The organism is Bradyrhizobium erythrophlei (genome assembly GCF_900129425.1).
In the GTDB taxonomy this organism is placed as follows: Bacteria; Pseudomonadota; Alphaproteobacteria; order Rhizobiales; family Xanthobacteraceae; genus Bradyrhizobium; species Bradyrhizobium erythrophlei_C.
Window position 1 is genome coordinate 6505821 of record NZ_LT670817.1, and the last position, 115343, is coordinate 6621163.

The 115343-nt window shown below is 61.2% G+C and carries 104 protein-coding genes, 1 tRNA gene, 1 other RNA gene and 1 pseudogene (2 of these 107 cut by a window edge); 34 read left to right on the top strand and 73 right to left on the bottom strand.

What is annotated here, in order from left to right; genetic code table 11:
• From B5527_RS31085 to B5527_RS31135, 11 genes are all read right to left on the bottom strand, one after another.
• On the bottom strand, nt 1-260 hold the 5' portion of the coding sequence (locus B5527_RS31085) for a globin family protein (RefSeq protein WP_245332336.1). 139 nt of this gene lie to the left of the window's left edge; 260 of the gene's 399 nt are visible here — the first part of the coding sequence; the start codon lies at nt 258-260; its stop codon lies beyond the left edge, outside the window.
• 401 nt (nt 261-661) lie between these two features.
• Entirely contained in the window at nt 662-2290 is a 1629-nt protein-coding gene (gene groL, locus B5527_RS31090) for a chaperonin GroEL (RefSeq protein ID WP_079604914.1), read from the bottom strand.
• Nucleotides 2291-2357: 67 nt separating this feature from the next.
• On the bottom strand, nt 2358-3158 hold the full coding sequence (locus tag B5527_RS31095) for a metal-sulfur cluster assembly factor (RefSeq protein ID WP_079607641.1): 801 nt from the start codon (nt 3156-3158) through the stop codon (nt 2358-2360).
• A 5-nt stretch (nt 3159-3163) separates the two neighbouring features.
• Nucleotides 3164-4207, bottom strand: a complete 1044-nt coding sequence (locus tag B5527_RS31100) for an amidohydrolase family protein (RefSeq protein WP_079604915.1) — start codon at nt 4205-4207, stop codon at nt 3164-3166.
• 107 nt (nt 4208-4314) lie between these two features.
• Nucleotides 4315-4671, bottom strand: a complete 357-nt coding sequence (locus B5527_RS31105; protein WP_079604916.1) for an MmoB/DmpM family protein — start codon at nt 4669-4671, stop codon at nt 4315-4317.
• A 48-nt stretch (nt 4672-4719) separates the two neighbouring features.
• On the bottom strand, nt 4720-5817 hold the full coding sequence (locus B5527_RS31110) for an aromatic/alkene monooxygenase hydroxylase subunit beta (protein ID WP_079604917.1): 1098 nt from the start codon (nt 5815-5817) through the stop codon (nt 4720-4722).
• Between the two features lie 49 nt (nt 5818-5866).
• A complete protein-coding gene (locus tag B5527_RS31115; RefSeq protein WP_079604918.1) occupies nt 5867-6907 on the bottom strand; it encodes an FAD-binding oxidoreductase in 1041 nt (346 codons plus the stop codon).
• A 95-nt stretch (nt 6908-7002) separates the two neighbouring features.
• Complete coding sequence (locus B5527_RS31120; RefSeq protein WP_079604919.1) at nt 7003-8673, bottom strand: aromatic/alkene/methane monooxygenase hydroxylase/oxygenase subunit alpha; 1671 nt, start codon at nt 8671-8673, stop codon at nt 7003-7005.
• 160 nt (nt 8674-8833) lie between these two features.
• Nucleotides 8834-9109, bottom strand: coding sequence for a hypothetical protein (locus tag B5527_RS31125; protein ID WP_245332337.1), 276 nt, complete (start codon nt 9107-9109; stop codon nt 8834-8836).
• Nucleotides 9109-9426 (bottom strand): hypothetical protein, encoded by a 318-nt coding sequence (locus B5527_RS31130; RefSeq protein WP_245332338.1) that lies wholly within the window; start codon nt 9424-9426, stop codon nt 9109-9111. Before B5527_RS31130 ends, B5527_RS31125 begins: the two co-directional genes overlap by 1 nt.
• Nucleotides 9427-9537: 111 nt before the next feature.
• Nucleotides 9538-10581, bottom strand: a complete 1044-nt coding sequence (locus tag B5527_RS31135) for an NAD(P)-dependent alcohol dehydrogenase (protein ID WP_079604921.1) — start codon at nt 10579-10581, stop codon at nt 9538-9540.
• Nucleotides 10582-10917: 336 nt separating this feature from the next.
• On the opposite strand from B5527_RS31135, the gene B5527_RS31140 reads away from it, so the two are divergent.
• Nucleotides 10918-12798, top strand: coding sequence for a sigma-54-dependent Fis family transcriptional regulator (locus tag B5527_RS31140; RefSeq protein WP_079604922.1), 1881 nt, complete (start codon nt 10918-10920; stop codon nt 12796-12798).
• 115 nt (nt 12799-12913) lie between these two features.
• Nucleotides 12914-13333 carry an SseB family protein gene (locus B5527_RS31145; protein WP_079607643.1) on the top strand — a complete coding sequence of 140 codons (420 nt, stop codon included), beginning with the start codon at nt 12914-12916 and terminating at the stop codon, nt 13331-13333.
• An 843-nt stretch (nt 13334-14176) separates the two neighbouring features.
• Here the strand turns inward: B5527_RS31145 and B5527_RS31150 are convergent.
• Genes B5527_RS31150 through B5527_RS31165 form a run of 4 tightly spaced genes read right to left on the bottom strand, consistent with a single transcriptional unit; the run spans nt 14177 to nt 20507 of the window.
• Nucleotides 14177-14656 (bottom strand): GNAT family N-acetyltransferase, encoded by a 480-nt coding sequence (locus B5527_RS31150; RefSeq protein ID WP_172842723.1) that lies wholly within the window; start codon nt 14654-14656, stop codon nt 14177-14179.
• A 38-nt stretch (nt 14657-14694) separates the two neighbouring features.
• Nucleotides 14695-17811, bottom strand: a complete 3117-nt coding sequence (locus tag B5527_RS31155; protein WP_079604924.1) for an efflux RND transporter permease subunit — start codon at nt 17809-17811, stop codon at nt 14695-14697.
• A 9-nt stretch (nt 17812-17820) separates the two neighbouring features.
• Entirely contained in the window at nt 17821-18942 is a 1122-nt protein-coding gene (locus B5527_RS31160) for an efflux RND transporter periplasmic adaptor subunit (protein ID WP_079607644.1), read from the bottom strand.
• A gap of 29 nt (nt 18943-18971) precedes the next feature.
• Nucleotides 18972-20507: an efflux transporter outer membrane subunit gene (locus tag B5527_RS31165; protein WP_245332339.1), complete on the bottom strand. Its 1536-nt coding sequence runs from the start codon at nt 20505-20507 to the stop codon at nt 18972-18974.
• Between the two features lie 297 nt (nt 20508-20804).
• Between B5527_RS31165 and B5527_RS31170 the strand changes: the two genes are divergently transcribed.
• The gene (locus tag B5527_RS31170) at nt 20805-21401 is read left to right on the top strand and encodes a TetR/AcrR family transcriptional regulator (protein WP_245332340.1); all 597 of its coding nucleotides are present in this window, start codon (nt 20805-20807) and stop codon (nt 21399-21401) included.
• Nucleotides 21402-21584: 183 nt separating this feature from the next.
• On the opposite strand, the gene B5527_RS31175 is transcribed toward B5527_RS31170, so the two are convergent.
• From B5527_RS31175 to B5527_RS31185, 3 genes are all read right to left on the bottom strand, one after another.
• Nucleotides 21585-22640: an aldo/keto reductase gene (locus tag B5527_RS31175; RefSeq protein WP_245332341.1), complete on the bottom strand. Its 1056-nt coding sequence runs from the start codon at nt 22638-22640 to the stop codon at nt 21585-21587.
• Nucleotides 22641-22742: 102 nt separating this feature from the next.
• Nucleotides 22743-23969: an arabinose transporter gene (locus B5527_RS31180; RefSeq protein ID WP_079604927.1), complete on the bottom strand. Its 1227-nt coding sequence runs from the start codon at nt 23967-23969 to the stop codon at nt 22743-22745.
• Nucleotides 23970-24038: 69 nt separating this feature from the next.
• Nucleotides 24039-25391 (bottom strand): amidohydrolase family protein, encoded by a 1353-nt coding sequence (locus B5527_RS31185; protein ID WP_079604928.1) that lies wholly within the window; start codon nt 25389-25391, stop codon nt 24039-24041.
• A gap of 118 nt (nt 25392-25509) precedes the next feature.
• Between B5527_RS31185 and B5527_RS31190 the strand changes: the two genes are divergently transcribed.
• Together B5527_RS31190 and B5527_RS44735 are read left to right on the top strand one after the other, a co-directional pair.
• Entirely contained in the window at nt 25510-26412 is a 903-nt protein-coding gene (locus B5527_RS31190) for a LysR family transcriptional regulator (protein ID WP_079604929.1), read from the top strand.
• Nucleotides 26413-26610: 198 nt separating this feature from the next.
• Complete coding sequence (locus tag B5527_RS44735) at nt 26611-26916, top strand: hypothetical protein (RefSeq protein ID WP_154072624.1); 306 nt, start codon at nt 26611-26613, stop codon at nt 26914-26916.
• 425 nt (nt 26917-27341) lie between these two features.
• On the opposite strand, the gene B5527_RS31200 is transcribed toward B5527_RS44735, so the two are convergent.
• The 7 genes from B5527_RS31200 to B5527_RS31230 form a co-directional block, all read right to left on the bottom strand.
• The gene (locus B5527_RS31200; RefSeq protein WP_079604930.1) at nt 27342-27827 is read right to left on the bottom strand and encodes a Zn-ribbon domain-containing OB-fold protein; all 486 of its coding nucleotides are present in this window, start codon (nt 27825-27827) and stop codon (nt 27342-27344) included.
• Nucleotides 27824-28978, bottom strand: a complete 1155-nt coding sequence (locus tag B5527_RS31205; RefSeq protein ID WP_245332342.1) for a thiolase C-terminal domain-containing protein — start codon at nt 28976-28978, stop codon at nt 27824-27826. The genes B5527_RS31200 and B5527_RS31205 overlap by 4 nt, the downstream gene beginning before the upstream one ends.
• 38 nt (nt 28979-29016) lie before the next feature.
• The gene (locus B5527_RS31210; protein WP_079604932.1) at nt 29017-30306 is read right to left on the bottom strand and encodes a CaiB/BaiF CoA transferase family protein; all 1290 of its coding nucleotides are present in this window, start codon (nt 30304-30306) and stop codon (nt 29017-29019) included.
• A gap of 110 nt (nt 30307-30416) precedes the next feature.
• A complete protein-coding gene (locus B5527_RS31215; RefSeq protein ID WP_079604933.1) occupies nt 30417-31637 on the bottom strand; it encodes an ABC transporter substrate-binding protein in 1221 nt (406 codons plus the stop codon).
• A gap of 29 nt (nt 31638-31666) precedes the next feature.
• Nucleotides 31667-32614 (bottom strand): PDR/VanB family oxidoreductase, encoded by a 948-nt coding sequence (locus B5527_RS31220; RefSeq protein WP_079607647.1) that lies wholly within the window; start codon nt 32612-32614, stop codon nt 31667-31669.
• Between the two features lie 111 nt (nt 32615-32725).
• Nucleotides 32726-34045, bottom strand: a complete 1320-nt coding sequence (locus B5527_RS31225) for a Rieske 2Fe-2S domain-containing protein (RefSeq protein ID WP_079604934.1) — start codon at nt 34043-34045, stop codon at nt 32726-32728.
• Nucleotides 34046-34083: 38 nt separating this feature from the next.
• On the bottom strand, nt 34084-34395 hold the full coding sequence (locus B5527_RS31230; protein WP_079604935.1) for a hypothetical protein: 312 nt from the start codon (nt 34393-34395) through the stop codon (nt 34084-34086).
• A 197-nt stretch (nt 34396-34592) separates the two neighbouring features.
• On the opposite strand from B5527_RS31230, the gene B5527_RS31235 reads away from it, so the two are divergent.
• Complete coding sequence (locus tag B5527_RS31235) at nt 34593-35165, top strand: MarR family winged helix-turn-helix transcriptional regulator (RefSeq protein WP_245332343.1); 573 nt, start codon at nt 34593-34595, stop codon at nt 35163-35165.
• A gap of 32 nt (nt 35166-35197) precedes the next feature.
• Here B5527_RS31235 and B5527_RS31240 read toward each other — a convergent pair whose 3' ends face one another.
• From B5527_RS31240 to B5527_RS31255, 4 genes are read right to left on the bottom strand one after another with little or no spacing between them, the layout of a single operon-like run.
• Nucleotides 35198-36391, bottom strand: a complete 1194-nt coding sequence (locus tag B5527_RS31240) for a CaiB/BaiF CoA transferase family protein (protein WP_079604937.1) — start codon at nt 36389-36391, stop codon at nt 35198-35200.
• A 10-nt stretch (nt 36392-36401) separates the two neighbouring features.
• Nucleotides 36402-38645 carry an acyl-CoA dehydrogenase gene (locus B5527_RS31245; protein WP_079604938.1) on the bottom strand — a complete coding sequence of 748 codons (2244 nt, stop codon included), beginning with the start codon at nt 38643-38645 and terminating at the stop codon, nt 36402-36404.
• Between the two features lie 8 nt (nt 38646-38653).
• Complete coding sequence (locus tag B5527_RS31250) at nt 38654-39463, bottom strand: enoyl-CoA hydratase/isomerase family protein (RefSeq protein ID WP_079604939.1); 810 nt, start codon at nt 39461-39463, stop codon at nt 38654-38656.
• Nucleotides 39464-39523: 60 nt separating this feature from the next.
• The gene (locus B5527_RS31255; protein ID WP_172842725.1) at nt 39524-40297 is read right to left on the bottom strand and encodes a FadR/GntR family transcriptional regulator; all 774 of its coding nucleotides are present in this window, start codon (nt 40295-40297) and stop codon (nt 39524-39526) included.
• A gap of 125 nt (nt 40298-40422) precedes the next feature.
• On the opposite strand from B5527_RS31255, the gene B5527_RS31260 reads away from it, so the two are divergent.
• From B5527_RS31260 to B5527_RS47895, 7 genes and pseudogenes are all read left to right on the top strand, one after another.
• The gene (locus B5527_RS31260; RefSeq protein WP_245332344.1) at nt 40423-41607 is read left to right on the top strand and encodes an acyl-CoA dehydrogenase family protein; all 1185 of its coding nucleotides are present in this window, start codon (nt 40423-40425) and stop codon (nt 41605-41607) included.
• 34 nt (nt 41608-41641) lie between these two features.
• Entirely contained in the window at nt 41642-42853 is a 1212-nt protein-coding gene (locus B5527_RS31265; RefSeq protein ID WP_079604942.1) for an ABC transporter substrate-binding protein, read from the top strand.
• A 157-nt stretch (nt 42854-43010) separates the two neighbouring features.
• Nucleotides 43011-43712, top strand: coding sequence for a hypothetical protein (locus B5527_RS46755; RefSeq protein ID WP_245332815.1), 702 nt, complete (start codon nt 43011-43013; stop codon nt 43710-43712).
• A gap of 157 nt (nt 43713-43869) precedes the next feature.
• Entirely contained in the window at nt 43870-44268 is a 399-nt protein-coding gene (locus B5527_RS47455; RefSeq protein WP_338065139.1) for a cytochrome P450, read from the top strand.
• A pseudogene (locus B5527_RS31275) lies at nt 44256-44365 on the top strand (dodecin family protein); the annotation flags it as partial. The gene B5527_RS47455 and the pseudogene B5527_RS31275, both read left to right, overlap by 13 nt.
• Before the next feature lie 292 nt (nt 44366-44657).
• Nucleotides 44658-45041 carry a hypothetical protein gene (locus B5527_RS47890; RefSeq protein ID WP_425305037.1) on the top strand — a complete coding sequence of 128 codons (384 nt, stop codon included), beginning with the start codon at nt 44658-44660 and terminating at the stop codon, nt 45039-45041.
• Between the two features lie 173 nt (nt 45042-45214).
• Nucleotides 45215-45730 (top strand): cytochrome P450, encoded by a 516-nt coding sequence (locus B5527_RS47895; protein ID WP_425305038.1) that lies wholly within the window; start codon nt 45215-45217, stop codon nt 45728-45730.
• A gap of 181 nt (nt 45731-45911) precedes the next feature.
• Here B5527_RS47895 and B5527_RS31285 read toward each other — a convergent pair whose 3' ends face one another.
• Both B5527_RS31285 and B5527_RS31290 read right to left on the bottom strand, forming a co-directional pair.
• Complete coding sequence (locus B5527_RS31285; protein ID WP_172842726.1) at nt 45912-47231, bottom strand: MFS transporter; 1320 nt, start codon at nt 47229-47231, stop codon at nt 45912-45914.
• Between the two features lie 180 nt (nt 47232-47411).
• Nucleotides 47412-48167 (bottom strand): IclR family transcriptional regulator, encoded by a 756-nt coding sequence (locus B5527_RS31290; RefSeq protein ID WP_172842727.1) that lies wholly within the window; start codon nt 48165-48167, stop codon nt 47412-47414.
• Here B5527_RS31290 and B5527_RS45525 point away from each other — a divergent pair.
• Entirely contained in the window at nt 48166-48345 is a 180-nt protein-coding gene (locus tag B5527_RS45525; RefSeq protein ID WP_172842728.1) for a hypothetical protein, read from the top strand. The genes B5527_RS31290 and B5527_RS45525 overlap by 2 nt on opposite strands.
• A 25-nt stretch (nt 48346-48370) precedes the next feature.
• Here the strand turns inward: B5527_RS45525 and B5527_RS31295 are convergent, their stop codons facing one another.
• The 3 genes from B5527_RS31295 to prpB are packed head-to-tail and all read right to left on the bottom strand — an operon-like array spanning nt 48371 to nt 52119.
• Complete coding sequence (locus B5527_RS31295) at nt 48371-50032, bottom strand: FAD-dependent oxidoreductase (protein WP_079604945.1); 1662 nt, start codon at nt 50030-50032, stop codon at nt 48371-48373.
• A gap of 21 nt (nt 50033-50053) precedes the next feature.
• Complete coding sequence (locus tag B5527_RS31300; protein ID WP_079604946.1) at nt 50054-51205, bottom strand: 2-methylaconitate cis-trans isomerase PrpF family protein; 1152 nt, start codon at nt 51203-51205, stop codon at nt 50054-50056.
• Nucleotides 51202-52119, bottom strand: coding sequence for a methylisocitrate lyase (prpB, locus tag B5527_RS31305; protein ID WP_079607648.1), 918 nt, complete (start codon nt 52117-52119; stop codon nt 51202-51204). The genes B5527_RS31300 and prpB overlap by 4 nt, the downstream gene beginning before the upstream one ends.
• A 179-nt stretch (nt 52120-52298) precedes the next feature.
• On the opposite strand from prpB, the gene B5527_RS31310 reads away from it, so the two are divergent.
• Nucleotides 52299-53111: an IclR family transcriptional regulator gene (locus B5527_RS31310; RefSeq protein ID WP_172842729.1), complete on the top strand. Its 813-nt coding sequence runs from the start codon at nt 52299-52301 to the stop codon at nt 53109-53111.
• On the opposite strand, the gene B5527_RS31315 is transcribed toward B5527_RS31310, so the two are convergent.
• From B5527_RS31315 to B5527_RS31325, 3 genes are read right to left on the bottom strand one after another with little or no spacing between them, the layout of a single operon-like run.
• On the bottom strand, nt 53108-53995 hold the full coding sequence (locus tag B5527_RS31315; protein ID WP_079604948.1) for a fumarylacetoacetate hydrolase family protein: 888 nt from the start codon (nt 53993-53995) through the stop codon (nt 53108-53110). The two genes, B5527_RS31310 and B5527_RS31315, sit on opposite strands and share 4 nt — an antisense overlap.
• Before the next feature lie 37 nt (nt 53996-54032).
• Nucleotides 54033-55079, bottom strand: coding sequence for a cupin domain-containing protein (locus B5527_RS31320; RefSeq protein WP_079604949.1), 1047 nt, complete (start codon nt 55077-55079; stop codon nt 54033-54035).
• Between the two features lie 52 nt (nt 55080-55131).
• On the bottom strand, nt 55132-56418 hold the full coding sequence (locus B5527_RS31325; protein ID WP_079604950.1) for an ABC transporter substrate-binding protein: 1287 nt from the start codon (nt 56416-56418) through the stop codon (nt 55132-55134).
• 287 nt (nt 56419-56705) lie between these two features.
• Between B5527_RS31325 and B5527_RS31330 the strand changes: the two genes are divergently transcribed.
• Nucleotides 56706-57893, top strand: coding sequence for an FAD-dependent monooxygenase (locus B5527_RS31330; RefSeq protein WP_079604951.1), 1188 nt, complete (start codon nt 56706-56708; stop codon nt 57891-57893).
• 196 nt (nt 57894-58089) lie between these two features.
• Here B5527_RS31330 and B5527_RS31335 read toward each other — a convergent pair.
• The 7 genes from B5527_RS31335 to B5527_RS31370 all read right to left on the bottom strand — a co-directional run bounded on the left by B5527_RS31335 (nt 58090) and on the right by B5527_RS31370 (nt 69953).
• A tRNA-Lys gene (locus tag B5527_RS31335) sits at nt 58090-58165 on the bottom strand.
• 170 nt (nt 58166-58335) lie between these two features.
• The gene (locus tag B5527_RS31340; RefSeq protein ID WP_079607649.1) at nt 58336-58887 is read right to left on the bottom strand and encodes a Spy/CpxP family protein refolding chaperone; all 552 of its coding nucleotides are present in this window, start codon (nt 58885-58887) and stop codon (nt 58336-58338) included.
• Nucleotides 58888-59002: 115 nt separating this feature from the next.
• A complete protein-coding gene (locus B5527_RS31345; protein WP_079604952.1) occupies nt 59003-60286 on the bottom strand; it encodes a TRAP transporter large permease in 1284 nt (427 codons plus the stop codon).
• Complete coding sequence (locus tag B5527_RS31350) at nt 60286-60858, bottom strand: TRAP transporter small permease (protein ID WP_079604953.1); 573 nt, start codon at nt 60856-60858, stop codon at nt 60286-60288. Before B5527_RS31350 ends, B5527_RS31345 begins: the two co-directional genes overlap by 1 nt.
• Nucleotides 60859-60965: 107 nt before the next feature.
• Nucleotides 60966-61976, bottom strand: coding sequence for a TRAP transporter substrate-binding protein (locus B5527_RS31355; protein WP_079604954.1), 1011 nt, complete (start codon nt 61974-61976; stop codon nt 60966-60968).
• A 360-nt stretch (nt 61977-62336) separates the two neighbouring features.
• A complete protein-coding gene (locus B5527_RS31360) occupies nt 62337-63896 on the bottom strand; it encodes a 2-isopropylmalate synthase (RefSeq protein ID WP_079604955.1) in 1560 nt (519 codons plus the stop codon).
• 1584 nt (nt 63897-65480) lie between these two features.
• Nucleotides 65481-69953 (bottom strand): IPT/TIG domain-containing protein, encoded by a 4473-nt coding sequence (locus tag B5527_RS31370; protein ID WP_338065141.1) that lies wholly within the window; start codon nt 69951-69953, stop codon nt 65481-65483.
• A gap of 418 nt (nt 69954-70371) precedes the next feature.
• Here B5527_RS31370 and B5527_RS31375 point away from each other — a divergent pair, with 418 nt between their 5' ends.
• Both B5527_RS31375 and B5527_RS31380 read left to right on the top strand, forming a co-directional pair.
• Nucleotides 70372-71343: a Bug family tripartite tricarboxylate transporter substrate binding protein gene (locus B5527_RS31375; RefSeq protein WP_079604957.1), complete on the top strand. Its 972-nt coding sequence runs from the start codon at nt 70372-70374 to the stop codon at nt 71341-71343.
• A gap of 15 nt (nt 71344-71358) precedes the next feature.
• Complete coding sequence (locus B5527_RS31380) at nt 71359-72162, top strand: amidohydrolase family protein (RefSeq protein WP_079604958.1); 804 nt, start codon at nt 71359-71361, stop codon at nt 72160-72162.
• A 566-nt stretch (nt 72163-72728) separates the two neighbouring features.
• On the opposite strand, the gene B5527_RS31390 is transcribed toward B5527_RS31380, so the two are convergent.
• From B5527_RS31390 to B5527_RS31400, 3 genes are all read right to left on the bottom strand, one after another.
• Entirely contained in the window at nt 72729-73682 is a 954-nt protein-coding gene (locus B5527_RS31390; RefSeq protein WP_079604960.1) for a polyphosphate kinase 2 family protein, read from the bottom strand.
• Nucleotides 73683-73756: 74 nt separating this feature from the next.
• Nucleotides 73757-74458, bottom strand: coding sequence for a hypothetical protein (locus B5527_RS31395; RefSeq protein ID WP_079604961.1), 702 nt, complete (start codon nt 74456-74458; stop codon nt 73757-73759).
• A gap of 15 nt (nt 74459-74473) precedes the next feature.
• A complete protein-coding gene (locus B5527_RS31400) occupies nt 74474-75502 on the bottom strand; it encodes an ABC transporter substrate-binding protein (RefSeq protein WP_079604962.1) in 1029 nt (342 codons plus the stop codon).
• A gap of 142 nt (nt 75503-75644) precedes the next feature.
• Between B5527_RS31400 and B5527_RS31405 the strand changes: the two genes are divergently transcribed.
• Complete coding sequence (locus tag B5527_RS31405; protein ID WP_079604963.1) at nt 75645-76097, top strand: cupin domain-containing protein; 453 nt, start codon at nt 75645-75647, stop codon at nt 76095-76097.
• 111 nt (nt 76098-76208) lie between these two features.
• Here B5527_RS31405 and B5527_RS31410 read toward each other — a convergent pair whose 3' ends face one another.
• From B5527_RS31410 to B5527_RS31420, 3 genes are all read right to left on the bottom strand, one after another.
• A complete protein-coding gene (locus B5527_RS31410; RefSeq protein WP_079604964.1) occupies nt 76209-76997 on the bottom strand; it encodes an ABC transporter permease in 789 nt (262 codons plus the stop codon).
• A gap of 179 nt (nt 76998-77176) precedes the next feature.
• Entirely contained in the window at nt 77177-77743 is a 567-nt protein-coding gene (locus tag B5527_RS31415; RefSeq protein WP_079604965.1) for a YbhB/YbcL family Raf kinase inhibitor-like protein, read from the bottom strand.
• A 57-nt stretch (nt 77744-77800) separates the two neighbouring features.
• The gene (locus tag B5527_RS31420; RefSeq protein ID WP_079604966.1) at nt 77801-78640 is read right to left on the bottom strand and encodes an ABC transporter ATP-binding protein; all 840 of its coding nucleotides are present in this window, start codon (nt 78638-78640) and stop codon (nt 77801-77803) included.
• A 124-nt stretch (nt 78641-78764) separates the two neighbouring features.
• On the opposite strand from B5527_RS31420, the gene B5527_RS31425 reads away from it, so the two are divergent.
• From B5527_RS31425 to B5527_RS31445, 5 genes are all read left to right on the top strand, one after another.
• Nucleotides 78765-79565 (top strand): ATP-binding cassette domain-containing protein, encoded by an 801-nt coding sequence (locus B5527_RS31425; protein WP_079604967.1) that lies wholly within the window; start codon nt 78765-78767, stop codon nt 79563-79565.
• Nucleotides 79562-81121 (top strand): ABC transporter permease/substrate-binding protein, encoded by a 1560-nt coding sequence (locus tag B5527_RS31430; protein ID WP_079604968.1) that lies wholly within the window; start codon nt 79562-79564, stop codon nt 81119-81121. The genes B5527_RS31425 and B5527_RS31430 overlap by 4 nt, the downstream gene beginning before the upstream one ends.
• A 73-nt stretch (nt 81122-81194) precedes the next feature.
• On the top strand, nt 81195-82190 hold the full coding sequence (locus tag B5527_RS31435) for a Bug family tripartite tricarboxylate transporter substrate binding protein (RefSeq protein WP_079604969.1): 996 nt from the start codon (nt 81195-81197) through the stop codon (nt 82188-82190).
• A gap of 30 nt (nt 82191-82220) precedes the next feature.
• Nucleotides 82221-83183 carry an NAD(P)-dependent oxidoreductase gene (locus B5527_RS31440; protein WP_425305039.1) on the top strand — a complete coding sequence of 321 codons (963 nt, stop codon included), beginning with the start codon at nt 82221-82223 and terminating at the stop codon, nt 83181-83183.
• A 12-nt stretch (nt 83184-83195) separates the two neighbouring features.
• Nucleotides 83196-84110, top strand: a complete 915-nt coding sequence (locus B5527_RS31445) for an amidohydrolase family protein (RefSeq protein ID WP_079607652.1) — start codon at nt 83196-83198, stop codon at nt 84108-84110.
• A 479-nt stretch (nt 84111-84589) separates the two neighbouring features.
• On the opposite strand, the gene B5527_RS31450 is transcribed toward B5527_RS31445, so the two are convergent.
• The 4 genes from B5527_RS31450 to B5527_RS31465 all read right to left on the bottom strand — a co-directional run bounded on the left by B5527_RS31450 (nt 84590) and on the right by B5527_RS31465 (nt 89650).
• A complete protein-coding gene (locus B5527_RS31450) occupies nt 84590-86317 on the bottom strand; it encodes a PAS domain-containing hybrid sensor histidine kinase/response regulator (RefSeq protein WP_154072625.1) in 1728 nt (575 codons plus the stop codon).
• A gap of 10 nt (nt 86318-86327) precedes the next feature.
• On the bottom strand, nt 86328-87377 hold the full coding sequence (locus tag B5527_RS31455; protein WP_079604970.1) for a hypothetical protein: 1050 nt from the start codon (nt 87375-87377) through the stop codon (nt 86328-86330).
• A 210-nt stretch (nt 87378-87587) separates the two neighbouring features.
• Complete coding sequence (locus B5527_RS31460) at nt 87588-88520, bottom strand: aspartyl/asparaginyl beta-hydroxylase domain-containing protein (protein ID WP_079604971.1); 933 nt, start codon at nt 88518-88520, stop codon at nt 87588-87590.
• Nucleotides 88521-88798: 278 nt separating this feature from the next.
• On the bottom strand, nt 88799-89650 hold the full coding sequence (locus B5527_RS31465) for an SDR family oxidoreductase (protein ID WP_079604972.1): 852 nt from the start codon (nt 89648-89650) through the stop codon (nt 88799-88801).
• A gap of 357 nt (nt 89651-90007) precedes the next feature.
• Here B5527_RS31465 and B5527_RS31470 point away from each other — a divergent pair, with 357 nt between their 5' ends.
• Complete coding sequence (locus tag B5527_RS31470) at nt 90008-90448, top strand: hypothetical protein (protein ID WP_154072626.1); 441 nt, start codon at nt 90008-90010, stop codon at nt 90446-90448.
• A gap of 389 nt (nt 90449-90837) precedes the next feature.
• On the opposite strand, the gene ilvC is transcribed toward B5527_RS31470, so the two are convergent.
• The 8 genes from ilvC to miaA all read right to left on the bottom strand — a co-directional run bounded on the left by ilvC (nt 90838) and on the right by miaA (nt 99136).
• On the bottom strand, nt 90838-91857 hold the full coding sequence (gene ilvC / locus B5527_RS31475) for a ketol-acid reductoisomerase (RefSeq protein WP_079607654.1): 1020 nt from the start codon (nt 91855-91857) through the stop codon (nt 90838-90840).
• Between the two features lie 145 nt (nt 91858-92002).
• Nucleotides 92003-92605, bottom strand: a complete 603-nt coding sequence (locus B5527_RS31480; protein ID WP_079604974.1) for a LysE family translocator — start codon at nt 92603-92605, stop codon at nt 92003-92005.
• Nucleotides 92606-92613: 8 nt separating this feature from the next.
• Nucleotides 92614-93504 (bottom strand): EamA family transporter, encoded by an 891-nt coding sequence (locus B5527_RS31485; protein WP_079604975.1) that lies wholly within the window; start codon nt 93502-93504, stop codon nt 92614-92616.
• 6 nt (nt 93505-93510) lie between these two features.
• On the bottom strand, nt 93511-94206 hold the full coding sequence (locus B5527_RS31490; protein WP_079604976.1) for a class I SAM-dependent methyltransferase: 696 nt from the start codon (nt 94204-94206) through the stop codon (nt 93511-93513).
• Nucleotides 94207-94209: 3 nt separating this feature from the next.
• Nucleotides 94210-94752, bottom strand: coding sequence for an acetolactate synthase small subunit (ilvN, locus tag B5527_RS31495; RefSeq protein ID WP_079604977.1), 543 nt, complete (start codon nt 94750-94752; stop codon nt 94210-94212).
• 130 nt (nt 94753-94882) lie between these two features.
• Complete coding sequence (locus B5527_RS31500) at nt 94883-95872, bottom strand: threonine dehydratase (protein ID WP_079607655.1); 990 nt, start codon at nt 95870-95872, stop codon at nt 94883-94885.
• 158 nt (nt 95873-96030) lie between these two features.
• Nucleotides 96031-97806 (bottom strand): acetolactate synthase 3 large subunit, encoded by a 1776-nt coding sequence (locus B5527_RS31505; protein ID WP_079607656.1) that lies wholly within the window; start codon nt 97804-97806, stop codon nt 96031-96033.
• A 373-nt stretch (nt 97807-98179) separates the two neighbouring features.
• Entirely contained in the window at nt 98180-99136 is a 957-nt protein-coding gene (miaA, locus tag B5527_RS31510; protein ID WP_079604978.1) for a tRNA (adenosine(37)-N6)-dimethylallyltransferase MiaA, read from the bottom strand.
• 5 nt (nt 99137-99141) lie between these two features.
• Here miaA and serB point away from each other — a divergent pair, with 5 nt between their 5' ends.
• Nucleotides 99142-100035 (top strand): phosphoserine phosphatase SerB, encoded by an 894-nt coding sequence (gene serB / locus B5527_RS31515; protein ID WP_079604979.1) that lies wholly within the window; start codon nt 99142-99144, stop codon nt 100033-100035.
• A gap of 29 nt (nt 100036-100064) precedes the next feature.
• Here the strand turns inward: serB and B5527_RS31520 are convergent, their stop codons facing one another.
• The 11 genes from B5527_RS31520 to B5527_RS31570 all read right to left on the bottom strand — a co-directional run bounded on the left by B5527_RS31520 (nt 100065) and on the right by B5527_RS31570 (nt 108344).
• Nucleotides 100065-100379 (bottom strand): BrnA antitoxin family protein, encoded by a 315-nt coding sequence (locus B5527_RS31520; protein ID WP_245332345.1) that lies wholly within the window; start codon nt 100377-100379, stop codon nt 100065-100067.
• On the bottom strand, nt 100366-100644 hold the full coding sequence (locus B5527_RS31525; protein ID WP_079604981.1) for a BrnT family toxin: 279 nt from the start codon (nt 100642-100644) through the stop codon (nt 100366-100368). The genes B5527_RS31520 and B5527_RS31525 overlap by 14 nt, the downstream gene beginning before the upstream one ends.
• 313 nt (nt 100645-100957) lie before the next feature.
• Nucleotides 100958-102457 (bottom strand): Do family serine endopeptidase, encoded by a 1500-nt coding sequence (locus B5527_RS31530; protein ID WP_172842731.1) that lies wholly within the window; start codon nt 102455-102457, stop codon nt 100958-100960.
• A 216-nt stretch (nt 102458-102673) separates the two neighbouring features.
• Nucleotides 102674-102874: a DUF2065 domain-containing protein gene (locus B5527_RS31535; protein ID WP_079604982.1), complete on the bottom strand. Its 201-nt coding sequence runs from the start codon at nt 102872-102874 to the stop codon at nt 102674-102676.
• Nucleotides 102875-102962: 88 nt separating this feature from the next.
• Nucleotides 102963-103922: a protease modulator HflC gene (gene hflC, locus B5527_RS31540; RefSeq protein ID WP_079604983.1), complete on the bottom strand. Its 960-nt coding sequence runs from the start codon at nt 103920-103922 to the stop codon at nt 102963-102965.
• A complete protein-coding gene (hflK, locus tag B5527_RS31545; protein ID WP_079604984.1) occupies nt 103919-105073 on the bottom strand; it encodes an FtsH protease activity modulator HflK in 1155 nt (384 codons plus the stop codon). The genes hflC and hflK overlap by 4 nt, the downstream gene beginning before the upstream one ends.
• A 159-nt stretch (nt 105074-105232) precedes the next feature.
• Nucleotides 105233-105745, bottom strand: coding sequence for a dihydrofolate reductase (locus B5527_RS31550; protein ID WP_079604985.1), 513 nt, complete (start codon nt 105743-105745; stop codon nt 105233-105235).
• Nucleotides 105745-106230: a GNAT family N-acetyltransferase gene (locus B5527_RS31555; RefSeq protein WP_079604986.1), complete on the bottom strand. Its 486-nt coding sequence runs from the start codon at nt 106228-106230 to the stop codon at nt 105745-105747. The genes B5527_RS31550 and B5527_RS31555 overlap by 1 nt, the downstream gene beginning before the upstream one ends.
• Nucleotides 106231-106238: 8 nt before the next feature.
• The gene (locus B5527_RS31560) at nt 106239-107033 is read right to left on the bottom strand and encodes a thymidylate synthase (RefSeq protein WP_079604987.1); all 795 of its coding nucleotides are present in this window, start codon (nt 107031-107033) and stop codon (nt 106239-106241) included.
• A 178-nt stretch (nt 107034-107211) separates the two neighbouring features.
• Complete coding sequence (locus tag B5527_RS31565) at nt 107212-107748, bottom strand: chromate transporter (RefSeq protein ID WP_079604988.1); 537 nt, start codon at nt 107746-107748, stop codon at nt 107212-107214.
• On the bottom strand, nt 107745-108344 hold the full coding sequence (locus tag B5527_RS31570) for a chromate transporter (RefSeq protein WP_079604989.1): 600 nt from the start codon (nt 108342-108344) through the stop codon (nt 107745-107747). Before B5527_RS31570 ends, B5527_RS31565 begins: the two co-directional genes overlap by 4 nt.
• 111 nt (nt 108345-108455) lie before the next feature.
• Between B5527_RS31570 and ssrA the strand changes: the two genes are divergently transcribed.
• The 8 genes from ssrA to B5527_RS31610 form a co-directional block, all read left to right on the top strand.
• Nucleotides 108456-108815, top strand: a transfer-messenger RNA (tmRNA) gene (gene ssrA, locus B5527_RS31575).
• Nucleotides 108816-108970: 155 nt separating this feature from the next.
• The gene (locus B5527_RS31580; protein WP_079607658.1) at nt 108971-109492 is read left to right on the top strand and encodes an SspB family protein; all 522 of its coding nucleotides are present in this window, start codon (nt 108971-108973) and stop codon (nt 109490-109492) included.
• Between the two features lie 79 nt (nt 109493-109571).
• Nucleotides 109572-110990 carry a class II fumarate hydratase gene (gene fumC / locus B5527_RS31585; RefSeq protein WP_079604990.1) on the top strand — a complete coding sequence of 473 codons (1419 nt, stop codon included), beginning with the start codon at nt 109572-109574 and terminating at the stop codon, nt 110988-110990.
• Nucleotides 110991-111274: 284 nt separating this feature from the next.
• Nucleotides 111275-111463 (top strand): DUF4169 family protein, encoded by a 189-nt coding sequence (locus B5527_RS31590; RefSeq protein ID WP_079604991.1) that lies wholly within the window; start codon nt 111275-111277, stop codon nt 111461-111463.
• Nucleotides 111460-111711, top strand: coding sequence for a ribbon-helix-helix domain-containing protein (locus B5527_RS31595; RefSeq protein WP_079604992.1), 252 nt, complete (start codon nt 111460-111462; stop codon nt 111709-111711). The genes B5527_RS31590 and B5527_RS31595 overlap by 4 nt, the downstream gene beginning before the upstream one ends.
• Nucleotides 111712-112274: 563 nt before the next feature.
• Nucleotides 112275-112997 (top strand): gluconate 2-dehydrogenase subunit 3 family protein, encoded by a 723-nt coding sequence (locus B5527_RS31600; RefSeq protein WP_245332346.1) that lies wholly within the window; start codon nt 112275-112277, stop codon nt 112995-112997.
• A gap of 11 nt (nt 112998-113008) precedes the next feature.
• The gene (locus B5527_RS31605; RefSeq protein WP_079604994.1) at nt 113009-114787 is read left to right on the top strand and encodes a GMC family oxidoreductase; all 1779 of its coding nucleotides are present in this window, start codon (nt 113009-113011) and stop codon (nt 114785-114787) included.
• Nucleotides 114780-115343: the 5' portion of a c-type cytochrome gene (locus B5527_RS31610; RefSeq protein WP_079604995.1), read on the top strand. It continues 684 nt past the right edge of the window; the window shows 564 of its 1248 coding nt (coding positions 1-564); it begins with the start codon at nt 114780-114782; its stop codon lies off the right edge, out of view. Before B5527_RS31605 ends, B5527_RS31610 begins: the two co-directional genes overlap by 8 nt.

Below are 115343 nucleotides of genomic sequence, written 5' to 3' on the forward strand. Positions count from 1 at the left end.
GCGCCGACCACCGGATAGTGCTCCGCCTTCGCACCGTAGCTGACATGCCGCTTTGCCAGTGCGCCGGCGGCCGGCAAAACCTGTTCGAGATTGCCAAGACCTTTCACCACCCCGGCCAGCATTGCCATCAGCTTGCGGCGCTGCTCGATCATATCGTCGGGGAACATTGCCCTCATCTGCGGGGCGATGTCGAACAGACGATCATAAAACAGCACGGCCGCGGCTTCCGAAGTCAGTTTATCTGCTGCCGCAACGTCCAAATTTCCACCCCGAGCGCTGTCCGCGACCGAAACGGACCTGCGACCATCCAGACAACGAGCCTGACAAGATCTCATCCCGTAGCAGCATCCCCCGATTCTCGATCAGCTGCTAGTCAGATTGAGCTGCGACAAGGACAACGCTTCACTCTCGCTGCTACCGGCGGCTTGATCGGCGAGGCCGGCGCGCAAGCCATGATTGATCAGGCACCGCCAACGACGCCTGGATCGCTCCACAACATCCAGCGTGCTCGAATCCTGGTGGTCTATGCCGAAACCGCTGGAAACATCACCGAAACTGCATGACGTCTCGGTGTCTCAAGAAATACTATCTATCGGGCACTTGGACAAAAAAAGCCGAGATGACCTCCAGGTACGAGCACTTCCAATCTGTTGCTGAAGAATCACAATAGTTCGGCACCGCCGCCCCGGGCTGGCCCAGCTGTTGGATCGTAGTCGTCCGGTTTTTTGGCGATCAACGTCTGCGTCGTCAGGATCAGACCAGCGACGGAGGCCGCATTGCGAACCGCGCAGTAGCAGACCTTGACCGGATCGATGATGCCGGCCTTGACGAGATCGACCGATGCGCCATTACGCGCATCGAGGCCGTAACCATTCTTGCCTTGAGCGACCTTCGTCACCTCGGTTTCGCCGTTCAGGCCGGCATTGGCGGCAATATAGAAAAACGGGCGGCTCAACGCGCGCTGAAGCAGCTCTGCTCCTTGTTTGGCACCGCCCTTCAATTCATCGACCATGCCGTCGAGTTGTGGCGCTACTCTTAGCAGCGCGACGCCGCCCCCCGGCACGATACCTTCCTCGATCGCCGCACGGGTCGCATTGATCGCGTCCTCGATCAGCTGGGTGCGGCGCTTTTGCTCGACCGGCGTTGCGCCGCCCGCAAGGATCACGGCTGTGCCGCCGGACAGCTTTGCGATCCGCTCCTGGAATTTGTCGCGTTCGATGTTTTCCGGGGCCGCATTGTATTGACGCATGACCTGCTCGCGGCGCGCGGCGATCTTCTTTTGATCGCCACCTCCCGCCGTGATCAGCGTCTTCGAGGCCGAAATACGCACCTGGCGCGCGGAGCCGAGATCGTTCAGTTCCGCCTTTTCGAGCTTGCCGCCAAGATCGACCGAAATCACGCGACCGCCGGTGGTGATCGCGATATCCTCGAGCATCGCCTTGCGCCAGTGCCCGAATTCGGGCGGATGGATCGCCGCGACCTTGAAATCGCTTTTCTCCCGGCGCGCCAGCAATTGCATGATCACCGGCGGCGCGACTTCCTCGGCGATGATCAGCAGAGGCCGGCCGCTCCTCTCAATGAGCGAGATTACGCCAGCCAACTGTTCGCTGGTCTGAATTTTGTGATCCGTCATGAGGATGAACGGATTGTCGAGTACGACCTGCATCTTCTCTACATCCGTAACCATGTGATGCGAGAGATAGCCGCGCTCGAAGGCCATGCCTTCGATGACCTCCAGCGTCGTCTCAACCGTGTTGCCAAATTCCACAGCGACGATACCGTGATCGCCGGCCCGCTCAAAAGCTTCGGCTACCATTTCTCCAACCACCGCGTCATTGGCGGCAATGCTCGCAACTGCGCGCAGATCGGCCGGGCCCTGGATGGCTTCGGCCGAGCGCTTCAGCGCGGCGATCGTCTCGGCGACCGCCAGTTCAAGCCCTTCGACCAACTCGACCGGGTTGGCACCAGTGGCGAGGCACTTCAGGCCTTCCTGGACAAGCACGTCGGCCAGGACGGTGGCGGTGGTGGTGCCGTCGCCCGCCACCTCATTGGTCTGCTTTGAAACTTCCCGCAGCACCTGCGCGCCCATATTCTCGAACGGGCATTCAAGCTCGATTTCGCTGGCGATGCTGAGGCCATCGCGCGACACGATCGGCGTTCCGATCGGCCGGTCCATGATCGCGTTCATGCCCTTTGGACCCAGCGTGCCGCGCACGGCTTTGGCGAGTTTGGCGACGCCCCTGCCCAGCGCTGCCCGCGCGGCTTCATCATGCAGCATGATTTTCGGCATTAGATGTCCTCACCTTTCACTGAGAGTTGTCTTACTTCGTGTCGTTCACATTCAGATTCTCTCCGTGTTAGGGCACGTGCTCCGAGTCCGGCGTTTTCGACGAAGCTTTCGATTTTGGCACAAGGGGCGTTTCGAGATCGAATCGCACGGAAAGCAGGCCGCGGCAGAGAGCGCCGTTAAATTCGGCGTTGACGCCGACGCGCCTGAGGCCCGAAACGTAGGCGGCAAAGCCGTCGGTTTTCAACCGCGCTCCCTCTGCGTCGACGAAAGCAGGCTCATCGGCACGCAGCGGCCCAACAACAGCGCGCCGCTCAAGATAGCGCCGCACCAATTTTCCGCCTTCATCATCGACCGGCAGGCAACCAAGCTCCATCAATGTCAGGGCGACGATCGTTTCGGGCGAGTGCCCCACCCCGAGGAGGTGGTTGAGCAGCGCTACCTGCCGGCGCTGGTATGCCTTGACCAAGAATGTCTGACGCAAATCATCCAGGTTGCCATCGGCCTCAACACCGAAGGTCTCCTGAAACGATAGTCCCTTGGCGAGACCCGCGTTAATTTTGTCAGCATACATGTGCTCGCCTAACACGACACTGACGCCTTTGACCCAGTCCAGCGCGTTCACGGCCCGCCGCATGTCGTCCGCCATCAAGAACGAGAAATTGGCGGCGCACCAATAGGTCGGCAGACGGAATTCGATGTGGACCCGGTTTTTCGAATCCACATCGGCCCTGGTGACGAAGTTTAAGTCGGTAACCGACTCGTCGAGTTCTGGATCCATCACGCCTTGCAGGCACGCCCATATTTCGGCTTGCCTGTCATGGGTCCGCCGGTTTTGTGACCCGTCGGTCTCTTCGGCACCACCGTTCATGACGATCACCGCGGCCCGTGGACGGCTTCGGGCAAATGGGCATAGCCGCCGCCCGCCTTGATCTTCTTCTTCTGGGCTTCGACATCAACGCCATAGAGGCGCGCAGCGTTGAGGCCGAGAATCTTGGCTTTCGTCTCCATCGACAAGACCGAGCCGGTCTCCTTGCTGACATCGTCCGGAATCTCGAACGCCATGAACTTGTCGATCAGCCATTTCGGCGTCCAGATGCCGTAGTCACTACCGTACAGGATCTTGTCTGGTCCGACCCAAAACAAGAGTTCAGAAATGACGTGGCCGAAATACCCCGGGCGCGAATGGATGAAAGGCAACGCCACGGCGAGACCGGCATAGACGTTGGTTTCCTGGGTCGCGATCCAGCAGAAATCGTCAAGGCGCGGCAGGCCGCAATGCTCGACAATGAAGTTCAACTCCTGGAACGACGTGGCGACGTCATCAATATCGGCCACATCGAACGCATCGCGGTTAAGCGGAATAATGGTCGGCCCCTTGTGAACATGGATATTCTTGATCCCAAGTTTTTGTGCCGCCTCGAGATATTTGTAGGACGCCTTGTCGGTGAGCTTATATCCCTTGGATTCGCCACGCCATTCCGCAGTGTAGAGTTTGACGCCCTTGATCTTGTGTTTTTCAGACAGGGCATGCAGATATTCCAGGCCCTTGGTACCGTCGCGCGGGTCGAAGGCGCCGTTCAGGATGAAGCGATCCGGATAACTCTTCTTCATTTCCGAATTTCGTTCGGTCGTGTTGAAGCCGTTCTTGTAGAAATCGGTGAGATAGGTCGGCTGCAGAATCGCCATGTCGTCATAGCCATTCACGAATAGGTCGTCGTACATCGTATTGGCATCATATTTTTCAAACTTTTCTTTTTCCCACTTCTCCGACGGCGGACTGAGATTCGAGTGGTAAGCATAGAAGCATTCGATGAATTGCTTACCGTGGATATTCTTCTGGTTTGCCGGGCTTCCATCCCAAAAATGGGTATGCCCATCGATGACGAAAAGTTCTTCACCCTTGGCCGTCCTGTACATGGCGTTTCTCCTGCTCCCGCTCGGATTGAGTGTTATGAGGCTCGCCATTGGCGCAGCCAAATTGGCCTGGCCGGCACACACGCCGGCCACGCATTGCTTGCAGTGATTCAAACGATGTATTTCATCATCTCGTTCATGTCGCCAAACAGCATGACGGTGTTATCGTCCGTCATGACCATCCGGCCATAATGCGTCGAGGTTGAAATTTCGAAGAGATGCGGAGTCATGACGCGACCCAGTTCCTCCGAAATCTCATCCATCTTGAATTCCATCTTCCCGGCGCCATCGATGCGGATCATCGCCGGCATGTATGTCACCCTGATATGGTCGTGCCGACTCATCACGGCAGCGATCGCGCGTGCCTCGACGCTATCGTTCATCGTGATTCCACATTGATCCGAAATCGTATCCTCGAATGTGATGTCTTTCATGGATTTGAAGATGTTCTCGTTCTCTTGTAACATGTCGATCTCCTGAAGGATTGCGTAATGGACGTCGGGTCGGGTGTCGGGTTACGACGAGAGATTGGCTGGAACATTCAGGCCAAGCTCTGCGGCGATACCCTTGATGCGGTTCTTCGCATGCCCCAAAGCATCGGCGTATGTCACGACCTTGACGCGTGGCTGCGACCAGACCGGCTGCAGACGATTGGCGCCATCAAGTGCGAGCTCCCCGTGTTTTGCCAGCCACTTGTTGAACAGCGCAATGTTTTGCGTCCCGTAAGTTGGATCGGTAGCAAGGATGGAGAACAACTCGACGGTGTTGGCGAGATTGCGCTCATAATCCGCCTCTGCCGCCGATACGACTGCAGGGGTGATGAAATCGTTCTGCGCTCCCGCCACCTGCATCAGGAATCCTGAGCGGAACAGCTCGCCGAGAAGCGGCTCGAAGACGACGTTGGTCGCAAAGTATTGCTCCAAGTAGTCATTTGAACCCATGATCGATTCAATCGACTTGCGCACGCCCTGCCAAATCGGGTCCTCAAGCCAGTGCTGCTTGCCGGCGGCAACGTCGAAGCCCGGGAGGTCGAGAGCAATCTCGCTCAGATAGAGCGTGATATCCTGCGCGAAACGCATCTTGTAAGAAGAATTGGTCAGGATCGCATTGTTGACCATCTGCGTATAACCGTAGCGCTGCGCCTGCATGGTCGATGTGCCAAGGCCAAATTCGGCATGTTTGTAGGCGCCGAGATGGTTCTGCAATATCTTCACCCAGGCTGCGTCGAAGCGGGCAGGCGCATCGGATTTCCGGCCGTTCTCGATGGTGCTCTGCACCATGCCGCAAATCGTCGACTGGCGCTGGTAATGCGTGCGCTCCCATTCCTGGTCGACCGCTCGGAACTTATGCCAATTTGAGCTTTTTGCGGCCGTCCAATCCTTGCAGTAGGTCGGCGTTCCATCGGGGAAGGAGATGATCCAATCCTGCAGGAGATAGCGCTCTGGGTCCGGCTGAACATCGACCGTCATGTCTTCGTAGTGTGTCGCCTTGCGACCCTTGGGCTCAAAGTAATTGTACTTGCGGCTGTCGGAACCCGGAAACGTCGCGGCTCCCGCGGCCCCGGATTTGACGAATTCCGGATTCGTGGTCGCTCTGCTCGATTGTGCGCTCATTGCTAACTCCCTTTTGCTATTCTCTCCCTGCGACGAACTTTGAACGCCGTCATCGCACCGCCGGCGTAAACTTGTCGAAATAGATATGGTCGGGTTCAACGCCGTTCATTTGCAAGACCGGCAACACGGCATCGATCATTGGCGTCGGACCACACGTATAGGCGTCAATCGCACCGGTCAGCTTCTCTTCGCGCAAATGGCGCAGGACGACTTCATGGACGAATCCGGTCTCCCCGTCCCACCCGTCATCCGCCTCCGCGTGCGACAGCGCCGGTACAAATTTGAAGTCCTTTAGCTGCGCCGCGATCGCAGCAAGCTCCTCGAGGTAGAAGAGATCGGCGCGCGTGCGCGCCCCGTAGAACAACCGCACAGGCCTTTGTTCTTCACTCGCTATGTGATCAGCCAGGATCGACCAAAGCGGCGACATGCCCGAGCCGCCACCGATCAACAACATCGGGCCGGGCCTCCCCTCTCGCCGGAAGCAGGTGCCATAGGGCCCCTTGGCAATCAGGGCGTCGCCAACGCTCAATTTTCCATCGAGTTGGGATGAAAACGCCCCATTGGGGTATTTCTTGATGATGAAGCGCAGGCTTGTGTTTTCGCTGGGCGCGTTAGCCATTGAAAAGGCGCGGGTGATGGCGCCATCCCCAAGCGTCAGATCGACATACTGGCCGGCCCAGAATTTCAAGGGCTTTTCGATTTCGATCTCCAGCAGCCTGATGTCGGACGTCAACGCGCTGATGTTTGCGACGCGCCCCTCAAATGCCTTCACTGCGATCGAGCGGCTGAGCAGGTCTTCGTCGTAATTGAGCAATTCGAAACTGACATCGCTGAAGGCGTGCGTACGGCACAACAGGACGTGACCGGTTTCGCTCTCGTAATCGGGCAAGGCGAAGGTCGAATATTTTAAAAGCTCGATGTCCCCATCAATGAGCTTTGACTTGCAGCTGCCACACTGTCCTTCCTTGCAGCCATGCATGAGCGAAATGCCCTGACGAAACGCCGCGTTAAGCACGGTTTCGCCCTCTTCCACTTCCATCTCGATGCCCACCGGCTCGAACCGAACCTTGTGAACCTGCGCTTCCGTCATGCTTTCGGCCTTGTCGCAGTCGTGACTGAAATAGCCGGAGCGTCATACCGCTCCCGGGAAGGGGCCGCCGAAGCGGCCCCTTCCCGTTGTCGTGCTCAGTGGCAGGGATTGATCTTGAAGCCCTTGCGATATTCAGCCACTGCGACCTCACGCTCGGTCGGCGAGAGCGCCCGGAACCCGCGGAGCGGGCTGCCAAGCGTGTGTCCGCGCACGTGATCGAGTGTCCACATATCCTTGGGGTCAAAGCGCAGATGCGGCTGCGCGATGAGGGTCTTGCCGTCTGACCTGACGAATCCCAGGTCCTTGATCGCGTCGGCAACATCCCAGCCATGGTAGCAGTCCTCCCATTCACGGCGACCGCTGAAGCGGCCCATCGCCGGGGTGGGGCGACCTTCGTACTGGGCGGCAAAGCCCACCTTGTGCGTCCAGCGGCAGCCTTCCGAACAATAGGTGTACATTTTGCCGTCGACTTCGTCACAAACGAAGTCTTCGCGAATCAGGCAGGGAACCATGCAGCTCCAGCAGCGATGCGGGTACACATAGCCCACGTCGCTATTGAAGAGGATGTTGGTTTCGCCGGGAACGCTAAGTTTGGCATGCCATTTCCAGAAATCACCGAACTCGGCGTACCAGCCTGGATACTTGTGCTCGAACCACTCAAAGTCCCTTTCGGTCTGGGCTTCGATGCGCCAGAAATTGACCGACCATCCGACCGTGAAGAACTGTGCGGTCTTGTGGACGTAGTTTTTCTTGACGATACGATCCCAGGCGGCGGCGACATCGTCGTGATGAATCTTGATGCCGTATTTCTCGAGCGGCAGCATGTAGGTACGATAATAATCTTCGTAGATCCAGCGATGCCACAGTTCGGCATAGGATTCCTTGTTCTTGTCGCGGTTGGTCGTGCCGTATTCGATAAACGTCCCAATCGCGGCATCGACAATCGCGTGGTTCTGCCAGAACGCATACTTCAGATCGCGTTCGAGCAACTGATGGTTCGACGGATCGTTGATCATCGCCATCAGCATCGAATGACCATTGCCGATATGGCGGGACTCGTCCGACTGCACCGACAAGAACACCGTAGGCAGCGCGTAGTCGCCGTTGCGCGCGGCTTCCGAAGGCATCGCCACGAACAGCGTGTTCGTGAACGCGGTCTCCGCAACCACCGTCAGATAGACGTTGGCGGCGGTGATGGCGTCGCCGGTCAGGAAGCCCTCAGCAAACTGACGACCGATGGTGGTGGCATAACATCTGCCGAACGCCGCTTCGGTAATATCGAACCCGGCAGGATCGATATAGTTTTCCATGTACCACTTCTTCAGGTTCATCTGAATCGTCGAGTGCCGGAGTTCGTCGACCATCTGCATGGTAAAGCCGGTGCGCAGCTCCTCGCCTGGCGCCAGCCTGCCGACCATCGCCATCGAACGGGCTGCCGAGATTTCCGGGAACGGGATGATCGCCAGGAACAGCTTCATCCACTCGACCCAACGAGGCTCGACGTTGCGGAACATGTCGCCGCGCAAGGCCGCATCCAACGCGCCGTAAACGCGATTGTCCTTCTCTTCCTGCATCGGGAAATACGACCGCAGGACCTGCCTCATGGGGTCGCGCGGCGTCTTCGAGATTTTGTAGTCGGTGGGGAAGGTCATCGCCTCCTGGACGTAGCTTGGCGTCCAGCCGAGATCGGCGACGCGGCTTGCCGCTTCGGATATGGTGATGCCTTTCTGGGCGGTAATTTTATTCAGTGTCAGACCTGCAGTCATTTTGATCTCCCTTGAACGTTGCGTAGCTTCAGCACTTTCGCTTTAGTCGTAGGGTCTAAAACCCTTCGTCTTTCGACGCGCATTCTTGAAATTCACGACTGCGGAAAATGAACTTTGAGTCCGGCAAATATACTTTGATTTGCGAAATCACGTTTCCAATTCAGACCGATTTGACGGGACTGACCGTCTCGCCACCTCCGTTGTTTCGGTCGATGAGTGGCTTGCCCTCGGCGAGGAATTTCGCCGAAAGGACGAAGGCGCCAATTGCGAAATCCCTGCCGTGCCGAGCGATCATTGCCTCAGCGATTTCGGCTATTTGAACGAAGAAGGCGTCTTTCGACTTTTCTTCCTCGCTCAAGTCCAATTGCTGAGGCGGAACACGCTCTTGTCCAGTTTGCCCAGCATTTCTCTCCGCTTTGATCCCGATCTTGCTCATCACGCATGCCCCGAACGTCGGTGTTCGTCTGTCGAAGGACCGCTTTCAAATTCCAGCAAGGACGCATTGAGCCATTCACGCTCGGCCACCAGGCGCTGATGCTCTTCCCGAAGCGCCTGCAGACGCGCGGTCACCCTTTCCAGTTCGGCTTGCGCTTCGGTCCCGGCATCCACCCGTGCGACATCGCGCATCGCGCATTCGAGTTCGATTTCAGCGCCGCCGCGGGCACTCTCGCTCTTCAGTTGCATTTCATTGTTACGAATGATCCGTTCGATCAGCCTCTGCCGGGCAATCATCCGCTCCCTGGCGCGCTGCAATTCAGCCGCTTCCTCGGGGGTGATCTGTGGCCCGCGCCCGCTGGCGTTTGTCACTCGCATTACTCTCGTTCGATATACCGGACTGAAGCTGAGCATCTTGCGGCAAAATTCCTACGGGATCAGAACGGCGCGCCCATGGATGCGCCCATGATGCAGGTCATGAAGCGCATCGTTAGCCTGGCTGAGCTTGTATTCTTTGGTATGGAGATCGACGAGGCCGCGATCGGCGAGCGCCATCAGTTCAACGAGTTCAGCATAAGTGCCGACCAGATTGCCGACGATGGTCTTTTCCGTCGTGATCATGTCGATGGTCGGGAGTTCGATCTTGCCGCCATAACCTACGACGTAATAGTAGCCACCGTTCGCCGTCATCGAGATGCCTTTGGCAACCGCGTCACCCTCGCCGACAAAATCGATCACGGCTTCGGCGCCACGCCCACCAGTCAGTGCCAACACAGCTTCGACTTCGTTGTCGTCGGCCTTCACGACATGGTGCGCACCGCACTCCTTGGCGAGATCGAGAGACTCGTCGGCACGGTCGATCACAATGATTTCCGCCGCACAGAGCGCTGCGAGAACCTGGATGCCAATATGCCCAAGTCCGCCGGCACCAATCACCGCGACATATTCGCCAGGCAGCAGATGGCGGGATGCTTTCTTGGCGGCGCGATAGGCCGTCAGCCCGGCGTCGGTGTATGGAGCGACATCTTTCGGCGCCAGCGACTTAGGTAACTTGATGAGAGAACGCTGGCCCGTGAGGAGGTATTGCGCGTAACCACCGTTCGCGTTGATGCCGGGAAACGAGCTATCCAGCGCGTGCATGTCATCGCCGCGGCGGCACGCGAGACAATGTCCGCTGGTCACCAGCGGATGACAAATGACGCTGTCCCCGACCTTGACGCCCTCGACGCCAGGCCCGATCGCCTCGACCCAGCCCGCATTTTCGTGCCCCATGATGTACGGAAGTTTGACGTCGACCTTGCTGCGCCAAATGCCTTCGACAATATGCAGATCGGTGCGACAGACACCCGCACCGCCGATGCGGACGATCACGTCCATCGGGCGCGAAATCTTCGGGTCGGTCACATCCTCGTAGTTGACAAACTCCTTTGCCGTCAGCCTTTCATCAAAGGCATGGAGCACCGCAGCTTTCATTTATTTATCTCTCCCCTTGTGGTTGTTTGTTTTGTGGATACGGGGTCAGCGCCACCTCACCAATTGGTGAGCAAGGGCTGTGCCAAGCATATAACAAGCTGATCTTTCTGGAGTTCCCCGTATTTCGATGAACTCGTGCTGATCCGCATCGGAGCAAATTTGACGGTATTATTGTTCCGCGACGGAACATTTGAAGACAACAACGAATTAATGAGGAATTTGGATTTTCGATTATTTGATCTATGATCAGAAAAAGCGCGAGAGCGCGAAGGAACGACCTGAACTAGGCTAATATCAAGAGGAAATTGCCGAGCAGCAGTTCCGGGAGGACCGACGATGCTGCCTGCCAGTCAGCGCATCGAAAATGTGTGGATGACGCTCGAGCAGCGCGGAGCGCCGCCCACGGAACTTCTGTCGGCTGATATTTACGATAGCTGGATGCGCTGCATTTCGTTCGGCCTCGATACGCGTCGCCCGCCTTCGCCCGAATTCGTCAGCCCTGCAGTACTCCGCCAGGAGCAACAGCGCTGTTCGCTCGTCCGCGGACTCGCGCTCGCCGAGATGCACACGCTGCATCAGCAGATCGCAGGTTCCAATTTCATGATTGCGTTTGCAAACGCGGATGGCTTGCTGCTCGACATAATATCCGATCCGAGCTTTAGCGACGCTTCAAATGCAGCGAGCATCTGTCCAGGTACTGTTTGGAAGGAAAGTATTTGCGGTACCAACGGCCTCGGTACCGCGGCGTATCTCAAACGAGCGATCGTCGTGCACGGGCGCGAGCATTTTTTTTCGCGCTACAACAATCTCACCTGCGTCGCTGCGCCAATCTTCGCGCCCGATGGTGAGTTGGCCGGAATACTGGATGCTTCGTCGGATTGCATGTCCCGGCAGGCTCACACCCAGGCACTCGTCGCCATGGCGGCAACCCAGATCGAGAATGGACTGTTCCGCGAACATCATCGCGGAAATATCTTGATCGCGTTCCACAATCGCGGCGAATATTTGCACACGTTGAGCGCGGGCCTGCTGGCCGTCGATAATGAGGGCAGGATACTCGCGGCGAACAGGGCCGCTGGAATCTTGTTGCAAGGTTTGCCGACCTCGCCGGGCCGTCGCTTCACCGACGTCTTTCGTACGAAATTCAGCGCGTTTGTCGATGAAGGCCGGCGCAAGGAACGCCAGCGCCTTGAAGACGAAGTCGGAAGCCAGTTTGTCTCGACAATCGAGAACACGCGGCAGTTCCCGATGATTCAAGGAGTTTCCAGACCTCGGCCGCCACTGCCGAAGGAAGTCGCGACGCAATTCGTATCCACTGATCCGACGATTGCGGGAATCGTGCGACGGGTTGGGAGCGCGGCGGCGCGCAAAATGCCGATCCTCATCCGCGGCGAGACCGGTACCGGCAAAGAACAACTCGCCCGCCATGCCCATTCCGCCAGCGGACGGGCTGGCGCCTTCGTCCCCGTCAATTGCGCGGCGCTCCCCGATAGCCTGATCGAAGCGGAGCTGTTCGGCTATGCCGAAGGCGCTTTCACCGGGGCCAGAAAAGGCGGCGCCGTGGGACTATTCAGAGAGGCAGACGGCGGTACCCTGTTCCTCGACGAAATCGGCGACATGCCGGTGACGCTGCAAGCCGTCCTGCTGCGCTTTCTGGACGATTGGACGGTCCGTCCGGTCGGCGGCGCCAAACGCCAGGTCGATATCCTCCTCGTGTCCGCCACCAACGCCAATATCGACGAATCAATTGCAAAGGGCCGTTTCCGATCCGACCTGCTGTTTCGCCTCAACACGTTGGAGGTAACGCTACCGCCCCTGCGTGAACGCTCGGATTTCGCCGAGATTGCGCGCCATCTGATCGAGAAGATTGATGCCTCTGCGGATTTGACCGAAAGCGCAATCGATCGATTGGCCAAACTGAATTGGGACGGCAATATCCGGGAATTGCGCAACGTACTCTCAAGACTATCCCTGGCCGTGCGGGGACATCTGATCGATGAGACGGCAGTCGAATCCGTCATCGGACCTTCGTGCAGCGAGCGGCTGCCAGGCAAAGCGTCGGGCAACCGCGGGCTCAGACACGACTTGCATGAGATTCAGCGCGCGCATGTGCTGACCGCGTATGCGGAAACCGGCAACAACATCAGCAAGACCGCGCGCCGGCTGGGGGTCTCACGCAATACGATCTATCGCGCCCTTCGTGACAAGCAGAGCTGACACAATCGCCCAAAACAAGGAGGGTGTTGCGTGCAAGCGTCGCGACCTGTCCTTTGCGGAAAGGCGCTGCACGCGAGAAATCTGATCCACTGTGACGTTCAATGGGAGGGTCGCCGTGTTTGAACCAGAAAACCATCTTGAAGCCCTGATGCAGGCCGCCGGGAAGGATCCCGGTGTCGTTCCTGCATTCTATAAAGCGCTGCTTGAAACCGAGATTTATGTTCTGACTCCTGAAATGCCTATGAAGCCTGGCCGCCGCCGCTCGCTCAAATTTCAGGAAAAGATCAACATTGCCACAGTCGAATTCCAGGGCATGAAATGGCACCCAGCCTTTACGTCCAAGAAACGCATATCCGACTATTTAAACGAGCCGGAGACCTGCCTTGGCGCCGCCGCGCGTAATCTATTCGAACTGTTGCCCAACTCCAATTTCTGGCTCAATCCACTATCCGAATGCCAAAAGCCGATGCCGGCCTCCGAAATCGCTCTCCTGATGAACGGCGAGATTTTTGAAAAATTAAAAAAGACGAGATAAGAGTCGCGTGTCGCCCTGTTTAATGTTGACGGTAGCCTCGCTACTCTCACATTCCATAACCGTTCACATTATGCGAGCAAACGGTACCGCCCAGCCTGCACCGGAACTACCAAACAAGCGCCGGGCTTAGCCTTCGAGGCCGTGCGTATCGCGGATGAACCGAGCAACGCAGCGCCCCAGGCGTCAAGGCGATGATGGGACACGCTACGCGGTGCCGAGCCTGACGTGAAAGAGGTCGCCAACTGAGGTGGCCTTACTTCCGGACTATGCGGCCTTGTTCCCGCACGAGCGCGGTGTACCGGTCGATCTGGCCAGCAAGTCTTGACCAGCTAGAAGAGATATTTCTCAGAACCTCGGCTTGATCCTTGCTCTGCGTTGATTTGATGAGGCGAATACATTCTTTCGCCTGATCTCGGCAGCGTTGTGCACTGTCCATGACCTTGGCTCCCAGGGTATAAATCCTGCGAACGTATAACCCTTGGGGTACCCCCTAAATTCCAGGTTACGTAGACTTATGTAGAACGTCCGGCGGCGCCTTCATGACGCGTCCACGGTCGGATTAGGACATCCGCGAATTCAAAAAGGGGCCACCCCCAAAACCAAAAGGGACCAGTCGCTTAGGGATGCGACGGAAAGGGGCCAGTACCAAGAGACCCATAGGAACAGACCGAGAAACCAGAACTTTCGGTGAATGAGGTGAGTGATCAAGCGGAATAGGCCGGTCGGAATAGGCCGGTTTTGCTCTCGCCGAATTCCGCTTTGAAGCGCGTTACTGACTCAAGTCGGACATCGCGCTGAGTACGAAAAGTGCAATGAGCAGACGAGAGCCCGACCGGCGTTGCATCAAACCTCGCGAGGAATGACGTACAGGAGGTGAGGCAGTACGGTTTCCGGCGAGTAGAAAAATGGTCCTTCGCCGATCCTGATGGCTCCCATCCGTTTATAAAACCCTTCCGCTGATGGTTCGGCATAGATCATGATGGCCCCGGCGTTTATCTCTTTTGCGCGAGTTACAGCCACCCCGAAAAGAACTCGACCGATCCCGCGTTTCCAACGTGCTGGGTCAACATAAAGGCCGTGAAGCAGCGCAATTCCTTGAAGCGCGGTCGGCATCACCCAAACGACGCCGACGACTTCGCTTGAACCGTCTTGTGCCACTTGAACCCAATTCGCACTAATCATTGGTAGCGTTATCGTTAGCGAGGGCATCGAACGGTCGATGAACGCTTCGTCGTATCCCGCGTGCATCGTCGCACGCACAGAGAGGCGCGTTAGCTCACGCTGTTCCTCGGACTTGGCCTGTCGAACGGTATAGACGTCCATCACAACCTGCCATTTCTCAGCCGCCATCCTACTTGAATTTAGGATCGCTTAGAATTCGGCATCGGGTCATTCGCTTCACCTGCCGACAGTTGATACAGCGTATCGTCGCGGTCGATCACTTGCGAATGGTCCGCCGCCAGCAAAATATAAAATGCCGGCACCACGAACAGTGTGAATATAGTCCCGATCGCCAGCCCCGATGCGATTACTAGTCCCATGTTGAAACGCGATGCGGCGCCGGCGCCCGAGGCCGTGATCAGCGGCACCACGCCGAGCACCATGGCCGCCGTCGTCATCAGGATAGGCCGCAGCCGGATCGAGGTCGCCTCGATCACAGCTTCGCGCTTCGGTCGGCCGGCATGCTGCAACTCGTTGGCAAACTCGACGATCAGGATGCCGTGCTTGCTGATCAGCCCCATCAGGGTAACCAGCCCGACCTCGGTGTAGATGTTAAGGCTGGCACCCTTGACACCGAGCATGATGAACACCAGCGCGCCGGCGATCGACATCGGAACCGAAACCAGGATGATCAGCGGATCGCGGAAGCTTTCGAATTGGGCCGACAGCGCCAGGAAAATGATAATCAGCGCGAAACCGAATGTCGCGGCGAAACCGCTCGATTCCTGAATGAACTGGCGTGACAGGCCGCCATAGTCGACCGTATAGCCCTTCGGTAGTGTTTTATCGGCGATTTCCTTCAGCGTCGCCAGCGCTTCGCCGGTGATCACGCCAGGCGCTGCGACGCCGGAAATCGTCGCGGCGTTGACCTGCTGGAAATGGTTCAGCGATTCCGGCACGGTCGTCGTCTTCAGCGAGGCCACGGTCGACAGCGGGATCGCCGTGCCGTCCGAGGTCTTGATGTAGTAGTCGAGCACCTGATCGGCGTTGAGGCGGTAACGCTGCTCGACCTGAGGAATGACCTTGTAGGAGCGGCCGGCAAGCCCGAAATAGTTGACATAACCGCCGCCGAGCAGCGTGCCGAGCGCGCCGCCGACGTCACTCAGCTTGAGCCCAAGCTGCGCGGTCTTCGCGCGGTCGATCACTACCGAGGTTTGGGGCTGATCGATCTTCAGGTCGTTGTCGAGAAAAATGAACTTGCCGCTCTTCAATGCTTCGGCGGTGAACGTCTTGGCGACACTGTCGAGCCGGTCGAACGGATCCGTGGTCTGGATCACGAACTGGATCGGCAGACCGGATGATCCGGGCAGTGGCGGCTGCTGGAACGCCACGATCCGGGCGCCGGCAATGCCGGCCATCTCACTTTGAATGACCGGTTGCAGCTCCGCGGCGTTCTTCTCACGCTTGTCCCAGGGTTTGAGCACCCAGCCCGCGATCGAACTACCGACAATGTCGAGTTGGAATACCCCCGCGGTTTCCGGGTGCGCGGCAAACCGTCGGTAGACTTCCGCCGAATAAAGCAATTTCTGCTGTAGCGTCGCATTCGGCGCCAAGGTTGATTGCGTGAGGATGACACCCTGGTCTTCCTGGGGCGCCAGCTCGTTCTTGGAATTTGAATACAGCCAATAGATGCTGGTCAGCACCAGCGCCGCGAAAATGACGGTCACCGGAATGGTCTTCAAACTACTGGACAGCAGCCGCTGGTAGCCGTGCCGCAGCCTTTCCATCCGTGCGTCGATGAAAGCGACGATGCGGTTGTCCAATGTCGGCGCGCCCTTGTTCGGCGGCTTGAGAATGAAGGCACAGCACATCGGCGTCAGCGTCAGTGCGATCACGGCCGAGACCGTCACAGCGCCGGCGAGCGTAAAGGCAAACTCGGTGAACAGCGCACCGGTCAAGCCGCTCTGAAAACCGATCGGGACATAAACGGCGATCAGCACAATGGTCATGGCGATGATCGGACCGACAAGCTCGCGCGCAGCGATGATCGCTGCCTGCACTGGTTTTACGCCCTCTGCGATGTGGCGATTGACGTTCTCGACCACGATGATGGCGTCATCGACCACGAGCCCGATCGCCAGCACCAGTGCCAGCAACGTCAGGAGATTGATCGAGAAGCCGAGCGCTAGTAGCATGGTGAAGGTGCCGACGAGCGAGAGCGGGATGGCGATCACCGGTATCAGCACCGAGCGCCAGGAGCCGAGAAACAGGAACACCACGATGGTGACGATCGCCAGCGCTTCGGCGAGCGTGCGGATCACCTCGCTGATCGAACTGTTCACGAATTCGGTGGAATCGTAGATGATCTCGGAATTCAGCCCGTTCGGCTGCTGCGCCTTGATATCCGGATAGACGGCGCGCACACCCTTGACCACGTCAAGAAGGTTGGCGGCCGGCGCAACCTGGATGCCAATATACACCGCGCGCTTGCCGTTGAAGCTGACCGACGATTCGTAATCTTCCGAGCCGAGCGTGACGTTGGCAATGTCGGAGAGCTTGATGTTGGCGCCGTTGACCTGCTTGACGACCAGGTCGCGGAACTCCTGTAGCGACTGCAGGTTGGTCGCCGCCGTGAGCGTCACCTGGACCATCTGCCCTTTGGTATTGCCGAGGCCGGCAATGTAGTCGTTGCTGGACAGCGCCGTCGACACATCGGTCGCGGTCAGCCCGTAGGCCGCGAGCTTGATCGGATCCAACCAGGCACGCAGCGCAAAGGTCTTGTTGCCGATCAGTTCGGCGGTCTGTACGCCCGGCACCGACTGCAGTTTCGGCTGCACGACTCGGATCAGGTAGTCGGTGATCTGGTTGGGCGCGAGCACGTTGCTGTTGAAGCCGATATACATGGCGTCGATGGTCTGACCGACCTTGACCGTCAGCACTGGCTGCTGCACGCCGTTTGGCAACTGGTTGAGCACCGAGTTGACCTTGGTGCTGATCTCGGTCAGCGCCTTGCCGGAATCGTAGTTCAGCCGCAGGTTGGCGGTGATGGTGCTGGTACCAGACTGGCTGGTCGAGGTCAGGTAATCGATGCCGTTGGCCTGGGCGATGGCGTTTTCCAGCGGTGTCGTGATGAAGCCAGCGACGATCGCGGAATCGGCGCCATAATAAGTCGTGGTTACGGTGACGACGGCATTCTGCGTGCGCGGATATTGCAGGATCGGCAGCGAGGTCAGCGATTTCAGACCCAGCACCAGGATCATCAAGCTGACGACGATGGCGAGCACCGGGCGTCGTATGAAGATATCAGTAAAGGACATGGGCTCCGCTCACTGGTCGACCGGCTTGGGATTTGCATCGTTCGCGACCGGAATCGTGTTGTCGACCTTCAGGGTGGTGCCGTTGCGGAGCTTCATCTGGCCCGTCGTGATCACTGTCGCGCCTTGCTCGACGCCTGAGATGACCGCGACCTGATCGCCACGCGTCAGGCCGGTCTGGACGACGGACTGCCGCGCCACCAGCCCATCCTTGCCCGCATCGCCTTTGACGGCGAGGTAAACCGAGTTGCCGTAGGGGTTGTAGACAATGGCAGTCTGGGGAAGCGTGACGTATCGACTGGCCTTGCCGACCGCGAGATCGATCAGGACATACATGCCGGGAAGCAGTTTGCGCGCCGCATTGTCGAAGATCGCGCGCACCTCCAGATTGCGGCTGGTCTGATCGACCTTCGAGTTGATCGCCTGCACCTGCCCCTTGAACGTCTGGTTTGGGTAGGAATCGACCCGGGCGTTGACCTCCTGCCCGACCTTGACCTGATCGACCGCCTGCTGCGGCAGCGTGAAGTCGACATAAAGCCGGTCGAGGGCCTGCAACGTTACGATCGTGGTGCCGGCACTGAGATACTGCCCGACATCAACCTGGCGAACGCCGAGGCGTCCGCTGAACGGCGCCTTGAGCGTCTTCTGCTCGACCAGCGCCTGCTGCTGGGCGACCAAGGCGAGCGCATTGCGCTGATTGACGAGATCGGAATCCACCGTCGCCTGGCTCACCGCATTGATCTTCAACTGGCCTTGATCGCGCTTCAGCGTGACGCCAAAACCGTCCGCGGTGGCTTGCAGCGATTGCAGCTTGGCGACGTCGTCTTCCTTGTGCAGATCGAGCAGTACTTCGCCGGCTTCGACATCCTTGCCGGACTCGAAATGGATCTTGTCGACGATGCCGGCGAGCTGCAGCGCGAGATCGGCACCATTTACCGCGCGAAAGCTGCCGACCGCTGTCAATTTCGGCTGCCATTCCGAGGTTGTCGCCGTCGTGGTCGACACCGTCTGCGGCGGATCGGCGAGCGCTGCCAGCGCATTCCTGATCAGGCCGGCGCGGAAATTGACGAACCAAGCAAGGCCGCCGAACACCACGCCAACCATCCCGAGCATGATCATCATTCGCTTCAACATGGTGTTCTCCCCGCCCTCCGAAGGCTGCATCAGTTGATGGGCGCGTGCGGCGCCGCCGGCAGCGCTCCGGCCGGCACGAAAATCCCGGCGATCCCCGCCGGCTTGGCTTCGGACGCGGGCGTTTCATCCATCCGATTCCACCAGCCGCCGCCGAGCGACTGATAAAGCGCAACGGTGTCCGCATAGCGCGAAGCTTGCGCCTTCACCCGGTTGATTTGCGCGGTGAGCAGGGTTTGCTCGGCATTGATGACGTTCAGAAGCGTTCCCGAGCCGGCCTTGAATTGCGCCTGCGTGAGCTTGAGGCTTTCGGCGGCGGCGTTCTCCGCCTCGACCTGGGCCTTCAGCAGCGCGGCATCGAACTGAATCGCGCGCAACGAATCCGCGACATTCTGGAACGCGGTGATTACGGTGTAGCGGTACTGGGCACTGGCCTGCTCCAGCGCCGCGACTTTCGATTCCTTGGTGTGGAATAGCGACCCGGCATCGAAGATCGGTCCGGCGACGCTCGCCGCCACACTCCAGGCCGCGGCCTGCGGGCCGTACAGCGCCGAAAGCGCGAGCGCCTGGCTGCCGGCGGACGCAGACAATGTCAGGTTCGGCAGCATGTTGGCGGTGGCGACACCGACATTGGCGCTCGCCTGATGCACTTGGCTTTCCGCGGCGCGGATGTCCGGCCGCTGCCGGACCAACAATGACGGCACCGTGACCGGCAAATCGCGCGGCAATTGCAACGCGTCCAATCGGACGGACACGCCCTTGTCCTGGCTCGGCAGCCGTCCGAGATAGGCCATCAGTTGATCGCGGCCCTGCGCACGGGCTTTCCGAAGTGGCGGCAACGTTGCCAGCGTTTGTGCCAGCTGCGCCTTCTGCAATTGTACGTCGGCGTCGCTGACGGCGCCGAGCCCAAACCGCTGTTCCAGCAGCAAGACCAATTGCCGCTGCCCGTCGATCTGTTCCTGCGTCACGCGAATCTGCGCCGCGTAGGAGGCGTCGTTGATGGCGGCTGTGACGACATTCGACGTCAAGGTTAGATAGGTCGCCTCCAGCTGGAAGCGCTGATAGTCGGCGCTGGCGAGATCGGCTTCGATGCCGCGGCTCTTGCCGCCGAACAAATCCGGCGTGAACGAGACCGGCACTGAGGTGTTGTAGAGCGTGAATTGCGAGGCCGGTCCGGACGATCCGAACTGTGCAGGCGATAGCAGTTCGCGCGTTACGCTCGAGTTTCCACTCACCGACGGAAACAGAGCGCTGGTGTCAGCGGCGGCGACCTCGCGCGCCTGACGCAGCGCAGCCTGGGCCGCCGCGAGATTCGGATGGTTGGCGATCGCTTCCTTGACGAACGCATCGATTTGCTTCGAGCGCAATGTACGCCACCAGACGCCCGACACATCTTGGCCGCTCGCGAAGCGCTGCGATGATCCGCCCGAGACCGCCGCTGCGTCCGTCATACCCAGGCGGCCAGCGGTATAGCCGCCAACGTCAGGCGCCGCTGGCAGTACGAAATTCGGGCCCACCGCGCATCCGGCAGTCGATAGGCTGATTGCCAGGACGATGGCTTGCAGCATCGGCGTCCGCACCGGTATTAAAATACTTCCGGTTCGTGTTTTTGGAACTGTCCCCAGCGGCATTACGTGGTCTCGTAAAACTGAACTGTTCAGTACTGAAGAAACGTGATAAAGGAGTCAAGCAGTACTGAACCGTCTAGTTTAAATTCGTTGCGGTCGGCCTTTGCCTCAAGCCTTTGCTTCACCTCATAGTTTTTGCCACACGCCGAAAGTCACAGCTTGGCGAGGGAGGATTTAATGATGGAGACGAGCGACACTCACTTGTTTCAGCAACCGCCGGCGCCTGTGGGTCGAAAGATGGAAACTGTCACCCGCGCGGCACGAGAGCTTTTTCTCGATCAGGGGTTTTCTGCGACCAGCATGGACGCAATCGCCAAAGCGGCCGGAGTTTCGAAAGCAACGCTTTACGCCTACTTCCCGAGCAAGGAGACGCTGTTCGCGTTTCTGATCATGGCCGAGTGCGAGGGCCTGCAGCGAGACTTGCCGCTGCCCGATCTATCCGAAGGCCTTTATGCCGCGCTGCAGAAATTTGCCCGACAGTATGTCCGTGTCTTCATCGAGAGAAAGGACATCGCCTTCGTGCGGACCATCGCCAACGAAAGCAATCGGTTTCCCGATCTCGGCCGGTTGTTTTATGAAAGCGGACCTCTCGCAACGATACGACGGCTCGCCCGGTTTCTCGATGAGGCCAAGGCAAAAGATCTGCTCGAATTCGGGGATTCGATCATGGCCGCAACTCAGTTCTTGAGTCTCATTCGCGGTGAGCGTCCCCTGCGCACGGTTCTCGGAATAGGCGACGCCAACGAACAGACACTCGATCTAGAAATCAAATCCGGACTGGAGCTGTTTCTTAAGGCGTGCGGGCCGATTCAGGCGCATCGTTCCGATAAATGAGCGCTGAGCATCGCCAGCGAACCTTAGCCTGACCAGGTTCGGTGGCCTGCTTCTCGAATTCCGCACGATCCATACGGGCGAATTCCATTCACCGCTTAATCGGACACGTGTTCTGACGAAATTGAGTACCCTGATCGACTTACTCCAGACGTTCAGGGCACGGGGCGAGGCCGCTTGGACCGGTCAGCCACGGCTACGGATGGCTGCCTGCCCTTGGGCGATAACGCCCAAATAGTTTTTCCCGGGATACCAGGGCGTGTTGCCTAACGTCGCGAAGCCAGGAATGGTCTCCATGTAGCTGACCATACGCTTCCGCATCGCGGCGTCAGGCAGGCGGCCGCGCATGGCCGCCACGTTTTCCGTAAGATGATCGGGATTTGTGGTCGCGGGAAGCGCCACCGTGACCGCGGGGTTGGAGATCACCCATTTCAGGAAGAAGGCCGACCAAGTCTCGGCCCCAAACTCCTTGGCGAAGTCAGGCAGCGGACGACCCTCGACGAGCTTGTGCAGCCGCGCCTTCTCAAGCGGCATGTTGACCGCAACTGCCGTGCCACGGTCTGCCGCGGCGGGGATGATGCGCTCCTCTGCCTGCCGAGTCGCGATCGAATAGTGCACCTGGACAACATCAAGATTGCCCTTCTCGACCCATTGGGCTAGGGCCTCGAAATACGGCAATTCGTAGTGGGTCACGCCGAGGAAGCGGATGCGGCCCTCCTTCTTCCAAGCGTGCATCAACGGCACTATGATGTCGACATTGACAAGGCTGTGGCACAGCATCAGGTCGATCTTGTCGCGCCACAAACGCTCGCGGGAGAGCCGCAGGCTGTCTTCGGCTTGCCTGTCGTCGGCGAGATACTCGCCCGTAGCCCAGACCTTGTTGCTGACGAACATCTTGTCGTTAATGCCGAGCGCAGTGGCGAACTGGCCGATGTTCACTTCGGCCATTCCATAGAGGGGCGAGGTGTCGATGACCCGGCCACCGGCCGCCCAGAAACGACGGGTGACTTCGAGCAAGTGGTCGCGCCGAGCACCAGGGACCAGATCGAATGTGATGAACGTGCCGAGCCCGATCGCGGGTAGCACATCCTCGCCTTTGGGGATCTTGCGGACGATCAGGTCGTCGGTGGCGCCCCCGCTTTGCCTCGTGGTTGGAGCAGCTTGAGCAACTTTCACTGAGCCTGCAAAGACGCTTGCTCCCGTTGCCTGGATCAGGGTGCGTCGATCGATCAAGTTGGACATTTGGGCCTCGCTCATGTTTGAGAACCGGTTTCTGAGCCTGGATGCCGCCAAGCATCCAGGATGGTTACCTTCCCTCCTGCTTGGGAGGCATGCGTCCAGCGGTCAGCCCCAAGGGGCGCGCTTGGAACGAAAAGGATTGAAGTTGCTCGCGTCGACGTCGAGTGCGGCCCCAACAAGCGCGCAAGCCGATCCGAGCAGATAGACCGCCGCATAACCGAACTGGCCGGCCACGAGACCGGCGACAGGGCCGGTGAGGCCATAGGCGATGTCGAGGAATGCTACGAAAGCGCCCATGGCGCTTCCACGATTGGCCGGCAGCACACGCTTCAGCGCTTCCACGCCAAGCGCCGGAAAGATGAGCGCGCAGCCGAACCCGGTGACCAGTGCTCCCGCAAGCGCTACGCTTTCGTTCGACGCGCCCCACACCATGGCCTGACCAATCGCTTCGGTTACAAGCGACCACAACGCGACGCGGTAGCCGCCGATCTTATCCGGCAGATGGCCAAGCACGAGACGCACCCCGATGAAACCGGCGCCGAATGCCGTCATCACGAGACCGCCATGAGCCCAGCCTCCCTTCAAAAAGTAGAGCGAAGCAAAGGTCGATAGCGCCGCGATACCAACGCCTTGTAGCATCAGGCCGAGCCCCTCGCGCCATATCTGAGCAATCACCCGGTAGAACGGGAGCCGTTGTCCAGTCGGCGTGACGTAGGACCGTTCCCGGAACGCGATCGCCGCGGCGACCAAAGGCGCAACGATGCAAGCGACAATGGAAGCTTGCAGACCGTACCGCTGATAGAGCGTCATACCGATCGGTGCGCCGACGGCGAGCGCGCCGAATACGGCGATGCCGGTCCAGGACATCGACATTCCGGCGCGCTGCGGACCGACCGATGCAATCGACCACGACACGCAACCCGTGACGAACTGGCTCTCGCCGAGGCCGGTAACCAGACGCGTCAACACGACGATCGCCAGGCTAACTGCAGGCGAGAAGCCAGGCAACGAGGCCACGAGATATAGAACGCCGCCGAATGCACACACGGCCGCCCCTTGAATTGCAGAGCGTTTGCCACCGTGTCGGTCAGTCACTCGGCCCGCATAGCCGCGCGTCAGGACAGTCGCGAGGAACTGAGTGCCGACGACAAGCCCGACGATGAAGCTGTTGAACCCGAGCTCGTCGTGGAGAAACAGAGGAATGACCGGCAGCGGTAGGCCCACGCAGAGATAGCCGCAGAACAGCGCTGCGATGATGCCAGGCGCCGGATACGAGAGGTGAATTGGCGCTCCTTGCGAAGGATCCGCGCCATCAGAGATGAGAGCCGACATGACAGTTTCCGTCCGTTACAGTTGGGAAAAGACAGGTATGTCGCCCGGAGTCCGGACGGCGTTTTCCGATCAGGCCGCGGCCGTCGCCGCAGCCGGTGCGCCGAAGAGATCCGGCCGATAACCGCTCATCTCGAGCAGATGGTCACGCGACGCGATCGCGTTCGCCGTCAGCTTCGCAAGATCGACGTCGACCAACCTGCCCGCACGCTTGCGGATTGCGCCGGCCACCATAACCGTGTCAACGTCCGAGCGAGCCGCCGCCTGCACGATGGTGCCGATGGCATTCGTGACCGGGAAGGCGCCGACGCCGTCGGTGCGGACCATGATGATATCGGCCTGCTTGGCCGGCGTCAGCGAACCGATCGCAGTTTGGAGGCCGGCCGCGCGTGCGCCGTTGACGGTCGCGGCTTCGAGCACAGCCTTCACCGAGATCGGCGCCGGCACATCCTTCTCGCCCCGAAACTTGCGATAGCGCATCGCGGAACGCTGCTGTCCGAACAGGGCGTGCATCTCTCCGAACATGTCACTGCCGAATGCCGTATCAAGGTCGATGCCGATCGCCGGCGCCAGGCCATGGTCGATGGCCTGCTGATAGGCGAAGCGATCGTCGTCGAAGCCGAACAGCGCGTCGGAACGGGGATTGACGGTCACGTTGACGCCGGCATCGGCGAACAGCCGCCAGTTCTCGTCCGGCATGCGCGTGCAGTGATTGAAGATGTTGTGCGTCCCAAGCACGCCCTTCTCGGCGAACTCCGGCCCAAGCTTGGCGAGATCGCCGATGAACTCGGTCAGGATCCGCATATCCAGGCTTCGAGCGACTTTCCACCAATCGAGCTTGAGCTGGCCGAACAAACCGACTCTCACCAGACCATCATCATGATTCCAATTGAGGGCGAGACGCTCGATGTCCTTCGGAAGATGAGCGGCAGACGCCATCTTGTCCGTGGCCGCGCCGACCATGTGCAGCGCCCGGATTCCCGTCATATCGAGCGCATCGAGCGCCGCATCGGTATGCTCGGGGCTGCGCGAATTGTGACAGGCATCGATGATGGTGGTGACGCCGGCGTCGAGCGAAGCTACTGCCGTGAGTTTCGTGCTGACATACATGTCGATAGGGCGATAATGAACGCCCAGCGTCTCCGCGACGAGGTCGAAATAGGCGAAGAGATCGTCGACATCCGGCATCAGGCGGCGCATCACGCCGAGCCATGCATGGTGATGGGCGTCGATTAAGCCTGGCATGACAATGCAATCGGTCGCATCGACGATCGCGGCCCCGTCAGCCTGGATGTCCGTGCCGACCGCAGCGATGCGCTCGCCTTCTACCAGCACATCTCCCTGAGGAAGATTCGGGGTCTGCTTATCCATGGTGACGACGATGCCGCCCTTGAAAAGCGTGCGCTGTTCGCTCTGCATGTTCATAGTCTATGTCCTTCATCGTGCAGCGACGGATCTCGCGCCGAGGCTTATGGCACCGGTCGTAACTTGATTTAAGTGCAGTTTTGTCATATAATTCCTGATCCATAGTCAGGAATAGTAAATGCTTGACGGGCGGATATTCTCGGGTGTGAGCGTGCTGGCCGCGGTGGTCGAGGGCGGCAGCTTCGTCAAAGCCGCCGGTCTGCTCGGACTGACCGACTCCGGGGTCAGCCGCGCGATCAAGCGCCTGGAGACTCGGCTTGGCGTCAGACTGTTAGACCGCACCACGCGTTCGGTTGCACTGACGGATGAAGGACGGCGATTCTACGGAGAGGTGAAATCCCATCTCGATGCGATCGAGGATGCGGCTGCGATCGCTTCCGGCGCGACCTCGGCCGTCCGTGGCCGCCTCAGGGTCAATATCGATCCTTTCTTTCTGCCCCAGGTCCTGGCGGGTCGGCTCGGCGTATTCTGCGAGCGCCATCCCGAACTCGCGATCGAGTTCGTGACCAGCCTACAGGTCGGCGATCTGGTTTCGGAGGGCATCGATCTCGCGATCCGCTTCGGTCAGTCAGGCCGATCGAGCCTGGTCTCACGCAAACTGATGGAGGCGCCGATCCTGACGGTCGCATCGCCGCGTTATGTGAAACGGTATGGCAGGCCAAAGCATCCTCTGGAAATAACGAACCACCGCTGCCTGCTGTTCATCGATCCCCATACCGGCCGGCCCTACGATTGGGCCTTCATGCGCGGCGACGAGACGATCGAAGTACCGGTTAGCGGTCCGCTCACCTTCACCGATCCGAAGTCGATGCTGGAGGAGTGCCTTGCCGGCACCGGCATCGCCCAGGTCATCGGCTGGGGCTTTGGCCAACTGCTGGAACGCGGAAAGCTGGTCGACCTCTTCCCGAACTGGCATGGCGAGCGCTTCCCGCTCTTCGCCTTCCATCCGTCGCGCGCACACCCGCCAGCGAAGGTTCGTGCCTTCATCGATTTCTGCATCGAGGCCGCCAGAGAAATCTGACTTCGCTGGCCGTACACCCAATCTGGGCGCGTTCTTGAGCGAATATTAGATCCGGGCGTATCGGTGGTGGAGTCCGCCTAAGATCGGGCGACAAAGAATGTGCCCGGCGCGATCGACGGCGCGTGAGATCGGTGCATCTTTCTCTACGGATAGATGCGTGCGGGTCCCATTGTAATATTTCATGTACGAGAGCAGTAGGTGACGGAGGTGGCGTTCGCTGTATACAATGACGTGGTCAACGCATTCCCGTCGGATCGAACCGATCAGCCTTTGGTCAAGGCCTTCAACACGCTGCCAGCCGCCGTGTTGGCCGCAGATCCCGTCAAGGACGGTGGACATCGCGTCGTCTTTTTGTCGGGTAACGACGCAGAGGCAAACACGCAGGTGGCCGACCTCGTGGGTAAGCTTGGCTTCTCGGCTATAAACCTCGGCAGCCTCACCCAAGGCCGACTTGCACAGTTCGGCGGTCCGCTCATGGTCCATAACTTGATCAAGCATGCATGAGCCCCCGCTAGGACGCCGGTATTCTGGCTTAGGAGGCGGCGCCACTGGCGACCCGTCCGCCTCCGGAGACTCGATACCCGGCGGCCATCGCGCCGAATTTCGTAGGCTGACGATCGCTGATGTACGATCCGGTAATTAGTCTAGAAGCCGCCACGGCGCTCGATCTCAAGCTACCACCGATATTGGTCCCCCGACGATGAGGTGGCCCATCCCGTCAACCTCCGCCCTCCCTGGCACGATGCTAACGTCGACGCTTTAAGCAGACTCAGCACGCATCCAAGTTTCGTCGAACGGCCGCTTTGCGCCAACAGCGGCCGTTCGTCCATCGAGTGTTTATGGAACGCTCCTTTAGACTGACTGATAAGGTTTTTGTATTTTTCTTATCAGTCGCGAACTGACTTCATCTTCGGCAAAATCTTATAGATTCAGGTGACCGAACGCTCAAAATGGGCGGTCTTCAAGGGCATTCGCCACTGCAGAAGGCTATATGGCGGATCCGAATCGCGATGATGCTCGAACACGCCTTCAACCTCCGTTCCGATCACAACTGCCTGCATTGGGTCGCCCAACAGATTGCCCACCATGCGCACGCCATCGGCATGCGGCAACTCGACAAGCACGGCGATGTAGGGTCCGTGATTCCTGAGCGACGTGTGGGAGGGATGCCAGACGCGCTCCCAACTGAAGATGCGGCCCCGCGGTTCGACCTCAGTCCATTTGGGATCGAAGGCGTGACAGCGGTGACACAGCCATTCCGGTCCGAATTGCCACGTCTGACAGTGGTTGCAGCGCTGTACGAGTAGCCGGTTGTGGCGCAACCCCGTCCAATAAGGAGCCGACAAGCCATCCGGCTCGGCCACTGGAATTGGCAGGCCCAAAGGAAAATAAGACGGGTTTGTGGTGTTGCTCATAGCGTTGCATCCGAGCCGAGAAGAAGATTGCTGACAGGCGTGACCATCGGACCACCGATCACCAGAGCCACATCATTCCGCGGCGCCTGGTTGGTCGACGTGCCCCGCACCTGACGCACGGCTTCGAGCACCAACTCAAAACCATGCATGTAGCATTCGGCAAGATTGCCTCCGCTGGTGTTGAGCGGGAGACGCCCGGAAGGCGCGAGCAGATTTTCCAGGGTGAGAAAATCATTGGCCTCTTCCGGCTTGAAGAAGCCATGCTCGGCCAACGCCATCACCACGCCGCCAGTAAAATTCTCATAGCATTGGACCACCCCGACATCGGAGGGGCCGAGGCCGGCCATGCGGTAGAGGTCCGGCGCGACCGTATCGAAGCTCGCGCTCCCGTAGAGTGGCGAATTGTGCGGTATGGCTCCCGTGCGATATCCGGATCCGAAGGCCGCGCCGAGCACGTAAACCGGCTTTTGGCGGAACTCCTTTGCGCGCTCCTCGGAAACCAGCACGAGGGCTGCGGCACCGTCGTTTTCCATGCAGCAATCGTACAAATGAAAGGGCTCGGCGATCCAGCGCGACGCATCATATTTTGCCGCATCCAGCGGCTTGCCATACATCACGGCGCGAGGGTTCACTTGCGCATGGTGATAGGATGCAAGGGCGATCGCACGCATGGCTTCCTGCCGGACGCCGTGCTCGTGCATGAAGCGCCGCACCCGCATCGCGAAGCGCTGCGGCGGCGCGAGGACGCCGTAAGGCATCAGATAAGCCTTTTCCCCCGAGATGGTATCGATCCCAGTCGTCTGCCCGAAACGGCCGTATTGTCCCTGATTAAGCGAGCGGAACACGACCACGCAGTCCGCGAGACCCGCGACGATGGAAGCGGCCGCATTGGCAACGGCGGCGCAGCAGCCACCGCCTCCTCCGCCCCACTGCATTGTGGCGGCACGGAGCCTGTGTGTGCCCAGGGCGGCAGCCAACCGGGAGGCCTCGCTCCGGTCATCGCTGTAGGATGCGAATCCGTCAATTTCGCGCGGATCAAGCCCAGCATCCTGGCAAGCCGACAGGATAGCCTTCAGCGCAAGTTTGAATTCGGGATCAGGTGAAGCACCGTGGCGGTAATACTCGGTCTCGCCAATTCCAACGACAGCCACGCGCCCCCTCAGCGTGCGACTTGTCCTCGTTCCGCCCATTACGATTTATCCTCCGACGCACGAAGCCACGCCTGGTCGCCAAACGCACCGGCTTCGGAAAGAAGCGCCAAACGGTCTTCATCATAGCCGAGGATCTCGCGGATAACTTCGTCCGTGTGTTGACCAACCGCTGGAGCCGCAACGGGATCCACGACCGGGGTACGCGAGTAGCGAATTGGCAACCTGACATTCGGAATCCAACCCGCCTTCGGGTGAGGGATTCGGCTGACCAGTTTGCGCTCTCTTGCCTCCGGCGAACGAATGGCCTCGCCGACGGTGCGCACCTGTCCGCACGGCACGCCGGCTGCCCGCATCCGCGGCTGCCAGTACGACCAGGGCTGCCGCGCGAACGCCTCGCCGAGGATCGCGAATAATTCATCCCGACGGCGAATTCGATCGGGTCCCGTGCCGTAGACCTCAGCCGACGCCAGGTCGGCCCGGTCAATCACCTGCGACATCAGGCGCTGGAAAATCTTATCGTTGCCGCAGTTAATGTAAAAAGAGCCGTCTTGCGCCTCGAACACGCCCGACGGACAGGTGTCCGGACTGGTGTTGCCATGCCGCTGCGTATCGACGCCGCTGAACAGGTGCTGCAGGGTGGCGTAACCGGTCATCAGCACGGCGTTATCGAACAAAGAGACCTCAATGGCTTGACCTCGGCCACTTCGTTCACGCGCGACCAACGCGCCGAGTATCGCGTTACATGCCATCATCGCCGTGCTGATATCCATGACCGGGGACAGCGCACGAACGCCCTCGCGATCGGCGTAACCGTTCATGGAAACGAATCCGCTCTCCACCTGCGCGATCGGATCGAATCCGAGCCGATCCGCAAACGCGCCCTCGCGACCATAGGCCGACACCGAACAGTAAATGATCTCCGGCCTGAGCTTGCGGCAACTGTCGTAGTCGATGCCCAGACGCTGCATGACTCCCGTCGAGAAATTCTCGACGACCACGTCTGCGGTAGCGATCAATTCACGCACGATTTGCAGGCCCTCCGGCGACTTCAAGTCGATGCCAACACTGCGTTTGTTGCGATTGTTCCAGAGAAACGGAGCGCCGTGCATGAGGCCGGGGTGTAAGGGAGGGTAGCGACGAAGATCGTCACCCCGGCCGGGCGCTTCGATCTTGATCACGTCGGCTCCCATATCGGCCATTATCATCGTGGCAAACGGTCCGGCGATAAAATGCGAGAAATCGACCACCCGTATCCCTTCGAGCGCCTTCGGCGCGTCGGAGGGACGGGGCTCGTGTTCAGGAAACTCCGCTTCAAGCTGTTCCAGCATTTCAATATCCTCGCCCTTTATCGCCCATAGGTTCTATCGCCTGCACTTCCGAGATCAAGCGCACCGCTTCGGGACGGCCGCCTTCAGCTGTCACATCAGCAATCTTCGAATCAGTTGTTTTTTGGCGGCTCAACCAAAGAGCACCCGCCTTCATTGAGGGGACGGAATGCTTCGGGTCCGGTCAGGACGCCTACCTGCTCCAGCAGATCCCATTTGCCTTGAGAAGCGGAAGGCGCTTTCACCTTCAAAATGTACATGTTGTGAATGGCGCGTCCATCCGGACGAATAACCACCGGTCCAAACAGATCATCGTCGATGGGCGCTTCCTTCAATTTCCGGATAACCGCCGGTGCGTCGTTTGTCCCAGCGGCCAAGGCCGCATTCAAGTAAGCGCGCACGGAAGAATACACGCCGGCGTGAAACGCAGTCGGTGACTGATTATGTTGCCGTTCACTAAACCGCGCCGACCAAGCGCGGCTCGCATCGTTCAGGTCCCAGTAGAACGGCTGTGTGATGATGAGCCCCTGTGCCACGGACAGGCCGCTCGATTCCACGTCATTGGTCGTCGTCAGCAGCGCTGCAAAAGTGCGCCCGTTCTGTTTGAGCCCAAATTCGGAAGATTGCTTGATCAGGTTGATGGTATCGCCGCCGGCCGTGGCAAACGCAATCACATCGGCTCCTGAACTGTCCGCCTGCAGTATGAAGGAAGCATAGTCGGCGTTGTTGATCGGTACATTGACCGCCCCGGCCACGGACCCGCCGCTGGCCTTGATCACCGACGTTCCATCGCGAACCATGGATTTGCCCAGCGCATTGTCAGTGGCGATGAAGTACCATTTCTTGCCACCGTTGCGGACGAGATAGTCCCCGATGGTATGAGACGCGGCCCATGTGTCGAAAGTCCACTGGATCGTGTTAGGAGAACAGTACTTCCCCGTGAGATCGGACGAGGCCGCGCTTGAGGCGATCAGCGCTGCTTTGGTCCCGCGAACGACTTCGTTCACCGCCAGACCGACCGCTGAGTTCGGCACATCGGCAACCGCATCCACGTGGTCCTGATCGACCCATCGACGCGCGATGCCAGCCCCAATGTCTGCCTTATTCTGATGATCAGCCGCTATAATCTCCACCTTGAAGTCGGGGTGCTGCTTCATGAAATCTTCGGCTGCCATTTTTGCAGCCGTGACCGATCCCTCGCCTCCATTGTCGGAATAAGGGCCGGAAGCATCATTAAGCACGCCTATCTTGATGGATCGCGTCTCGGCTAAGCCGGGCGACGATACACAAAGTGCGAGAAGGGATATTCCCAGTATGCGTGGCAGGTTTTTCATGTTTCTTCCGCAAATTGTTGATTGAGCGTTCAGATATCCAGGATGAGTGTGGGCGACCTTGAGCCCGAGCAGCAGATCATGATCGTTTTGTTGGCCTCCTGCTCCTCCTTGCTGAGAAACAGATCCCGATGGTCAGGGATCCCCTCGACGACCCGCGTCTCGCAGGTGCCGCAGACACCCTCGGTACAGGCGTAATTCGCGGAAATTCCGGCTTCCAGCAGCGCGTCCAGGATCGTCTGGCCGGCTTGAACGGCGATCGTTCGGTTGCTCCGCGCCAGCTTCACCTCGAACCCACCCTCCGCTGCCGGTTTTTCCCTGGCCTTGAAATACTCCACGTGCACGTGGCCGGCGGGCCGACCGGCCGCAGCCGCTTCGAACGCCTCAAGCATCGGCACCGGGCCGCAGCAATAAAGATGCGCGTCGGGAAGTGCCGCCTTGACGATCGAGGAGAGGTCGATCATGCGAGCGTCCGGCTCCTGGTCGAAGTTCAGGTGTAGATTCGGGTGAACGTCGGGTCGAAGGGCTTTCAGTTCGTCAAGGAACGCCGCGGTGAGGCGAGTCCGGGCCGCGTAAAACAGCTCCCAGGAACGACCGAGCACTTCAAGCCGGCGGATCATCGACAATAAAGGTGTGATTCCGATGCCGCCCGCGATCAGGACCGAATATTCCGCATCTTCCTGCAGAGCAAAATTGTTCCGGGGATGTGAGACCGTAATAATGTCTCCCACCCGCACGGTTTCGTGAATCAGTTTGGAGCCACCTCGGCTGGCGACGTCGTTGTTGACCGCGATGACGTACCGGTTGCGCTCGCCTTGATGGTTCACAAGTGAGTAGCTGCGGATCATCCCGTTAGGCAAATGGAGGTCGATGTGAGATCCCGCCGTGAACGGCGACAGGTCGCCACCAGCCGGATTCACCAACTCGTATGAATGAATGTTGTCAGCCTCAAAGCTGATCCGCTTAACCCGAACCTGCATCAGGCTATCATGCATGGACGGCATCCATGCCTTGATGCCTGCCGAAGCGAAGCTTCCGGGCTCCAAGAGCCCGGTTGATGCGACGGTTGCTCGGTTGGCGGTCTGATGAGGTCACACGTCGTACCCGAAATCGGCGCCAAGCTGCGCGCGCATGAACTCGGCGCCGACGTCGACCCAGGAATCTTCCGGCGGCAATCGCAGGGACACGGCGCGCACCATGAACACATCAGGTTCGGTCACGCCTTTTGGCTTGGTGCCATGGTCGCGATAGGCTCCGAGCGATTCGAGCAGCAACCGCCGTGTCATCGCGATGCCGGTGTCGCTGGAGCACAAATTCTCCTTGGTGCGATCAAAGATCGGCGAAACGCCGCTTTGGCACGCGCCGTCCTGTACCCACAGCCCGGGTAATCCCGAGAACCAGGTTGTCTGCTGCGCTCCGTAGTCGAACTGGAATCCATTTTGCGCATTGTATTTCGTCCAGTAATTCGCGTACGGCACCGTTACGGGATGTTGAACAAGCGAGTGCCGGCTGGCGTGACCGCTCTCACGGCCATTGTGTCCCTCTGCGAAGATCTTGCGCGTCTTTTCCGCTAATGGCTGCGACGGGTGATACGAGAACATGATGCAGAGCGTGTTCTCGTCATCTATCGGCACCCAGGCATGCCCGCTTAGATCCGGGAACGGGGATAGCGGCGGGACCAGTGTGTAGAACGGCAGCAGGAACTGATTGACCCGCCAGTACAGGGTATTTGCATCGTAATTCCGCCTGGCGGCGATGCTCATCCCGAAATCCTGCTTGATGCATTCAAACGTCGGACGGAGGTCGCGCTTTTGAATCCAGGCGCTGGTCGTACCCTGGGCGTCAAGTCGTCCATGCAGCAACGGCGCATGGGCGGAATCGATTTCGCCTTCGACGGCCTGCAGCCAATTGCATTCCTGGACCCGCAACGAGATGTGAACCTGCTCCTGCGGGACCAGATTCCATTCCAGATTTGGCAGCGGCGGAAGATTGGCGGCGTCCGGACCCATATAGGTCCAGACGATCCCGTTTCGCTCCTGACAGGGGTAACCCTTGATCCTGACGCGCTCCTTGAGGCGGCTGCGGGCCGGCTCCGCCGGCATATCGGTCACAGCGCCCGTTACATCGAATTTCCAGCCATGGTAGACGCAGCGCAACCCGCAATCTTCGTTTCGCCCAAAGATCAGCGGCGCGCCACGATGCGGGCACGCCTGGTCGACCAGACCGACCCGACCTTCGGTGTCCCTGAATGCGACCAGATCCTCCCCTAGCAGCCGGATGCGCTTCGGCTGTCCGTCGTTGACAAGATCGGCCGAGGGTAGAAAAGGAATCCAGTAAAGCCGGAACAGGTCTCCAAGGGGCGTGCCCTTTCCGACCCTCACTAATCTTTCGTTGTCTTCGTGCGAAAGCATGATCTTCCTCCGTCGAATCTAGCAGCGCATTCAGGGATCTATTTCGTCGCGCTTCCCAGGAGGGCCGCGACCCGGGCCGACAATCCCAGATCACGAACGGTCCAAAGCGGGTCTGACGTGGCGAGCGGTTTTCGGGTAATGGGAGGCTCCTTGCCCACCTCCACAAGGCTGACGATCATTTCGATCCGTCGCTGCTCGAGCTCTTTGAGCACGTCCTCAACGACGAAACCTTCTGCGGTGCAGCCGGGCAGTTCGGGATAGTCGAGCCGCACGAGCCATTTGCCGGCGTCGGTTTCGACGGCTTCGGCTTCCAGCAGGTAAGGAACCGACAAAAGCTCGCGCAGATCCACGCCATCCTCCCAGCAGCCAAATTGCTGTCCGGCCTCTTCTTACGTATACGTATTATATTAATAATCGGAGCTCTGCAAGCTAGAAACGCCCGCCTAGTTAGCGAATTTTGCGCTGCGTGAGGGCTGGGGGACGCGCCCGACGACTCGGCGCGTCCGCGGGGTTCGACCGCTCACGCTTGGTGCGGGGTTGAGGGTCGATGGCCAAGCTGCTAACGGCTATCGGCATGGCAATTTTCACGTCAGATGGACCCCAGCTCAGGTCGAAAGGCATGTCAGCCGACAAGGGAATGAAATCTGCTTCGGCTGCCGACATTGCACGCAATTGGCAGCTGGAGGGCGGCATAGGGTTTCTTCTTCGGCTGCTCGAAGCCCGGTACGACGTGCTCTATCAAAATGTAACGCGTCAGAGCGAAATTACCCCGCGGCAGTTCGGCGTGTTGATCGCATTGTATCAACAAGGTCCCCTCACGCCCTCGGTTCTCGCGGAACGCATCAGTTGCGACCGCAATACGCTCAGCGAAATGCTCAAGCGGATGGCGGCGCGGAAACTGATTTCAAAAAAGAACAACGCGGAGGATCGCAGGTCGATCCAGGTTCAGATCGCGGCCAAAGGTGAAGCCGCACTTTTGGATGTCATCCCCGCCACTGCCGAGTTGCAAAACCTCATGCTGGCACCGTTACGCAAGCAAGATCGGTCGCATTTCCTCAAATGTCTGCTGGCGATCGCCAAGGCTCCCCCGTCGGATTCGACTGAGCCATCGGAAGATTGAAGTCCTGCGTCAATGGCGCAACCGGGATAGGCTCAGACCCTCGCCTTTCCGAATGCGCCCGCCTCTGCGAGTCCGGCGATCGCCTCGGTAGACATGCCGAGGGCTTGCGAAAGCACCTCGTCCCGGTGTGCGCCCACACCGGGTATTTCGCGCTTCATGGCAGTGTGCGCGCCTGACATCTTCCAGGGCGCATTGACTCCGACGAACTCGCCCGCTGCATCCGCAATCGTCGCGAACGCGCCGCGCTGCAGCAGATGTGGGTCAGTTAGTGCCGCACCGGGATCCCGGTATACCGCGGAAGGAACCCCGGCCCTGTCAAGCGCGGCTATGCATTCGCGCACCGTGAGGCGCCGGGTCCACTGTTCGATGACCTGCATCATCGCGGTCCAGTTGGCGCCCCGTGCCGGCACGGTATTGAACCGGGGGTCGTCGTTAAGTTCAGCCTGTCCGGTCACCTCACAAAGTGCGGCGAAGTTTCGGGGTGTAATCGGCGCGATCAAAATGTCGCCATCCAGGGTCCGCACCGGACCGTAAGTTGGGCGCGATGCGTGGATCGGAAACTGAGCCTCCTGCAATTCGTACACGAGCAGGTTCAGCATGCAATCCATCAATGCAACATCAATCCGCTGGCCCTGACCGGTGCGCCCGCGCTGTACCAGCGCAGTCTGGATTGTGGAGTAGCCGAAAATGCCACCGAGCACGTCCGCGACGAAGATAGCTCCGGTCGCCGGCCGATCCCTGTCTCCGGCATATCGCATCAGCGAACGATCGAAGCCGCTCTCGGCATGAACGATCATGGCATAGGCGGCCCGCTCCGAAGCGGGACCGGTTTGCCCGTAGCCCGAGATTGAGCAATAGATCAAACGCGGATTGATCTCGCGCAACGTCTCGTAGCCGAGGCCAAGGCGATTCATCACGCCCGGACGAAAATTCTCGACCAGTATGTCGGTTTCCGCGACCAGCCGATGCACCAGCTTGATCGCATCGGCGCTTTTCAGGTCGAGCGCGACGCTACGCTTGCCTGCATTGAGTTGACCGAAATAGGCGCTGTTCCCATCGCGCAGTGGCGTGCGCAACCGCATGTCGTCGCCCTCTGGCGGCTCGATCTTGATCACGTCCGCGCCGACATCGGCAAGCAGCCGAGCGCAGTAAGGACCGGCCAGCATGATCGAAAAATCGAGCACGCGAATGCCTTCGAGCGGCATTGTCGTGGTTCCCTCTTGCATCGATCGACTCCTATCTCGGCAGCCCAAGGCCGCGTTGTGCAATCAGACTGCGTTGAATTTCATTGGTCCCGATACTGATGACCCACATCAGGGAATGACGGAGGTTTTGCTCAAATCGGCCGTTGTCGAGGGCACCCGGCATCTGCTCGGACAGTGTCGCGCGCATCCCAAGAATGTCGAGCGCGGCCTCGCCGAAGCGCTCCATCAGTTCGCCGGAGAACACCTTGCTGATTGCGCCGTATTCCGGTGGCGTGATCCCGTCGGCCGCGAGTTCGGCGCAATGCACCATCAACTGGCGACCGACCTCGATTTCACAGGCGAGCGTTGCCATTCTGTCTCGGACGACCGGATCATCGCCAGGCGGTCGCGCACCGCTCGTCTGCGCCATAACGCGTTTTCGTAACTGCTCGAAGGCGTGAGCGACCTTGAGCACGATGCCGCCGCCGACAAGGCCGCGCTCATATGCGAGCGCCCCAGTGAGCACTTTCCATCCGCCGTTGACTTCCCCGACGATGTTTTCCAAGGGAATGCGGACGTTGTCATAGAAGATGTTGGCAAAGGTGCCGTCATACATCGTGGTCGCCGGCCGAATGGTAATGCCGGCCGCGTCCATCGGGACGATGAACATGCTGATTCCCGCGTGCGGCGGTTTTGCCTCGGGATCCGTTCGCGCGGCGAGGAACATGTATTTTCCCCACCAGGTCGTGGTCCAGATTTTCTGTCCATTGATGATCCAGGAATCGCCGTCCCGCACCGCGCGCGTGCGCAGAGCGGCCAGATCCGACCCCGCTTCGGGTTCGCTGTAACCCATGCCATGCATGGCTTCGCCGCGCAGGATCTCCGGCAAGTATCCCTCTTGCTGGGTCGGCGTCCCGAACATCATGATCGCGTTGGCCTGAATCGCGGCGCCGATCCGGGGCGCTTCGCCCCGCTCCATGGTTTCGATGAAGGCGATCTGCTCAAGCGGGCTGCGCGCCTGCCCGCCAAATTCCCTTGACCATCCCAATCCGATCCAGCCGGTCTTGCCGATATCGAGCGCAAAGTCAGGATCGAACTCGCGCCTGGAGAACGGCTTCGCGTCGAAAGCCGCCTTGCGTTCGCCGGACCAGTTTTCGTCCAGCCAGGCCTGGGCCTGGTCGCGCAACTCGTTCGCTGCGGGACCAAGATCGTACTGCGGCAGACCGGTCCCGCCTTTGTCGAACAGGAACGTGGCGACCCGCCGCCGCGCTTCCGCCGCGCCGCCGAGTGCGACCGTATCGAGATGCACACGCTTGAAGTGGCGGGGCGCCTGATGTTCCTCGGCATAGCCGATGGCCCCCAAAGTATGCTGCACTTCGAGCGAAACTCGCCGCAGTGCGTCGCATCCGAAAGCAACGGCGGCATTAACGAAATAGCGCCAATCCTTGTCGGCGCGATCATGCAGATGCGCGGCATGATCGAGCGTCAGACGCACCCCTTCGAGTGCGATCAGGCAGTTGGCGAGCTTGTGCTGGATCGCCTGAAACCTCCCGATCGGCTGCCCGAACTGCTTTCGTTCCCTCGCATAGTCGACCGTCATGTCGAAAGCCGCTCGGGCCGCCCCCTGTGCCCGCCCCACAAGGGCGAGCTTGCCTTCGAGCAGCCGATCATCGAGATCACCGGATGCCAGATCGATATGGCTCGCCGGCGCTTCTTTCAGGCGAACCTCATAAAGACCCCAGGCGCCCATCGCCCGGGTTGGCTCCAGGTCAACGCCAGGACCATCCAATGCGACAATGGCCAGGCAGGAATCCTCCATACAAACCACGAGGTGCGTGCAGCTCTCCGCCACTTCGACAAAACGCAACAGGCCACTGGCGTGTCCATCTGCGAGCTGAATTGTGCCCGCATCGGCATCGGGATCCAGCGCTCCGAACGAGAACGCCACGCGCGCCGTCCCCTCATGCAGTCTCTCGAGCAAATCGAGCGCGGCTTCGGCCCGACAGCCCGAAAGCGCCAGATTGGCCAGTGCGGCCGACCACATCGGCGCCGGGCACGAGGACCCGCCGAGCTCCGTCATGACCACAAGAATCTCGCGAAGCCCCCCTTCGCCGAAATCGCGACCAAGCGTCGCGACGCCCTGGCCGGCAAGCCCAGTCCAGATCGCAGCAATTGCTTCCGCCAATCCCGAAGCCTTCGCTGCCGCCTCCGGATTCCATTGCGCGCCCAGAAACCCCCGCAGGGAATCGCGGAGCATCGTTCTGACGTCGTCGCTCGGCAGCTCTGTCGCAGCCATGGAAGGAACTAGGCCTTCCCGAATTTCGGCTTGCGCTTCTCCTTGAACGACAAAGTTGCCTCCTTGTGATCGGCGGTGGCGAACGTGACCTGCTCAAGTGCCATTGACGCTTCGAGCATCATGTTCACCCTGTCTTTCAGGATTTGATTGATCGACAGCTTTGTCCAGCGAATGGCCCAGGTCGGCCCATTGGCGAGCTCAAGCGCAATCTCTCGCGCCTTCATGAGCACGTCCGCGCGAGGCACCACATGGTTGACGAGACCGATCCTCTCGGCCTCCTTGCCGCTCAACAACGTCCCGCGCATCAGGAACTCCTTGGCCTTGTTGATGCCGACGAGCAACGGCCAGATCACCGTGCCACCATCCCCCGCCACCAGGCCCACACGCGAAACATGGGTATCGCCGATGCGCGCATCTTCCGCCATCACCGTAATGTCGCTCAATAACGCGTGGGTAGCCGCAAGGCCTATAGCGTCACCATTGATCGCAGCAATGATCGGCTTGTCGAGTTCGAGCTGACGCGTGACGCCGCGACGGCTAATCATCGGGTCATGCACTTCACCCTCCTCCAGAACATCGCCCCCGGGCCGCTCTGACATCGCCTTTACGTCGCCGCCGACGCTGAAAAACTCGCCCGCACCAGTGAGCACAACCGCGTTGACGGCGTGGTCGTCGGCAAGATCATCCCATATTGATCGTAACTCGCGGATCAGCTTCTGATTGATGGCGTTGCGCGCCTGAGGGCGGTTGAGGGTCACTGTCGCCACTTTCGCTTCAATCTCTACCTTCAGGCATTCGTATTTGGCGTATCTCGTCATGTCTTTCCCTCCACACCGTTCGTCCTGAGTGATTACTTTGGCGGATTTGCTTCGAAGAATTCAGCGCCGCACAGCCGGCTGCACTTCCGCCAACGCTACATGAAGCGACATCGAGCCAGGATCCGATTCGAGCATCCGCTGGACCGATTCCAGATGAATTCGCATCAACCGCGTCGCCACAGCAACGTCTCGCGCACGCAACGCTGAAAGGAATTGCCTGCGCTTGTCCGTGAGCCGTGGCGTCGCCGCGCCGCTTGAGGCGACCTTGGCATACACGAAGCGCATGTGAATTTCGGTGACCGAGTTCGTGATCATGGCGATGACCTTGTTGCCGGTCGATTCGGCCAAGAGCTTGTAGAACTCACGAGAGCACTCGACCCGATCGAGCAATCGTCCTTCGTGCGTCGCGAGATCTGTCCTCTCGATGTTGGCTTCCAGGGCCTCGAAATCGCGCTGCCGCGCATTGACGCAGGCAAGCCGAACCACAAGATCGATGACATTGATTCGCGCCTCGGACAGCTCTCTCACCGAGATGGTTCCGAGACTGAGCATATCCCGCATGACCTCATTCATGCGGCTGGTATCGCCTTCCTGAATAAAGGCGCCGCCCTTGACACCCTTCTGTAGCCTGAGGATGCCCGCCATTTCCAGGCTTCGCAGCGCCTCACGAAGGACATTGCGGCTGACCCCGAGCTGTTGCGCGAGTTCGCGCTCCGGCGGCAATTTGTCTCCCGGCTTGAGGACACCGAGCGCCAGCTGCTCGCGAATCCGCTCGCAGATTTCCTCGAAGGCGCGGCGCGTGCGGATTGGCCGAAATGTAACGGGAGCCGTCACGCCGGCTACGCGGTGATCCGGAGCGCGGTTGCGCCGATTGAGCGGAGCCGTTCGAGGGCGGCCTGGCGCGCTGGGTCTTGACTTGCCTGTCATGGGACGTAATTATTAAATGGTTCACCCATTTAATGGAAGCGCTTTTTTGCTTCCTGCGAAAAAGACGAGGAATCGCCATGAGCTTCACTGAGGAGCAGAATGCTTTCCGCGACAGCATTCAAAAAATGGTGGCCAAGCACGTGGCGCCGATCGCCGCCGAGATCGACGCGACCGACCGATTCCCTACGGAGATCGTCAAGCTATTTGGTGAAATGGGCCTCATGCAGCTGTGGGTGCCCGAGCAGTATGGCGGTCCGAACGGCAATCTGACGATGGTCTGCATCGCTCGCGAGGAAATATCAAAGGTCTCGCCTGCTTGCGCCTCGATCGCCGGTCTTAACTCGATGTTCATCATGCCGCTGTTGCACTTCGGCTCAGAAGAGCAGCGGAAAAAATATCTGCCCATCATCGCTGGCGGCGGCGTTGTCACCGCAATTGCGATTTCCGAACCGCAAGCTGGCTCTGATGTTACCGCCATAAACACACGCGCCAGGAAAGACGGCGATTGCTACATCCTCAACGGCCGCAAGCAGTGGTGCAGCTATGGTGTTGCGGCCGACTACATTATCGTTATGGCGCGGACCGGCGACGGCCCAGGCGCTGACGGTATCAGCGCGTTTATCATTGAACCAAAGAGGATGGCCGGCGTCACTTTCGGGCGCCATGAGCGAAAGATGGGGTTTCGCGGCGCACCAAACACACCGATCTTCTTCGATAATGTCCGGGTACCTGCGGAGAACCTCGTCGGGGAGGAAGGCAAGGGGTTTCGGGCGTCGATGCGGGCGCTTGACCTCAACCGGCCGACCATCGGGGCTCAATCTGTCGGGTTGGCGCAGGGCGCCCTCGATGTCTGCATCGCCTACACGAAAGAACGCAAGCAATTCAAGAAGGCTATTTCGGAATTCCAGGGCATCCAGTTCATGCTGGCCGACATGGCAATCCAGATCGAGGCGGCCCGCGCCCTCGTCTACGAATGCGCACGCGCCGGCGATGCCGGCGACTGGAAGCGGCTCAACGTGCTCGCAAGCATGGCCAAGTGCTTTGGCAGCGACATGGCAATGAAGGTCACGACCGACGCCGTTCAGATCTTCGGCGGCTATGGTTACACCATGGATTACCCGGTCGAACGCATGATGCGTGACGCCAAGCTTACGCAGATCTTCGAAGGAACCAATCAGATTCAGCGCGTGGTCATCGCCCGCGAATTGCTACGGTAAAAACAAAATAAAAAGTATCGGGGAGGAGATAAATTTGAACCGCATCAATTCGATCTGGGGCGCATTCGCGATATTCGCCCTGCTTGCAGCATCATCGGCGTGGGCACAAAAGGCTTATGGCCCCGGCGTCAGCGACACGGAGATCAATCTCGGACAGTCGACGCCGCTCAGCGGTCCGGCATCGTCATTCGGTGCCGGTGCCGGGCGCGCCGTCGTCGGCTATTTCGAAATGCTGAACCAGCAGGGCGGAATCAATGGCCGCAAGATCAAGTTCACGCAATTGGACAATGCCTACAGCGCACCTAAGGCCGTCGAGCAGTCGCGGAAACTCGTCGAGGACGTAGGCGTGCTTGCCGAGGTCGGCACAATCGGCACGGCACCGAATGTCGCGATTCAGAAATATCTGAACGGCAAGCGGGTACCGCAGCTGTTCATCACGGCGGGAGGACGGCGCTTTAACGATCCGAAGACTTTCCCCTGGACCGTGCCGCTCTATCCGGACTTCGAAACGGAAGGCAGAGTCATCGCAAAGTACATTCTGAAGACGAAGCCGGACGCCAGGATCGGCGTACTTTACCAGAACGACGACTTTGGAAAGGATTATCTCAAAGGTCTGCGCGCCGGGCTCGGATCGAAGGCCTCGCAGATCATTGCGGAGGTGTCCTATGAAATCGCCGATCCAACAATCGACTCCCAGATCGTTCAGCTCAAATCGGCCGGGGTTGATACCTTGATCGAGCAATCCTCCGCAAAGGCTGCGGCTCAATCGATCCGCAAGGTCCATGAGTTGAACTGGACCCCTCTTCACGTCATCGGCGGCTCGGCGGCGTCGGTCGAAACCGTGCTAAAGCCCGCAGGTCTCGATGCGTCGAAGGGATTGGTCACGACGCAGTTTCTCAAGCAGCCGGGCGATCCGGCCTGGAGCAATGACGAGGAAGTCAAGGCTTACAAGGAATTTCTCCTGAAGTACGCGCCCTCAGCCAATCCCGACGACTATTCGGTCCTGGTAGCCTACATGAACGTCCATGCCGTAACTCTCGTCCTGAAACGTTGCGGAGACCAGCTCACGCGAGAGTCTCTTCTCAGCCAGGCGACCTCGCTCCATGGTCAACGTCTTCCCATGATGCTTCCGGGGGTGTCGCTAAGCACAACACCTGACGACTACACACCGTTTAAAACGCTGCGGATCGCGATATTTGATGGAGCAAGTTGGACGCTGTCGAACGATGTCCTGTCGGCCGAATGAAGCCTAGCCTAGAATTATTTCGGGCGGCCGAGAACTGATCATATCTCCCGATTTGATGAGATCAATCGCGCGATCGACGGGATGGAGATCGGTACGGCTATCAAACCTGTTCTGCAGATGCACTAATCGTCGATAGAAAATGTCAGCGAGAAACGTAATGCAGGATTCCCAGGTCGATGAAGCGATCGCCAGCCACAAGACCTACGGCAGCCTTGAGCAACAGCACGCGCTGTTTTCGATGCTGCGCCGCGAAGACCCGGTGCATTGGACCGAGCCGAACAGCTACCGTCCGTTCTGGACTGTTTCGAAGCACAAGGACGTCCTGGAAATCGAGAAGCAGAACGACAAGTTCATCAACGCGCCGCGCACCAAGCTGCTCTCGATCGAATTCGAATCCAAGGTGAAGGAAGCCATGGGCGGGCGCCCTATGCTGGTCCGCGCCATCAACCAAATGGATAATCCCGACCACTCCAAGTACAAGAAGCTCACCCATGCCTGGTTTCAACCCAAGCAAGTGCGCCTGCTCGAGGAGGACATGAGGCTCGCCCGCGAAAGCGTCGACCGTATGCTCACGCGGGGCAGAGCGTGCGATTTCTACAATGATGTCGCGGTCAGGTATCCGCTGAAGGTTATTATGCTGATACTTGGTATCCCCGACGAACACGGTCAGCATCTGCTCGACATTACACGGGCCTATTTCGGAGGCGGCGACCCGGAGATGCAGCGCGGATTTGATCGGTGCGACCATCGCCTACATGGATTTCTTTCGCAGCGTTGCAAGAGAGCGTCGCAGCCATCCGACAGACGATGTGGCGACGTTGATCGCCACGGCCGAAGTCGACGGAAACCTGATCGGTGAGTTCGAGGCCTCATCTTACTTTGTCGCGCTGGCAAGCGCTGGCCACGACACCACCAGCGCGACCCTGGCCGGCGGCTTGCTTGCCTTGATTCAGAACTCGGACGAAATGCGCAAACTAAGGACAAACCCGGATCTGATTCCGGTCGCGGTCGATGAGATGGTTCGCTGGGTTTCGCCGGTCAAGCATTTCTTCAGGACGTCAACCGAAACCTACACGCTTCGTGGCAAGACAATTCGGCCGGGCGATCATCTCATGATGGCGTATCCGTCGGCAAACCGGGACGACGATGCGTTCGAGCGCCCGTTCTCCTTCATTGCCGATCGGAATCCAAACCGCCATGTCGGCTTCGGCTTCGGTATCCACGCCTGCATCGGAATGTACCTCGCCAAGATCGAGATGGTGATTTTCTTCCGCGAACTGCTGACGCGGGTCAACTCGATCGCGCTCGCCGGTGAACCTGCCTGGATCGAGACGTCCTTTCTAGGAGGCCTGAAACGGTTGCCGATCAGCTTCAAGGCGTCTGAAGCGACGGCTACCCCTACGTTCGCGAAATGAAATGGTTCGAAGTCGTGCAAATGAGAGCCATATCGAAAATGGGTCTGTCCGACATTATCAGGTCACTTTGCGAGTTGGATTCACACTAGACGAGTAGCGGGGGGAAAGACGCTGGCGCGATTGTCCCTATCGTTCTCGCATTCGGTTGGCGAGGAGGAGCGCGCCGGCTTCGCCCCCGCCATTGGGGTGGCCGGCGGGATTGCGCTGTTTCGCGCCTGCCATTATCCTCCGGTCCGGCACATGCTGGCCCGCATCCAACAGGATCATCCCATGCTGACCGCGAGCTTGGCCCCCTGGACGAGACCATCACGATCGCGGAGCTCACCCGCGATCCCTATCCGATCTACAGGCGCCTCAGACGCGAAGCGCCCGTATTACGGGTCAAATCGGTGGGCCGCACCTTCCTCACCAAGGCGGCCGACACCAAATACGTGAAGGACAATGCGGCGTTATTCAGCTCCGACGACCCGAACACGCCCATGAAGCGCGCCTTTCTCGCTCATACGCTGATGCGCAAGGACCACGACGAGCACCGGACCGAACGCATGGCGATGATGCCGGCCCTGATGCCGAAGACGATCGAATCCGTTTGGGCGCCGCTGTATGCGAAGTATGCGAAACTGGCCGCAACGTATCTCGACCGGCTGCGCGCGGTGAGGTGGTCGATCTCTTTCCCGCTCTCGCAGGACCGCTTGCCGCGCGGATTCTGGCGCATGCGATGGGCGTTCCGGACGCGAACGATGAGTACATGCAGCGATGGTCGCAGACGCTGATCGACGGTGCCGGCAATTTTGGCTGGACACCGGGGCCTTTCGATGCGACCGACATCGCCAACGCGGAGATGGACAAATGTATCCGCGTCAACGCCGAACGCGTGCGGGCCGAACCGGATTCCTCAGCGCTCTCCTTCATGGTGAACGCAAAGAATCCGATTCCAGAAAGCCAGATGATCGCCAATGTGAAGATCGCGATCGGCGGCGGCATCAACGAGCCGCGCGACGCCCTGCTGACGATCCTCTACGGCCTGTTGACCAATCCAGATCAGCTTGACGCCGTGCGCGCAGGGGGCAAATGGCGCTCCGCGTTCGAGGAAGGGGTGCGGTGGGTGGCGCCGATCCAGGCGAGTTCACGGCTCGTTATGGAGGACACGGAGATTCGCGGCTGCTTGATCCCGAAGGGCGACACCGTGATGACGATCCAGGCGTCGGCCAACCGGGACGAGGAGGTCTTCGAAGACAGCGAGAACTACAACGGGCTGCGCGAGCCCAACCCTCACCAGGCCTTTGGCAACGGCCCGCATCATTGCGCGGGCGCGCACCTGTCGCGGCGAACCGTTGGCGCCATCCTGCTGCCAATGCTTTTCGAGCGCTTCCCCAACATGGCCTTGCTTGATCCCGCGAGCGTGCGCTGGCACGGATTCGGTTTCCGCGGCCCGCTCAATCTGCCACTACTCCTGCGATAGGACCGGCAAGGATAGGCATTGTCAATTTTGCCTTATCCGCCGCTCTAGGATCATCCGCAATTCCCCCTAATCACCTTGCTGGCGAGTTGCCGCAAGTTTTTCGAGTAGGTCACCTCTCGCCGTTCTCGGTCGTCGCGCAAACTATAACAACGGGATGCTGCTTTTGGCGCTTTTCGGAAACTCAGACAGTTTCCCGGATATCTTCTAGAGGACGCAAGCGGGCGGTCGCGAGGAAGGCAGAAACGACTGAAACAACCGCAAAGACTACCGGATACGCCGACAAGAAATACGACGAGTATTGACCGATGATCGGCAGGATAACCGGCGTGATGCTGCTCAGCACCAGTCCAAATCCAAACGTCAGAGCGAACCCGGTCAGGCGTGTTTGCGGGGGAAACATCTGGGGAATGACATACAGCGGCAAGATCGTGAGCGGGGCGCACAGAAATTGCACCAGCCCCCAGCGGAGCGCCAGGCCCGGACCGTCTGGTATACCTTGGTAAAACCAGAACATCGCCGCAGCGAGCGCCACCGTTGCAAGCGCGGCTATCCCAACAATCCCGAAGCGAACACTGGCGAATCCGACAATGACGCATCCGAGGCCGTTCGCGACCAGCGACACGAGCTGAGCCGCATGGACGGTTTTGACATCCATGTGAAGCTGGCTCACGAAGTAGGAAAGCGGATACAGGACGGTCGAATTGGTGATGATGCCGATGATTAGCGCGATCAGGACGCAATAGACAGCGCGCATCTTGTATCGCTGGAAGATCACCTTCAGCGTCAGCCCCCTCGACAAAGCGCCGCGCCTTTCGAGTTCTCTGAAAACCTCGGTCTCCCTTGTATATCTGCGAAGATAGTACGAGACCAATCCGAACAAGCCGGCCAGCAGGAAGGGCAGCCGCCAGCCGTAACTTTCCAGATCGTGGTGACTGATCGAATTTTCGAGCGCAATGACGATCAGAGCGCCAAGAAGCGATCCAAGACTGAACGTTGCGGTAAGAACGCCGGCAATGAACCCAAAGCGCTTCTGAGGAACGGACTCGCCGGCGAAAATGAGTGCGCCTGGTAGCTCACCGCCGAGAGAAAACCCCTGGAGAAGCCGACAGAGCAGCAGCAGGACGGGAGCCCAGACGCCTACGGTTGCAAACGTAGGCAGCAGACCGATCGAGAGGGTTGCGGCGGCGATCAGCAGTACCGACAAACCGAAAGTTCTCTTGCGGCCAAACCGGTCACCGAGAATCCCAAGCAGGACTCCACCGATGGGACGGCCGAGATAGCCGATGGCGAACACCGACATGACCTGAATGGTCCGGATCGTGGGAGGAATGTCGGGCGGGAAAAACAACGCCCCAATGATGGGCGACAGGAATATAAAGACGTTGTACTCGAGAAATTCGAGGATCGAGCCCAACGACGCCAAAGCCAGTATTTTGATCTGCTCGGCACCCAGCCTTTTATCCGCCACGGCCTCATCACGAGACCACGGCGTATCGTCCATGCTAATGGTCATTCGCGTTTGCCGCTTTGTGAAAGTTGCCGTTTCTTGGTGATGCCGATGCTTCCGCCCAGGAAAAAGCTACTTGGCATTTTTCCTTTTAGCAAATTTATTTTACATTGGAATACGCTTACCGAACCGAGTACGTCGACGCGCAACCCGAACCCGCGGGTCGGCGACAGACTATTTTTCGGCCGCTTCCGCGCTCGAGAAGCCCTGCAGAGACCTGCTTGCCGTGTTCAAGATGGTCTTGAGAGTCTGGGCAGGTTTCCCCTGATAGGAAAGATCGAAATCACGGTGAGAGCCCATCACGGTCACGGCAAACGCGATTCCCTCCGGTCCGTGAATCGGGCCGGACAAGGCGTCTATTCCGGTGCGACGTTCGCCCTGCGACCGGGCCAATCCGAACTGACGTACGGCGTCTATTCGATCGCGATATCGCTGCAGGAGGTCTTCTTTGGACGATGACTCGGTATGCTCCAGCCTCGTCAGTTCGCTATCGATCATGGGCTTGGTCGTCTGTGCGGGTAGATAAGATGCCCAAACCCGCCCGGTGGCCGTGGTCAACACCGGAAGGACAACGCCTGACCTGACCTTGATCGCCACGCCCGGGGATCCTTCGAGCCATCGGATGACCATCGGCCCGGAATCCGTCCATACCGTCGCGTGTACGTCGCGATGGATCTCATTCACCACCGCCGCCAACGCTTCCGTAACGACTTCGATGCCGTTGATGCGCTTGAGCACGGACAGGCCGATATCGCAGCAGAACGGCCCGAGGTCATATTGAGCCGTGTCGGGGTCCTGCCTCACCAGACCGGCCTCCGACAGGCTCACCAAATAGCGGTAAGCCTTGCTCGCCGAGGTTTTTGACGCCTTGGCGACATCGCGCAGGTGAAGCGGTCCCGTAGAGGCAGCCAATGCGTTGAGAACCTGCATGCCGATTTCGATCGATTGGATACCTCGCGGCGTCCCGGACTTCTTCGGGATGCCCGGACGTTTCTTACCGCTGATGGGTGGCATCTATCCCGTACCAATTCTCGTATTAAAAAGCGTCTTCAAACAAACGGATCAAAGCTCCGAAGAAACCACATCACTCGCACGCCCATCGCCGTGATGTTGAAGCACGCATCGATCGAACGTCAAGCGACGCGCGAGGCGTTGCGCTCATTGACGGCCGATGAACGCGCCCCTCTGACTACGTCCAGAATTTCGCCGGCGTCCTTGGGCAGGTTATCCGAACGCCAAGCCACATGACCGTCGGGACGGACCAGCACGAGCCGGTACTGGTAAATCTTGCACGCCTCCTCGTCATCCAAGACCTGAACGTCGAGCGGCATATTCCTCGCTTTCGCCGCGCGCAAAAATCGTTCGGCATCGGGTGCATCGCGGCCGAGACGCAGCAGGACGAAGCTTCGGCCGAAGAGATCGAGTGTGGAGCTACCATCCGCGAGCCAAACATGGGGCGCGCGCGAACCCGGCCGCGATATCTGGGTATAGGTTGCGATCTCATCGGCCGGCGACGGCGTGCCGTCGCTGTAGACGACCGGCGAATTCTCATAACGGTAGCCCAGATGAATGCCGATTGTGAACCATTCGCGGCGCATCTGTTCGGCATACCAGTCACCGAACTCCTTGCGGGCCTGCCGTCCGGCCTCGCTGTCTCCAAATATTTCGGCCGGAGGCTTGCGATCGCGGCTGGACAGCATTCGTTTCAGATTGCCGCTGCTCTCGCTGACATTGCGGACCGCGATTGGCTTGCGCTCGATTTCGTAGCTGCGCATAAGATCGGCGCCACCCCAACCCCGTATCATCGCGTCCAGCTTCCAACCCAGGTCGACGGAATCGCCGATGCCGGTGTTCATGCCGAACCCACCGGTCGGCGACATCAGATGGGCGGAATCGCCCGCGATAAAAACCCGCTTGGTCCCGTAGCTGTCCGCGACCAGTTCGCGCCGGACCCACGGGACGATGGTCAGGATCTCGAAATCAAAATCCTTGCCCATCGCGCGCCGAATGAGGTCTTTAACCTCCTCCTCGGTGAATGTTTTCTTCTCCGCTGTGCCGACGATCGACATTCGCCATCGGTCCGCGCCGTTGATCGCAACGATCGTCAGCCAGGTCCCTTCCGGACCGATGAAGATGAAGCGATAGGCCCTGCCCTTGTCATGAAGCTCGGGAAGATCGGGACAGCGAAAAATAATGTTGGTCGTATAGGTCAGTACCGGCTGCCCGGACATCCCGATGCCCAGCTTCTCGCGCACGGCGCTGGAGCCGCCGTCGGTCCCCACCAGAAAATCCGCCGTCATTTGATAATCGCGCCCGGCAGCGTGGTCGCGAAGCGTAGCCACGACCCCGTCGTCCCGCTCACCGAAATCGACGAGTTCGGTGCGATAGCGCAGATCGACGTGTTCGAATTGGCGGACGAAGCGCGTCAGGATCGGATCGAACATGTCCTGCGGGCAACGCTCACGATTCTGGGGGCTTTGCGGAGGCCGCTTCTCGAGGTTCTTGGGTGGTATGGCTTCGCGCCCGAGTTCATAGCCGGTCAACGAGGTCAGGAACACATTGTCCTGCGGGTAGTCCCGTGGATAGGGCGAGTGCGAGACCCAGTCGGAGATCCCCCACCTGCGGCAATGTTCCATGGTGCGGATACCGACCATGTCCATCTTGGGCGCCGAGATCGCACCGTCGGTGCGTTCGATCAACGTGCATGCATCGCCGCGCCAGCCCAGATCGCCGGCGAGCGCAAGACCAACTGGACCGGCGCCCACGATCAATACGGAGGTTCGGGATTTCGTCATGTTTTCTCTCACAAAACTCAGCTAGCTGGTTCGGTAGAACACGCGCCCTTCCATGAGGCGCCGCGCCGTACGGTAGACCACAACTTCCTCGGCGACGGCTTCACCGCCGGAGATCCGCACCTTTGCGCCGAGGGTCAGGATTCCCGAAGCGTGCGCGATCGTTATGTCGCGGTCCGGCTCGGAACGCTCGCTCAGAGCCTCGGCGACAATCGAGCCAGGCAGCCTGCCTGCGACCGCGAGACACATCGCTCCCGTCAAGGGGGTGGCCCGATGCGGTTGCCCGGCCGAGATCATTCGCGTCACGATATCGGCTTCGGCGGATGCTGCGGATCGCGGCCAGATCAGCGAGACCAGGGGCAGGTTCTTGATTCTGGTCCGGGCTTCCTGTTCGCTGCAAAGGCCCATTCGCGCCGCGCTCGCGACACGAACTTCCTCGAGCCGCTGCACGAGTTCCGCATCCTTCTCGAGGTCTTCGGGGCGCGATCGCGGGTCGAGCGCAAAGGCGCTGCCGCGCACAAATACCACCGGATTGGCGGCATCGACCAGGGAGGCTTCGATTTGACCAACCCCGGCGACGTCAAGTTCGTCGCGCGCGTTTCCCGTCGGCAACAGCTTGCCGGTGGTGGCGCCGCCGGGATCGAGAAAGGCCAGTCTTACCGGATCGCCTTCACCGGCAACGCCCGCGATCGACTGTTCGCCGCCAACCGCCGCTCTGCCGTCCTGCAGCGCAAACGTTGCAACCACGATCTTGCCCGTGTTCGTATTATGGATCCGGACTGTTGCGGAATTCCCCGTTGCCCTGACCAATCCCTCGTCGACGGCGTAGGGACCGACTGCCGACGAAATATTGCCGCAGGTGCCGCGATAGCTCACGATTGCTTCCCGGATGCCGACCTGCGCAAAGGTGAAATCGACGTCAGCGTCGGGATGCGTCGGCTTGCCGATAACCGCAATTTTCGACAGCGATGAAAGTCCGCCGCCCATGCCGTCGAGTTGACGTCCGTTCGGATCAGGCGAGCCGAGAACGCCGCAAAAGATCGCGTCCCAGTTCGAGCAATCGCGCGGGGGCGCCGCCTTCGGGAGATCTTCCTGGCGAAAGAAGACCGCCTTGCTGGTGCCGCCACGCATGAAAACCGCCGGCAGCGATACATGCCGTCCGCGAGAGCCGCTCATCGTTGAGGCATTCCTTCCGGCACGATGGTGCGGACCAATGTCGAGTCCAGTTCCTCGAATTCCTGGTAGTTGATCCGGGCGTAGAGTTCTTTTCGGGTCTGCATCCGCTCCAGCACCTTGTGCGTTCCGTCGTCGCGGTTGATGGCGGCATACAATTCTTCCTGCGCCTTGTTGGCGACGCGCAGCGAACTAACCGGCCAGATCACGATGCGATATCCCATCCTTTCGAATTCTGCCCCGGTGAAGAAAGGAGTCCGCCCGAACTCCGTCATGTTCGCGAGCAGCGGGACTTTGACGCGTTTTGCAAATTCGGCGAACATCTCGGCATTGATCAAGGCCTCCGGAAAGATGATGTCCGCGCCCGCCTCGATATAGCGTTCGGCCCTCGCCACCGCTCCGTCGACGCCCTCTTCAGCTGCGGCATCGGTGCGTGCAACGATCAGCAGATGCCGCCTCGCCTTCCTTGCCGCGGCGATCTTCGCGGCCATGTGCAGCGGATCGGCCAGTTTCTTGTCGTTCAAGTGGCCGCATTTTTTCGGTAGAATCTGGTCTTCGATCTGAACGGCCGCGGCGCCCGCGTCTTCGAGGCTCCTGACCATGTGCATGACGTTGAGCGCTTCGCCGAAGCCGGTGTCCCCGTCCACGAGGATCGGCAGGTCGGCCGCGCGCGCGATCTGCCGGGCGAACCAGCACACGTCTTCCAGACCGAGCACGCCGAGGTCCGGCAGTCCCATTGAAGCCGTCATCGCTGCGCCCGAAAGGTAAACCGACTCGAAGCCGGCTGCCTTGGCCTGCAGCGCCGCCATTCCATTGTGGGCTCCGGGCATCCGCAGGATACCCGGGCGCGCCAACAGCGACGCCAGCCGGTGTCCCGCAGGCGTGTTCGAAAGACCCTCGGCGACCAAATACGTCATCATCCACCTGCTATCCGAACGGCCCGCGGCAGGCAACGAGCCCAGAGCAGCCAAAGAAACGCTTATTGTTTGATTACACAATAGTCAATATATATGTCATTGGGAAACGCGACATCCCTATCGATCCGTTCGCGGAACAAAACTATTATGCTTGGGCCGATCGAGGGGGAAGAGGTCGCTTGAAACGAACGCGAAACCAGCGCCCGCCGCGCGGTATCCAGTCCATCACGGTCGGCGCTTCGGTCCTGAGGGCGCTCGCGAGCGTGAGCGGCCCAGTACCGCTGCGCGACGTGGCCAAGGCGGCCGGCATGCCGGCAAGCAAGGCCTATCGATATCTCGTGAGCTTTGCCGTGCTCGGCATGGTCCGTCAGGACGACGCGACGGGACTTTACGATCTCGGGCCGTTTTCGCGACAACTGGGACTGACAGCTTTGGGCCGCATCGATGCGGTGGAGGTGGTCACGTCCGAACTGGCACGGCTCGCGGCGGCGGCAGGGCATGATGCGCACACCACGGTGTGGTCGCAGCTCGGTCCGATGGTGCTGAGATGGAGACAGGGCGCCAACGACATCGCGGTCCGGATCAACGAGGGATCGATTTTGCCGCTTCTGACGACCGCGACCGGGCGGGCTTGGGTCGCGCATCAACCGGCACAGATCACCGCGCCGCTGATCGAACGTGAACTCGAAGCCCTTCATGCCAGCAGCGGCCAGGCGCTGGAGGTTCTTCGCGCGCGCTACGGCGAACGCGTGGAAGAGGTTCGGCGCCTGGGGTTCTCCCACTCCGAAGGGGAGCGCCGCTCAGGAATCGATGCACTCTCGGTACCCGTGTTCGGTCCCGCGGGCGTCGCGTTCACGATGACCTTGCTTGGAACGCATGGCGACAGCGACTTCTCCTATGACGGACCGACGGTACGGCTTCTTACGGCGGCAGCTGCCCGCGTGTCGGCCCAACTTGGCGCCCGCAGTCGAAGCGATAGCGACAGCAGCTAGGCGGCGGGCTTGTTCCAGAGTTCGTGCCCCCCGCTTTCCGATTGAACGACGTCGAGCGTCATCGAGCCTACATGGCTGATAACGATCTTCACCTTGTCGCCGCCCTTTAACGGCCCGACGCCGGCCGGCGTGCCAGAGGCGATGATATCGCCGGGATAGAGCATCATGACACTCGAGGCCATGCGGATCATATCGGGAATGTCGACGATGAGATCCCTGGTGTTGGCTTTCTGGCGAACCACGCCGTTGACCTCGAGCAGCAGGTCGATGTCGTCATATCGCGGCACCTCGTCGCGTGTCACGATATAGGGACCGAGCGGACAAAACGTATCGTAGGATTTTCGCATCACCCGCTCCTCCTGGCCGCGAACCACGATGTCCAGCAGGCAGGAGTAGCCAAAAACATGGTCCATCGCGTCTTCGCGCGAAATCATCCGGCCGCCCTTTCCGATGATGACGGCAAGCTCGCATTCGTGATGGACCTGTCGTCCCTGGATGTTCGGCAGCGCGATCGGTTCGCGCGGGCCACTCAGACTGGAATTCGATTTGAGGAAGAAACCTTGTCCATCCGCCTTGAACTTCGAGATGAGGCCGGTGCCGGTCTTCATCTCCTCGACATGGGCGTGGTAGTTGGCCGGAAACGCGATCACCTTGTTGGGCCAAAGTATCGGACATTCGAGATCGGCGGTGGAAAGCGGCGTCCCGGCTTCACTTTGCGCCAATGCCTCCAATTGCGGCCTCGCGCGGTCGAAATCCGCAATCAGTTTTACCATGCCGACCGGAGGCCAGAAATCCGCTGATACCGAGGATGCCACTGTCGCATCGATCAGCCGGTCATCGACGACGACGCCGATGCGGCCACCGCCGAAACTTGCCAACTTCATTTCATGTCTCCGTTATTTCGTCGCCGCACCACCTGGTTCAACTCGCCTGTTCGCGGTAAAGCCCGAGCGCTTTCAGAACCGGGAAATCGTTGACCTGGAACATGACCGCTTCCGACGTCGATGAGCGGTTGCAGTGACCGTGCTCCGCCCAGGGCGGCAGCGCGAGGAAGTCGCCCTTGTCCCAGTCGAAGGTCTGGCCATCGATAGTGGTACTGCCGCTGCCGCGAACGATGTAATAGACCACGCTTCCGGTATGGCGGTGAGCCTTGCAGCGCGCGCCCGGGCGCAGCATCTGCAGCGCCGTTCCGATGGTCGGCAAGGCCGGGGCGCCGGTGAGCGGATTTTGGTATTCGAGGATGACGTCATCGAACGGATCGGGCTCGAGTCCGGCGGCCTGCTGCAAGGCTTCTTGGGCGCGATCCCGCGTATAGGCCAGAATCGGGCTGGCAAGCCCGGTGTGCGACGGCGTCATCGGCCGCATGATGCCGCTTCCGAATTCCCGGTACGACCGGTTGGAAATATTGGAAACCGGCTGTCGCGGCTGCGACGATGCTTCGAAGAAAGTGGCTTCGAGCGATCGGACCAGCGAGATGTCGAGCACATCAAGCCAGATCATCGGCTCGGATCCCTTGTGTTCGTGGTCGTGCCACGTCCAGCTCGGCGTTAACACCAGATCACCCTCGTTGATGGGGTACTGTTCTCCCTCGACGATAGTATCGACGCCCTTGCCCTGCATGATGTAGCGTAGCGCGGTCGCAGCGTGACGGTGGCCGGTCGCGACTTCGCCGGGCAAAATGTACTGGATGGAAGCCCAGAAAGTTGGGGTCGTTCCATAAGGAAGACCGGGATTGGTCAGCCTGATGGTGCGACGTTGTCCGCCGGCCTCCAGCTTGAGCTTGGCTCCGATCTTGTCGAGCAGGCGGTCAAGATCTCCGCTACGCCAATGACAGGGCTTCATGGCCGAGACCGGCTGCCGTGTGAACAGCGGCGGATCGTCCGGCTGGGCCACCCTGCAGTTGAAGCGCTCGAGTTCGGCGGAAAGCGCCCTCCGCTCCGAGGCGTCAGACATCATGGTTTCGGCCATTGCAACCTCCTTTATTTGTAGCGACGCCGCCGTTGACGGTCGGGAAAAGGCTTCAGTGCAGAAACGAGCACGCCGTCTTGTTGATGGGAGCGAACAATTCGTCGCCGGGCTCCGAATTGACTTTGCGGTAGAGGTCCCAGGGAGCTTTCGATTCCGCAGGGCTTTTCACCTGATAGACGTCGAGATCGAAGATGGCGCGACCATCCTCGCGAATCTTCACGGACTTTCCGAAGTAATCCGCTGGCGTCGACTTCATGGCGCCGATGACGGCATCGGCATCGGACGAGTTGGCTGCCTTGACCGCACGCAGGTAATGCAGCGTGGCGGCGTAAAGCGATGCGTGAGTCTTGTTCGGCTTACGCCCCTCGATCTTCTCGAAACTGGCCGCGAATGCGCGGGCCGCATCGTTCTGGTCCCAGTAAAAGCTGGAAGTCACGTACAGCCCCTGTGCGATGTCCAGACCCAGACTGTGGATATCAGACAGATAGGTGATCAGGCCGGCGATCTTCTTGCCCGATTGCGCAAGGCCAAATTCATGGGCCTGCTTCATCGACGCCACGAAATCATTTCCGACGGTAGCGAATGCCACGACCTCGGCGTTGGTTCCGGCCGCGGTCATGATGAAAGAGGAGTAATCCATGGTCGAGGTGGGAACCCAGACCGTACCGACCGAGACGCCTCCCTTGCGTGCCAGCACGGCTTGAGCGGCGCCCTCCATGGTGTGGCCGAAGGCGAAATCCGCCGCGACGAAATACCACTTCTTCAGACCGCTCGAGACCAGCGCGCCCACGGTTCCCGCCGCGAGCGCATTGGTATCCTCGGCCCAATGCACCCCATACGGCGAGCAGGATTTGCCGGTAAGCTCCGCGGTCACGCCGCTTGTCACGATATCGATGGTGTGATGCTCTTGGGCGATCTTCTGCACCGTAAGGGAGACCGCCGATTGCGGGAGATCGAGCAGCACGTCGACATGCTTCTGGTCAAGAAACTCGCGCGCAAGGTTAGCGGCGATATCCGGCCTGTTCTGGGTATCGGCGGAGACCAGCTCGATCTTCTTGCCTAGGACCGAGCCTCCAAAATCGTCGATAGCCATTTGAACCGCAGTTAGGGAGGCCTTCCCCGTTACATCGGCACCGAAACTGGAGAGATCGGTCAAAACACCCAACTTCAGTGTTGGCTCCGCGCGGGCCGGCACGGCCGCCGCAAAGAAGATGACTGCGCACAATGCGCGCGCAACGTTAACCGAACAATTGACCACCGCGGTCGCCTCCTTTGTTTCCCACGCCCTTATCAATTTGTGCCCCACGCGCAACGAGCCACGGTTCCCGGGACGCCACATCCCCAAACCTCGCCCGCGTGACTCTGTCGTCGTCGCCGCCTCGAACCAACCGCGCAGTCCCGCGGAACGGCGAAAACGCCAGACTTTTGTTATCCATTAGCATACGCATATGTCAATGGATCAAGACGGGTCTAAATTTAAATCAACGCAGCAATGCAAGCCACGCAGTTAAAGGCAGATATCGGGGCCTGCCGGGGATCCGGCCTCCATGACAGCGTTGCGAATTGACACATTCATATGCCAATGGCACACAACCACCTCGTCGTCGGTACCGTAGGAGCAGGCATATGCGGGAGATCAAGGATATCGCCATCGTCGGGGCGGGCCTGGGCGGGCTGACGTCCGCGATCGCGCTGCGGCGGCAGGGCTTCAACGCAACTGTCTACGAGCAATCATCGAGTTTGTCGGAAATCGGCGCCGGCGTCCAACTGAGCCCCAACGCCATGAAGGTACTGAGGGCCCTGGGACTGGAAGACGAGTTCAGGAAGATATCGTTCGAACCCGATCGCCACGTCGTACGAAGCTGGAAGAGCGGCCGCGTTATTTCCGCGACGCAAATGAAAAACGTCTATGAACGTGAATTCGGCTCCGGCTATTTCGGTGCTCATCGAGCTGACTTGCATAAGCTGCTCGCCCACGCCCTGCCGGAAGGCACCATCCGACTCAACGCAAATTGCATCGATGTCGGCACGGTCGATAACCATGCGGTCCTGAAATTCACCGACGGTGCGGAGATCAGGGCCGATATTGCGGTGGGCGCAGACGGCATCCATTCCAATGTGCGCAACTGTTTATTTGGAAAAGAGTCGCCGCGGTTTACAGGAAACGTCTGCTGGCGCGGGCTGGTGCCGGTCGAAGATGTGCCGAAGGGGATGTTCGCGCCCGACATGACGGTTTGGTTCGGTCCCAACTCGAACGTCGTGCACTACTACGTTCGGGGAGGGAAACTCATCAATTGGGTCGCGAGCCACGAATCTGACTGGTCCACGGAATCATGGCGCAGCGAGGCGAGCATCGCTGAAGTCGTCGAAGCCTACAAGGATTGGCATCCAGATCTGACCAAGCTGTTTGCCGCAACCAAGCACTGCTACAAATGGGCTCTTTTCGACCGGTCCCCGCTTTCGAACTGGAGCAAAGGAAGGGTGACTTTGCTCGGAGATTCCGCGCATGCGATGCTGCCCTATCTTGCGCAGGGTGCCTGCATGGCCATCGAAGATGCCTTTGCGCTGGCGTCCTCCTTGGCCGCAGACAGACAAGAACCCAACGCAGCCCTTGAACGATACGAGGGCCTGCGGCGTGACCGGGCATCCCGTGTGCAAAGCGCAGCCAACGCGCGCGCCAAAGTGAACCATCTCACCTCGAGATGGGCAAGGCTCAAACGCGATACCGCTTATGCGTGGAGAAAGCTCATTAAGCCTTCATCGCACACTTATCAAATCGAGTGGATTTACGGTTATGACGTCACCAAAGAGTGACGGCGAAGCTAGACCGATACGGCTGCGCCGCTCGATCGCACCCCTGATTCAAAACTGATAAGGAAACTACTCTTTGCTTATCAGTCTGCAGACTGGCTCCGTTTCGACGATTTGCTTATCAGTCAGAAACTGTAAACCGAGGTGTAAACCGCGGCCGATTTGCGCGTTGGCTAAACCGCTAAGTGCTTGAAAAGCTTGGTGGGCGCACCAGGGCTCGAACCTGGGACCCGATGATTAAGAGTCATCTGCTCTACCAACTGAGCTATGCGCCCGGAACCGGCCCGGAAAGCCTTCGCAAGAGCGCGTCGTTTAGCAAAGCGACTCCCCGATGTCCAGCAAACCGGCGGGGTTTTCCCAGTCTTGTCGGCGGGAGGCTAAACCGAAAAAGCCGCCGGGATCCAGCGGCTTTCCCAGGCTTTCGATCGATTGAAGGCTTGCGGGCTCAGAGCCGCTCGGGGCCCTCCCGGCCGCCATGATCCCTGTCCGATCCGCCATCCCGATCGCGATCCATGTGGCGCTCGGAGTCGCGGTGCCGCCAGCCTTCGCCGCCGAACCGGCCTTCCATATGGGTCAGGATGGTGAGGCGGCGTTTCTGGCCCTCGTCGAGGGTCTTGTAGAGCGGGTCAGCGGCGTCCGCGATCTTCTTCAGCGCCGTCGCCGTGGTCGCCATGGTGTCGGCGCGCTCGCGCAGGCGCGCCACCGGGTCGGGTCTCTGAGCTTCGTCCCGCGGCGCGTTCATCCGCGCATTGGCGCGATCGATTCGCATTTTGGCGAAATCCCGCACCGCGGCCTCGACCGGCGGCCATAGTTTTTCCTGATCGGGATTGAGCTTCAGCCCGGCGTGAACGGCGGCGATCTTCGCGTCGGTCAACGCCGCCCGGTCCTCGGGGTTTATTCGCATGTGCTCGTGAAACCAGGGACGGTGCTGGGCATAGACTGCGGTTGAACCGGCGATGGCAAGTGCTGCGATCCCGGCGATGGCAAACTTCTTCATGTGAACCTCCTTTGAAGGTTGCACCAGCATGGCGGGCTTTGGCGCGCAATCAACTTACAGTTTGGAAATGGAAGCACCTCTTACCAACATGTAATCTTCACCGTTCAGCGACCGTTCAGATCATGCCGAGCAGCCGCGGCAGCCACAGCGAAATCTCGGGGATGTAGGTGATCAGCCCGAGGAAAATCAGCATCGCGCACAGCCACGGCAGCACCGCGACGGTGATTTCGCTGATGCCCATTTTCGCAATGCCGCTGGCGATATAGAGATTGAGGCCGACCGGCGGATGACACAGCCCGACTTCGGTGTTCACGATCATCAGCACGCCCAGGTGAACCGGATTGACGCCGATCTTGGTCGCCAGCGGAAACAGGATCGGCGCCATGATCAGCAGGATGGATGACGGGTCCATCACGTTGCCGGCCATCAGCAGCAGGACGTTGACCACCAGCAGGAACGCCCACAGGCTGAAATTTTTGTCGATGATCCAGGCCGCCATCTCCTGCGGAATCTGCTCGTGCGTCATCAGGAACGAGAACAGCACCGCGTTGGTGATGATGTAGAGCAGCATCGAGCTCATGCTCGCCGCCTGCAGCAGCACCTTGCCCACTTCGCGCAGCTTCAATTCCTTGTAGACGAACACGGTGATGAAGAACGCGTACACCGCGGCCACGGCGGCGGCTTCGGTCGGCGTGAAGACGCCGCCGTAGATGCCGCCGAGCACGATACCGATCAGCAGCAGGCCCCACACGCTCTCGCGGAACGCGGTCCATTGCTGCCGGAGCGTCGCCTTTGGCATGCGAGGATAGCCCTTGCGCCAGGCGATGAACCAGGTCACGGCGGCCAGCATCAGCGCCAGCATGATGCCCGGCACGATGCCGGCCATGAACAGCGCCCCGATCGAGGTGTTGGTGGAAACGCCGTACAGCACCAGAATGATCGACGGCGGCACCAGGATGCCGAGCGCGCCGGAGGTCGAGATCACGCCGACGCCGAAGCGGCGCGGATAGCCGTGTTCCACCATCGCGGGCATCATGATCGAGCCGATCGCGACCACGGTGGCGACGCTGGATCCCGAGATCGCCGCGAACATCGCGCACGCCGCCACGCCGGCTAGCCCGAGGCCGCCCGGCAAATGGCCGACCAGCGAGACGGTGAAGGCGATCATGCGCCTCGCCACCCCGCCGCGGGTCAGGAAGGTGCCGGCGAGGATAAAAAACGGAATCGCCATGATTCCGAAATTGTCGAGGCCGGAAAACAGTTTCAGCCCGACGCTCTCGATCGGCACTTCCGTCATCGTGAACAGGAAGGTCAGCACGGTCAGGCCGAGCGAAATCGAGATCGGCATGCCCGTCAGCATCAGGGCAAACAGCAGTCCGAAAATAAGGGCCGCACTCATTACGCTTCTCCGAGCGCGACGGGGGCGTCGGGACTGACTTCGATGCCGTCGATGTTGGTCGCGTCATGATGCGGCAGTTCGCTGGTGCGAAAGTAGGTCCACGACACCTGCAGGAAGCGGAAGCACATCAGATAGGAGCCGAGCGGGATGCAGGCGTAGACCAGCCAGCTCGGCAATTCGAGATCGGGCGAGACCTGGTCGGTACCCATCAATTCGAACACGAATTTCGCGCCCATGGTGCCGACGATGAAGGTGAACAGCGCGCCACCCATCAGGCCGAACAAAATCACGCCCTTCTGCCAGCCCGGATTGAGCCGCTTGATCAGCACGTCGACGCCGACATGGATGCCGGTCCGCACCCCGTAGGCGGCGCCGAACTTCGCCATCCAGATGAACATATAGATGCACAGCTCCTGCGACCAATCGAGCCGGATCGGGAACAGAATTGGATACAGCACGGGAATGTCGACCAGGTAGCGATGGACGACGGCGACAAAGGTGATCAGCGTCGCCGCGCCCATCAGGCTCGCGATGATGATTTCCTCAAGCCGGTCCAGAAAACGTAAAAACATCGATATCCCCCGCGACGATCGAGCGGCTGATGAAACCGCCCGACCAAGCACCTTCCCGCGACCGTGCCGGCCGCGGACCCCGTCTGTAGCGATCCCTTAGGGACGGCTCAGTTCATCGGGCCGCGGCCCGTTTCCTTCAGGAATTCGTCGATCAGGGGCTGGCCGACCCGGCTGGCGACGTCCTTGTAGACCGGCATCATCGCCTTGCGCATCGCCTCGTCCTGCTCCGGCGTCAGCGTGACGATTTCGGTCTTGCCGGATTTCTTGATGGCCTCGAGCGCCTGGTCGTTGTCCATTGCCGACTGACCGTTGCCGAATTCGGTCGCTTCCTTCATGGCCTTCGTCAGTTCGTCGCGAATGTCCGGCTGCAACCCGTCCCAGAACTTCTTGTTCACCACCACGACGTAGCCGATGTAGCCGTGGTTGGTCACGGTGGCGTACTTCTGCACCTCGTGCATTTTCTGGGTGTAGATGTTCGACCAGGTGTTCTCCTGGCCGTCGACGACGCCGGTCTGCAGCGCCTGATAGACATCCGAGAACGCCATCACCTGGGGGATCGAGCCGAGCGCGCGGAACTGGGCTTCCAGAACCTTCGACGACTGGATCCGGAACTTCAGTCCCTTGTAGTCGGCAGGCGCGATCAGCTTCTTGTTGGCGCTCATCTGCTTGAAGCCGTTGTCCCAGTAGGCGAGGCCGGTCATGCCCTTGGAATCCAGCAATTTGAGCAGCCGGGCGCCGAGCGGACCGTCGGTGACCTTACGCAGCGTCTTCAGGTCGGGCAGGATGTAGGGCAGATCGAACACCTCGAATTCCTTGATGCCGATCGGCCCGAATTTGGAGTTCGACGGCGCCAGCATCTGCACCGCGCCGAGCTGCAGGGCCTCGAGTTCTTCCTTGTCCTTGTACAGCGTCGAGTTCGGATAGACTTCGACCTTGACCTTGCCGTTAGTATATTTCTCCGCCAGTTCCTTGAACTTGTCGGCGGCCTTGCCCTTCGGCGTATCGGACGCCACGACGTGGCTGAATTTCAGGATGATCGGCGCCTGCGCCGCCGCCGGGCCGGACAGACCCAATGCCAATGCCGCGAACGACACAGCAGCCAATACCAGTTTACGCATTTTTCCTCCCGCGAGATTTTTGCAAAGCGCGGAGCAGCCCTGCCCCGATGCCTATTCCAGATTCCAGCGGCACCAATACAGAGAAGCGATGCGGAATGCCATTGCCCGTTAGCAGGGGCCGTTTGTATAATTTTGCTGCAGTGCAAAATGATGAAACGTGGCGTTTGCTGCCCTTCTTCTCCCCTCCCCCCACGAGCGAAGCGAGTGGTGGGGAGGGGTCGGGGGTGGGGGGTGGCGCCGCGTTTACTGAACCCACGTTTTCTGCTGATAGACCCCCCACCCCCGACCCCTAAGAGCGAGCTTCGCTCGTCTCGACCCCACCGCTTCGCGGAGGGAGGGGAGAAGAGTGTGACCGAGCAGTCAGCTTGCCGCCGCCGCCGGGATGTCGCGCTGGCGCTTCATGACGATCTTGTTGAGAGCCCCGAGATAGGCTTTGGCCGAGGCCACCAGCGTATCCGGATCGGAAGCCCGCGCCGTCATCGAGCGGCCTTCATGGGCAAGCCGCACCGACACCTCGGCCTGGGCGTCGGTCCCTTCCGTGACCGCGTGGACCTGATACAGCTCCAGCTTCGCCTCGTGCGGCACCAGCAGCTTGATGCAGTTGAATACCGCATCGACCGGACCGTTGCCCTCGGCTTCCTCGATTTTGACCTGGCCGTCGACATTGAGCTTCATGGTGGCGCGCTGCGGACCATGGGTGCCCGCGATCACCGTGAGCGAGGTCAGCTTGATGCGGTCATGCGAAGCGGCGATCTCCTGATCGACCAGCGCCTCGATGTCCTCGTCGTAGATATCCTTCTTGCGGTCGGCGAGCGCCTTCATCCGCACGAAGGCGTCTTCCAGTTGGTTGGCGCCGAGCTTGTAGCCCATCTCCTCCAGCTTGTGCACGAACGCATGACGCCCGGAATGCTTGCCGAGCACCAGTGACGACTGCTTCAGGCCGACCATCTCCGGGCGCATGATCTCATAGGTCGACGCGTCCTTCAGCACGCCGTCCTGATGGATGCCGCTCTCATGGGCGAACGCATTCCGGCCGACGATCGCCTTGTTGTACTGCACCGGGAACGAGGTCGCCGCCGACACCAGTTTCGACGCCCGCGTCAGCATGGTGGTGTCGATCTTGTTCCACCATGGAAACTTGTCGTTGCGCACGTTGATCGCCATCACGACTTCCTCGAGCGCGGCATTGCCTGCCCGCTCGCCGATGCCGTTGACGGTGCATTCGATCTGCCGCGCGCCGCCGGCGATGCCGGCCAGCGAATTCGCGACCGCCATGCCGAGATCGTTATGACAGTGCACCGAGAACACCGCCTTGTCGGAGTTCGGCACCCGCTCGATCAGGGTGCGCATGAAGTGGGTATATTCCTCGGGCACGGTATAGCCGACCGTGTCGGGGATGTTGACCGTGGTGGCGCCGGCCTTGATCACGGCCTCGACGATCCGGCACAGGAAGTCCATCTCGCTGCGGGTGCCGTCCTCGGCCGACCATTCGACGTCGTCGATATGGTTGCGCGCGCGGCTGACGTTGGCGATCGAGGTTTCCAGCACCTGCTCCGGCGTCATGTTGAGTTTTACGCGCATGTGCAAAGGCGAGGTGGCGATCACCGTATGAACGCGGCCGCGCCGGGCGAACTTCACCGCTTCCGCGCAGCGGTCGATGTCTTTCGGATGCGCCCGCGCCAGGCCGGCGATCACCGAATTCTTGGAGCGCCGGGCGATCTCGCTGACCGCCTGGAAATCGCCTTCGGAGGTGATGGGAAAGCCGGCCTCGATGACATCGACGCCCATGTCGTCGAGCATCTCGGCCACCTCGAGCTTCTCCTCGAAGCTCATGGTGGCGCCGGGGCATTGTTCGCCATCGCGCAAAGTGGTGTCGAAAATAACGACGCGGTCCTTGTCGGACTTTTTAGCGGGGGTCATCGGAAAGTTCCTTGTAGCTGGTGCGCTGACGTTCTGAGCGCTGAAGGGGGCTTGGTGATCTCGCGCAACCCCTGAGTGCCCAGGCGCCAACGCCCAGACGGCCCTCAGGGGCAGATAAGAAGCAGAAGCCCGCCAAGGAGCAGGGTGGGCACGGACGCAGCCGGAATCGCTTCGGGACGGGCGGCATCGGCCGCCTTCCCGTGAACTCCGAACATTTCGCTGCGAATCAGCATTGCCAGACCCTTTTGGAAGCCCGATTCTCGGCCAAAACCATTGACGGTTCGTTGCCAGGGACGCGCTTTCCGTGTTCGTTCTAAACGAGAAATGTGGGCCCCCGCAATGCCAAAAGATAGTCAGACAGGCTGACCTTTTCCCTTACCCTCCCCTGGAGGGGGAGGGTCGATCGCGCAGCGATCGGGGTGGGGTGACAGTCTCTCCCCTCGAACGCTGCCTGTGTTGAGAGACTGTCACCCCACCCCGTCTCACATTTCGCTACGCTCCATGTGAGCCGACCCTCCCCCTCCAGGGGAGGGTAAAGAAGGCACGCGAACTCCCGATTGAAATTCCAAACAGCCGAGATGATTTCACACAAGCGGCCGCGTTCTCCCGGCGATGTGCGTCGTTCGGTCACCCTTCGTCGCTTCCCTCCTCCACCAAAGGTTGTCATCCCCGCGAAAGCGGGGAACCAATACGCCGCGGCTTATCGAGTCAATCACTGGCGTCTCGGAGTACTGGATCGCCCGCTTTCGCGGGGATGACGGCTAGAGAGTGTGGAACGTCATTGCGAGCGCAGCGAAGCAATCCATTCTTTCTTTTTGTTGCTGCATGGATTGCTTCGTCGCTTCGCTCCTCGCAATGACGGCAAATACAGATACACGTTCGCGATCTCGCGGCGCAGTGCGTCCGAGGTTTGCAATCAATCTCCGCCCTGAAAACAGAGGGCGTGGGGAATGCCGGGCGCCCGATGCACCCGCAGCCTCGTGTGCGCATGGGGTAGTAAGTATGCACACGAGTATTCACAGCGAGCCACCGGAATCACCCGACATTCCCGCACGCAATGGTTTACGGCTTATACCGTGCTCTCCCCGGTGATCGGCTTTCTTGCCACCGTCGTCAGCGGTTACCGCCAACTTGACACCAGCGTCGGGGTGTCAGGACCACACGTCTTCGCCGTCCGCTGCAAGCAACGCCCGTCAAGCGCGCCGCCGCGTCCACCGCATCCCGCCCCGCGTCCGTGACGTCGCGAGCCGCCCCTCTGAGTGGGACAGGACGGCAACAGACTTACAACTGATTTGGGTCTTCGGAAAATCAGAATATTTTTTCGAAAGGGGCTGGACACGATATCGCGCAGTGAGCCCGTCGGGCAAATCAGTCCCTTCGCGCTTTGTAATCCACGCGGCAGGACGGCTTCGTCATCGTCACCGGCGCGGTGACTTGCCGGAACATGTTCGATGTTCTCCGCGGCTAACCGGCAACGCAACAGGCCGCGAAGGGCCACAGGCGGAAGTGCATTGATTTGGGTTGAAAGACCTACCGAGTTAAAGACGTTCGGCCGACTGGCACGACGCCAAAACATGGGATCCGTTAGTTCGCGCTGAAGGGCATCTGGCCCTTGGCCTTGACAGTCCAAGTCTGAAAGTCCGCGCCGATACCGCCATACTCGGCGCCCACGCCCAACGTCACCCCGCTTGCCAGTTTGGCGCCAATGCCGGCGGTGAGCCGCGCCGACCAGCCCTCAAGCAGCGGTGTCGAGGCGAGGGGGATGCCGCCTGCCGCCACGATCGCGGCCGCATCATCCTGGTTGAAATAATAGTCGCCGTAGATGCCCAGATACGGCGCAAGCGAGATCGTGTCGGTCCAGGCGAAGGGATACACAGCCTTCACGCCGGCAGAGGCGCGGCCGGTGGAGAAATCGTCGCTGGATTGCTGCGTGCCGAGCGAGTCGATATAGGCGCCTTCGTTCTCCCAGAGAGCATAGACCTTTGCCGACGGCTCGAAGAGCAAGCCCCAAGCCTTGTACGTGCCGGTCAGGCCGGTCGAGACCAGCCAGCGGTTGCCGCTAAAATTGCCCTGCGCGGTGCCGGCAGTGCCGTTGTAGCCGATACCTGAATATGCGACCGCCAGGTCATAGCGAAGGGTGGGAACTATCTTCCAACCGAGATAGGAGCCGATGGTCCAGCCACCGCCCGTCAGTTTGCCGTTGATGTCCTGCTCTGTGAAATTGAAGTTCTCGTAGCCGCCGACTACACCGACGATGAAGTTCGGCCGCATCTTGTAGGTCAGCCCCGCCAATGCATTGACCTGAAGGCCGTAGAGCGAGGCAGCGGTTGTGGTGATACCGCCGAAGTTCGTCGTCGTCGAGGTCAGGCGGTCGAGCCCGGTGCCGCGGACATCGATCCAGAACAGCCAGTCCTTTTGCTCGCGGAATTTCTTGGGCGGCGCCTTCCGCGGCATCTGCTGATCGATCGCGGCGAACGCATTGTCGATCCGCGACGTGGCGCCGCGGCCCCCCGTATTGCCGACTGAAGCGGCGTCGGAGCTATAGGCATTGCCAGTTCCGCCACCCAAAATGCTGCTGCGGCCCGTGCCGGTGGACGCAGATGTCGCATCGGCTTGATCATCACGGTCCTCGTAGGGATCGGCCGCGAAATTGAAGCGGACGCCCATCTGGCCCGGGGTTGCGAAAATCCAGTCGTCGGCGAAGCCCTCAGTGATGGCGTCGTCGATCGCGCTCGAAATGGCTTGTCCGGAGTTCTGCGCGATCAACTTGGTGACGTTGACCTGCAGTTGGTGCAGCTTGACGCTGTCGGCCGGGATACTGACGGTCTGCGTGAGGCCCGCGGAGGCGCTCCCGGCGAACGTGGCATTGCCGGCATAGACCACGGTAATGCTGTGCGCTCCGCTCTTGAGCGTCGAGATGGTGAAGGTCGCAACCCCACCCGACAGCGTCGCGGCGCCGATGGCCACGCCGGAATCGTTGAATGTCACGGACCCGCCCGGCGTTCCCCCGGATCCAGCGACCGTCGCGGTGAAGGTGACGGCCTGGCCGAAATTGCTGGGATTGACGGACGATGCCAGCGATACGCTTGTGCTAACCGCCTGATAGGTGAAGCGGTCGCTTGCGGAAGCGGTGCTGGTGCCGCTTGCGTTGGTCACCGTGATATCGACGGCGCCGATGCCCGGCGGCGAGATCGCTGTGATCGACGTCGCCGAGTTGACGGTGAAGCCCGTAGCGTTGGCGGAGCCGAATTTCACTGTCGCACCGCTAAAGTTGGTGCCTGTGATGGTGACGGAAGTCCCGCCGCTCGGCGGACCCGAAGCCGGCGAAACCGCGGTCACCGTGGGCGGCCCAATGTAGGTAAATTGGTCGGCAGCCGACGTCGCGCTGGTGCCACCCACGGTCGTCACCGTGATGTCCACAGTACCGGTGCCGGCGGCCGAGGTCGCGGTGATCGAAGTCGCCGAGTTGACCGTGAAGCTTGTTGCGTTGGTCGATCCGAACTTCACGGCGGTCGCGCCTGTGAAGTTGGTGCCGGTGATCGTGACCGACGTTCCGCCGGACGACGGTCCGGAGGTCGATGAGATCGACGTGACTGCGGGAGCCGCGACATAAGTAAACTGATCGCTCGCCGTGGTCGCGCTGGTGCCACCGGGTGTGGTCACGGTGATGTCGACGGTGCCGGTGCCGGCCGGCGCGGTGGCCGTGACCGAGGTTGCGGAGTTTACCGTGAATGTGGTCGCGTTGGTCGCGCCGAATTTCACGGCGGTGGCGCCGGAGAAATTGGTGCCGGTGATGGTGACCGAGGTCGCGCCGGTCGTTGGCCCGGATGTCGGCGAGATCGACGTGACCGTCGGCGTGCCGAAATAGCCGTATTGATCGGACGCGGACGTGGCTGATGTGCCGCCGATCGTTGTGACGGTGATGTCCGCCGTCCCGGTGCCGGCGGGAGAGGTGGCCGTGATCGAGGTTGCCGAATTGACAGTGAAAGCAATCGCATTGACGGCGCCGAATCTCACGGCGGTTACAGTCGTGAATCCCGTTCCGGTAATGGTCACCGACGTTCCGCCTGCCGCAGGACCCGCGTTCGGCGATATCGACGTCACCGTCGGCGCCCCGATATAGGTGAACTGGTCCGCCGCCGAGGTTGCCGACGTTCCGCCGGTTGTTGTCACCGTGACGTCCACCGTCGAAGTCCCCGCGGGCGAGGTCGCGGTGATCGAGGTCGCGGAAGTAACGGTGAAGCTGGTCGCATTGGTGGCGCCGAACTTGACCGCGGTGGCGCCCGTGAAGTTGGTGCCGGTGATGGTGACGGTTGTACCGCCCACCGTGGGTCCGGATGTTGGCGAGATGCTGCTCACGGAAGGTTCTGGAAGATAAGTGAAGTCGCTTGTGCAGGGGGAAGTGCCGCCTGCTGTAGTCACTAAGACACAAACAACTCCGGTTCCGGCTGGGGCGGTTGCCGTAATAGAACTGCTCGAATTGACCGTAAAACTAGTCGCGTTGTTCGCGCCGAATCTTACGGACGTCGCGCCGCTGAGGTTAGTCCCTGTAATCGTGATGGTCGTGCCGCCCGCAGCGGGCCCTGTCGTCGGTAAGATCGACGTGACCGCCGGCGTGCCGAAATAGCTGTATTGATCGGACGCGGACGTGGCTGATGTGCCGCCGATGGTTGTGACGGTGATGTCCGCCGTCCCGGTGCCGGCGGGAGAGGTGGCCGTGATCGAGGTTGCCGAATTGACAGTGAAAGCAATCGCATTGACGGCGCCGAATCTCACGGCGGTTACAGTCGTGAATCCCGTTCCGGTAATGGTCACCGACGTTCCGCCTGCCGCAGGACCCGCGTTCGGCGATATCGACGTCACCGTCGGCGCCCCGATATAGGTGAACTGGTCCGCCGCCGAGGTTGCTGAGCTTCCTCCGACGGTTGTCACTCTCACGTCGACGGTGCCGGTACCCGCAGGCGACGTGGCTGTAATCTGCGTCGCCGAATTGACGGTAAAGCTCGTCGCATTGGTGGCTCCGAACGTGACCGCTGTTGCTCCCGTGAACCCGATACCAGTGATCGTCACGGTCGTTCCGCCCGTCGCAGGCCCTGACGTAGGCGAGATCGAGGTCACCGTTGGCGCCGCGACGTAAGTAATTTGATCTGCCGCCGAAGTTGCCGATGTCCCGCCGGGGTTCGTCACCCTTACATCGACCGTACCGGTGCCGGCTGGCGACGTTGCGGTGATCTGCGTTGCCGAATTGACGGTAAAACTTGTCGCAGCGGCGGCGCCGAAGGTCACCCCCGTTGCTACTGTAAAGCCGGTGCCCGTAATCGTCACTGTCGTGCCGCCTGTCGCGGGCCCTGACGTCGGCGAGATCGAGGTAACGGTCGGTGCGGCGACATAGGTGAACTGGTCGCTCCCTGACACTGCCGAGGTGACGCCTGCTGCCGTCACCGTAACATCGACGGTGCCGGTGCCGGGCGGCGCGGTCGCGGTGATCTGGGAGTTGGAATTGACTGTGAAGCCGGCTGCGGCCACCCCGCCGAAGGTCACGGCCGTCGTGCCGGAAAGGCCGGCACCGCTGATTGTTACGGACGTGCCGCCCGCTGTGGGCCCTTCTGTTGGACTGATCAGCGAGACCCTTGGCAGCACTGTCAAGGGAGTCGGCGTGGTTGCAGTTGACCCTATGAGCGATGAAGGCCCTGTAGCCGACACTTGGCCGGTCGTATAGGAGTACGTACCTGGCGCTGTAGCTTGAATGGACAATACAACCGAGCAACTCGCATTCGCATTCAGCGTAGTACCGCTCACACTAAAAGTGTTCCCCGATATGGTCATCAGGCAAGTACTGCCTACGGTGCCGCCAAGGCTAAAGCCGGCCGGCAACGTGGTCTGGGAAACTGATACACCTGTAATAGTAAAACTGTTTGGATTGCTTACGGTGATGGTGAGTGTCGAGTTGGCACCTGAAGCGATCGAGGTGGGCGCGAAGGCAGCAGAAATAGTTGGCGGAACGTCAGCCTTTGCTGGGATGATTGAGCCAAACAGCAGAAGTAAGGCAAACCAAATTACCCAATTGACGTACGCGCATTTGTGACGAAGGACACTAGAGGCTGCAAGAACGCTTCCGAAACGAAGCCCCGCCAGCCAACTTCCCATTCCAGGCATTCCAAAAACCACGAAAACAGAAACATCAAAAATCGGCGGGGATTAATATCGAGGTCGCCTTCTCCAGAAAAGTAGGGGTCACGGGTGGAATCGGAACGTGATGTCAAGTAATTGAGTAGTGTGACTTGCGCGCAACATCTGGTTGCTAGACCCGCAGAGAATCAACGCCTTGGTCCCGCGGTTGACCTGCGATCCGCATTGCCGGTATGGCGAGGGGAGCGCATCCTGCTGCTCAACCGAACTCATCTTTGGAATGCAGGATTGACCGGCTGCCAGGCCTTTTCGGACGCGGCAGCGGAGGAGATTGAAGGGGGCGGTATTGCTTTTCAAAACGGCGGGCATGCTGATCGCGCTTCTGATCGGCGCTGCATCGATTGTCCGCGCGAGCGCTGAGACGCCGTACCCCAACCGGCCGATCCGCATCGTTGTGCCGTTCGGGCCGGGCGGCTTCGCCGATATCACGGTCCGCCTGCTGGCGCAGAAGCTCACCGAACGCACCAACGCCGAGGTGGTGATCGAGAACCGTCCCGGCGCAGGTGGAATCACCGCCGCCACCACCGTCACCTCGGCGAAGCCGGACGGCTACACCCTGTTCGTATTCTCGAGCGGCATCGCGCTGTCGAAATCGCTGCTCAAGTCGATGCCGTTCGATCCGGTCGCCGCGTTCGCGCCGATCTCGACGCTGGCCCGGTTCGACCTGCTGCTGCTGGTGAAAGCGGACTCGCCGATGCGCTCGCTGAAGGACGCGCTCGACGCCGCCCGCGCCGATCCGCAGAAATTCAACGTCGGCACGATCAGCCCTGGCAGCACCCAGAACGTCACCGGCGAACTGCTGCGCTCCACCACCGGCATTGCGATGACGGTGGTGCCGCATCGCACCTCGGCGGAGGTCCTGACCTCGCTGCTCCGGGGCGATACGCAGATCGGCATCGAGTCCTACGCCGCGCTCAAGTCGGCGATCGACGCCGGGCAGATCCGCGCCGTCGCCTCGTCCGGCGGCATGCGTTCGCCGCTGTTGCCTGACGTGCCGACGCTGCGCGAGAGCGGCGTCGACGCCGCGGTGGACGGCTGGAACTCGTTGGTGGCACCGGCCGGCACGCCGCGCGACATCGTCGCCTTCCTTAACGGCCACATCCGCGCGATCATCGGCGATCCCGACTTCCGCAAGCGCATGATCGAACTGGGTGGCGAGCCGGTGGCGAGTTCGCCGGAGCAACTCGACGCGCGGCTCAGATCCGATATCGACATGTGGGCCAGCGTGGTCAAGAAAGCCGGTCTCGAACCGAACTGAACAGACAGAGTGCCCATGCCCGACAGTTTCAAGATCGACGCCCACGTCCATGTCTTCACGTCAGACATGCCGCTGATCGACAATCCGCGCCACGCGCCGACATACAGCTTCACCCACGAGGAATTGATCGAGACCCTCGACCGGAACGGCGTCGACCGCGCGGTGATCGCGGCCGCAAGCCCGTGGGGTGACTACAACGATTACATCCTGGCTGCGCTCCGCGCCCACCCCAACCGGCTGCGCGGCACCGCGATCTTCAAACGCCCGGTGGAACGAGTCGTGCTGGAGGCGATGAGCCGCGACGGTTTCGTCGGCGTGCGGCTGCCCTTCATCGGCCTGCCCGAGCTTCCCGACATCACCACATTCGAATATCGCGCGCTGTTTCGCCGCCTCGCCGACCTCGGCTGGCACGTTCATCCGCATGTCGAAGGCGAAGATCTGCCGAAAATCCTGCCCACGCTGGAGGCCAGCGGCGTCAAGATCGTGGTTGACCATCTCGGCCGCCCCGATCCGAAATCCGGCGTCAACAGCGCAGGCTTCAAGGCGCTGCTGCGCTCAATCGACACGGGGCGCACCTGGGTCAAGATCTCCGGCGGCTACCGGCTCGGACCACAGGCAAGGGATTATGCGCGCGAGCTTCTCCGCGCCGCCGGCCCCGATCGGCTGGTGTGGGCGAGCGACTGCCCGTTCGTCGGCCACGAGGGCCAGTTCCCGTATCGAACCACCATCGACTGGCTGGTCGAGGCCATTCCCGCCGCCGCCGCGCGCGCAAAAATCTTCGGCGCGACGGCGCGAGACCTCTACTTCAACGGCAAGTGATCGATGGGCGCCGACCGTATCGTGCCGGCAGGAATCTTCTGATTCGCGCCAGGCGACGCCGGATCAATAGCCCGACCCGGGCTCGCAAGCCACGTTGCCATTACCCCAGGGGTCGCTTGCAAATGCGCCGACGCGAGGAGCCGGGACGCAGCCATGCGCCTCAACGTAACGCTGTTGTTCCGGCGCGGCGCTAGCCTCAGCGTTCGCCGCGTGGTGCCGCCACGTTTCATGACTCTCGCGAGCCATAGCGGGAGTTGCGAGCATGGCCGCAGCGATCAGTCCGGCCGACAGAAGTTTAAGGCTGGTCATTGAATTTCTCCGTATCACATGAGAAGTCGACGTGCGACTCCGCCCTCCAAATGTGAGGGCCACCGGCCGTTTAAAGACAACGGGTTCTCACGTTGTTTCAATGCACCGTGACGGGGGCAACGTGTATGATCACGAACTCCGGCGGCCGTGAAGTTGAACCTGTCCCGGGCCCGCGCTCACTCCATTCGCAGCAGGGCCACTGCCAAGGCCGTCATTTTCCCGACCCAGGCGGCGAACAAGGAGGGTGAAGAAAGCCGCTATTTGTTCGCCGCTTTTCCCGCGGTCGCCTTCTTCTTCGCCCGCCCCTTGCCTTCATTCTCCAGCGCCTCGCGCACCTGCTCGAATTCCTGCAGCGACGCCTTGTCGGCTCTCGGAAATCGCAAGTTCAGCCCTTCCAGCGCGCTGATGATCGCCGAACCGATCACGACGCGTGCGAACCATTTGTGATCGGCCGGCACCACGTACCATGGCGCTATCGCGGTCGAGGTGTGCCTGACGATGTCCTGATACACGGCCTGGTATCTGCTCCAGTATGCGCGCTCGGTAATGTCGGCCATCGAAAATTTCCAGTTCTTCGAGGGCTGGTCCAACCGGTCGAGAAACCGCTTGCGCTGTTCCTCCCTGGAGACGTTGAGGAAGAATTTCAGGATCACGGTGCCGTTGCGCGCGAGGTAACGTTCGATGGCGGTGATGTCCTCGAACCGCTCGCGCCAGATGTTCTTGTTCATCAGCCGGTGCGGAATCTTCTCCTTGGCCAGGATTTCCCGATGCACCCGCGTCACCAGGCATTCCTCATAGTAAGAGCGATTGAAGATGCCGATGCGGCCCCGCCCCGGCAGCACGATCATGCTGCGCCACATGAAATCGTGGTCGAGTTCCTGGGATGTCGGCTGCTTGAACGAATGGACCTCGCAGCCCTGCGGATTGACGCCGTCGAAGATGCTCTTGATGGCGCTGTCCTTGCCGGAGGCATCCATGCCCTGAAAGATCAGCAGCACCGACCAGCGGTCCTGCGCGTAAAGTTTTTCCTGAAAATCGCTGAGGCGTTTCCGGTTGGCGTCGAGAATCTTTTCGGCCTTGTCCTTGTCGAGACCGCCCTTCTCATTGGTCTTGTGCGACTTCAGATGAAACACGCCCGTTCCGTCGAAGCGGAACGGCGCGACAAAGGGCTTCAGCTGGGTACTCAGAGATTGCGCTGGTTTCTTGCTCATGACGGAGTTCCCGGTTCAATGTTCAAACGGTACACGGCGCGCACGGGCGGCGCCAGACTGCGAGCTACGAAGCGCTACGCCGAAAACTGCCGTTCGATAAACGCGGTGACAAAGCGCGGCATCGCCGCCGTGAGATCGCCCCTGCCGCGCACCAGATGGATCGCGGCCAGTTCCGGCTGATGTTGCCGGGCGAGATTGGCTTCGATCCTGGCCCGCAGCGCGTCGCCTGAACCATCGACGTCCAATACCCTGATCATCGCGACCGCAACGCCGGAGACGACGCAATCCCACTCCGCGCCGGCCCGGTAATCGGCCGGCGCCAGCCCGGTTTCCTCCTCGACCTCGCGGGCGACGCTGCCGGCGATATCGACCGCGTCACCCCTGATATCGTCGAGATCGGGCGTGCCCGACGGGAAGTAGATACGCCCGGCATTGGCGGTGTGCCGGCCCATTTCGCCCATGACAAACGCGCCGTCGGAGCACCGCAGCGCGCCCATCCCGAAGCCGTTGAACACCGAGGTGTCCGGAAAGCCCCAGTCGCGCCACGCCAGGAAACTGGCGAAATCGGTCTCGAAAAAGTCCGCGCTGAAGCGGTCGGGGCTAAAAACCGGATGACGCGCCAGCAAGACGCGTCCGTTAAAAAGCTGCGGCTTCTCGCCCTGCTTCAACGCAAAATGCGCGTCGATGTCGGCGCGCCGCTGTTCGGCGAACGGCCACGGCGCCGGCCGCAAAGCCAGATCGAGCGCGGTGACGCGATGAACGACCGGGAGCGTCATTGCGTCCGGCGAATTCTATTTCGCATTCATTCCCGTGGTCTTGCTGGCCTGCTCGACATATTTGTTGGTCCAGGTCTTGCTGACGTCGACATTGGCCTTGGCAACCTCCGGCGAGCTCTCGCTGAACACCGCGAGCACCGCGTCCGCCCCCTTGGGATCCATCTTGCCGGTTTCCGAATACATCGGGATCGTGTTCTTCAGCGCCGCGAGATAAAGCTCCTTGTTCTTGCCGACCATTTCCGGCGGCATCTTCGCCATGATATCTTCAGGCGAATGCGCGTGGATCCATGCCAGCGTGTTCAGGATCGCAGCGGTCAGGGCCTGCACCTCCTTGTCGTGCGAAGCGACCCACGCCGTGGTGGAATAGAGCGCGCCGCCCGGATATTCGCCGCCGAACACCGCGAGCGTATCTTTCTGCGTGCGGGTATCGGAGAGGATGCGCAGGTCCGGATGGCTGCCTTGCAGCACCGTGACGGAGGGATCGAGCATCACGGCGGCATCGATCTGGCCCTGCTCCATCGCAGCGACCGCGGTAGCGCCGAGGCCGACGCCGATCACCGAAGCGCTGGCCGGATCGAGGCCGTTTTTCTTCAAGAGATATTTGAGGAAGAAATCGGTCGAGGAACCCGGCGCGCTGACGCCGACCTTCTTGCCGGCCAGATCCTTGATCGATTTTATCTCATTCGTGTGCGAGGGAGATACGACCAGGACGAGGCCGGGATAGCGGTCATAAACGACAAAAGCCTGCAGTTCCTGCTTCTTGGCGGCGAGATTGACGCAGTGGTCGAAGTAGCCGGAAACCACGTCGGCGCTGCCGCCGAGCACGGCCTTGAGCGCGTCGGATCCGCCCTTCAGGTCGACCAGTTCGACGGCAAGGCCGGCCTTGTCGAATTCGCCTAGCTGCTTTGCCAGCACCGTCGGCAGATAGCACAGGCAGGCGCCGCCCCCGACCGCGATGGTGACCTTGCTTTGCGCTGCAGCAAGATCGGACATCAGAAACAACGCCAGAAGCGTCGCGGCCAGCCTGCCCAGGATCGTTCTCATGAATTCCTCCGTGCCATCGTCGTCACGCGCACGATAGAGCAGCGCGTGGTCCTTGAGAAGGCGGCTTCACCGGCTCTGGTCAAAGTCTCTTCGGCGACATAGCATCCGCCCCACAAAAAAACTGCAAACGGGGAGGATATCCATGAACCGCATTGTTGCTACCCTATCGATCGCTGCCGCCTTCGCTGCCGGCTGCGGCGTGACGCACCTGATGCAGCCCGCGCGGGCCGCCGCCGAAAACATCACGGCGCAGATCATTCACACCCAGGATTTTTCCGGAGACGCGCTCGGCCCGGCCAATTCAGGCGGGATGCATTCCAAGATGTTCGTTTCCGCCGACGGGTCCACGATCTCGATCCAGGACGGCAATGTGGGCAAGCACATGCATCCCAACACCAACGAGATCCAGTACATTCTTGAGGGCACCGGCACGATCTGGCTCGGCGACCAGGAAGTGCGGGTCAAGCCCGGCGATCTCGTCATCATCCCTAAGGGCACCGCGCACGGCGGCACCAAGCCAGACGGCCGGCCGCTCAAGGCGATCGCGATCAAGACGCCGCCGCAGGCGCCCGACGATACCAAGATGCTGGACTGATACATTTCCGATCGTCATTCCGGGATGGTCCGAAGGACCAGACCCGGAATCTCGAGATTCCGGGTTCGATGCTTCGCATCGCCCCGGAATGACACTCTCAACAATCAGACCCTACCCTCTCCCATCCGCGACCGCCGGCCGCCACACCAGCAGCCGCCGCTCGACTGCCGTCACCGCCATGTCGATCAGGATGACGAAGGCCGACAGCACGAACATGCCGGCGAATACGCCGGCGACGTCGAAGGTGCCCTCGGCCTGCTGGATCAGATAGCCGAGCCCCGCCGCGGAGCCGAGATATTCGCCGACCACCGCGCCGACCACGGCGAACCCGACCGCGGTATGCAGCGAGGAGAACATCCACGACAGCGCCGACGGCCAGTACACGTGCCGCGTCAACTGCCGTTCGTTCATCCCGAGCATGCGGCCATTGTCGAGCACGGTGTCAGAGACCTCCCGGACGCCCTGGTAGACGTTGAAGAAGACGATGAAGAACACCAGCGTGACCCCGAGCGCGACCTTGGACCAGATACCAAGCCCGAGCCACAGCGTGAAGATCGGCGCCAGCACGACCCGCGGCAGCGCATTGGCCATCTTCACATAGGGATCGAACACCGCGGCGACCCGGGGCTGGCGCGCGAACCAGAAGCCGACCATGACGCCGCCGAGGGAGCCGATCGCGAACGCGAGAATCGACTCCCACAGCGTGATCGCGAGGTGTTTCCAGATCACGCCGGTCGAGAACCAGTCGACAATCTGGCTGCCGACATCGACCGGATTGGAAAAGAAGAACGGCGGCAGCAGCATGCGCCCGAAGATCGGCACCGTGGCGAACAACTGCCACAGCCCGAGCACGACGACCGCGACCAGCAGTTGACAGGCGAGAAGCATCAAGCGGGACATCGTGACAATCTATCTCCGGGTCATGCTATCTCTCGCGTCGTCGCGGCGAACGCCGGGACTCATAATCCCGGGCGTTCATTGTTGAACAAGGTCTCCGCGTCATCGCCTAAACGAGAGTTCACGGCGTATGGGTCCCGGCGTTCGCCGGGACGACGCGAGAGTTGCCGGAAAATTTCGCATCACGGCTTGGAAAACGTCCCGATCAGGCCGGTCGCGCTCTTGACGTGGCCGTCGAGCGCCTTGATCACCTCGTCGCGCGTCATCCCGGCCTTCAGCGCTGACGGCTCGAGGTCGGTCGCCATCAGCGTGAAGGTGTAGTGATGCGGCGCGCCGGGCGGCGTGCAGGGTCCGAAATAGCTCGGCAGCTTCATCGTGCTTTGACCGCCGACATATTTGTCGCTCGGCTTCGAAACCTCGCCTTCGGCGAAACCGGTGACGGAAACCGGAATGCCATACGCCACCCAGTGGCTGACGCCGCCCGGTGGACGGCCTTCCGGATCGAACATCAGCAGCGCGTAGCTCTTGGTTCCCTCGGGCGGGTTGGCCCAGGAGAACGCCGGCGACACGTTTTCGCCGACGCAATTTGGATTGCTTTTGTTGTTGCCGGCATATTTCGCCGCCAACCGCTCGCCGTCCTTGAAGTCAGGTGAGCTCAGCGTGAATACGCCCTGCGCTTTGGCGTTCTGAGAACCGCAAAATGCGGCAAGCGTGACGGTAGCCGCCAGAATTGAACCACGTAACAGCATGACATCTCCCTCAATTTTTGAGTTTGCGATCCGAGTGTAGCCTTCGCCGCACATTGATCAAGGTTGGGTTAAACCGGCTCCTGCCGCCGCTTGCGACGATTGCGCGTAACCCTTCAACACCTCGGCTTTCAAAACACTCCATATCTCCTGATGAAGCGCGTGAAACTCCTTCTGCAGCCGGGCTTCGAAAATGTCGCGCGGGCGGGAAAGCGGCACGCGCCAGTCGCCGATGATGCGCGCACCGGGACCCGCCGACATGATCACGACGCGGTCGGCAAGCGCGATCGCCTCCTCGAGGTCATGGGTGACGAACAGCACCGCCTTGCGGTCGGCATTCCACAGTTCCAGCAGCAAATTGCCCATGATCTGCCGCGTCTGGGCATCGAGCGGCCCGAACGGCTCGTCCATCAGCAAGATCTTGGGATCGCGGATCAAGACCTGGGCCAGGCCAACGCGTTTGCGCTGGCCGCCGGACAACATATGCGGATAGCGATTGCCGAACGCCCCGAGACCCACCGCCGTGAGCCAGCCCTGCGCACGTTCCAGCGCCTGCGCGCGCGGCGCACCCTTGATCTCCAGCCCGATCGCGACATTGTCGATCGCGGTCTTCCAGGGAAACAGCGCATCGGCCTGGAACAGATAGCCGGCCTCCCGGTTGAGGCCTGCCAACGGCGAATCGAAGATTCTCACCGTTCCCGAGGCCGGCCTGAGCAGGCCGGCGGCGACGTTCAACAGCGTCGATTTTCCGCATCCGGTAGGCCCGACGATGGCGACGAATTCGCCATGCTCCACGGAAAGCCGGGCCTGCTCCACCGCGGTATAGACCCGCCCACCGGCCAGACGAAACGCCACCGTCGCGTCGTCAAGCGCGACCGCCGTTGGCTCTGCCGTGTCCACCGCGTCCCCCTCCAGGTCCGGATGATGCCTTAGCGGTTACCAAGGATAAGTTCAACGCGGCGCAACGACGTGCTAGCTCTTACCCTCCCCTGGAGGGGGAGGGTAAGAGCCGGGACCGCACTGAATGCCTCCAACGCCCCTGATCGCATTTGCGCATGTCGGCAAGAGCTTCGACGGCGGCCGCCGCGCGAAGCCTGTTTTGGCGGTGGACGACGTCTCGCTCGATGTCGCCGAGGGCGAATTCCTCGCCATCGTCGGCGGCTCCGGTTCCGGCAAGACCACGCTGCTGCGGCTGGCAAACCGGCTGATCGACGCGGACTCGGGCCGCATCACGATCGAAGGCGAGGATGTGCGCGCGGTGGATGCGATCGCATTGCGCCGCCGCATCGGCTATGTGTTCCAGAGCGGCGGGCTGTTTCCGCATATCAGCGTCGCCGGCAATATCGGGATCACGCCGAAGCTGCTTGGCACCCCGGCGGCGGAGATTTCCGCTGGGGTCGACGAGTTGCTCGACCTGGTGCGGCTCGATCGCACGCAACATCGCGACCGCCTGCCCCAGGAGTTATCGGGCGGGCAGCGCCAGCGCGTCAGCGTCGCCCGGGCGCTGGCGGCGAAACCGCGGATCGTGCTGATGGACGAGCCGTTCGGCGCGCTCGATCCCCTCACCCGCGACGCGCTCGGCGACGACTACCTCGCCTTGCACCATAAGCTCGGGCTGACCACGGTCATGATCACCCATGACATGACCGAAGCCATCCTGCTCGCCGACCGGGTCGCGGTGATGCGCGCCGGCCGGCTATTGGCGCAGGGCACGCCGGCAGAACTCTCCGATAACGACGATCCTTACGTCGGCGAACTCCTGCACACGCCGCGCCGTCAGGCCGAACGGCTCAGCACGCTGCTGCCGCGGGATGGCGCGGCATGAGCTTGTTGTCCGATCCGCGCTGGGGCGAGGCGCTGGCGCATCTGCCCGACTATCTCGGCAATCATGTGCGTGTCAGCGTCACCGCACTGACGCTCGGCCTTGCGGTCAGCCTGCCGCTCGCCGTCACCGCGCGCAATCGTCCGGTGATGCGCGGCGCGCTGCTCGGTTTTGCCAGCATCGTGCAGACGGTGCCGGGGCTGGCGCTGCTGGCGCTGTTCTATCCGCTGCTGCTGGCGCTCGCGTCATTGTCGCTCGCCTGGTTCGGATTTGGCTTTTCCGCGTTCGGGTTCCTGCCCGCGGTCCTGGCGCTGGCGCTCTATTCCATGCTGCCGGTGCTGCGCAACACCATCACCGGCTTGCGGGGCGTCGACCCCGCGATTCTGGAGGCCGCGCAGGGCGTCGGCATGACGCCGCAGCAGTCGCTGTTCATGGTCGAGTTGCCGCTGGCGCTGCCGGTGATGATGGCGGGCATCCGTACCGCGGCGGTCTGGGTGATCGGCACCGCGACATTGTCGACCCCGATCGGCCAGACCAGCCTCGGCAACTACATCTTTGCGGGGTTGCAGACCCAGAACTGGGTGTTCGTGCTGTTCGGCTGCCTCGCCGCAGCGGTGCTGGCGCTCGCGGTCGATCAATTGCTGGCGCTGATCGAGATCGGCATTCGCGACCGCAGCCGCCTGCGCGCGATATCGGGCGGCCTCGGCATCGCGGCGCTGGTCGCGGCCACGCTGGTGCCCTCGCCGGCGCGCTCGCCTTCGAGCTATATCGTCGGCGCCAAGACCTTTGCCGAGCAATATGTATTGTCGGCGCTGATCGCACAGCGGCTGCGGGCGGCGGGCCTGCCGGCCAGCACCCGCCAGGGCCTCGGCTCCAACGTGATTTACGAAGCACTGGTGGCCGGCGATATCGACGTTTACGTCGATTATTCCGGCACGCTGTGGGCCAACCAGTTCCACCACAGCGATATCAAGCCGCGCGAAGAATTGCTGGCCGAGTTGAAGGCGACGCTGGCGCAGAAAAATGTCACGCTGCTGGGCGAACTGGGGTTCGAGAACGCCTACGCACTGGTGATGTCGCGAAAGCGCGCCGGGCAACTGGGCATTCACTCGATCGCCGATCTCGTATCGCACGCGCCGGCGATGTCGATCGCGGCGGATTACGAATTCTTTTCACGTCCCGAATGGGCCGGGCTGCAGAAGACCTATGGATTATCGTTTCGCACGCAGCGGCAGATGCAGCCGGACTTCATGTATGCCGCGGTCGCCTCCGGCGAGGTCGATGTGATCGCGGGCTATACCAGCGACGGGCTGATCGCGAAATACGATCTGGTGGTGCTCGACGACGTCAAACACGCGATACCGCCCTACGACGCGATCGTGCTGCTGGCGCCGAAACGCGCCTCCGATCAGGCGCTTCGCACCGCGCTGCAGCCGCTGCTCGGCCGGATCGATATAGCCGACATGCGCGAGGCCAATCTGCGCGCCGCCGGCGGCGACGGCGAGTCGTCGCCGGACGCGGTGGCGCGCTGGCTCTGGAAGAAAATCGAGAAGCAGTAAGGAATGATCCCTGAACTTGGATCGGCACGGCCGCGTGCTATAAATATGAATCAGATCAGGAACGCGTTATTCCATGACATTTGTTGATCGCGCCGTCCGCCGCATTTTCTTCGCGATAGCGCTGAGCGGGCTTGCACTCACAGCTTCGCACCATCAAGCCCGCGCGCAAACCCATTATCCGGACAAGGCCGTGCGCATCGTTCTGCCGTTCGCGGCCGGCGGGGTTGCCGATACGACCGTGCGCATCATTGCGGAGAAACTCGGCGACAAGCTTAGGCAGCGCTTCTACATCGAGAACCAGCCCGGCGCCGGCGGCATCGCCGCGGCTCGAACGGTGATCTCATCGGCCCCCGACGGCTATACCCTGGCGCTGTTGTCCAACGGCACCGCGATCAGCGTCTCCCTGTTCGGCAAGCTGCCGTTCGATCCCTTGAGGGATTTCGAGCCGATTTCCAGCCTGGGATTTTTCGATTTCATCTTCGCCACCGGTGCTGCTTCCGAATTCAAGACGCTCGGCGACTTCATCGCCGCCGCCAGGGCAAAACCGGGCGCGCTGAATGTCGGGACCATCAATATCGGCAGCACGCAGAACCTGTCCGCCGAGTTGTTCAAGACGGCAGCCGGAATCGATTTCACCATCGTCCCGTATCGCGGAACCCCCGAGGTCGAGGTGGCGCTGCTGCAGGGTAACATCGCGCTGATGATCGACAGCTATTCTTCGATGAAGGGCAACCTGGCCGACGGGAAATTCCGGGCGCTGGCCTCGTCAGGTCCGGCGCGCTCGGCAAGCACGCCTGACATCGCCACCGTGCATGAAAGCGGCGTCGCCGATTACGACGTGGTTTCCTGGAATGCCCTGTTTGCCCCGGCCGGCACGCCGCCCGAGATCGTCAAGACGCTCAATGGCGCGTTGCAGGACATACTCGCCGATGCTGACGTGAAAAAGCGGCTGATCGAACTCGGCATCGAGGCCAAAGCCAGCACGCCGCAGGAAATTTCAGCCCGGCTCAAATCCGACATCGACAAGTGGCGGAAGGTGATCGAGAAGGCCGGAATTCCAAAGCAGTAACCGGGTTGCCCCATCAGGAGATCGTTTCACATGACTGCGATGTCGACCAACCCCAGGCACTGGACCGTAGGCCTCGTCGGCTATGGCGAGGTCGGGCGCATTCTCGCCGAGGACCTGCGCAGGCAGGACGTGAGGGTCACCGCCTACGACCTCAAGCTCGGCAACAATCTGGCCGGCGGCTTGCGCGATCACGCCTCGCAGCACGGCGTGGCGCTGGCGGCTTCCCATGCCGATCTCGCCGCGCAGGCCGACTTCATCGTATCCGCGGTCACGGCGAGCCAGGCCGTATCGGTCGCGCAGGCCTGCGCGCCGGCGGTGAAAGCGGGCGGCTGGTTTCTCGACTTCAATTCGGCATCGCCCGGCGCCAAGCAGCGCGCGGCGGCGCTGATCGACGGCAACGGCGGCCGCTACGTCGAAGGCGCCGTGATGACGTCGATCCCGCCGTACCGCATCAAGGTGCCGCTGCTGCTTGGCGGTGCCGGTGCCGCCGAACTCGCACCGTTGCTCGTGGCGCTCGGCTTCAACGCCAAGGTGGCGAGCCAGGAGCTCGGCGTCGCATCGGCGGTCAAGATGTGCCGCAGCGTGATGATCAAGGGCCTGGAGGCGATGGTGATCGAAAGTTTCACCACCGCGCGGGCCTACGGCGTCGAGGACGCGGTGCTGGCCTCGCTCAAGGAGACCTATCCCGGCATCGATTGGGAGAAACAGGGCGCCTATTTCTTCCAGCGCGTGATCGAACATGGCCGGCGCCGTAGCGAGGAGGTGCGCGAGGTGGCGGAAACCGTGCGCGAGATCGGCCTCACGCCATGGTCGGCGGAAGGAACCGCCGAACGCCAGGCCTGGGTCGCCGACCTCGCCGGTGAGGGCCTGTTCGGTCCGAAAGGGTCGGAAGCGTTTGCGCGCAGCCCGGACTGGCGAACCGAGGCCGACCGCATCCTCACCCACGTCAAGCCTGAACACGTCAAGCCCGGACACGGCAAGCCGAAGAATTGAGTGATCGCGCCGATGCCATTTCAGAAGACGCCCGGCTGGCTGGACTGGTACACCGGTCCCTCGAAGCCCCGATTCAAGGTACCGGCCGGCGCGGTGGATGCGCATTGCCATGTGTTCGGCCCCGGAGATGAATTCCCCTACGCGGACGAACGCAAGTACACGCCCTGCGACGCTTCAAAACAGCAGTTGTTTGCCTTGCGCGACCATCTTGGCTTTGCGCGCAACGTGATCGTGCAGGCCACCTGTCACGGCGCCGACAACCGCGCGATGCTCGATGCGCTGGCGCACAGCGGCGGCAGAGCGCGCGGCGTCGCGACGGTCAGGCGCGACGTCGGCGATGCCGAGTTGCATGCGATGCATGACGCAGGCGTCCGCGGCGTCCGCTTCAACTTCGTCAAACGCCTGGTCGATTTCACGCCGCGGGACGAGTTGATGGAGATTGCCGGCCGCATCGCAACGCTCGGCTGGCATGTCGTGATCTATTTCGAGGCGGTCGACCTGCCGGAACTGTGGGGGTTCTTCACCGCGCTGCCGGCCACCATCGTCGTCGATCATATGGGCCGGCCCGATGTCTCAAAGCCGGTCGATGGGCCCGAATTCGAGCTGTTCATGAAGTTCATGGCGCAGCACCCGAGCGTGTGGTGCAAGGTCAGTTGCCCGGAACGGCTGTCGATTTCGGGGCCGCCGGCCCTCAACGGCGAACCGAACGCCTACCGCGACGTTGTCCCGTTCGCCCGGCGCATCGTCGAGACGTTTCCGGATCGCGTGCTCTGGGGCACCGACTGGCCGCATCCCAATCTCAGGGACCACATGCCCGACGACGGCCTGCTGGTCGACTTCATCACGCACATCGCCGCGACACCGGAACTGCAGCGCAAGCTGCTTGTCGATAATCCGATGCGGCTTTATTGGCCGGAACAATCCTGACGACCGCGGCGGTTTCGTGCCCACCGTTTCTGGAGCATGATGGCTTTGACTGCTTCAGGCGCCGCGCTCACACGCCGGCTATCTGAGACACCGCTTGGCTTCTTCAATTTTGGTTTCCGATACGCCGTGGCCGCGTGCCCATTGCTCGGCGGCTGCTTCCCCGTACAGTTTTACGGCCTCGCGAACCGCCGGACAGGCTACGCGGCTTAATAATGCGACCCGATGATTGGGTGCCTTTTCCGCGGCATGGGCCGGGGCCCATAGAACGACGGCTATGCAGATGGCTGTTATTTTCATTGAACCACAGATCGTTCTGCATCGCTGAAGCGATCCAGCTGAAATGGTGAGAGGGGGCTTGAAGAGGGAACTTAATGCTCGCCGCCAGCGAGGTGTTTTTCGATCACGGCTTGTCCCGCGCGATTGTCGCGTCTTTATGACCGCCAGGCGACACTAATGTGGGCGGGGAACCCGGTCTGCGTTCAATCCGGCGCGTCGAGCCGGGTCCGGATGCGGCTGGCCAATTCGTGGAATGAGAACGGCTTGCCGATCAGGTGAATACCGGGATCGAGCCGGCCATGGTGAACGATTGCATTCCTTGTATATCCGGTCGTGAACAGCACCTTCAGTTTCGGCTGCCTCCGGCTTGCTTCATCGGCAAGCTGCTGACCGTTGGTGCCGCCCGGCATCACCACATCGGTGAACAGAAGATCGACATGACGATCGTTGCCGAGAACCTCCAGCGCCTCGGCGGCGCTCGCGGCTTCCAGCACGCGATAGCCGAGTTCGCGGAGGCTTTCGGTCGTATAGGCGCGCAAGGAGTTATCATCCTCGACGACAAGAATGCTCTCCAGGCCGATCGCGCGCGCAGCGCCGGATGGGACGTCCTCGGGCTTCATCGAATCGGATTCACCCCGATGCCGCGGAAGATAAATCTTCACGGTCGTGCCCTCGCCGGCCTCGCTGTAGATTTTCACGTGACCGGCCGACTGCCGGACGAAGCCATAGACCTGACTAAGGCCAAGACCCGTGCCCTTGCCGATATCCTTGGTCGTGAAGAACGGCTCGAACGCCTTCTCCAGGGTGGGTTTGTCCATGCCTGCGCCGGTGTCGGCTATCGCGATCATGACGTACTGGCCTGACATCACCGGCTCGGCAATGTCCCCGACATAGGCTTCGTCGAGATAGCAGTTCGCGGTTTCGATCGTCAGCTTGCCGCCGTCCGGCATCGCGTCGCGGGCGTTCACTGCCAGATTGAGCACCGCATTTTCCAGCTGGTTGGAGTCGGCGAATGTGAGCCAGAGGCCGCCGGCCAGCACGGTTTCCAGCGCCACCGCTTCGCCAAGCGTACGGCGAAGCAGTTCACAAATTCCGGCCACGAGTTTGTTGGCGTCCAGCGCCTGCGGTGCGAGCGGCTGCTGCCGCGAAAACGCCAGCAGCCGGCTGGTGAGCGTGACGGCGCGGTGCGCACCCTGCAGCGCCATGTCCCTGGCGCGCGCAATTCGGGTCGCAGCCGGTGATCCCGGCAACATCGGTATCTGCCGTCCGATCGCCTCCAGTCCGCCAACCACGATCGTCAGCAAATTGTTGAAATCGTGCGCAATGCCGCCTGTCAGTTGGCCGACGGCCTCCATTTTCTGCGCCTGCCGCAGAGCTTCCTCCGCCTTTTGCCGCGCCTCGAATTCGGTCTCCAGTTCGCGGGTCCTTTCCCTGACCCGTTCTTCAAGGGTTTCCGTGAAGGCGCGAAGCTGGACCATCGCCCGCTTTTGCTCGGTGACGTCGACGTTGACGCCGACAACGCGCTGCGGACGCTGCCTGTCATCGTAGAAGATGATGTTGCGGGCTTCGATCCATCTGAGCGCGCCGTCGCTGGCGCGGGTGATGCGAAATTCCGCATTCAGTTCGCGCGCGCCTGCCTCGAATGCGCTTTCGATCAGCTGGCTGACCCGAATTTGGTCTTCCCGGAAGATGCACGCGCGCCAGCTCTCATACCGGCCGTCGAAACCCGCCAGCCCGTACAGCGACAGGAATTTCGGCGACAGCCGGACCGTCCCGGCAGGAACTTGCCACTCGAAGATGCCAAGGCGTCCGGCCTCCTCGGCCAGGCCCAATAAATCCTCGCTCTCCCGCCACCGGGAATCGCCGGGTCCCGCATCGCCGTCGCCGGGAGCGTCGCCATCGCCGGATCGGCCATGTTCGAAATTGCTCACGGAGAACCTGTCATCCGCCGAGAACGCGCTTGGCCTCGGTCATTGCCTTGAGTTTGCCGAAAGCGGTGCGCTGCGGCAAATGATTGAGGCCGCAGGAGCTGGTGACGATGGTCTGCTCCGGGGCGAGCCACCGATATTTCTGGATGCGCTCGGCAACAAGTTCACCGCTTTCGACCTTCGGATCCTGCACGTCGACCGCGCCGACGCCAAGCTGCTTGTTACCGAGCAGACCTTCATAATGGTGCGTCATGTCGTATTCGATCAGAAACGATGAGCATTCGATTCCGCAAATCTTGTCGGCCTTATATCGGCCGTGGTCGAAATACCGATGCCCGATCTGGCCATCGTACTCCTTGCCGACGGCATAGTTGCCCTGGCAGACATGCACCGACACGTGAATGTCCTTGGGCAATCCCTCGATCGCCATGTTGATGGCTTCGACGGCGGCCTCGACTTCGTCTTCTTCGCAAATCGTGAAAAGCGGCTCGTCGAGCTGGATGTTCTTGCAGCCGGCATCTGCCAGCATCTTGAAATTATGACTCAGCAGCTTGCCGAGATCGACCGTCATCTTCTTGATGTCGTGGTAGTGCTCGTCATAGGCGACCTTGGCCAGCATCAGCGGCCCCGTCATCGTCACCTTGACCGGGCGTTGCGTCAGCGCCGAGACTGTTCTGAACTCGTCGACAAGCCCGAGATCGATGTTGTCGGCAATCTTCGTCCGGCAAGTGGCGGCGGGATGAAACACGTCGGGGTCATGCTTGGTGATCGGCTTTGGTTGTGTGGAGCCCTGAAACGCGGGAATCTTCTGCCAAAAGAAATTCAGCATGGCGTTCGGCGGCGAGTGGCGGTTGTGGGTCCGCCGATGCATTTCCCCGCCGGTAATGACATCGATGTTCGCGATCTCCTGATCCAAAATCGCGGCCTGGCTGGCGCGGTACTGGGCGTCCGCCATCGACGCCATCGACAATTGGCCAACCGCAACCAGCCGATCGAGCGCCTCGTACCAGTCGGGTACGCTGTGCGCGCCCACCACGGTCGTTGCGTATTTGGGATATTTCATTCTTTGCACACCTGCTGACGGCTCCGATCAACTTGGGCCAAAGCCCTATCAATAGCAACGTCGATCGAGCCGGACGTCAATGACTGACCTCCGGGAAGTGCGCCGGCCGGGGGTGGAACATAATACAGCGTTACCGGATTGCTTCGTCGATCCCGGCTTTGCCATCAAGCAAGCACGGCTGGTTCCACGCACCGTGTTCCCACGGCACACTCAGGCGAATGCGGTCGCGAGGAACGCGGCAAGGATGCCGCCGATCAGCAGATATTTTACGGCGTAATAGACGCGCTTGTTCCAGGCCTTCATGCGCTTGCCTACCAGCCGCACCTGGTAGATGTAGCCGAAGATCCGGTTGAGCCAGCCGACGCGCTCGCCCTCGACGTTTTGCGTCGCGCTTTCGTTGATGATGTGGCGGCTGACCCAGCGGTTGACCGCGGTCATGGCGCGGGTGCGCAACGGACGCTCGACGTCGCAGAACAGGATGATGCGGTCATCGCTGGTGGTGTTCTCGGCGTAATGCAAATAGGTCTCGTCGAACAGCAGGCCCTCACCTTCGCGCCAGGAGTAAGGCTCGCCGTCGATGAAGATGCGGCATTCGCCCGGCGTTTTCGGCACCAGCAATCCCAGGTGATAGCGCAGCGAGCCGGCATAGGGATCGCGGTGCTGCACCAGACGGCCTCCGCTCGGGAGGTTGGCGAACATCGCACCCTTGACGGTCGGGATCGCGTTGAGCAAAGCCACCGTCTTCGGGCAGTTGGCGACCGCCGACGGCAACGCTTGCTCGTACCACTTCAGGTAGAACCGCTTCCACCCCGTCCGGAAGAACGAGTTGAAACCCCAGTCGTTGTATTTGTCGGCGGCCTTGATCTGGCCCTGCGCGAACAACGCCAGCGCCTCCTCGCGGATCACCCGCCAGTTGTCGCGAAGCAGCGTGAGCTCGGGGACCGAGTCCAGTCGCAGGATCGGCTGGTTCGGCACCGCCGAGAACATGTACATCAGCACATTGTAGGGCGCCATGATGGTGGAATGGTCGGAGACCTGACGCCAGAAGCCGAGCCGTACCTTGCCGCGGAAATGCACGGCGATAGCTGAACCGAGGAAGGCCCAGACCACAAGGAATTGCGGTGCGAAAAGGCGCATCACCATGACGGCAAATACCGATTCAGCAATGGCCGCATGATAGCAGAGTCGGACGGGTGCTCAAGGCGGCTGAGGCCTTTTGCTTCGCCGGAACCTAAGTCCGGTAGCCTACAGACCGTGCGCCAGCCCGGCGGCGATCAACCGCCGGTTGAACCGGCGGCCCTCCGCGCCGTCCTTGCAGGCATAAAAGACGCCCTTGCAGCGCAGCATGATCTTCTTCTGAGCCCGGCAACCTTACCGGCCGCCGCCAGTCGGCCCGAACCGCAAACGGCACCGCTTTCCGTTCAGGCCGGGGGCATCAACCCGAGACGCTTGGCGATGATCCTGTCGACCATGCGTTTCGGCAGCACGGCGGTCATCAAATGCCGCATCGGATCCGGGGTGATCTGGTAGCGCACCTTCGGGTGGGCCGACGTCAGGATGTCAGCAATCGCTTCCGCGATCTTCTCCGGCGGCAGTCCGCCTTCTCCGAGTTGCAGCATGAATTTGCGAATCCGCTCCAGCGCCGGGAAGAACGGCGAATTGCTGTAGCCGGAAACGTCGATTTCTTCGGCCTTGGCCCAGATCGGCGTCTTCACCGCGCCGGGCGCGACGATGACGACATCGATCCCGAACAGCATCATTTCGCGGCGCAGGCTTTCGGAAAGGCCTTCGATCGCAAACTTGGACGCCGCATAGGCGGACATCAGCGGGTTGCCGCTTTTCCCCGCCACCGAGCTAATCATCACGATCTTTCCGCGTGGCCCTCGCAGCGAGGGATCGGATCCGAGCAGCGGGCCGAAGGCCTGCGTCGCGATGATCGGCCCGATGACGTTGACGTCCATCTGGCGGCGGAATTCATCGGCGGCGAGTTCGAGCACCGGCCCCGCGACCGCGATGCCGGCATTATTGACCAGCCCCGTCAGCGTTTCGCCGCCCAGCGCCGCGCGGACTTCGCGGGCGGCGGCCAGTACCGCGGCCTCATCGGTGACATCGAACAACAGCGGGGTAAAATTGGCGCCGAATTCGCTCCTGAGGCGGTCGGCGTCGGCCTGCTTGCGCACGCTGCCGAACACGCGAAACCCGCGCGCAACCAATAGCTTCGCGGTGGCCCAGCCGATGCCGGTGGACGCCCCGGTGATGACAACGGATTGCATGCTCGATCCTTGCTTCGTCGCTGACGCTGCTCGCAGTGACGACGATAGCACCTCAGGTAGACAAGTGCACCTTCACGCCCGCGACGCCCGCAGTTCTGTGGAGCCCCATTTAACGGAGCCGCACGACTGGGCCCACGCTTCAATCCTTAGTCTTACATTGCCGGGAGCCGCGCCGCTAATTCGCTCTCGCGGGACGTGTAAATACCGTCTACGTTACTCTGAGGTGAGGACCAGGTGACCGGCCCGTCGCGCGCTGCGGCGATCCAGTTTCAGTAATAGCCGGTAAACCCGGATCTCGCAAGGCGTGCCGATTACGGATGTACTACCTAAAGTAGGGAAAAAGGAGTTACGAAGAAAATGAAACTATCGAAAACGAGTGCAGCTTGGCTGCTCTGTGCCGTGATGGTGTCGATCATGGGTGTGCCGTCAAAAGCGCTAAGCGCCCAGCCGGACATCGTGGTTACCGAACAGGACAACGGCAAGGACATTACGCTGCACGGCAGCCAAAGGCTGATCATCCGCCTGCCCTCGACGGGCCCCTTTAGCTGGTCGGCGTTGATGACGCCGGACGATTTGTTGGCCTTCACAAAGGCGCCTGCGCCGGAAAAGAAAAAGAAGAACGGCGACGCGATGCCGATGGTCGGCGGCTCCCACGATCAGGTACTGGCGTTCCGTGCGGCCGAATTTACCGAGAGTTCGAGCCAATGGTTCCAGCTGATCTTCTGCCGGGCGCCATGCGATCTGAAGGATCCCTCGGCAAAGATCTTCAAGCTGGGAATCACGACCCAGAAGAAGTGAGCAGCCGTCCGCGTTCTTTCTAGAGCAAGATGGTTTTAATCTGAATCGGTGTGCCCTTCACCTCTCCCCAGCGGGGAGAGGTCGATTTGCGCAGCAAATCGGGTGAGGGGGTGCTGCACCAACGATAGACCGGAACCCCTCACCCGGCGCTACGCGCCGACCTCTCCCCACGGGAGAGGTAAAGTTTCCGCTGCGTCCTAGCTCAATCTAACCTCATCTCATCACGCTCTTACGACTTGAACAGGATTCTCTTTTTCGTCGTGGCCGGGCTTCGTCCCGGCCATTCACGTCTTTTCTTGCCCTGGGAGTTGCAAAGACGTGGATGCCCGGCACAAGGCCGGGCATGACGAGCTTTGCTAAACGCTCTGCACTTCAAACGTGGATCAAGCTCAGTTCTTGGTCTTGTCGACCAGCGCGCCCTTCTTGATCCACGGCATCATGTCGCGGAGCTTGGCGCCGACTTCCTCGATCGGGTGCTGCGCGAGCTTGGCGCGGGTCGCCTTGAACGAGGTCTGGTTGACCTTGTTTTCCAGCATCCAGTCGCGCGCAAACTTGCCGGACTGGATGTCTGACAGCACGCGCTTCATCTCGGCCTTGGTCTCGGCGGTGACGATGCGCGGGCCGGTGACGTATTCACCGTATTCGGCGGTGTTGGAGATCGAGTAATTCATGTTGGCGATGCCGCCTTCATAGATCAGGTCGACGATCAGCTTGACCTCGTGCAGGCACTCGAAATAGGCCATCTCGGGCGCGTAGCCGGCTTCGACCAGGGTCTCGTAACCGCCCTTGATCAGTTCGACCAGGCCGCCGCACAGCACGACCTGCTCGCCGAACAGATCGGTCTCGCATTCTTCCTTGAACGAGGTCTCGATGATGCCGGCGCGGCCGCCGCCGATCGCCGAGGCGTAGCTCAGGCCGAGGTCATGGGCGTTGCCCGACGAATCCTTCGAAATCGCGATCAGGCAGGGCACGCCGCCGCCGCGCTGGTATTCCGAGCGCACCGTGTGTCCGGGACCTTTTGGCGCGATCATCAGCACATCGAGATCGGGGCGCGGGTCGAGCAGGTTGAAGTGCACGTTGAGGCCGTGGGCGAACACCAGGGCGGCGCCCTTCTTCATGTTGTCGTGTAGATGCTCGCGGTAGATGTCGCCCTGCAATTCGTCGGGGGTGAGCATCATCACGAGGTCCGCCCATTTGGCGGCCTCGGCGACTTCCATCACCTTGAAGCCGGCGGCTTCGGCCTTCTTGGCCGACGCCGAGCCCTTGCGCAGCGCGATGGCGACGTCCTTGACGCCGGAATCCTTCAGGTTCAGCGCATGGGCGTGGCCCTGGCTGCCGTAGCCGACGATGCAGACCTTCTTGCCCTTGATCAGGTTCAGGTCGGCGTCGCGATCGTAATAAACACGCATGGTCATTTCCTTTTATTGTGCCGGAGTTGGCCGATTGATGAGGCGTTGGGATGGCTTGGGATCGCCGGTCGCCCGCAAATTCCGGCGTGGTCTAATGCATTTTTGACCTGAGGGGAAACCCGTTTCTGCATGGCGCAATGCCGCATCATGCCTCCATGAAGACCGGAAAGAGCGAGGCCAGCAGCAATATCGCCATCACGATATTGAACACCCGGACCACCCGCACAGATGTGAGCCAGGGTCGCAGCGCACTGCCGAACAGCGCCCAGGCGACGCACGACATCGCTCCCATCCACAGGCTTATGGCGACCTGGATCAGGATATTCCAGGGAAAGCTGGCAATCGCCGCATAGGCGGTGATGGTTCCGATCACCATCACCCAGCCCTTGACGTTGACCCACTGGAAAATCGCCGCGCCCCAGAATGTCATGGGGCCCCGCGCGTTGTCCTGTCCCGATGCAACCGGCCCGGACATCGCGATCACGGCGGCGAGATAGACCAGATAGAGGGCGCCGGCATACTTCAAAATGGTCTGCAGCACCGGATAGGTGATGAAGATGGTCCCGAGGCCAAGCCCCACCGCGCCGACCATGAAGGCAAAACCGATCACGATACCCGCGACATGCGGCAGCGTGCGGCGAAAGCCGTAATTCAGTCCCGACGACAACAGCATCACGTTGTTCGGCCCCGGCGTGAAGAACATCACGGCGGCGAACACGACGAAGGCGATGAAAAGCGGCTGTGTCATGGGTAGGCTCAGGCGATCTTGGGCAGGGCTTTTTCAGGCACGTCTTGCGGCCGCTTCGACAGCAGCATGACCGCGATCCCGGCGACCACGATGACCATTCCGGAAAGCCGCAGCGGACCGAAGGTCTCGCCGAAAACAACCGTGGACGCCGCGGAGCCGACGAACGGCACCAGCAGCGCGAACGGCACCACCTGTGCCGCGGTGTAATCCCGCAGCAGCCGGCCCCACAGCCAGTAGGCGATGCTGGTGGAGATCGCGCCGACGAAGAGCATGCTGACCCACCCGGTCAGCGACATATGTACAAGCGCGCTCCACGTCGCGCGCGGCCCATCGACGGCAAACGCCAGCGCCAGCAGCGGCAACGGCGGCACCAGGCAGAGCCAGGCGAACAGGTCGAACATCGGCACCTCCCTCGCCTGCCGCAGCAAGAGATTGCCGATCGCGAAACTGACCGGCGAAATCATCAGCACGGCAAAGGCGCCGACGCTGAAATCGAAACCAACGGTGCCGCAGATCATCAGCAGGCCGATCGCGGCAACACCAATGCCGGCGATCTGCATCCGCGTCGGAATTTCACGAAACGCCAGCACCGCGAACGCCACCGTAAACAGCGCCTGGCTCTGCACGATGACGCTGGCGAGCCCGACCGGAACGCCATGCGCGATCGCCCAGGACTGCGCCAGGAACTGGCCGAGAAACAGCGTGGCACTGATCGCGATCAGCACGCGCCACGGCACGTTCGGCCGGCGCACGAACAGGCACGGCAGCGCGGCAATCGCAAAGCGCATCGCCGTCATCAGCGCCGGCGACAATTCGTCGAGCGCCAGCCGGCTCGCGACAAAGGCGAGCCCCCAGATCACCGCCACCGCGACGGCAAGGCCGACATCGAAAGGCTTCATCGACGTCTAGCTCTGCTCGGCGGGTTTCGGTTTGCGCAGCAGATAGGTGCCGTGCAGCGGCGCGTGGTAATCGGCCGAGACCAGCGTGAAGCCGGTGTCGGTCAGCAGCCGCTCGATCACCCAGCCGAAGGTCGAATATTCGTCACGCATATGGGTGACGACGCTGTCGCGCGAGAAGCCATGGTTCTTGATGTTGAAATCGGCCCACGCCTCGACATCCCGCTCGGGTCCGTCCGGCATGCTGGCGAAGACGATGTCGCGCAGGAAGAAGCTTGCACCCGGCTTCAGCGCACCAAAGATCCGCGCCAGCGCCACCGCCTTCCAGAAATCCGGCAGATGATGCAGCGCGAACTCGCTGACCACGAGGTCATACGAGTTGGGCTGATAAGCGAAACTCAATAGTCCTGCCGACTGGGTGCGGATCGCAACCCTGCGGTCGCGCGCCTGGATTTCCGCCAGCGCCAGCATCGCCGGCGAAATATCGATCGCATCGACCTCGGCGCCCATCAGCGCCGCCTCGCAGGCCAATACGCCATTGCCGCAGCCGATATCGGCCACCCGCCAGCCACGCTGCACGCCCAGCATGGTCAGCGCCGCACGCGCCCGCAGGTCGCGGTCGTCACCGCGGTCGTAGATCGAAGCAACCGCTGTATCGAGCCCGATCTGCCGCCGCTCGTTGTAGTACCAGTCGCGCGCCAGCATGGTTCACATCCCCTCGGGCCCGCGGCCGATCGCGGCGACGCCGGTGCGTGACACCTCGACCAGGCCGAGCGGGCGCATCAGGTCGATGAACTGGTTGATCTTGGCGGAGTTGCCGGTGATCTCGAACACGAAGCTTTCGGTGGTGGCGTCGATCACGCGGGCTCGAAACGCTTCCGCGAGCCGCAGCGCCTCGACCCGGTGCTCGCCGGTGCCGCGTAGTTTCACCATCGCCAGCTCGCGTTCGATCGAGCGGCCGGACAACGTCATGTCGACGACGCGATATACCGGCACCATGCGGTCGAGCTGGTGCTTGATCTGCTCGATCACCATCGGCGTCCCCGTGGTGACGATGGTGATGCGGGAGAGGTGCTTCTGGTTCTCGGTCTCGGAGACGGTGAGACTCTCGATGTTGTAGCCGCGCCCCGAAAACAGCCCGATCACGCGCGCGAGCACGCCGGGCTCGTTCTGCACCAGTACCGAAAGCGTGTGCGCCTCGGTCGGTTCGTGGCGCTCTTCCATGAAGTAGGCGGATGCGGGCTGGTTCATCTTCGTTTCCCATTATTCCTCGTCGTCATGCCCGGCCTTGTGCCGGGCATCCACGTCTTCACTCTTGATGCGAAGGAAGACGTGGATGGCCGGGACAAGCCCGGCCATGACGGCCTCCTTCTCAAATAACTCACGCCAGCACCTTGCCGCCGGCGGCACCGACGGCTTCCGCGGCGACCCATCGCTTGAACAGATCGAAATCAATGTTGCCGCCGCTGAGCACAAGGCCGACCCGCTTGCCGCGAATTTTCAGCTTGTCCTGCAGGGCGGCGGCGAGCGCGGCGGCGCCGGCGCCTTCCGCGAGGTTGTGCGTATCGGTCCAGTAGGCCCGGATCGCAGCGGCGACCTCGCCGTCGGTGACCTGCACGATGCGCGAGGCGCCCTTGCGAATGATCGCAAGGGCGTCGGGATCGGGAACGCGCGTCGCCATGCCATCGGCCAGCGTATTGCTGGTCTCGGTCGTCACCACCGTGCCGGCGGCGAAAGACAGCGCGTAGGACGGCGCTTCGGTGGATTGCACGCCGACGATTTCGGTGGTCAGCCCGAGCAGGTCGCGCGCCAGGATGCAGCCGCAGATGCCGGAGCCCTGTCCGATCGGAACATAGAGCACATCCAGGTCCGGCGCCTTGCGCAGCAGTTCGAGCGCGTAGGTCGCAACCCCCATCACCAGATCGGGATGGAACGACGGCACGAATTCGAGCCCATCAAGCCTGGCGCGGCGTTCGGCCTCCTCGCGGGCGGACTGAAAATCCTCGCCGTGTTCGACAAGGGTGGCACCGAAAGCCCGCATGGCGCGGTTTTTCTCGACCGAATTGCCTGACGGCACGTAGATCGTCACCGGCACGTGGTAGCGGCTTCCAGCAAAGGCAAGGCTCTGGCCATGATTGCCCCGCGTTGCCGAAATCAGCCCGGCGATATGCGGCCGCTCGCGCTTCAGGCGGTCGAGATAGACCAGCCCGCCGCGCACCTTGAAGGCGCCGATCGGCGTATGGTTCTCATGCTTGACGATCACGCTCGCGCCGAGCCGTTCCGACAGCAACGGCCAAGCGCAGGCCGGCGTCGGCGACATCGCCGCTCCCACGATGGCATGCGCGTGTTCCAGTTGGGCCAGGTTAAACATCGACATGTCCCGCATCACCATAGCTCGTCATCCCCGCGAAAGCGGGGATCCAGTAATCGCCGGCGCTAGAGGCTGAACGCGTCCGCCGCAGCGTACTGGATCGTCCGGTCAAGCCGGACGATGACAGTGGAAGCTTTCTCTGCTCCGACGGACACATTTCACACCAGCGCCTTGCCGCCGGCGAAGGCCGCGGCGGTGGCTTCGTCGTTGGCTTCGGCCGGCAAGAGCATTTCGTTGTGTGCCTTGCCGGACGGGATCATCGGGAAACAATTCTCCAGCGCCGCCACCCGGCAATCGAACAGCACCGGGCGCTTGACGTTGATCATCTCCTTGATCGCGCCGTCGAGATCGCCGGGCTTGATGGCCTGGATGCCGACGCAGCCGAAGGCGTCGGCGAGCTTGACGAAATCCGGCAGCGCTTCCGAGTACGTGTGCGACAGCCGGTTGCCGTGCAGCAGCTGCTGCCACTGCCGCACCATGCCCATATACTGGTTGTTCAGGATGAAGATCTTGATCGGCAATTCATATTGAACCGCCGTCGACATCTCCTGCATCGTCATCTGCACCGAGGCATCGCCGGCGATGTCGATCACCAGGCTGTCGGGATGGGCGACCTGGACGCCGACCGCCGCCGGCAGGCCATAGCCCATGGTGCCCAGCCCGCCCGAGGTCATCCAGCGGTGCGGCTCCTCGAAGCCGAAGAACTGCGCCGCCCACATCTGGTGCTGGCCGACCTCGGTGGTGATGTAGACGTCGCGGCCACGGGTCGCCTCAAACAGTTTCTGGATCGCGAATTGCGGCAGGATGATATCGTTGTTCTTTTTGTAGGACAGAGAATTGCGCGCGCGCCATTTCGCGATCTCCTGCCACCACGGCCTGATGTCGGGCTTCTTCGCCTCGGCCTTGAACACCTGCAACAGATCGCCCAGCACATTGGCGGCATCGCCGATGATGGGAATATCGACGCGGATGTTCTTGTTGATCGAGGACGGATCGATGTCGATGTGGATCTTCTTGGAGCCCGGCGAGAACGCGTCGATGCGCCCGGTGATGCGGTCGTCGAAGCGCGCGCCGACGCACAGCATGGCGTCGCAGCCGTGCATCGCCATGTTGGCTTCGTAGGTACCGTGCATGCCGAGCATGCCGAGCCAGTTCTTGCCCGATGCCGGATAGGCCCCAAGCCCCATCAAGGTGGAGGTGATCGGAAAGCCGGTGGCTTCGACCAGCTCGCGCAGCAGTTTCGAGGCTTCGGGCCCCGAATTGACGACGCCGCCGCCGCTATAGATCACCGGCCGCTTGGCAGACGCCAACAGCGCCACAGCTTTGCGGATCTGCGCCGCGTCGCCCTTGACCCGCGGCGTATAGGACACGTGCACGTCGGACTTGCGCGGCGGGTGATAGGTGCCGACCGCGAACTGCACGTCCTTGGGCACGTCGACCACCACCGGACCGGGGCGTCCGGTGCTCGCGACGTAGAACGCCTCGTGCAGCACCTTGGCCAGATCCTTGACGTCGCGCACCAGCCAGTTGTGCTTGGTGCAGGGCCGGGTGATGCCGACAGTATCGCATTCCTGGAACGCGTCGTTGCCGATCAAATGGGTCGGCACCTGGCCGGTGATGCACACCAGCGGGATCGAATCCATCAACGCATCGGTCAGCGGCGTCACCATGTTGGTGGCGCCAGGCCCCGACGTCACCAGCACCACGCCCGGCTTGCCGGTCGAGCGCGCATAGCCCTCGGCGGCGTGGCCGGCGCCCTGCTCGTGGCGCACCAGGATGTGCTCGATGTCCTCCTGCTGGAAAAGCTCGTCGTAAATCGGCAGCACCGCCCCGCCGGGATAGCCGAAGATGTGCTTGACGCCATGATCGATCAGCGCCCGCACGATCATGGCTGCGCCGGTCATCTGGTTCGGATCGTGGCTCTTGTCGCTCATGGCTTGCTCCGGATGCGCTTTTCTGCGCGGCTTGTTCGGTTCGTTCTTCGGAAAATAAAAAGGGGCCCAAGAGGCCCCATGCACACCGCCCGAATGTGGATGGCCCTAGCCATCCCCGGCGGTGCGCCTGGGTACGACGACGATAAGGAGGTTGGTAATTTTATTACGCATATCGGCGCTCGGACTTCCCAAAGGTTGCGCGGAACATACTGCCCAAGCCCGGAAAGTCAAGCCGGGGCGGTCTCACGCTGAAGTGAGAACTTAGCGAGGTTCACGTCGTTCGGCGAGGGGGAATTTGCTTATTTCAGCCATGCGGGGCGGCCTGCCTCGATTGTCATTCCGGGGCGCTCGTGAAACGAGCGAACCCGGAATCTCAAGATTCCGGGTTCGCGTCTCCGACGCGCCCCGGGATGACGCCTGATAGCCATTCCCCCGCCGCCTCCGGCCTCACCCACTCGAATTCCGGCAGCTGATGCCGGAACCAGGTGAATTGCCGCTTGGCATAATGGCGGGTATCGCCGCGGCCGATTTCGGCCGCCGCCTCCAGACTGATCTCGCCGCTGACATGCCGGATCAGTGCCGGCACGCCATGGGCCTTCATCGCCGGCAGCAAGGGATCAAGCCGCCGCGCCGCCAGTCGCCCGACCTCCTGCAGCGCGCCGGCCTGCAGCATCGCGCCAAAACGCGCATCGATCCGCGCGTAAAGCGCATCGCGATCGGGTGCGAGAAATACCGCTTTGAAGCTGCCCTGTGGCAACAGCGGCGGCAGGCCGTCGCGGTGCCAGTCGGTCAGCGATCGCCCGGTCGCTTCGACGACTTCCAGCGCGCGGGCGATGCGGGTGCGGTCGCGCGGTTTCAGGCGTTCGGCAGAGGCGGGATCGCGCCGCGCCAGTTCCGCATGCAGCGCCTCGACGCCGCCGCGCTCCAGCCGCGCCCGCACGCCTTCGCGTACCTCCGGCGCAATCGGTGGCACCGCCGACAGACCCCGCGTCAGCGCCTTGAAATACAGCCCTGACCCTCCTGTGAAAATCGGCAAGCGATTTTGCGCACGGGCTTCCGCCAGCACGGCAGCCGCATCGGTGACCCAGCTGCCCGCGGAAAAATTCACGGCGGCATCGACATGGCCATAGAGCCGGTGCGGAACCCGCGCCTCCTCCTCCGGCGTCGGCCGCGCCGTGATGATGCGGAGATCGCGGTACACCTGCATGGAATCGGTGTTGACGACGACGCCGCCGATCTTTTGCGCAAGTTCGAGCGCCAGCGCCGACTTGCCGCTGGCGGTCGGCCCTGCGATAAGCACGGCGTTGCTGCTCTCACGATGCGAATTCACGTCACATGTCTCTCGTCGCCACGCTGATCTGCAATCCCGCCGACCCCGCGCTCGATAGCACGCTGGTGGACGGCGCGCGCGCCATTCTTCCCTCGCCCGGGCCCGCGCGATGGCTGTTCGCCGAAGTCGCGGTCGACATTCCCTTCGAGGGCAGCGACGACATCGGGGCCATCGTACACCGCCTGCGCGAGGCGCGCGGCGATCTGCCGGTTGACATCGTGGTGCAGCCGGTAGCCGTGCGGCGCAAGAAGCTGCTGCTCGCCGACATGGATTCCACCATGATCGGCCAGGAATGCATCGACGAACTCGCCGACTTTGCCGGTCTCAAGGCGCACGTCGCTGCAATCACCGAACGCGCGATGCGCGGCGAAATCGAGTTCGAGCCGGCGCTGCGCGAGCGCGTCGCGCTGTTGAAGGGCCTGCCGGTCAGCGTAGTCGATGAAGTCCTGAAAACCCGCATCACGCCAAGGCCGGGCGGACGCGAGCTGGTCATGACCATGCGCGCCCACGGCGCCTATACCTGCCTGATCTCGGGCGGTTTTACCCTGTTCACCAATGCGGTCGCCGCCATGCTCGGCTTTCAGGAAAACCGCGCCAATCAGCTCGTGGTGCGCGACGGCCTACTGACCGGCGAGGTCGTCGAACCCATTGTGGGCCGCGCCGCAAAACTCGCCACCCTGATCGAGTTGCGGGAATCCTTTGACCTCGACGACATCGACACGCTCGCTGTCGGCGACGGCGCCAATGATCTCGACATGATCCAAGCCGCCGGCCTCGGGGTCGCCTACCACGCCAAGCCCGCGGTCGCCGCCGCCGCGGCGGCCCGGATCGACTACGGCGACCTCACGGCGTTGCTCTATGCGCAGGGGTATCGAAGGGATGAGTTCGCGGGGACGTAGGCGATTGCTGAAGCGTCTATCCCGAGACCTTACCCCACCCTTTTCTTGCCCGCGGTCTTTCGGCGCGAAGGCGTCTTGGCCGCGGCCTTCTTGCGGGTCACGTGCGATTTCAGCGCAGCGCCGATGCGGGACTGATAGCCAGGGCCGCTCTGCTGAAACCAGCGCAGCACCGCGGCATCCAGCCGCAAGGTGATCTGTTGCTTGGGATCGTCGGACTTCGGCCGCCCGCGACGGATCAGCTTGCCGCCATGATAGAGATCGGCACGCTCAGCCATTTCGTCGGTGAGTTCCGGAATCTCATCATATTCGTGCGGCTGAATGACGTGGCGATCAACTTTCTTCAAGTCGCTTCCCAAAGCGCGCTTTTTCCCGATCATTGGCTTTCCTCATCGAAAATACATGTCGCCCGCCACCGCGCGGCGTCCATACAACGATCACCATTCTCCCGCGCAGCAATCCCACCGTGATAATCCTGGGCTCGCCATAGTCGCGGCGTTCGTCCGGAATATTTAGGGCTTTGCCCGCAAACACCTCATCGGCGTCGACGAAATCAAGATTACGGTCCCTCAGCGTGCTCGCTCGCTTTGCCGGATCGAACGTGATCTTCATTGAATTATTGTAGCTACAAATAATATGGTATCAAGGTCTATGGCAAGAAATAGGCCTGCGGGACCTCGTCGCGGACGCGGTGCAGCCACCCGCCCCGCGCCGGGGCAAAAGGACCGCGGCATGCGACGTCCGGTTAAACTTGCTCTGCTTGCGGGGAAGAGATCGAGCTAAGCAAAATCTCGGATGAGGGGATTAGGACGGCGTAAACGACACGACGGAGCGGTTGGAAAAAGCCCCTCACCCGTCGCTACGCGCCGACCTCTCCCCGCGAAGTGCGGGGCGAGCTTAAGGTAATACCGCTTCGCCAGCCGTCCTACTGCACGCTCAGCGCGACGAACCGCAGCTCACCGTCGGCGTTGGAGACCAGCAGCAGCACGGATTTCTTGCCGTCCTTCTTGAGCTGGTCGACGCGTTTCTTGACGTCGCCGGCGTTGCTGACCGCCTCCTGCGCCACTTCGACGATGACGTCGCCGGCGCTCAGGCGCTTGTCGGCGGCGTCGGACGCGCTGTCGACATTGGTGATGATGACGCCCTTGACGCTGTCCTTGATCTTGTAGCGGCCGCGCAGATCCTTGCTCAGCGTCGCGAGATCGAGGCCGAGCGCCTTTTGCGTCACCGGCTTCTCGGCGGGCTCCTGCGTCTTGGCCGCCGCCTGCACCGCTTTGTCGCCGTCATCGAGCCGGCCAAGCGTGACCTTGTGGGTTTCTTCCTGGCCCTTGCGGATGATGACGACGTCGACTTCCTTGCCGACCGGGGTGTCGGCCACCACGCGCGACAGATCCTTCGGCTCCTTGATTTCCTTGCCATCGAAGGTAATGACGACGTCGCCGGGCTCGATGCCGGCCGGCTTCGCCGGGCCCTTGTCCTCGACGCCGGCAATCAGCGCGCCGCGCGCCGGCTTGATGTTGAGGCTTTCGGCGATCTCGTCGGTGACGGTCTGGATGCGGACGCCGAGCCAGCCGCGGCGCAACTCGCCGAACTGCCGGAGCTGGTCGACCACGCCGGCCACCGTCTTGGAGGGCACCGCAAAGCCGATGCCGATCGAGCCGCCGGTCGGCGAGATGATCAGGGTGTTGACCCCGATCACTTCGCCATCGAGATTGAACAGCGGTCCGCCGGAATTGCCGCGGTTGATGGCGGCGTCGGTCTGGATGTAGCTGTCATAGGGGCCGGAATTGATGTCGCGGTTGCGCGCCGAGACGATGCCGGCCGTCACCGTGCCGCCAAGGCTGAACGGATTGCCGATCGCGATCACCCATTCGCCTAGCCGCAGCTTGTCGGAATCGCCGAACTTCACCGCGGTCAGCGGCTTGGTCGGCTTGAATTTCAGCACGGCAAGATCGGTCTTCTTGTCGACGCCGACCAGTTCGGCCCTGAACTTGCTGCCGTCGTTCATGATGATGTTGATCTCGTCGGCGTCGGCGATGACATGATTGTTGGTCACGACGATCCCGGAGGTATCGACGATGAAGCCGGAGCCGAGCGAGTTGGTCTTGTGCGGCTGCAGGTCGCCGCCCTTGGAGCCCGGACCGCCGCGGCGGTTCTTGAAGAAATCGTCGAAGAATTCCTCGAACGGCGAACCCGGCGGCAATTGCGGCATCGCACCCCGGCCGTCGCCGCCGCCCTTGGCTTCGATGGTCTGCGAGGTCGAGATGTTGACCACCGCGTCGATCACCTTCTCGGCGACGTCGGCGATGCCGTCGGGGCCGCGCGCCAGGGCGGGCGCCGACATCAGGGCGCCGGTGGCACCAAGAAAGATCGCGGCCAGCAAGGGACGGAGGCGATGGCTCAAGGCTGGAATCGCACCGATCATATCAGCTTTTTCTCCTCGCAAGACGGGGCGGAATTTGAAGTCCACAGTGCGCCCGAACGGGGTGGCGGCGCAAGCATTTGAGGCGGACATTTCAGCTCCATGAGTGCCGCGCAATAACGGCGAAAACCCGGCACTGCCGCTCACGATGGCGTTGTTGCGGCAGTCGTCATTCCCGGCGCGCCAGCCCCGAACCTGGAACGACGGCGGCCCCCTGCTCTACCTCCGCACCGCCCAGATCAGGATCAGGCCGGCGACGGCCGATCCGATGCCGACCACGCGCAGAATGTTGTCCGGAGTCGCCAGCGCGCTCTTCATGGCCCGGCGCATCCAGGCGGGGCTTGCCGCGAACATCAGGCCTTCAAGCACAAACAGAATGCCTACACCGATGAGGAAGTCGGCGAACGCTATGGACCTCATCGGACTGCGACCCCCCGTTTGATGTTGTTCTTTGTTTCCAATAAGGGCGACGTGAAGTTTCACATCGCCCTGGTCTTGTTACGGCTTCTTACGGCTTCGGCGCGGCCGGTGGCGCCGGCGAGGCTGCGGCGGCAGCCCCCGTCGTCGCGGTTGACGCCGCGGCGGAGGGCCCCGGCGGCTTGCCGGACGAGTTATTGAAGAACTTGAAGAAGTCGGAGTCGGGCCGCAGCAGGAAGCGGGTATCGTTGCTCTTCAGCCCGTTCTCATACGCCGTCATCGAACGGTAGAAGGCGAAGAAATTGGGATCCTTGCCATAGGCCTCGGCGAACAGCCGGTTGCGCTCGCCATCGCCCTCGCCGCGCACCTGCTCGGCGGTGGAATTGGCTTCGGCGACGATGACGGTGGCCTGGCGATCGGCGTCGGACCTGATCTCCTGCGCCTTCTGGCCGCCCTGGGCGCGGAATTCGGCGGCCTCGCGCTGCCGCTCGGTCTGCATGCGCTGGTAGACGGCCTGGCTGTTCTGCTCCGGCAGATCGGCGCGCCGGATCCTGACGTCGACGACCTGGATACCGTAGCCGCCGGCCTCATGGTCGAGCTGGTCGCGGATCCGCGCCATCAGCGCTTCGCGCTCGTCGCGCACCACCTGGATGAAGGTGACCTCGCCGAGCACCCGGCGCAGCGAGGCGTTGAGCAGCGTCGTCAACTGGATGTTGGCGGCCTGGATCGAACCGACGCTCTGATAGAACCGCAGCGCGTTCTTGATGCGGTAGCGCGCGAAGGCGTCGACCACCAGCCGCTTCTGGTCCGACGCGATCACTTCCTGCGACGGATTTTCGAGATCGAGGATGCGCTTGTCGATCGGGATCACGGTATCGACGAACGGCACCTTGAAATTCAGGCCCGGTTCGGTGACGACACGAACCGGCTCGCCGAGCCGCACCACCAGCGCCTGTTCGGTCATATCCACGGTGAACACCGAACTGTAGCCGACGATCACGACAATCAGCAGCACGAACAGCGCGGCAATACCTGTGACGGGGGACCTCATCGTGTGGCTCCGGTCGGCTGCTGCGGCTGTGGCGTTGTCGCCGGCGGCGCACGCCGCGGCGTTAGTTCGTTCAGCGGCAGGTATGGCACTACGCCTTGCGCCGAGGCTGAATTGCCGCCGTCATATACCAGCTTCTCGGCGCCGCCGAGAATGCGCTCCATCGTCTCCAGATAGATGCGCTGCCGGGTGACGTCGGGCGCCTTCTTGTATTCGTCGTAGACCTTGAGGAAGCGCGCGCTCTGGCCCTTGGCCTCGGCGACCGCCTGCTGCTTGTAGCCTTCTGCGATCTGGATGATCTGCGCCGCGCGTCCCTTGGCGTCGGGAATGACGCGGTTGGCATAGGTCTGGGCCTCGTTCTGCAGCCGCTCGAGATCGGCGCGGGCCGCCTGCACGTCGCGGAACGAGTCGATCACCTGCGCCGGCGGATCGACCTTCTGCATCTGCACCTGCTGCACGAGGATGCCGGAACCATAGGAGTCCAGTGTCTTCTGCATCAATTCCTGCACGCCCTGCTCGGTGGAGGTGCGGGCGCCGGTCAGGATCGGCTGGATATTGGATTTGCCGACCACCTCGCGCATCGCGCTTTCGGCGACCGCCTTTACGGTGCCTTCCGGATTCTGGATGTTGAACAGGTATTCGCCGACGCCGTCCGGCTTGATCCGCCACAGCACCGTGAAATCGACGTCAACGATATTCTCGTCGCCGGTCAGCATCAGGCTTTCTTCCGGCACGTCGCGCATGGTCCGGCCGCGCCGCGCCGGATCGTCGATCAGCGTCATGCCGATCGAGATGGTGGAAACCCGCAGCGCCTTCGGCAGCAGCACGGTCTCGATCGGATACGGCAGATGATAGTTCAGACCCGGCTGCACCGTGCGCACATGCTTGCCGAAACGCAGCACCACGCCGAGTTCTTCGGACTGGACCCGGAAAAATCCGGACAGTCCCCAGATCGCCAGGGCGAGGATCAGTACCAGCGCGATGCCGACGCCGCTGAAATAGCCGCCCGGCAGCAACTGCTGCAGCCGTTCCTGGGCGCGGCGCAGAAGGTCTTCAAGATCGGGCGGCCGCGGCCCCACCGGTTGCGGGCCGGTGCCCCACGGCCCTTTCGGACCCGAGCCCCACGGGCCTCCGCCTTGATTCTTCCACGGCATCGACAGTCTCCTCGGCGGGCCAAAGGGCCAAAGCTGGCCGGCCTCGCAATATCTGCATGGCCTTATAGGGGACCGCCCCGGCCCTTACAACGCAAGCTTCCTGCCGGGAGCAGCTATGCCTGAGCCGGAAATTGTCAATCTAAACATCGCGGAATGGAGTTAATGCGGCCTTCGCCGACGATATGTCACATAGGAAAAGCTGGCGCTGTCGTCCGGACCGGCCGGATTCCGCACCCGCGCGACCTGTTGCCAAACCGCCGGATCAATTGCGGCGAAAAACGTATCGCCCTCGGGCCGGGCGTGCACTTCGGTAATCTCGAGGCGGTCGGCGTAATCCATCCATTGCGCGTAAACTTCCGCGCCGCCGATCACGGCGATTTCATCTGCGAAACGCCGCAGCGCATCGCCGATCGCGACCACACGGGCGTCGGCGAACGAGGTCGTCACGACGGCCCCCGGTGCGCGAAAATTCGCGTCGCGGGTGACCACGATATTGGTGCGTCCGGGCAGCGGTCGGCGCAGCGAGACAAAAGTCTTGCGGCCCATCACCACGGGTTTACCCATCGTCATGGTCTTTAAGCGCTGCTGATCGCTCTTCAGGCGCCATGGAATAACGCCATGAGAGCCGATCACGCCGTTGTCGGCGGCGGCGACGATGAGGACCACTTCCATCAGCGCATCCCCCGTGCCAGCGCCGTCAGCGCCGGACCCGTGACCCGGCACACCGTCCACTCGTCCATCAATTCAGCGCCGAGCGATTTGTAGAACTCAATCGACGGCGTGTTCCAGTCCAGAACCGCCCATTGCAGGCGCGACCAGCCGTTCGCCACGCACTGCTGCGCCAGATGCACCAGCAGCGCCTTGCCGATGCCGTTGCCGCGCTGCGCCGGGCGGACGAACAGGTCCTCCAGATAGATACCGGAGCGGCCGCTGAAGGTCGAAAAATTGCGGAACCAGACCGCTAAGCCGGCCGGCTCGCCCCGCCACTCCGCGATCTCGCAGAACAGCCGGGGATCGTCGCCAAACAGCGCCGCGTCGATCATGGCTTCGGTCGCTTCGACCTCGTGCAGCAGTTTCTCGTAGTCGGCGAGTTCGCGAACCAGCGACAGAACGAGTCCGGCTTCACCTGGAAGCGCGCGGCGGATATTGAGGGACATTCAATCGCTCACACCGCGACCTCGGCCTTGATGTGCGGGTGGGGGTCATAGCCTTCGAGCACGAAGTCTTGATAGCGGAACGCGAAGATATCCTTCACATCGGGATTGATCTTCATCGCGGGCAGCGGGCGGGTCGGGCGCGTCAGTTGCAGCCGGGCCTGCTCGAGGTGGTTCGAATACAGGTGGGCATCGCCGAGCGAGTGAACGAAGTCGCCGGGCTTGAGCCCCGTCACCTGCGCCACCATCATGGTCAGCAACGCATAGGACGCGATGTTGAAGGGCACGCCGAGAAATACGTCGGCCGAGCGCTGGTAGAGCTGGCAGGACAATTTGCCGTTGGCGACATAGAACTGAAACAGGCAATGACACGGCGGCAGCGCCATCTTGTCGACATCGGCCGGGTTCCATGCACTCACGATAAGCCGCCGTGAATCCGGATTGCGCCGGATCATGTCGATGACATTGGAAATCTGGTCGATGCTGCGGCCGTCCGGCGCCGGCCAGGACCGCCACTGCGAGCCATAGACCGGGCCGAGATCACCATTGGCGTCGGCCCATTCGTCCCAGATCGAAACGCCGTTGTCCTTCAGATATTTGATGTTGGTATCGCCTTTGAGAAACCACAACAATTCGTGCACGATCGATTTAAGCGGCAGCTTCTTGGTGGTCAGCATCGGGAAGCCGGCGGCCAGATTGAAACGCATCTGGTGGCCGAAGACCGACAGCGTGCCGGTGCCGGTGCGGTCGTGCTTTTCCGCGCCGTCAGCGAGAATCCGTTCGAGCAGGTCGTGATACTGATTCATGAGGTGACGTTGCCGGCATTTGGGGAAGCGCGAATTTAGCGGCCGGACCGGCCGTTCGACAGCGGCGATTCGGCTTACACCATCGATTATACCCGGAAAAGTGCGCATCCGGGTCGCGAAAGACAAGTCGGGGCACTGCCGTCACCCGCAGAAAGCGGCGAGCGCCCCTCACGCGTTTTCAGCCGATAACGCCGGCAAACCCCAGAAAACCCCCGGCGAGCAACAGCCAGAGCGGATTGAGCCGCGTCGTGGCAGCCAGCACGGCCGCGCCGGCAGTGACGAGAGCGGCGGCCCAGGTCCGGTCGGAAGTCAGCGCCAGAACCAGGCCGCTGGCGGCCATCAACCCAATCGAGAGCGGAACCAGCGCAGCCTGAATGATGGCCGGCCAGCGTGAATGGCTCGACCGGTTCAGAAGGTGACTGACGTAATAGGCCAGCACGGCGGTCGGAACGCACATCGCCAGCGTCGCCGCCAAGGCGCCCGCGACGCCGGCGACGGCATAGCCGATCAGGGTGACAATCAGCACGTTCGGTCCCGGCGACAATTGCGAGATCGCGAACACATCGGCGAACTGCTTGTCGGTCAGCCAGTGCTGAACATCGACCGCGACGCGGTGCATCTCGGGAATAGCGGAATTGGCGCCACCCACCGCAAACAGCGACATCAAGCCGAAGGTCCACACCAGGCTCCAAATCGGGTTGCCGTCCGGGTTCATGCCGACGCCCGCTGTCTTGCGAACACGATGGCAATGCTGAGCGGAATTGCCACCAGCAGTACCGCCGGCAAGGGCAGCCGCAGCAGCCCGATCGCGGCAAACACCGCCAGCAAAACCACAAGACCGATCAGGTCACGCTTTTTGATCAACGGCAGCATCATCCGGAAAACCACCGATATCAAAAGGCCGACCGCGGCGCAGGATACGCCGGCCAGAATGCGCCGCAGCGCGTCAATTTCCCCGAAACGCGCGTAAAGTGCGGCCAGGATGGTCACGATGACGACGGGAGGACCGACCAGCCCGGCAAAGGCCGCGACGCCTCCGGCAATTCCGCGAAAGCGCGACCCGAACACCACGCTGAGGTTGACGATATTGGGGCCGGGCAGGAAATGGCACAGCGCGAAGGTTTCGTTGAACTCCTCCGCCGTCATCCATTTGTGCTGCTCGACGATGCCGCGCCGCGCAAAAGCCAGCACGCCGCCGAAGCCGGCGAGCGACATTTTGGCGAACGCGACGAACAGCGCAATCAGGCCGGGCGGGGTTGAGGTCGGGAGTTCCGGCGCCGCGATGGCAGCCGGCGGTGAATCCGGGGGCATGAACCGAGGTTTAGAACGGCGGCCCGGCGAGGCCAACCCAAATCGACTTGTTCCACAGGGTTGAGCCAACGTGTTCCCTGCAGGGCATTCCACGCCGGAACGCATGCAAAGGCTCTGTTTTTCTCAACTTTTGCACCCTATATTTGGAGTGCCGGCTCGCCGGCTATGGAAATAAAGTGCCGCCGCAATAAACCATTCGGACCCGGGGGGCAGCACCCGGCGCCTCCACCCAAGCCCGCTGTCACTGGAGCGGGTTTCGGCGGGGGCGAAACAGGATCGACGAGGGCGTAAAGGGCGTGTTTTTTCTCGGTATGGTTCCGCCGTTATCGGGCTATGCAATAGTTGCAAACGACAACTATGCTCCGGTTGCTCAGGCTGCGTAACGCAGTTTGAAAAACCAAGTCTAAAGCCCTGATGGGTTAAGCTCCGTCAGGCGGGGTTCGGAGGCACCTGGCAACAGAAGCCTCCACTCCATTTTTGGCCGGGCTTTTTTGCTGGAATTTCCTCCGGCGGCGGAACGCCTGCTGACCTCGGGCCGCCGCCGGGCTACCATGGGCGGAACGGGCGAGTCGCCCGACCGGCATTGCCGCCGATCCGCTCGGCATCTGAACTCGACAGGACTGATAATGGCAACCGATCATATCCGATACGATGTCCTGGCGCGTGACGCGCTGCGCGGGGTGCTACGCCGCGTGCTGGCCGACGCCGCCGAGCATGGCCTGCCCGGCGAACATCATTTCTTCATCACCTTCCTGTCGACCGCGGAGGGCGTCAAGCTGTCGCCGCGGCTGCTGGCGCAATATCCGGAAGAGATGACCGTCATCCTCCAGCACCAGTTCTGGGATCTGGTCGTGACCGAGGATCGCTTCGAAGTCGGTCTATCGTTCGGCGGAATCCCCGAGCGCCTCGTGGTTCCCTTCCATTCCATCAAGAGTTTCTTCGACCCGTCGGTGCAGTTCGGCTTGCAGTTCGAGCCGGCCGAAGCCATGACCGAGACGCCGGCGGTCAACCTTCCGGCCGTCGCGGCGCCGCCTGCCGCCTCCCCGGCCCCGCCGGCGGCGACGCCCGCCACCGAGAGCAAGCAAGAGCCCGCGAAGCCCGGCGAGGGCGCCGAAGTCGTGCGGCTGGATCGCTTCCGCAAGAAATAACCGCGCGCACGAATCCCGCGGCTCTGTAGAATGAACGTGCCGCGCCGCGCGATGCGGCCTCGCGTAACGGACATTGTTCATGGCTCGATCGACAGCAACCCCGCGATCCAATTCCACGCGCACCGAGACCGACAGCTTCGGCCCGGTCGAGGTCCCCGCCGACCGCTACTGGGGCGCACAGACCGAACGCTCCAGGCAGAATTTCCGCATCGGCCAGGACCGCATGCCGATGGCAATCGTGCGCGCGCTCGGCATCGTCAAGCTGGCGGCGGCGGAATCCAATCGCGAGCTTGGCCTGCTTGACCAGCGCCGCGCCCGCGCCATCATCCGCGCCGCGCGTGAGGTGATCGACGGCAAGCTCGACGATCATTTTCCGCTGGTAGTGTGGCAGACCGGCTCCGGCACGCAGACCAACATGAACCTCAACGAAGTGATCGCGAATCGCGCCAACGAAATGCTTGGCGGCAAGCTCGGCGCCAAGCAGCCGGTTCATCCCAACGATCACGTCAACATGAGTCAGTCGTCGAACGACTCGTTCCCGACCGCGATGCACATCGCCGCCGCGATGCGCATCACGGCCGATCTCATTCCGGCGCTGAGCGAACTTCACCGCGCGCTGCGCAAAAAGGAAAAGGCCTTCGCGCATATCATCAAGATCGGCCGCACCCACACCCAGGACGCGACGCCGCTGACGCTCGGCCAGGAATTTTCCGGCTATGCCGCGCAGATCGAGAGCGGCATCACGCGGCTGCGTGTGGCGGTCAGGGATCTTTATCCGCTGGCACAGGGCGGCACCGCGGTCGGAACCGGCCTCAATTCGAAGCCGAGATTCGCCAGGCTGTTCGCAAAACACGTCGCCAAGATTACAAAACTGCCCTTCACCAGCGCGGCCAACAAGTTCGAGGCGCTGGCCTCCAACGACGCCTATGTGTTCGTGCACGGCGCCATCAATTCGGTGGCGACCGGCCTGTTCAAGATCGCCAACGATATCCGCCTGCTGGGGTCCGGTCCGCGTTCGGGCCTGGGCGAACTGATCCTGCCTGAAAACGAACCGGGCTCCTCGATCATGCCGGGCAAGGTCAATCCGACGCAATGCGAGGCGATGACCATGGTCTGCTGTCAGGTGTTCGGCAACCACACCGCGATAACCGTCGCCGGCAGCCAGGGCCATTTCGAGCTGAACGTCTACAAGCCGGTGCTGGCATATTGTATGATGCATTCCATACAGCTCCTGGCCGACGTCGCGCGCTCCTTCACCGAGCATTGTGTCGAGGGAATTCGCGCCGATGAGAAACGCATCCGGGATTTGATGGAGCGCTCGCTGATGCTGGTGACGGCGCTCACGCCCAGGATCGGCTACGACAACGCCGCCAAAGTCGCCAAAAACGCCCATGTCCGCGGCACGACATTGAAAGAGGAGGCTGTGCGGCTCGGCTTTGTTTCCGCTGATGAATTCGACCGGCTGGTGCGGCCGGACAAAATGACACACCCCGGCTGAGCGCGTTGCGGGCCCCCGGGGAATTACTGGACGTAAAGACGGTTATAGGTCGTAACCTAAGGTTATAGGTCGTAACCTAAACTGATATCGATCAGCTATTGTGGTCGCGTAAGGGCGTGGTAGAGCAAAACATTGCGCTTTCGCAAAGTGGAATTATTTTTTGATTCTAATCAGAATGCTATGCAGGGATTAATGACGGCCGAGCCGGCTGACACTCAGCGTGACCACTTATTCCTGGGTGATAATGTTGCAGGCACCCAGTTGATCGGATGATGGGGACAGGCATGGGGGACGTGGTCAACCTGAAGCGATTCAAGAGGCGCATCGAGCGAGAGCAGTCGGCAAAGCAGGCCGACGCCAACCGGGTGCGATTTGGCCGAACCAAATCCGAACGTGTTATGGACGAACGGCGCGCCAAGCGCACCGACGACTTGCTGGATCAGCATCGGATCGACGGCGAGGACGCGCCATGAAATCACCCGTGGTCAAGCGCTCGATCGTGGTCGCGGGTCACAAGACCAGCGTCAGCCTCGAAGAGGCATTCTGGAACGGCATGAAGGAAATCTCCGGAATTAGGGACATGACGTTGTCCGAGCTGGTGGGCGAGATCGACAACAACCGCCAGCAGGGCAATCTGTCGTCGGCGATCCGTCTTTTCGTGCTGGATTATTTTCGGAGCCGCGCAACGGCCGCCGCGCCGGATGCAAAGCCCCAGGGATAGATCGCCTGGGACGATTCACAGATTCGGGACACTGTGCCCGCTTGTCGGCAGGAACCATTACCAACCGCGTGACTTGTCGGTGTACTTCCGGACGCCCAGTGCCCCCCAATTGGCGTCCGATGAATGACGGCCCCAGCGCGCGCCCCCGTGCTGGGGCTGTTCTCGTTGGACGACAATTCTGAAATGCCGCCCCACGCCCCGGGGCGAGCAATCGGCCTTCGATCGCGTGCTGCGCGTGTTCGACACCCGGTATGTTGCGCAAGCTCCGGGAGGCGGCCGCGCCGGTCTCGCCATCGACGCGGATCGTTATTTAGCGGCGAAGTCTTCGCCAAGCCTCGACCATTCCCTTAAGCACCTTTGTTGTGGCGGAAGCGCGAACGTTTCTTGGACGCCGAGGATATTATCGAACTCGATGAAGGTCGGCTGCTCGGCAGACAAATCATCGGCATCTGATTGCGATGGTTCGCCAATTCGGAATGCGCGTTTTATGAATCAAAAACTGGAACTTAAGTAGCGCGGACGCATTCAATTGGTCGGCTTGCATCGGGTAGCTGATCATGGTGATGAGGCGGCGCGACTTTTTGGCGGGGACCGCGATCCTGGTGCTGAGCACCATGAACAGCCGGGCCACCGTCATCTCCGGTGGCCTGCCTTGGACGCCGAACGCGGGCAGTCCTCCGGTCCCGGTGAGACCGGGTCCCTGGCATTATTTCACGTCAGACGAAGGCCGCGCCGTCGAGGCGCTGGCCGACCGCATCATTCCATCAGACCCGCAAACGCCCGGCGGCAAGGATTCCGGCTGCGCCGTTTTTATCGATCGCCAGCTCGCCGGGCCGTATGGCCGGTCCGATGGCCATTACACCCAACCGCCATTCATGTCGGGAACGAAGCAACAGGGCGCGCAATCCGCCGACGGACCGGCGGCGACCTATCGCAAAGCGCTGGCCGCGCTCGATCGCTATTGCCAGGCAAGCTACCAGGGAAAACGTTTCGCCGATTTGTCCGACGAGCAAAAGGACGAACTCCTCAAAAGTATCGAGGATGAAAAGACAAAACTCGAAGGCATCGATGCCCAATCCTTCTTCGAACTGGTCGTCAAGGACGTGCAGGAAGGTTTCTTTGCCGATCCGCTGTACGGCGGCAACCGCGACATGGTGGCGTGGAAGATGATCGGCTACCCCGGCGCGCGTTACAACTATCTCGACTGGGTCGAGCGCCACAACGAACGCTTTCCGCTGCCGCCCGTGAGCATCACCGGCCGCGCCGACTGGACACCGAAAACCTGAAGCGAGGCGCGATGTCGCGAAAGCTGCCGAAAAAGGACGTCGTCATCGTCGGGCTCGGATGGACCGGCTCCATCATGGCCAACGAGCTGACCGACGAAGGCCTCGACGTGATCGCGATCGAGCGCGGTCCCTGGCGCGACGCGCCGACGGAATTCCCGCCAAACTACGCCCAGGACGAGTTGCGCTATCGCATCCGCCACGAACTCTTCCTTCGGCCGGAGCAATTGACCTTCACGTTCCGCAACAAGATGAACCAGACTGCGCTGCCGATCCGCGACTGGGGCTCCTTCATGCCGCCCAACGGCGTCGGCGGCGGCGGCGTGCACTGGAACGCGGAAACCTTTCGCTTCCTGCCAACCGATTTCGTGCTGCGCACCCATCTCACCGAGCGCTACGGCGCCGCGTTCCTGCCCGAGGACATGACGATCCAGGATTTTGGCGTCACCTATGACGATCTCGAGCCGCATTACGATGCGTTCGAATATCTGTGCGGCACCTCGGGCACGGCGGGCAACCTGCGCGGCCAGATCCAGGAAGGCGGCAATCCGTTCGAGGGACCGCGTTCCCGGCCCTACCCCACGCCGGCGCAAAAACAGCCGTTCAGCCACACGCTGTTCGGAAAGGCCGCGCGCGAACTCGGCTACAAGCCGTTTCCGCAACCCTCAGGCAATCTCTCGCAGGCCTACACCAATCCGCTTGGGATTCGCATGGGCCCATGCACCTATTGCGGATTTTGCGAGTGGTTCGGCTGCGGCAATTACTCCAAGGCCAGCCCGCAAACCACCATCCTGCCGCTGCTGATCCGCAAATCGAACTTTTCGTTCCGCGACAATTCGGAGGTTCTTCACATCAACCTTGACCGCTCCGGCAAGCACGCCACTGGCGTCACCTTTGTCGACACCGGCGGCGTTGAATGGGAGCAGCCGGCCGATCTCGTGATCCTCTCGGCCTACACGATGTTCAATGTCCAGCTTCTGCTGCACTCGAAGATCGGCACGCCCTATGACCCCGTCGCCAACAAGGGCGTGATCGGCCGCAACTTCACGCATCAGACCATCTCGACCGTCAACGGCTTTTTCGACAACAAGAAATTCAATTTCAACCCGTTCATCGCCTCGGGCGCGATCGGCATGTGCATCGACGAATTCAACGGCGACAATTTCGACCACGGCCCCCTCGGCTTCGTCGGGGGCGGCTATATGGGCCAGGTGCAGACCGGCGGCCGGCCGATCCAGTCGACCGGCGTCCCGCCGGGAACACCGAAATGGGGGGCGCAATGGAAGAGCGCGGTGCGCGACAACTATCTGTCACAGGTAAGGCCGGGCACCGGCGTGCACGGCAGCTTCTACAGCTACCGCGACGTCTATCTCGATCTCGATCCGACCTACAAGGACCGCTTCGGCCGGCCCTTGATGCGGATGACGATCGATTTCCACGACAACGAGATCAAGCAGAACGCCTTCCTGACCGACAAGTTTGCCGAGATCATCCGTGCCATGGGCGCGCATACGCTCGACAAGCAGTATCGCAAGGCACCGTATGACGCGACCGAGTACCAGACCACGCATCTGAACGGCGGCGCAATCATGGGGACCGACCCCGCCACGAGCGCACTCAATCGATACCTGCAAAGCTGGGACGTTTCGAACCTGTTCGTCACCGGCGCCAGCGCCTTCCCGCAAAACGCCGGCTACAACCCGACCGGCACGGTGGCGGCGCTGGCGTTCTGGGCGGCGACGGCGATCCGCGGCCAGTATCTGAAAAACCCGGGGCCGCTGGTCCATGCGTAAAGCCGCGATCCCCTTCGTTGTGTTTGGCGCGGCGGCGGCCTGGCTCGCCGGGGCATTGGGCACCGCCGCGGATCCGGACGGCCAGGCGTTCGATCGGATTGCAAAGGGCCGTTACCTCACGACCGTCGCCGACTGCTATGCCTGTCACACCGTGCTCGACGCCGGCAAGCCGTTCGCCGGCGGCCGTCCGATCGAGACGCCGTTCGGCATCATTACCTCGTCGAACATCACGCCCGATAACGAAACCGGCATTGGCGCCTGGAGCGACCAGCAGTTCGTCGACGCCGTCCGCCGGGGTGTTCGCCCGAACGGCAGCAGGCTCTACCCGGCGATGCCGTTTCCGGCCTACACCAAGATGACGCGCGACGACGTGTTGGCGATCCGCGCCTATCTGGCAACGGTCGAGCCGGTGCACCAGGCGGTCAAGGCCAACACGCTGCCGTTTCCGTTCGACATCCGCGAGGCGATGCGGCCCTGGGATGCGCTGTATTTCACCGAAGGTGAATTCCAGCCCGACAGCAGCCAGTCGGCGGACTGGAATCGTGGCGCCTATCTG

Excerpts from the sequence above, each read along its gene's own strand:
- B5527_RS31480 (WP_079604974.1), bottom strand. The coding sequence starts at position 92,605 with ATGACACAGCCGCTTTTCATCGCCTTCGTCGTGTTCGCCGCCGTGATG.
- B5527_RS31175 (WP_245332341.1), bottom strand. The coding sequence starts at position 22,640 with ATGTCCAACTTGATCGATCGACGCACCCTGATCCAGGCAACGGGAGCA.
- B5527_RS31415 (WP_079604965.1), bottom strand. The coding sequence starts at position 77,743 with ATGCTGTTACGTGGTTCAATTCTGGCGGCTACCGTCACGCTTGCCGCA.
- B5527_RS31285 (WP_172842726.1), bottom strand. The coding sequence starts at position 47,231 with ATGGACGATACGCCGTGGTCTCGTGATGAGGCCGTGGCGGATAAAAGG.
- B5527_RS31500 (WP_079607655.1), bottom strand. The coding sequence starts at position 95,872 with ATGTTTAACCTGGCCCAACTGGAACACGCGCATGCCATCGTGGGAGCG.
- B5527_RS31220 (WP_079607647.1), bottom strand. The coding sequence starts at position 32,614 with ATGCAGGTTCGGGTTAAGCGGATCAGCTTTGAGGCTGACAACATTCAT.
- B5527_RS31110 (WP_079604917.1), bottom strand. The coding sequence starts at position 5,817 with ATGAGCGCACAATCGAGCAGAGCGACCACGAATCCGGAATTCGTCAAA.
- B5527_RS31320 (WP_079604949.1), bottom strand. The coding sequence starts at position 55,079 with ATGGCCGAAACCATGATGTCTGACGCCTCGGAGCGGAGGGCGCTTTCC.
- B5527_RS31445 (WP_079607652.1), top strand. The coding sequence starts at position 83,196 with ATGCCATTTCAGAAGACGCCCGGCTGGCTGGACTGGTACACCGGTCCC.
- prpB (WP_079607648.1), bottom strand. The coding sequence starts at position 52,119 with ATGACGTATTTGGTCGCCGAGGGTCTTTCGAACACGCCTGCGGGACAC.
- ilvC (WP_079607654.1), bottom strand. The coding sequence starts at position 91,857 with ATGCGTGTTTATTACGATCGCGACGCCGACCTGAACCTGATCAAGGGC.
- B5527_RS47895 (WP_425305038.1), top strand. The coding sequence starts at position 45,215 with ATGATCGCCAATGTGAAGATCGCGATCGGCGGCGGCATCAACGAGCCG.
- B5527_RS31350 (WP_079604953.1), bottom strand. The coding sequence starts at position 60,858 with ATGTTTTTACGTTTTCTGGACCGGCTTGAGGAAATCATCATCGCGAGC.
- B5527_RS31535 (WP_079604982.1), bottom strand. The coding sequence starts at position 102,874 with ATGAGGTCCATAGCGTTCGCCGACTTCCTCATCGGTGTAGGCATTCTG.
- ilvN (WP_079604977.1), bottom strand. The coding sequence starts at position 94,752 with ATGAACCAGCCCGCATCCGCCTACTTCATGGAAGAGCGCCACGAACCG.
- B5527_RS31140 (WP_079604922.1), top strand. The coding sequence starts at position 10,918 with ATGCTGCCTGCCAGTCAGCGCATCGAAAATGTGTGGATGACGCTCGAG.
- B5527_RS31150 (WP_172842723.1), bottom strand. The coding sequence starts at position 14,656 with ATGGACGTCTATACCGTTCGACAGGCCAAGTCCGAGGAACAGCGTGAG.
- B5527_RS31240 (WP_079604937.1), bottom strand. The coding sequence starts at position 36,391 with ATGCAAGAGGGAACCACGACAATGCCGCTCGAAGGCATTCGCGTGCTC.
- B5527_RS31485 (WP_079604975.1), bottom strand. The coding sequence starts at position 93,504 with ATGAAGCCTTTCGATGTCGGCCTTGCCGTCGCGGTGGCGGTGATCTGG.
- B5527_RS31215 (WP_079604933.1), bottom strand. The coding sequence starts at position 31,637 with ATGAAAAACCTGCCACGCATACTGGGAATATCCCTTCTCGCACTTTGT.
- B5527_RS31155 (WP_079604924.1), bottom strand. The coding sequence starts at position 17,811 with ATGTCCTTTACTGATATCTTCATACGACGCCCGGTGCTCGCCATCGTC.
- B5527_RS31325 (WP_079604950.1), bottom strand. The coding sequence starts at position 56,418 with ATGTGGCGTCCCGGGAACCGTGGCTCGTTGCGCGTGGGGCACAAATTG.
- B5527_RS31390 (WP_079604960.1), bottom strand. The coding sequence starts at position 73,682 with ATGAGCAAGAAACCAGCGCAATCTCTGAGTACCCAGCTGAAGCCCTTT.
- B5527_RS31345 (WP_079604952.1), bottom strand. The coding sequence starts at position 60,286 with ATGAGTGCGGCCCTTATTTTCGGACTGCTGTTTGCCCTGATGCTGACG.
- B5527_RS31550 (WP_079604985.1), bottom strand. The coding sequence starts at position 105,745 with ATGGAAGTGGTCCTCATCGTCGCCGCCGCCGACAACGGCGTGATCGGC.
- B5527_RS31125 (WP_245332337.1), bottom strand. The coding sequence starts at position 9,109 with ATGAGCAAGATCGGGATCAAAGCGGAGAGAAATGCTGGGCAAACTGGA.
- B5527_RS31170 (WP_245332340.1), top strand. The coding sequence starts at position 20,805 with ATGGAAACTGTCACCCGCGCGGCACGAGAGCTTTTTCTCGATCAGGGG.
- B5527_RS31425 (WP_079604967.1), top strand. The coding sequence starts at position 78,765 with ATGCCTCCAACGCCCCTGATCGCATTTGCGCATGTCGGCAAGAGCTTC.
- B5527_RS31200 (WP_079604930.1), bottom strand. The coding sequence starts at position 27,827 with ATGAGCAACACCACAAACCCGTCTTATTTTCCTTTGGGCCTGCCAATT.
- B5527_RS31435 (WP_079604969.1), top strand. The coding sequence starts at position 81,195 with ATGACATTTGTTGATCGCGCCGTCCGCCGCATTTTCTTCGCGATAGCG.
- B5527_RS31590 (WP_079604991.1), top strand. The coding sequence starts at position 111,275 with ATGGGGGACGTGGTCAACCTGAAGCGATTCAAGAGGCGCATCGAGCGA.
- B5527_RS31530 (WP_172842731.1), bottom strand. The coding sequence starts at position 102,457 with ATGATCGGTGCGATTCCAGCCTTGAGCCATCGCCTCCGTCCCTTGCTG.
- B5527_RS31605 (WP_079604994.1), top strand. The coding sequence starts at position 113,009 with ATGTCGCGAAAGCTGCCGAAAAAGGACGTCGTCATCGTCGGGCTCGGA.
- B5527_RS31455 (WP_079604970.1), bottom strand. The coding sequence starts at position 87,377 with ATGAAATATCCCAAATACGCAACGACCGTGGTGGGCGCGCACAGCGTA.
- B5527_RS31190 (WP_079604929.1), top strand. The coding sequence starts at position 25,510 with ATGCTTGACGGGCGGATATTCTCGGGTGTGAGCGTGCTGGCCGCGGTG.
- B5527_RS31300 (WP_079604946.1), bottom strand. The coding sequence starts at position 51,205 with ATGAGCGGCTCTCGCGGACGGCATGTATCGCTGCCGGCGGTTTTCATG.
- B5527_RS31570 (WP_079604989.1), bottom strand. The coding sequence starts at position 108,344 with ATGCCCCCGGATTCACCGCCGGCTGCCATCGCGGCGCCGGAACTCCCG.
- B5527_RS31360 (WP_079604955.1), bottom strand. The coding sequence starts at position 63,896 with ATGACCCCCGCTAAAAAGTCCGACAAGGACCGCGTCGTTATTTTCGAC.
- B5527_RS31295 (WP_079604945.1), bottom strand. The coding sequence starts at position 50,032 with ATGACGAAATCCCGAACCTCCGTATTGATCGTGGGCGCCGGTCCAGTT.
- B5527_RS31355 (WP_079604954.1), bottom strand. The coding sequence starts at position 61,976 with ATGCGTAAACTGGTATTGGCTGCTGTGTCGTTCGCGGCATTGGCATTG.
- B5527_RS45525 (WP_172842728.1), top strand. The coding sequence starts at position 48,166 with ATGCCGATTTCGATCGATTGGATACCTCGCGGCGTCCCGGACTTCTTC.
- B5527_RS31410 (WP_079604964.1), bottom strand. The coding sequence starts at position 76,997 with ATGTCCCGCTTGATGCTTCTCGCCTGTCAACTGCTGGTCGCGGTCGTC.
- B5527_RS31330 (WP_079604951.1), top strand. The coding sequence starts at position 56,706 with ATGCGGGAGATCAAGGATATCGCCATCGTCGGGGCGGGCCTGGGCGGG.
- B5527_RS31165 (WP_245332339.1), bottom strand. The coding sequence starts at position 20,507 with ATGCTGCAAGCCATCGTCCTGGCAATCAGCCTATCGACTGCCGGATGC.
- hflK (WP_079604984.1), bottom strand. The coding sequence starts at position 105,073 with ATGCCGTGGAAGAATCAAGGCGGAGGCCCGTGGGGCTCGGGTCCGAAA.
- B5527_RS31225 (WP_079604934.1), bottom strand. The coding sequence starts at position 34,045 with ATGCTTTCGCACGAAGACAACGAAAGATTAGTGAGGGTCGGAAAGGGC.
- B5527_RS31405 (WP_079604963.1), top strand. The coding sequence starts at position 75,645 with ATGAACCGCATTGTTGCTACCCTATCGATCGCTGCCGCCTTCGCTGCC.
- B5527_RS31095 (WP_079607641.1), bottom strand. The coding sequence starts at position 3,158 with ATGAACGGTGGTGCCGAAGAGACCGACGGGTCACAAAACCGGCGGACC.
- serB (WP_079604979.1), top strand. The coding sequence starts at position 99,142 with ATGTCTCTCGTCGCCACGCTGATCTGCAATCCCGCCGACCCCGCGCTC.
- B5527_RS31135 (WP_079604921.1), bottom strand. The coding sequence starts at position 10,581 with ATGAAAGCTGCGGTGCTCCATGCCTTTGATGAAAGGCTGACGGCAAAG.
- B5527_RS31555 (WP_079604986.1), bottom strand. The coding sequence starts at position 106,230 with ATGTCCCTCAATATCCGCCGCGCGCTTCCAGGTGAAGCCGGACTCGTT.
- B5527_RS31340 (WP_079607649.1), bottom strand. The coding sequence starts at position 58,887 with ATGAAGAAGTTTGCCATCGCCGGGATCGCAGCACTTGCCATCGCCGGT.
- fumC (WP_079604990.1), top strand. The coding sequence starts at position 109,572 with ATGGCTCGATCGACAGCAACCCCGCGATCCAATTCCACGCGCACCGAG.
- B5527_RS31430 (WP_079604968.1), top strand. The coding sequence starts at position 79,562 with ATGAGCTTGTTGTCCGATCCGCGCTGGGGCGAGGCGCTGGCGCATCTG.
- B5527_RS31250 (WP_079604939.1), bottom strand. The coding sequence starts at position 39,463 with ATGACGAGATACGCCAAATACGAATGCCTGAAGGTAGAGATTGAAGCG.
- B5527_RS31440 (WP_425305039.1), top strand. The coding sequence starts at position 82,221 with ATGACTGCGATGTCGACCAACCCCAGGCACTGGACCGTAGGCCTCGTC.
- B5527_RS31120 (WP_079604919.1), bottom strand. The coding sequence starts at position 8,673 with ATGACTGCAGGTCTGACACTGAATAAAATTACCGCCCAGAAAGGCATC.
- B5527_RS31115 (WP_079604918.1), bottom strand. The coding sequence starts at position 6,907 with ATGACGGAAGCGCAGGTTCACAAGGTTCGGTTCGAGCCGGTGGGCATC.
- B5527_RS31465 (WP_079604972.1), bottom strand. The coding sequence starts at position 89,650 with ATGCAATCCGTTGTCATCACCGGGGCGTCCACCGGCATCGGCTGGGCC.
- B5527_RS31565 (WP_079604988.1), bottom strand. The coding sequence starts at position 107,748 with ATGAACCCGGACGGCAACCCGATTTGGAGCCTGGTGTGGACCTTCGGC.
- B5527_RS31560 (WP_079604987.1), bottom strand. The coding sequence starts at position 107,033 with ATGAATCAGTATCACGACCTGCTCGAACGGATTCTCGCTGACGGCGCG.
- B5527_RS31160 (WP_079607644.1), bottom strand. The coding sequence starts at position 18,942 with ATGTTGAAGCGAATGATGATCATGCTCGGGATGGTTGGCGTGGTGTTC.
- B5527_RS31595 (WP_079604992.1), top strand. The coding sequence starts at position 111,460 with ATGAAATCACCCGTGGTCAAGCGCTCGATCGTGGTCGCGGGTCACAAG.
- B5527_RS31245 (WP_079604938.1), bottom strand. The coding sequence starts at position 38,645 with ATGGCTGCGACAGAGCTGCCGAGCGACGACGTCAGAACGATGCTCCGC.
- B5527_RS31260 (WP_245332344.1), top strand. The coding sequence starts at position 40,423 with ATGGAAGCGCTTTTTTGCTTCCTGCGAAAAAGACGAGGAATCGCCATG.
- B5527_RS31315 (WP_079604948.1), bottom strand. The coding sequence starts at position 53,995 with ATGAAGTTGGCAAGTTTCGGCGGTGGCCGCATCGGCGTCGTCGTCGAT.
- B5527_RS31580 (WP_079607658.1), top strand. The coding sequence starts at position 108,971 with ATGGCAACCGATCATATCCGATACGATGTCCTGGCGCGTGACGCGCTG.
- B5527_RS31600 (WP_245332346.1), top strand. The coding sequence starts at position 112,275 with ATGAGGCGGCGCGACTTTTTGGCGGGGACCGCGATCCTGGTGCTGAGC.
- B5527_RS31235 (WP_245332343.1), top strand. The coding sequence starts at position 34,593 with ATGGCCAAGCTGCTAACGGCTATCGGCATGGCAATTTTCACGTCAGAT.
- B5527_RS31185 (WP_079604928.1), bottom strand. The coding sequence starts at position 25,391 with ATGAACATGCAGAGCGAACAGCGCACGCTTTTCAAGGGCGGCATCGTC.
- groL (WP_079604914.1), bottom strand. The coding sequence starts at position 2,290 with ATGCCGAAAATCATGCTGCATGATGAAGCCGCGCGGGCAGCGCTGGGC.
- B5527_RS31180 (WP_079604927.1), bottom strand. The coding sequence starts at position 23,969 with ATGTCGGCTCTCATCTCTGATGGCGCGGATCCTTCGCAAGGAGCGCCA.
- B5527_RS31290 (WP_172842727.1), bottom strand. The coding sequence starts at position 48,167 with ATGCAGGTTCTCAACGCATTGGCTGCCTCTACGGGACCGCTTCACCTG.
- B5527_RS31100 (WP_079604915.1), bottom strand. The coding sequence starts at position 4,207 with ATGTACAGGACGGCCAAGGGTGAAGAACTTTTCGTCATCGATGGGCAT.
- B5527_RS31105 (WP_079604916.1), bottom strand. The coding sequence starts at position 4,671 with ATGTTACAAGAGAACGAGAACATCTTCAAATCCATGAAAGACATCACA.
- B5527_RS31490 (WP_079604976.1), bottom strand. The coding sequence starts at position 94,206 with ATGCTGGCGCGCGACTGGTACTACAACGAGCGGCGGCAGATCGGGCTC.
- B5527_RS31505 (WP_079607656.1), bottom strand. The coding sequence starts at position 97,806 with ATGAGCGACAAGAGCCACGATCCGAACCAGATGACCGGCGCAGCCATG.
- B5527_RS31470 (WP_154072626.1), top strand. The coding sequence starts at position 90,008 with ATGAAACTATCGAAAACGAGTGCAGCTTGGCTGCTCTGTGCCGTGATG.
- B5527_RS31380 (WP_079604958.1), top strand. The coding sequence starts at position 71,359 with ATGCCCGACAGTTTCAAGATCGACGCCCACGTCCATGTCTTCACGTCA.
- B5527_RS31395 (WP_079604961.1), bottom strand. The coding sequence starts at position 74,458 with ATGACGCTCCCGGTCGTTCATCGCGTCACCGCGCTCGATCTGGCTTTG.
- B5527_RS31525 (WP_079604981.1), bottom strand. The coding sequence starts at position 100,644 with ATGAAGATCACGTTCGATCCGGCAAAGCGAGCGAGCACGCTGAGGGAC.
- B5527_RS31400 (WP_079604962.1), bottom strand. The coding sequence starts at position 75,502 with ATGAGAACGATCCTGGGCAGGCTGGCCGCGACGCTTCTGGCGTTGTTT.
- B5527_RS31460 (WP_079604971.1), bottom strand. The coding sequence starts at position 88,520 with ATGGTGATGCGCCTTTTCGCACCGCAATTCCTTGTGGTCTGGGCCTTC.
- B5527_RS31210 (WP_079604932.1), bottom strand. The coding sequence starts at position 30,306 with ATGCTGGAACAGCTTGAAGCGGAGTTTCCTGAACACGAGCCCCGTCCC.
- hflC (WP_079604983.1), bottom strand. The coding sequence starts at position 103,922 with ATGAGGTCCCCCGTCACAGGTATTGCCGCGCTGTTCGTGCTGCTGATT.
- B5527_RS47455 (WP_338065139.1), top strand. The coding sequence starts at position 43,870 with ATGGTTCGCTGGGTTTCGCCGGTCAAGCATTTCTTCAGGACGTCAACC.
- B5527_RS46755 (WP_245332815.1), top strand. The coding sequence starts at position 43,011 with ATGCAGGATTCCCAGGTCGATGAAGCGATCGCCAGCCACAAGACCTAC.